Genomic DNA, 115343 nt, shown 5'->3' with positions numbered 1-115343 from the left:
ATTCGCGGCTCAGTTCAAGACAATGGATACCGTCGTTATTCAGAATTGATCCTAGAGCAGATTCAATTGATTCATTTGGCAAAAACTCTCGGATTTAGTCTTAAAGAAATCAAATCCATCAAAGCTGCGATGGAAAGTAAACAACTCACTCAAGCCAACGTCCGAAAAATGCTTGAGGATAAGCTTGAGTGGATTGAAAGGCAGATGAAAGACCTCAAAACGATGAAAAAGCTTATTCAATCCAAGCTTGATCATTGTGACAATCCCATTTGCGATTAGTGTTTTTGGGGTTTCTCTTTGCGAACTGCTTTAAGAATTTTTGCTTTTGAAGTGTGAGAGATCGGGACATCAGATAAGGCTCCCACTTCTTGAGCTTTTTTAATTTTCTTTTTCCGAGTCCGTGATATTTCGGCCGCCGTTTTTTTTGAAGTGTTCTTAAGTTGAGTCTGGGCCATATGATGGTACTCCTATTTCCTATTGCAAGCGTTGAGGATTCTTTTTTCCGTCTAACAATGGTGCACTTCGCTTGCGCAGTTCTTGCTCTGCAAATGCCAGGCTTGTGCCCCAAACAATATGGGCTGCGATCATCATCAAATTTCTTTTCGCTGTCATTTCAGGTGCTGTGGGTTTGAGTTTGAGAGATGGGATGAGGCCATAGTAACTTCCTGCCCAAACAGCAAGCCCGAAAAGAGTGCCTTTTAAGAGTGGCGAATCCGTTGGAATTTTTTTCGCGAGGAGAGCGTATGTAATGCCTCCTAAGGCTCCATAGCCGAAGTGTGAGAAAAGAGTCGCTTGCTCTTTAACTTCGGAACTGGCGTCAGGAAAGACGCCGGTCTTCCGTTGGACTTCGTCGGTGAGAATGGCGGGAGGTAGGGGAGATTGTTCCTCGCGTGGCAGTTCCTTATGAGATTTGAACATGGCCATCGTCATCGTACTTGTTGCCATGACACCAGACCAAGCGCCTCGTAAAAGAGAATTCATAACAACTCCTATTTCTTATTCAAACCGTCGCATGCGCGGCCCAGACGGTAAATTTAGAAAGGAGCTTTTGTTAAAACAAATCCGTGTCTGAGTGGCTGCAACATAGGACTCATGGCCTTAGGTCTTTTTGAACAAACAAAATACAAAGTTCTGCTGACTTCCCCATGGCGTAGTGTGGGTATAACGCTGACTTTTTATGAGGTGAAAAGCAGAGCCCAATTCTTGAGTGAGTGTTCTTTCATCGTAGCGCATGACTTCAAGGCCGCTGCATTTACTTGGGCCATCGGTTGCAAAGGTCGCAATGAGTGCAAAGCCCCCGGGGATCAGCGTTTGAGTAAGAGTCGCGACGTATTTGTCTCGATCTTCAGGCTTTGCAAGAAAGTGAAAAACCGCGCGATCGTGCCAAAAAGAAAACTTTTCTGTTGGTGCAAAGGCCGTGATGTCAGACTCAATCCATTGCACCAATGAGGCTTTGGCGCCTAAACGTTTTTTGGCACGCTCTAAAGCTGCGCCAGAAATATCAAGAACGGCAGGCTGTTTAAAATTTTCGGCAAGCAAGCGATCAGTCAGCTCCGAAATACCGGCGCCAATATCAATGACCTTAGCGTCCCTTGCGGGGGAAGATTCAAGAATCCACTGCAAAGAAATACCGGGTGTCGGCTGTGTCCAGCTCAGTTGTTCATCGGCTTTGGTCGAATAAACATTTTCCCAGTGCTCTTTAGATTTGTTCATTTAAATATACTTCGTGATTTCTTTGATCTCATCAAGATCAATATCTTTATGATTGCCATCCAAACAGTGCTCGATGTGGTCATGAATATAAACACTTTTTGCAGCGCTAATGGCTTTCGCCACGGCATGCAGTTGTCGAGCGACGTCCACGCATTCGCGTTCCTCTTCAAGCATCGCGATAACTGTTTCCAAATGGCCTTTGGCCCGCTTCAATCTTTTAGAGACATGCTCATGACTTGCATGTTGCTTTTTGTGAGACATGAACCTACTATCCCCTCCCGGGGGATGGGATGTCAAGATCTGGGATGAATGTATTTAAAATCGAAACGCAACTTTTGCTGGGTCGACTGTTGACTCGCTCAGGTGATCAGGCTTGGGACTTTGTTATCCCTTTTGCGCTCCTGCATGTTTTTCCGGGAAAGCTTCAGATTGCGGCCCTTTATTATTTAATCATTAAAATCGGAACTTTTCTGTTAACTCCTTGGGTGGGGAAATGGATCGACTCCAATCAACGCAGTCGAGTGGTTAAAGTTGGGGTGTGGTTGCAGTTTTTTGCCGTCTTAGGTGGGATGACCTGCTTTTACTTTTTAGACGCAAGCATGCATGAAAAGTTTGTCTATTTGAACGGGGAATGGATTGTTCCACTTTTTGTTCTGTTGAGTTTTCTTGGTATATTAGCATCCTTGGGTTCTTTAATCACCGATATCTCCGTTGGCAATGATTTGGCTCCGACATTAATCCCTGCAGAAAAGCTCACGCAGTTTAATAGTTGGCTGCGTCGAATCGATTTAGGAACTGAAGTGGGTGCACCGATTTTGGCAGGGATTTTATTTGCTCTGGAGTCTCCAGCTGTTCACCTTTTAGGGCTCTTGATTGTTGCTTTATGGAATTTGATTTCATTTGTTCCGGAATATCTTTTGCTTTTAAACGTCATTCATAAATCCGGTCTTCACGTTAAAAAAACAGATGCGGTCAAAAGCTGGAAAGAACTATTTTATTTTGATTTTAAAGAGTCGATCGCTAATCCCATTTTCTGGTTGATTTTCAGTTACGCGCTTCTTTGGTTGTCTGTGTTAAGTCCACACGGTGTTTTGCTTGCGGGATATCTGAAAGATAAAATTGCTCTACCTGAAAGTGAGATTGGGTTGTTTCGAGGTTTGGGAGCGTTGTTTGGCTTGATTTCGACCGTGACGTTTCCTTATTTCGTGAAACGAACGGGCTTAATCGGAAGTTCCAAGCTTCATTTGGGGTTCCAAGGCCTCACTTTGATGGTTGGTATTTTGGCTTTCGCAATCGGATCTTCAATTGGTATCTATGTCTTTCTAGTCTGCATTCTGTTATCTCGTATCGGTCTTTATGGATTTTCAAATGGTGAATTTGAACTGCGGCAGAGACTCATTCCCGAAAATAAGAGGGGAGAGCTTAATTCTTTAAGTCACCTCACAACAACAGTGGCAACACTGTTTCTATTCGGTGCCGGTAGTTTACTTCCAAGCACTGATGATTTTAAGTACTTGGTTTATTTCTCTTTGATGGCGGTGTTGGTCGCGAATTTTGTTTTCTTTCGATGGGCCCAGAATAAAACCTAGACCTTTGTCTTGAAAAAGACGTTGTGTAATCGCTTATTCCTACTCTAAGATAAATAGCTAGCCTAAAGTAGTGGGCATCTAAGTTATTCAGCGGAGGAATTGCAGTGGGCACAGTCGTATCGTTTATCAATCAAAAAGGTGGTGTTGCTAAAACCACAACGGCTATCAACGTATCGGCTCAATGGGCGAAAGAAGGTAAGAAGATCCTTTTGATCGATCTTGATCCTCAGTCATCTGCAACTCGCGCTATTTTTGGCGATCAAGACTTTGAAAATACAATTTATGACGTCTTAACTGGTGAACTTGAAGCTCGCGACGCAGTTGTGTCCTCAGAGTCTTTCGGCATCGACGTGATCCCTTCTGAAATCATGCTGAGCGGTATTGAAATCATTCTGGCTTCAAAATTTGGACGTGAAAGCATTCTTAAAAGAGCTCTAGCAGAAATCAAAGATCAATACGACATCATCGTGATCGACTGCTCTCCATCATTGGGTCTTTTGACGGTCAACGCTTTGATCGCTTCTAAAGACATCGTGATTCCAATTTGCCCAGAGTACTTCTCTTTGAAGGGCATTGATTTGATCCTTGAGACTCTGAAACACATTCATACGGGCTTGGGACACAAAATTGACGTTCGTGGCATTATCATTTCGAAATACCGCAGCCGTAAAATCGTGGAGAAAGTTATCAGCGATCTTCGCACAAACTACACAATTCCAGTTTTCAATAACTACATCCCAGAATCTATCGTGGTTGAAGAAGCCCATCACAGACATTTGCCGATGCTTCATTACTCTCCGAAAAACCCGGCGGGAATGGCACTTGCAAATCTTGCTGCGGAAATGTGGTCTTGAGCTCGATCAATCCGCTCTTCCTAGATTCAACAAAGCCCATTGGTGACAAGGTCGTTACCAATGTGGAACTTTTCAACGTTTCATTGAGAAGCGGGGACTCGTTGTACTTTGAAGTGACAGATGAGTTTGGTTTCGTTCAGCGTTTTGCCATGAAATGCATTGAAACTAAAAAGTCGGTTCGTCACACAGCGGAAGTCTGGCTCAAGTACCAACATCAAATCCAATACAGATTCCTGGTTGTGGCCGAAGGTGAAGAGGTTTTCACATCGGTTTTCCGTGAAACTCTAGCCGGTCATATTATTTCTGAAAAATGGGAACCATGTTTTGATGCCAAGCCTGTTTCACCTAAGAAGCGCAAGCCTCGCCGTGTGGAAGGAGAGGTCAAGGCTGCTCCGGAAATTAAAACTCAAGCAGCCAAACCTCTAGGTAAACCTCAGTTCCTCGATCAGCTCAAATCACTGATCGACGACCTTTTGTAATTTTATTACTTCATGTAAATCATAATCACGGCTTTGGATGATTTGGCTTTTTGATTAAAGAAGCCAGTTTCATCAGAAGTACGGGGAGCAGCGCCACCTTCTTCCATTGCTGTTTTAGTTTTTGCTGTATCTGTGCGCATGAATTTTTGTAAAGCGTTTGGTCTCTCCGTCATATTATAAGTATCAACTGAGCTCACTTTCAGTTCATCTTTGATAAAGTTTTTAACGGCTTTAGCGCGGTCGTTCGCCAAGTTGATATCTTGTTTTGATGCTTTGGCTCCTTCAGTTGGATATTCGCGATCCGCCCAAGCTGCGACCTTCATCTCGTCGATTTTCCCGCTTTTCTTGGCTTCATTTACCATGTTGCGGATATCATTTTTTGCCGATTCGGTCAGTGTAGATTTGCCTTCGTCAAAAGAAATTTCTGAAGTCATTTTAGCGCCTAGAGTTTTTCCTGCAGACTCTGTCGCAGAGTCGAGAGCGTAGGCACCGTTTGAGATCAAACCAATGATCAAGGCTAGTGAAATTGTCATTGTTTGCATTTTCATTCGTTCCTCCTTGTTATGTTTTTGTGCCTGTCCACTTTAACAAAGATAAATCGAAGAAAAAGAATCAATGCTTCAATTTGCACTATCACAAGTGAGTAAATTGTGTTCGAACAGAAAATAAATTTTTTAATTGCTCGCTTTTTTTCCGTACCAACCGCAGATCATCATGGCCTGGAAAAACCGCATTGGTAAATTTATTCCGCTCTGGCGAAGAATTGCCTCCGTCTCACTCGGAGGTAATACGGTCAGCATTTCTTTTAACTGCTTTGGAAGTGTCGCGAGCGATTCAGGTGTTGCACCCATCAGACTTTGCACTTGTTCCCAACCTTTTAGCATCAGCGGAAATTCGGGCGAGTCGAGATCAAAACTGATTTCCGCGTTGACCAAGTAGCCATGGTCTTTGAGGTGTTTGGTCATATTTTGAAAGAAGCTTAAGCGCTCTTCGCGCTTTACGAAGTGAGCCACAAGAAAACTCACGGCTGCGTCAAAGGGGGTGTTCACAGGTAAATCTTGAATAAAGCCATGGACGAATTCACAGCGACTTGCAAACCCGGCGGCCTTCATTCTGTCTTGGCAAACATCCAGCATATTTTGTGAGGGATCAAGTCCTACGAATGTCCACTCCGGAAATGTTTGTGCCAAGGTCATTATTTCTGCACCGGTTCCAACGCCCACACAAAGTATGCGAGATTTTGCTGGAAGGTCTTTCAACGCCAAAGTTGTTAAAAAATGTAGGCAATCTGAAATGCGTGAAAGCTTGCTGTTGCGTTCATCGTATCTTTGCGCCGCTTCTTTATTAAAAAAATCTGTCGTGGGCTTGTTCATGGCGATAATCATAACTTAATCGAATTAAACTGTCGACTCTTCGCAGTCCGTTGTATATTGGTATGTATGTTGGACCATGTGCTGAATAACCTTATTTGGATTGAAGACCTATTGCCGCCCGGATACGAATGTATTCCGAAGCATGGTGGCTTGGCTTATTATCTTGATATGAAGCTGGTGCTGATCTTAGTAGAAAAGCGCGGGGAGTACGAGCATAAAGGTGTCAGCTATCCTTTCGAGCTTTGGAATGGTTGCATCTTCCCAATTGAATACAAAAAGCAAAATGCCTTTTTCCTCAAATATCTATTTTTGGAAAATCATCCGGCGAACAAGGACTGGCTTTACATTCCCGCTGAATCTGAAAACTTTGAAGAAGAAGTAAAGCTTGTCATGCGCGAAATCACCAAGGGAAATCCTTTATTAGGTATTCCTGTGAAGGTCGCAAAGTCAGCAGAGGAAAAAGAAGCCTCATCGCGTCCAAAGAAGAAATCACCTGCGAAGAAAGCCGACAAAAAGAAGGAAAATGCTCTTTTTCTTTCAATTGCCAAAAAGGGTAAGTAACGTCGTTCGCCTTTGCGCCTTAAAGATTTCAGCAGATCTCGAAAGAGATCTCTAGCGACTCACTGTGTTGCTAAGCCTATCGGGCAATTGGACTTATCAATCCTGATTTGTGAATATCAACTAGGATGCTACTAAAATTTATTTCCATCATTTTAGTTTCTATTTTTGTTTTCGGATATTTCACCGAAGCTTTTGATAGGGATTCCTGCGACTTAAGACTTGTGTATCAAGGCCCGACTTCGATTTCAGCAGATACTCACGCTGCCCACACGCATGATGACACTGAAAAAACCGCAACTGAAGGGCATGGTCAGTTTGGGTTTAATCTGTCGATGATGCTTCCTGATACGTCTTGCGAGTTCGCGTTTTTCATTTTTCTTCAAGGATCGATTGATTATTTTTTCATTCCCACTCACCGGGAAATTTCCGTCCTGCTGAGACCTCCCATTTCTTAGAGGAATACCTCATCTATTCACATAATAAGTTTTCGTTTGATTACTATCCGTAGGATAGGGGCGTTTTTTTGGCGTCTCGTCTGTATATCCGGTGCCCGATACTCGAACGATTCGATGAAGAGAAAATCTCTAAATAAACTCACGCTGTTAGTAATGGAAAAACTAAAATGAAAAAGAAAAACAAAAATAAAAATAAAAATAAACTGGGTACTTTTTTAAAAGTAAAAAGAATCGAAGCCGGACTAACGCAATTAGATATCTCAAGAGCACTCGATTATACCTCCCCGCAATTTATTTCGAATTGGGAAAGAGGAACCTCTCACCCTCCGATTCGTTTATTGGTCGAATTGTGCAAAATGCTAAAAGTAAATCAGGACGAACTTTTTGATTTAGTTCTTGAGGTCACTATAGAGGACGTAACAAATGATCTAAAACGAAAATTCGCACGTTGCAAGGGGTAGGACATGTAAACGGGTACCAGAGATTTTCAATATTTTGTGGCAGCCAACCCGCCTTTTTTTAGTCGTTTCATTCCTCGGTAGAATGGACAACGACTGCAAAGGCGTCGTACGAGGTTTAGAGCTGACGGACAACTGCAAGCGAGGTTGTTGGATTTAAAATTTACGACGTAGTTCTTTCAGAAATTGATTCAGATCATTTTTTCTTCACTTGAAAGTGTTTAAATGCCTCTTGGACAGAAAGTTGTTTTGTCGCTTGAATGACCTCAGCATAAATCTGAGTGTATTTAGGCAAGAGGTCATTTCGCTGGCTTTACCGCTATTTCTATCCTGCTTATAAAGTCTATATATAAAGCGATAGGAGCTAATATGGAAAATAGACGTCTGTGGACAGCGTTCCTGCTGGTTGTTGTATTATCGTTTGCCGTTTTGGGATACTACGGCAAAGAAATTTATAGGGAAGCCCCACCCATACCGCAAAAAGTCGTAACAACGGATGGCATCGTCGTATTTGACGGAATGCAAATTAAAAATGGTCAGAACGTGTGGCAATCGATCGGTGGGCAAGAAATCGGATCGATTTGGGGGCACGGTGCTTACGTGGCTCCAGACTGGAGTGCAGATTGGCTTCATCGCGAAGGTGTCTTCATGGCCGATCAAATTGCCCAAGAACAGTTTCAAAAAAAATTCACAGAACTTACTGAAGTTGAACAAGCGGGGGTCACTAAAAAATTGCAAGCCGAGCTTCGCAAAAATACCTATGACCCAGAGACTAAAACTCTGACGATCACTCCGCAGCGACTGGCAGCGATCAAAGACAACGGAGCTCATTACAAATCAATTTTCATGGGCGAAGAAGGCAGTGAAAAACTGCGCGATGCTTATGCCATTCAGAAAAATGCCATCAAAGATCCAGAGCGTATGGAGATGATGAATGCCTTTTTCTTTTGGACTTCATGGGCGTGCGTAACAGAAAGACCAGGACAAAAAATCACTTATACAAATAACTGGCCACCTGACAAACTTGTCGGAAATGAAGCAACGGGATCATTGTTGCTGTGGACGGGCTTTAGCGTGATTTTATTATTAATGGGTATTGCGCTTCTAGCCTGGCATCATGCCGTCAATCATGACAGTGGACCTGATAATGAAAGCTTACCGAAGCTCGATCCGTTGTTGGGCTTACAACCGACTCCATCAATGTCAGCTACTTTAAAATATTTTTGGGTCGTATGTGCATTGATGGTCGTACAAGTGATATTGGGAGCGGTGACAGCCCACTATGGCGTTGAAGGTAATGCTTTCTACGGCATTCCACTGTCAGATTTCCTACCGTATTCAGTGACAAGAACTTGGCACGTACAGATTGGTATTTTCTGGATTGCCACTTCGTGGCTCGCAACGGGGCTTTTCATTGCGCCTGCGGTTTCGGGATATGAACCAAAGTATCAAGCACTCGGAGTGCATTTCCTTTGGGTGTGTTTGCTCATTATTGTTGTCGGCTCACTCTTCGGGCAGTGGCTGGGAGTCATGCAAAAATTGGGTTTTGAAACGAACTTCTGGTTTGGTCATCAAGGTTATGAGTATGTCGACCTGGGACGGTTCTGGCAGTCTTTCTTGTTGATTGGACTTTTCTTATGGTTGTTTTTAATGACGAGAGCTATTCGCCCGGCATTTCATAAACAGCAAGAGAACCGACATTTGTTAACGATGTTTATGGTTGCCTCTGCGGCAATTGCGCTTTTCTATGCAGCCGGGTTTATGTGGGGACGTCACACAAACTTAGCCATTGCGGAATACTGGCGCTGGTGGGTCGTTCATCTCTGGGTGGAAGGATTCTTTGAAGTCTTTGCGACCGTCGTGATCGCCTTCTTATTCACTCGTATGGGATTGATTAATACAAAAATCGCTTCCACAAGTGTTTTATTCTCGACAGTTGTGTTTCTTGCGGGTGGTATCTTGGGTACGTTTCACCATCTTTACTTTACTGGAACACCGACAGCCGTCCTTGCGTTGGGAGCGACGTTCAGTGCCTTAGAGGTTGTGCCACTTGTGTTGATTGGGTTTGAGGCCTACAGCCACTTTAAAGTCAGTAAATCAGCAGAGTGGTTGGTGGCGTACAAATGGCCTATTTATTTCTTTATCGCTGTCGCGTTTTGGAATTTAGTGGGCGCAGGTATCTTTGGATTTCTTATCAATCCGCCAATTGCACTGTATTACATGCAAGGTCTAAACACCACTCCGGTACATGGTCACACTGCTTTGTTCGGTGTGTATGGAATGTTGGGTATTGGTTTGATGTTGTTCGTTCTTAAAGGCTTGGCTTCTCGTCATGTCTGGAAGGATGGAGTCATCCGCTTTGCCTTCTGGTCGATTAATATCGGTCTGGCCTTGATGGTTTTGATCAGCGTTCTGCCAATTGGATTTCTGCAAACACTTGCGAGCGTCGAACACGGTTTCTGGTATGCGCGCTCGGCCGAATTCATGCAACAACCCGGAATGGACACTCTCCGCTGGTTGCGTGTTATTGGTGATACAGTGTTTGCAGTTGGGATTCTGGCCCTTGGTTGGTTCGTAGTCGGTTTAAAAGTCGGCTTCTCAGTACGGGACAAAGTTGATGTTTCTATTGCGAATCATCCCTCTGGCAGGGATTAGGTCCATGACTTTCTTCTGAAAAAGATGACCCCGGTCACTCTTTTCACGAAATCTCGATGTAGTGGTTAGGAAAACAGATAGGGTAACGCCAAGAAAAAAAAGCAAAAGGATGATCTGGATCATTTTTTTGGCGTTACCCAAATGAGACACTACAAGCAGATCTCAGGTGAGAGGAGACAGATATGAAACACGTGGCCCTAATCAAAGCGTCTTTAATAGCCGCAATATTTTTAGCCCCCGGAATACTAATGGCTAAAGAGGAAGTGAAAGGCGAAGAAGTCGCCCAACTCACAGATGCCCCTCAAGTCCCACCTCCCATCACTCGAAAATTTCCAACTAAAGTCATTGTGAATCTTGAAACTCGCGAAGTTAAAATGAAGTTAACAGACGGAGTGGAATACGTCTTTTGGACTTTCGGTGGCAAAGTGCCAGGAAAATTCATTCGTATTCGTGAAGGTGATCAAGTCGAATTCCACTTGCACAACCATCCATCTAGTAAACTTCCGCACAATATCGACTTGCATGCTGTCACTGGACAAGGTGGTGGTGCCGAAGGATCTTTCACTGCTCCAGGACACAGTTCAACTTTTAGCTTTAAAGCGTTGAATCCCGGACTTTACGTTTATCACTGCGCAACTGCGCCAGTCGGTATGCATATCGCAAACGGCATGTACGGTTTGATTTTGGTAGAGCCAAAAGAAGGCATGCCGAAAGTAGATCGTGAATTCTACGTGATGCAGAGTGAGTTTTACACTAAAGGAAAATACGGCGCTCCGGGCCTGCAACCGTTTAGCATGACTAAAGCAGTTGAGGAAAAAGCGGACTATGTGGTGTTTAACGGAAATGTCGGCGCGCTTGTGGGAGATAATGCTTTATCAGCAAAGGTCGGGGAGACTGTGCGACTTTTTGTTGGTAACGGTGGACCCAACTTGGTTTCTTCATTCCATTTGATCGGGGAAATCTTTGATAAGGTGTATGTTGAAGGCGGTAAGCTTGTTAACGAAAACGTGCAGACTACTTTGATCCCTGCCGGTGGCTCCGCAATCGTTGAAGCAAAGCTTGATACTGTCGGAACTTTCATTTTAGTTGATCACTCTATCTTCCGCGCTTTCAATAAAGGTGCTTTGGGCATGTTGAAGGTCGATGGGGAAGCGAATAAAGATGTGTATTCAGGAAAAACTAAAGACGGTATCTACCAACCAGAAGGTGGTGTGATTCAAGAAATCGGCGCAGAAGCTCCTAAGCAAATCCCAGCAAAAACTTTGGAACAAAGATATGCGGGCGGTAAAAGGATCTTTGATAGCTCTTGCTTTGCCTGTCACCAAGCGAATGGACAAGGTTTGCCAAATGCATTCCCACCACTTGCGAAGTCAGATTACCTGAACAACAGCAAAGAAAAAGCGATCTCCGCCGTGATCCATGGATTAGAAGGCCCGATCAAAGTAAATGGCAAAGACTATAATTCTGTGATGCCAGCACAAGTTCTGTCTGATGAAGATGCCGCCAATGTGCTCACTTACGTGTACAGCTTATGGGGCAACTCGAAAAAAGTCGTCACTCCTGAAGAGGTCAAAGCCATTCGCGCAAAAGGTAAAATGAAATAACGGGTGATGTATGGGACGAAGTTGGAAAAATAAAATTCTAATACTTCTGATTTCGTCCCTTTCTTTTGGGGCGGGGGCGCAAGACCAGGTTCATATTCCTTCTGGAAAATTTAAACTTCCAGCCATTTTAAATAAGAACTCTCTCAAGGTTACTGAGTTCTTTATGGATAAGCACCCAGTTACAAACAAAGAGTTTCTTTCTTTTGTTAAATCGTCGCCACAATGGAGCAAGTCTCAAGTCAAAAGTATTTTTGCCGACAAAGAATATCTGGCGTATTGGTCAGAAGATCTTTCTTACGGAAAAATGAGCGACAATGCTCCGGTTGTTCAGGTCAGTTGGTATGCCGCTCGCGCCTATTGCGAAAGCAAAGGTCAGCGCCTACCGACTGTGAATGAATGGGAATACGTGGGGCTTGGGAAATATAAAAGTCAGCGCAGCATTCAGTCGGCCATTTTAGAATGGTACGGTCGGGGTGCTGAGTGGCCACTTCCTGAAGTCATGAGAGGTGAAGTGAATTCGTACGGAGTTCACGATGTACACGGATTGATTTGGGAATGGGTCGAAGACTTTAATTCTGCATTAGTCACGGGGGAATCTCGGGCTAACGGAAGTTTAGATAAAAATATGTTCTGCGGTGCTGGTGCCTCCGGTGCCGCGGATCCTTCAGATTACGCCGCTTTCATGCGGTTCGCGTTTCGCAGCAGTTTGCAAGCAAAGTACACAGTTCAAAACTTAGGTTTTCGTTGTGTTAAGGACAAGGAGTAGATTATGAAAAAACAAATAATTATTGGTGTATCCATTCTCGTCGGAATTTGTTTTCAGAATTCATTTGCCGATTCTCATGCTCATCATCACGGGGCGTCTACTGAAGCGAAAGAAGTACGAGTTCTTTCAAATGACTCCGTCTATAACTTGGATTCAACTTTCTTAAATCAAGACGGCAAATCTGTGAAGCTGGAATCCTTCCGTGGAAAACCATTGGTAATTTCCATGGCCTACACAGGCTGTGTCTATACTTGCCCTTTGATCTTGTCACAGATGCAACAACTGGAAAAATCCTTGCAAGAGCAAGGACGCTCCGATGTGCAGTTTGTGCTGGTGAGTTTTGACTATCATCGCGATACTCCGAAAGTCCTAAAGGAATATTTCCAAAAAAGAAATCTGGGGGGGAAGTGGACTTTGTTAACTGCGGCATCCGACAAAGAACCGCGCGCGATTTCAAATCTTTTAGGCATCAAGTATAAAAAAATGGAGGGTGGAGACTATGATCATTCCTTTATTATTACTGTTCTGGACTCGGAAGGCGTGATCAAAGGAAATCAAGTCGGCGCGTCCAACGATCCAAAAAAATTAATGGATTTAATGCCGAAATAGTTCATTTGTTGATTGAGATCAAGGTAAATGGGCGATAACGGCGTTATTGTAAGGACAATGGAGGTTACATTATGGCTGAATTTGTCATTGAAGCACAAAAAATTTCACCAAGTCATCGACACAGTTTTATTTTTCAAAGTTTTGATAATCTGGAGGGCGGCGACAGTATCGTCATCGAAAACAATCATGATCCATTGCCGCTCTTAAGACAATTTAAAGAAGTTCGCACCGATCAGTTCACGCACGAATATCTTGAACAAGGACCCGATGTCTGGAGACTCAAAATCACGAAAACCAAAAAAGAAGGCTGTTGCGGATTTTGCGGTGGTTAGGACATCTTTGCTTCGCACATCACAAAAAGACAATTGTCTTCTTTACTGATGTGCACTCGAAGCAAATCAGAATACAATTTACGAAAGATTTCAAAGAACTCCGCGTACAGAGCGGAGTTCTTTTTATTTGAAAGAAAGCGAAGTGCCACAGAAAGCTCATGCCCAATAAAGTGTTCCTCCATCGGAATGCTAAGTGGACTCTGCTCTGAGAGCCAAGAATACTCTCCAATTGACGGCGCACTGATTCCTGATTGTTCATAAAAAAGACGTAGATAGCGTCTTACGGGTGCTAACGGATCAAACTCTAATTGCAGACCGCGATAGTAAGTACAAAGCGGCCCTCCCTGCGAAAGCCAGACCTGTTTGGCAATAACCGGGAACAGAAGTTGTTCTTCTTTGGGATGATGGATTGTTTCAACGAAGTCGATCACTTTTAGAATGTCTTCGCCTTTATCCAACATTTCTAGAATCTGAACATGCTCTTCCCGCAGTTGTTTTAGGAGGTCTATCACGTTTAATCTCCTCTAAAGCTGTCTTGTTAATAATTTCGATATGTTTGTCATCGGTTTTAAGCCAGCCTTTTTTGGTCCATTCACTCATGATGCGAATGACGGTTTCACTCTGAGCCCCAATTCTTTGTGCGATATCTTGCCGAGTTAAAGGGATTTGGATTCGAACCTGCATGGATGGTGACTGCCGATTTAACAGTCGTAACAGAAAGTCAGCGATCCGATGAGGTGTCACACAATGGGATTTACAGACGTCGTTTTGAAATTCTAGAAAGCGTTCTGAGATTTGCTTATTCACTTCCGAACGAATATTTGGCAATGGCATCAAAGTGTTAAAAAAGAAAAACAAAGGAATTTTTAGAAATATACTGTCTTCATTGCATCGGGCGGAGGTTGGGTATTGCGGGTTTGGCATTCCGGCCATTGCAACTCCTAAAAACTCACCGCGGCCTAAGAAGTTAAACACCTTTGTCTCAGAATGGGTAATTGTTTCTTGGATTTTCACTGAGCCTGACAGAATGAGATAAATGCTTTTAATGGGCTGGCCTTTTTCAAAGAGCATTTCTTTGTGGCGCAAGTAGGTGAGGTCCATATACGAAGCGAGTTCTTTTAAATCGCGTTCGCTAAGATCTCTGAATACATGCAAGTTTTGAAGGCGTCTGACTACATCTAACATGGTCACCTCATATTTAGACTGTCATTAGGTGTTCTTTAAAACCATGACCCAGATCAATATTTTGAGAAATTGATCTAGATCATAGAAATCGCCCGCAAATAGGAGGATTCTGGACCTAGAAAACGGGGCTTTTATGAAATCTAATCAACTTGATGCTTATCGATATTTCTTCCCGGCTGGATGGCTTCTTGGCCTTTGGGGCGTATTTTTATGGATTCTGTTTCCTTGGAGTTTGGTAACTTACCCAGGTCTCCACCACCCTGAAATCATGACGGGTGGTTTTTTTCTCTGTTTTGTGTGCGGCTTTCTGATGACAGCGGCTCCGAAATTTACTTCCAGCTTTGGACCGACTAAATATGATCAATGGGTCTCAGGCCTCTTTATTTTTCTGCTTTTTTTGAGTCTAGGAGTTCAGGGAAAGTTGTTTTTCTATGCTGTTGTCGTAGGACTATTTACTTTCTTAATGAGTTTTCTTTTACGCCGTTTTTTAAATCGAAATAGCAACCCACCAGACTCATTTATTTTTGTCGGTGTAGGCCTTGTAACAGGACTCATTGGCAGTTTGATTTTATTTATGGGCGAGTTTTTAGATGTACCAGCGCCGCTATACAGTTTAGGCCGAACTTTCTTTTTACAAACTTATATTATGTGCCTCGTAGTAGGGGTGGGGAGCCGATTGGTTCCGGCACTTTTAGGTTGGGCTCCGCTTCCTACAGAGAAAGTACCTTCCACTAAATTACCGATGTTCATCGCATTGGCGGCGTTCTTTGTCGCAACTTATGTCATGGAGTGTTTTGGTCTAATGACCGAGGCACAATATTTTCGCGCGTTTGTTTTGAGTTTTATTCTTTTAGCCGTGTGGAAAATTTATCATCTGCCAAAAAGAAAAGCGTTTCAAACTTTCTGGTTGTGGATTTCAGCATGGATGATTTTTTTCGGACAATGGGGGATTGCATTCTTTGTGGATTATCGCATTCACTTGCTCCATGTGATTTTGGTTTCCGGATTAGCACTTATGACTTTTATGATTGCAGTGCGGGTAGGACTTTCTCACGGCCAACATGATATGAGCCTTGAGAAGAGCTCCAAGCCTTTATGTGTTGGTGCTCTTCTCATTTGTTTTGCAGGCTTTACGCGTTTATCGGCCGGATTTGCTCCGCATATATATCAGTCTCATTTAACCTATGCGGCGTATACATGGATTCTGGGACTGTTGATCTGGGGATGGGTTTTCCTTCCAAAGATCGTGCGGGTGAAGCCGTCGTAGAATGATAAAAGCGTCGGGCCGCTTCTTTCTGGCGAGCCGGGCTGAAAGCAGAAACTCGTTTAAGGTATCCAATAACTCGTGTGGCATGATCGATATCGGTGCTGCCACAATGCTCGCAGGCGTAACGTGTGCGCTTGTCAATAAAATCACACTCATTGCAGATTGTGATTTTGATATTCACACACCAGTAATTGCAGCCGGATTTCGCTGCGGCTTCAATCAAACGTAAAAAGCCAGTTGCAGTGAGTTTTTCTTCCAGATTCAGATGCAAAGCGGATCCTCCATCGAGGTACTGCATCATCTCATGTCCATGCAGAGTCATTTTATCGAGGGCATTCACATCGTCATTTTCGACGATATAAAAGTACGAGTTGTAACAATCGCGCGGAACTTGCAATCCGTCTTTACGATCCCACTGCGCATTTTTCACGCCTAAATTTTCTGCAGGCACAAATTCGGTATTGAACATATAGCCGTAAAGCTCTTTGGCCCGTTTATTCGCATCAAAGATGACTTTCAACTGTTCACGCACAAATGTTTTGTAAGCTGGGGTATTTTCGACTGTTAGACCTTTATATTCAGCCGCTTCCACCATGCCGTTAATTCCAATTGTCAGGAATTGTTTATCCAGGGAAATAAATCCCGCCGAATAGGCACTTAATAAATTCGCATCATAGTATTCCTGCATTAGTTTGCGATAAGCGACTTGATACTTTTGTACCTTTTCAACTGTTTCAAGTAGGTCGATACTTTTTTGCACCAGGCGATTCATGTTAATGGTAATAACGTTAATAGAGCCGGTTGCGACACCGCCGGCACCTAAGGAGTAACTGAAAGTATTATCTGAAATTTCGTTGCGCAATCGGCAACAGCTGGCAAGACTATCGGCCGAAGAACTCATGTACATAAAAAAGCTATTTCCATGACTGAGTTCGCTGGCACACATTTCCGCGAAGGCTTTATCGCGCGGACCGTTGTTGTCAATAAGCATGGCTGCAGTGACGACGGGAAAAGTTAAGATCGCTTTATTGCGCTCGGAGCAGAACCAGCTCATAAAGTGGTCCTGCAGTTTTTTGACTCGCTCCCATTCTGGTTTGCTCCCATCCGGAAAAACAAAATCACCGAAGAGAGATTTAAAATAGTATTCATCGTAAACCGAAATATTCCAAAACACGGACTGATATCCGCGAGCAGCGGCCGGCTGATTCAGAGCGTACACCACGTGTTGAAGATGATTGTCGATGGTTCTTAAGTGGGTGTGCAGATAATCCCGCCCATAATCTTTTGTCGCAAAATGATCAAAGTACATTAACCACTCAACGGTGGCGACGGCTCCGGCGAATTGTGCAGAGACCGCAAAGACTAAATTTACAAAGCAGCCGCAGAAACTTTCCAAGTGTTGGGGAGCTTTGGATTCTCCGCCCAGGCCCTTGAGTCCTTCGAGCAAGAGGGGATACATGGATATCGAAGCACAATAAGGCTTAAGCGATGTTTCATCGTGCACATAGATTTCGTGATCTTCGATTTGGCGATGGTACTCGCGCGCTAAGTCCTTGCCGAACAGTGTTTCGATTTTATTGGCAACGAGAGTGCGATTGATTTGAATATTAATGTCTTTATTAATTTCAGATTCCAGTGTCGCGATGTTCTTGTGTGTGACATTGGCATTGGCATCAAGTCTTGAACCTTCCGCGGCATTTTGTGCCTTTTTGTAGGCTTCGATGAAGTCGATTTTATTTTGAATTTGGTCGGGGGTCAGTCGGATCATTTTGCTGTCTCCTTGTTGTGAGTTTGATAAAAGAGATGATTTAGGATTTGATTATTTTTAATATCGCGAAAAACTTGATTGGTGGTGGGGGAGTCAAGGCCCCCCAGTTCACGCCGCCAGCGTCCGGTTTTAAGGAAATCCAAATGACTTTCCAACTCTTGAGATACTCCGGTCTCGCCCGTATAAAGAGCGGTCCAGAATCCTTCATGATGCGCGGTTTTTAGAAATTCAACCAGCTGAGCTTCGCGCCACTCGCCACCTAGAAATAGAACGCAGGTGATGCGATTTCTATATTGATTCAGAAGTGATAAAAAAAGCTCGCGCGTCAGCTCATAGCCGTTACTCTCGCTCCAAAGCTCAGGTGAATGACAACCGGGGCAACGAAGGGAGCAGCCACAAACGTACAACGCGAGCGAAATATGATTCGGAACTTCTTGGAATACGATGTCGTGCTTATAGATGTTCATAGACTATCCTTGAATTAGATTCAGGATAGCCAGTGAGTTGCATCAGGCACTATAAATTGTGGGAAAGGATGACCGAGATCACGCTATCTAGGTGTAAATGTCACTTTTCATGATCTGGATCATCTTGTGATTCATGGTGATAACACCTTCTTCTTCCAGATCCGCTAGTGTACGCGAAAAAGTTTCGGGACGTAGGCCCAACATCAACGCCACATCGTGCTTTTTCCCACTGAGTTGAACAAGGGGTTGGCCTTGTTCTTCGCGCAAGCGAGTGAGATACAAAAGCACACGCTCCTTCGCAGAAGGCGTGTTGATATTTTCAATAACTTGATTCAGGTTGTTCATCCAGCGCACCAGAGATTTAACCACGGACTCATAGAGGGATGGATTTTCACTTAAGATCGCTTGAAAATCTTTTTTGGCGAGATAAAAAATTGTCGAGGCCTCAAGAGCTGTCGCATTGTCAGCATATTTTTCTTGGCCCAGCAGACTGCCTTCGCCAAACGTATTTCCTGCGTTGACGATTTGTAAAACGATCTCTTTACCCGCAGCTGAGATCTTTGAAATTTTAACGGAACCTTTTTCCACCAGAAAAAGTCCTTTGGCATCTTCTTGCTGCTCAAAGATCATCGAGTTCTTTGCATATTGCTTTTTCTGCAAGAGTTTTAGAACTTGCGAGGTGACTTTTTCTTCATGGGAAGAACAGATTGGACATTTGTCGGTAGGACGCTCTTTCATAGCCACAGAATACCACAATCCCCGCCAGGAAGCGACCCCGTCGAGGAAAAAGGTGCCTGCTTCTTTTTTGGGTCTACAGCGCGTCAGTGCTTTAGGTCTATAGAGCCATGGCTTTCTTTGTGTGTGGGTCTTCCCACGGCATTTTTAACGAAATCGATCATTTTGTAGATGGGAGAGGTATGGTCTTCCCAATATTCGGCCGTTTCGACGTGGACCTTAATAAGTTGAATCATCGGATCTGCGGGGCCTTGAGTGAACCAAGCCTCGTGGGATTTTTGCCAAACTTCTCGAATCATGTCGCGATCTTCAAGAAGCTCGACCGTGCCATTGATAGAAATACATTTGTCGTTACCGGCATAAGATAGGTTTATATCGCCCAGCCTTTTTAGATCGGGAAGGTGTGCGGATTTTTTCGAAATCAAAAACCAGAGGTTCCCGTCAAACTCAAGATCCTGAGATAACAGCGGGAAGCTGCGCATTTTCCCATCGGCCGTGTGGACCGTCATCACCGCAAAAGGGATATCTTTAATAAGATGATCCAATTTCTCCATCTCCGGAGTGAATTCGATATAGGGTTCTTTTTCTTCCATGGAGAACCTCCTCGCTATGTCTAAGAATCGCGCTGGGTGGCACAGTCGGCAAGTTGTGCTTTGGCACTAGCCCTGCGCGCTTTTAGCTTAACTGTTTACGTAAGAGGTTTACGACAGTCTTGATCCTGCGGTCATTTTCACGGTGTGGAGAGACCGTTGCGAATATTCCGTGATGGCCAAAGCCTTCTTTGAATCCTTTGGCCTTAATAAGTTTAAGCTTACCTTCTTTGTCGGCAAGTCTTTGTGGAAGGACTGCGATCCCTAGTCCTTTTTCAGCCATGCGTTTGACGGTTGTGAAGGAATCAAACGTATATTCTTGCTGGAATTGATATCCGGCACTTTTAAGATGACTCTCGATCGTCACATTGTCTTCATCAAAAGCGTTCCGTACATAAAGCAGAGTGAGATTTTTTGCTGTTTCAGGATTGAGTTCAGTTGCAGCCTTTGTTGCATAAAAACTAAAACGATCCGTGTACAGAGGCCACATCGCCAGGTTTTGACGGTGGCGAGGTTCTGCATCGACTAAAAGATCAAGGGTGCCGTTATTAAGTTCTTCTAAGTGACTTCTTTGCGAGTCTGTTCTGATCGAGAGGTTAATAAGCGGATAGTCCTTTTGAACTTTTAAAAGGAAATCAGGCCACAAGTACTCAGCTAAGCTTTCATAGGTACCGATGGTAAAAGTACCAGCCATTTCTGTTCTGACGTGAGCCCCGCGAAGGGTGGCGTCGCTGACTTCTTTTAAAACTCGGCCTGCTGTTTCAAAGAGGATCTGTCCACCTTGAGTGAGTTGCATACCGCTGCGGTTACGAGTGAAGAGGGGATAGCCTGCAGCGTTTTCAAGAGTTTGGATGGCTCTGGTGATTGCGGGTTGGGTGAGGGCAAGTTCTTGTGAAGCTGCACTGATAGAGCCACGTTGAGCAACGGCAATGAAAATTTTGAGTTTGTCTAGATGATCCAATATCTCCATGCGTTTTTTCTATATCGAATATGATTTTATATCAATTTATTTAATGTTTAAAAACGGGGATAAGACTTGTGACCCGAATGAACGGGATGAAAGGAGTATGTTATGAGAAAGTTTACATTTTTATTGAGTTTGATGTTGTTGCCGCTGACGAGTCATGCGGTTGGGAATCGTGATGTCCATTGTCGTAGTGCGAGAGCGGAGCTTCGTTTCCATACGGAAGTTTATGGGACTGTCGCTGTTGGTGAGTATACGGTGGTTGATGGTAAGAGGGCGGATTTACCGAAAGAGAGACTTGACGCAAGTGGAGACGTTCTTTTTTTCAATCAAGGCCGCGTTTTTATGGTTGTAAATGCTCAAGCTGATAAGCCGAAGTTTAAATTGTTGGGCCATCTGTTTGGTGATGAGACGATCTTGCTTGAGGAGGGGGAGTGTGTGGCTCTTTGAGCTGAATTGGCGGGGAGCGGAACTAGAAATTAACAGCAATTCCTAATTTCGCTTCTTCGCTCGTAACCTGAAAGAATGACGTGACACTCTGGCTTCCGATTTCACGGGTGTCATTCGGGTCAATCCAATAATAAAGAATGTTCACAAGAGCGCCGCCTATGCCAATTACCTGGGATGCTGGCTCGCGAGCGACAAGGCCATTAGCTGCATTCAGTATTGAGTAGAAAATGGTAGATCGGCGATCGTACTCAGCTTGTTGGTGATAGAATTCTTTCTTAATTTTTGCGATTTCTTCAGCAGAAGTTGGCTTGGGTACAAAATTATCTTTTGTTTCGGGATGAGCTTCGATCCATTCCAGATCCACGTGGTCTGGATAACCTACCCCGAAGCAAGCAACTACATATAGTGCAACCGCTGAAAATCCCGGAACGACTTTATTTGTATCTGAACTTTCTGTTATTGTTGCCGCCGTCGATGCCAATAGCGTAAGAGCGCCGACTTGACCAGCGGTCCAATATTTTAGAGTGTTTCCTTCGTGCTTTTCGTAGTACGTAATTTTACGGGAACAGGCGTTTGACTGAATATGAATCATAGAAATAGAGATTGCCAAGAGAAGACAGAATGATTTCATCGATAGATTGTCCATAAATAAAATTATGTTTTCAATATAAAAATTCTGGTCCTTGCGTGACATAAACAATGTACAATGTTGTGATGGACGTTCATGAACAATGAATAGGCACGGAGTTTTAATTGAAAAAGATAAATCTCATTACTTTTATTGTTACTTCGATAGTCGCAGGAAGTACCGCATGGACTAAGGCATACTATGCGCCGAAGTTAGAAATGCTTGAGAACTCGTGTGCAATTGCCGTCATAAATGTGACTGAAGTAAAAAAGACCAAAATTCAGGGTGAGCATTGGTCCTACTCGGAATTAGCGAACGTGAAAGTTGAGAAAGTTATTAAGGGTAACTTACCCAGTCAGATCGAACTATTGGGTGAAGAAAGTTTTATTTGTGAACGATGCAGGGTCAAGCCAGGTAAGTACATAGCTTTTATGAGGCCAGAAGGTAAGAGATGGGCATGCACGAACTGGTATCTATCCGTGCGACCGATTACAGGTACTCAAGTAGAGTGGTACACCGGCAATGCGAGTATCGCACTTTCGTCACAGCCATTTGAGGAGGTTGTTAAAGATATCGAATCTCAATTGGCGTATCTAAAGAAAAAAGATCTGAAAGACCCCTGTCGCTTACCTTGGGAGGTAAGATGACTTTTGAAGTTGAGCACTTAAGGATTACGAAAGCTGTTTTCGTAGGAGACTCACGAGGGTCTTGATCCTCTGGTCATTTTAGCTATGTGGATAGACCGTTACGAATATTCCGTGATGCTCAAAGCCTACTCTAAATCCTTGGTCCTTCTTTAGCGTTCCAGCAGGATACATCATTTATCGGAAAATCATTCTAATCCATAAGACCTAAGTTTTGTTTTGTTTGGCGACATTGAATTTCGTATAAACAAATATAAGAATAGTCAAAACTAAAGGAATGGTGTTTATATGAGCGATCTTGCCTCCATCGTTGATATTTATAATGGCAACGACTGGCAGCAGAAAGCGGAAAGTCTGCTTTCGATAAAGTATGGAGAGGACTTCCAAAGAGTTCCCGACGAGCACAAGGGAGACTGGGGCATTGAAGGTTATACAATGTCAGGCTTCGCATTTCAGTGTTATGCACCCAATAAACTGTATTCGACTCAAGATCTATATGAGCATCAACGCTCAAAGATTACTGATGACATCCGTAAGTTTAAAGAAAATAGTGAGCACCTTGGTAAGCTGATTCGTCCAAACAGATTCAGTCGTTGGATTTTTCTCACAACGATTCATACCTCAAAGTTTTTAAATCAACATGCTTCAAATAAAGCTACGGAGCTTAGGAATTCATACAATCACGTGACAGAGGATTTTCAAATTTTGGTACATGAGGGGCAAAATTATTTTTTAGAAGAAATTCCCAGATTCCAGAGGCTAAATCCAAAAACTTTAAGATTGCAAGAGCCAGCACCAGATGCCGAAGAGCTTCGTACATTGCTTCAAACTGACTCGGTCGCTTACCAAACCTTATTAAGAAAACTAAGAGCTGGAGGTGTGCGAGCACAGAGCATCGCAGATGGCGCCGAAAGATACATTAAGGATTATTCATCCGGACGATCCATTTTAGAAGAACTCAAAAAAAGCTCGCCAGAAATTCGAGAGATGCTGGATAAACGAATCCGATCCTTGGAAAAAGACATTGAGAATAAATATGCATCCGGAATTAATTTAAATTTTAACGAAGTAAATTTGGACGTGCAACGGTTTAAAGATGATGTCAGAGGCTACGCTGGGGCGTTTTTAGACGCAAATGCCATCGACTATATCGCTCGAGGAACTATTTCCGACTGGCTCATAAGATGCCCGATGGATTTTTAATGGAAGATATTTTTAAAGATTTCAGTGTCGAAAGTATTCGTTTCTCAAAAAGGCCTCAGTCGTTAGCGGCAAATGATCGCCTTCAATGGAAGATGTCACTAGTATTAATGATCCTGTCCGAGTTTTCTCGGAAGGAGACTTGTTCCCTTAGGAAAATGAACTTGCTTATCTGGGGCATACAATTTGAACAGAATCATTTTGAGCTTCTGCGAATCATTTCAGGCAACGACCGAGCTCTTGCAAGTTCCGTAAAGTTTGATCCAGGTTTGCCTAGGGTTTTGGTTTATATGAGTGGGGCTGGGTTGTTGTTTATGAAAAATTCAAAATATGCATTAACGGCGCAAGGTAGAGTTGTCGGGGCGGCAATTAAAAACAATAAAGAGATTTTTCGGAGAGAACGGTCGATATTGGGAAAGATTCCCGGTGCAGATCTAACAGAAGCAAATATTGAGAGAGCGTTAAAAAACGGGTGAGGAATGGGAATCAAGATTCGTGCGGTCAAAATCGTAATTAAAGCTGGAAGTCGTAATTTTGGAACTGAAATTAGATTTCAGACTAAAGGTTTGACAGTAATTAGAGCCGAAAATACCTCTGGGAAATCCACTATCTACAACTCCATCATTTATTCTTTGGGATTAGAGGTGATTCTGGGTGTTTCGAAACACATCCCGTTGAGTTATATCGTGACCGATTACATACCAGACGGAGACCGGAAGTTACCCATTACGGAGTCATTTGTTCTGACTGAAATAGAGAATGATAGTGGTGAGATCTATACTGTAAAACGATTAGTAGTGACTGAGGGCGATAACAGGCTTGTAAGCCTCATTAAGGGCGCCGTAATTACAGATAAAAATTTTGTTCCGAAAGAGGTTGAAACCTATTACGTGCGTTATTCCGGAAGTGCAAAAAACAATAAAGGTTTTCATACTTGGCTTGCAAGTTTTATGGGATGGAAACTTCCGATGTTACCTAAGTATTCAGGTGGCGAAGCCTTACTTTTTATTGAATGTATTATGCCCCTGATGATTATTGAGCAAAAAAGGGGATGGACACACATTCAATCTACGATTCCCACAATTTTCGGAATTCGCGATGTTAGAATGAAGTCCATTGAATTTGTACTCAAGCTTGATAGCGAGAAAATTGATGGCGAAAGAAATGAAATTCAGGGCCTCATTTCTGGTGTGAATGAGAAATGGAGTGAAAATAGAAACCGAATTATTTCCAAAATAAGGGAAATTAACGGAACCGTTACGAATCTTCCTACCGCGGTGACCCCTAATTTTGCGAAAGATGTCGGTCCTGCATTCCAAGTGCGAAAAGAACAGCAGTGGTTGAGTCTAGCGGAAAAAAAAGCATCTTTGAGTCAAGAGTATGCGTCTATTTCGCCTTCACAGGTGCTTTCGGTCCGACAGATGAGTGAGGAGCTTTCTGCGGAGCTTGAAAAAAATGAAGAAGAGCTTTCGCGGTCCGAAGATGCCTATCGCGCACTCTTTAATCAACTGAACAAAGAACTTGGTGAGAGTTCTCTTCTTCAAAAGCGAATAGAAACGCTTGATCACGACATTGCTCAGCTTGAGGATGCCCACACTATTTCAAAATTGGGAGGAGATACCCCTGAGGTATCCACTTTGGATAATTGTCCCGTTTGCAGTCATCATCTAGACGGCAGCACATTGTCTCAGGATGTTACGAGATTCGTGATGGATATTAAGTCGAATATCGAATTTTTAAAGGATGAGCGAAAAACCACAAAAGCGCTAAAAGATCATTCGAGTCGAAAGATTGGGCAGTTAGAGGCGTCTATATCGGAATTGCGAAGTGAAATTAATAATTATCGCGGGTCAATTAGAAGTTTAAAATCATCTTTGGTCGGTGACGACAATTCACCGGCGTATTCAGTAATTGAGAAGAAGATACGCATTGAAGGGGAATTAAATAAAATAATCTCTGTGGATGAAGAATTAAGGGTCTTGCATGATAATCTAAAAGAAGTTTCAGAGGAGTATGCAAGGTTACTGCAAAAGATTAACGATCTTCCAAGTCGATACTCCGAAACAGATAAAGACAAACTGAATCTGCTCGAAAATTCTCTCAAATCAAGTCTGGTGAAGTTTGGCTTTAAGAGCTTTGAACCTGGAGAGTTATCTATTTCAGAAGATACTCTTCATCCAATGGTAGATGAATATGATTGGTACTTTGAGTCATCAGCCAGTGACAATATCAGAGCAATTTGGGCATATACTTTGGCGTTAGTTTCTGTGGCAAATTCATTTTCCACTAATCATCCGGGACTCTTGATGTTTGATGAACCGGGACAGCATAGTGCCCATGGAGAGAGTTTACGCTCTTTCTTTGAGAAGGCGGTAACTATTGCTGGCCAAAAAGCTCAAGTGATCGTGGCTACCAGCGAAACGGCAGAAAATGTCAGATTATATCTACAAAACCTTCCGGCGAAGCAAATTATATTTGAAGATGGTGAGAAGATAATCTCTGAGTTGTCTTAGGTGGATGCACCATGAAAAAGAGTTTAAAAAAAAGATTCCTCCATTTCGATGACATCGATGAGGAAATTTTTGACACAAAGATCTACAGGTATATTTCCTATGATGAATTTAGGGAGAAGTTGCGGAAAAGACGCGCGCGTTTTACAAATCCGGCGGTATGGAGTGCTCATGATCCTTACGAAAACGTCTTGTTTAGTATTCCGTGTAGGCAAAAAGGAAATAGCGAGAAATTATCTCTAAATAATTTAACCCGCCATTTTTACGCGCAATGCTGGACACTCAGTCGTGAATCGGATCTGATGTGGCAAGTGTACAATGCCCGATATGCCTCTAATGGGGGAGCCATCAAAATACAGACCACAATTGGATTACTCTTGGAATCCCAATCTCATGATTTTATGTATTTAGGTAAGGTAAAGTATCTCACAAAAAGTGATTTCATTTCTGCTTATCGCATTTTTACGAAGGGAATAAGTAAGCATTTGGTTGAAGACGCGGGATCTGGCCGAGTAGTCGCTGAGAGGCTTTGCTACAAACGCTATCCCTATCGTGCGGAAAAAGAAGTAAGGCTTATTCTTTCTGACTTCGTTGCGAGGGCTCAAAATCCAATCCCTGAACATATTTTTCGAAAGTTTGACGTTAACAAAGTTGTACAGAGAATTGTCTTTGATCCAAGAATGGATCCTGCTGAATACCAAAATAAAAAACGAATACTCATAAAAAAGGGGTTCGAGAATTCGATTATTCAATCTAGTCTCTATAGCGTTAATGAAGCGGACTTCATTCTGAAATAGAAAGCGTTAGGTTAGTCGGGAGGTGCAGTTTGCAGAATGCTACCGAGACAAATATTGGCCTTGATCACATTACATTTCTTTTTGATAACTCTTCTCTTAGTGAGTTTTTGACTGATAAATTAATACAAGAAAGCGTTGCTCAGTCTTCTGATAATATTTCTTTGTTCGTAAGTATAGACACTCTTAGTGAGCTTGCAAAAGGTGACGAAAAAAAAGTTGTTGCCCGTCTTCATGCTTTAGCGCCCCTGCTCACTTCGCTGCATCCGAAAGTCTTTATTGCAAAAGGACTCTTAACTTTGTTAAAGAAAGAGCGTCGAAATCGTGGAAACCTAAAAAGTATCCCGCTGTTAATCAATTCACCTAAGTGGCAGAGTTTCGTCTCATCTCTTCAGCAAGATGACGTTTTGATAGACGCGGTCTCCAAGCATAAAGCGAGGATGCTTGAGAAGAATGTAGTTTCGGAGAGGATGAAGCAAATTGATATTTTCTTAAGAAAGTCTGCAAGTCCTAAGAACCAGTCTTCTATACGCGAGCGACTGCTTGAGTTCGATCAAGAAGATGAGATAAAAAATCTCCTATTCGACCACAGAAATTTGAGTTTGAGCAGATCGGTATTTAAGAAAATTATTAAAACCACGAATCAAGAAAAATTTCCGACTCACCGGCTCTATATTTATTTGATTCAGATGCGGATGTTAGGCAATCAATTAAATGTATACCCCCCAGGGGATACATTGCGATTTCTGAATAAGATCAAATTAGGAAATTGGTATGATATCGCCATCCTTGCACAAAGCTATAGTTACACTTATTTTGTTTCCGACGATAAAGATCAAAGAGACTTCTGCAATTTCCTTCGTTCTCTCGGAGTTTCTAAGTGTTTAGGCATCAGTCTTGCGGAGATGAATGAGATTATCTTTAGGTAGGATTGCCAGTAGGTATAGCATTAGTACTTCAGATACTCACGCAGATCTAAAAAATCTAATGGATGCGTCTTTAAGAGTTTTTCCGATAAGAGAATTGGCTTCATTCAGAATGCCGCTTTTTGATTGCTGGCAGCGAACGCTTTTCAATTTTCCGAAGCAGTTGTCTTACATATAACCTGCGATGTTTCGAAATGCATACGATATAGTTTCTAAATGGCGCAGGCGAGCTGGCGTATCGCCTGACTTCCCATTTTAGGTTATTTGATATTCGATAAGTTAAAGCTGTAGGTGAGAGTGGGCTGAATCGCAATCTTAAGTGAGTTTATATATTTCACGAAATGGCAGATGGTGGCAAAAGGCACCAATTCATTTTTTGGAGATATCAGGTCGTATTCTTACGCCACGAAAAATGTAACTCCTTTAGCTCATCATTGTGAATGAAAGATGAGTTGAAGTCTTTGGGTTTTATTTCTTGAATCCAACTGGCCGTGGCTGTTTGGTAGAAGGACAGCAATATAAATTTAATAAATCGTGACGGCGAAAGAGGGTGAGCAACGGGAATTCTGCAGTTTTTAAACTGTCCCAGTGTTGTGTGGATTCGTGGATGAGAAACAACCGTGTGCACATCTGAAAAATCAATTCGAATTGGAACAGGAAGAATATCTTTCGCAATAATGTCGGCATAGATATTATCTTCATCATATAACTCGGGATTATTTTGGTACTCCTCAAAGCTTGGTGAGGGCAAATAATTTAATCGGTGCCATACTACTTCGTTTTTCTTAAATCTATAGTTCATTTGAATGAGCGCTCCATCTAAAAATTTTAGATTGAAGCATCGCGAATTGGAGTAATTTTCATGCAGTTCTTTGTATGGAGGGGAATGTAGAAACGAATTTAAAGTATTGTCGTTGGTGAACGTAACATACGTTTCCTGCTCAGGTAGCGTTTTAATACATGGATAATTTTGATCATTAACTAAGCTTTTCAGGATCAAAAGATCTGTTAATGCGTTTATCTCGTTCCTTACATCAGTTGGTTTCATTTCAGTTACTTTTTGATGTATCTTGCTAATTTTTCTAAAATATCTGGCGACAGGTCATCAACGGTAAAGTCTCCAGACTCTAAGTCAGCAACAAGTGTTTTAACCATAGTTTGACGTTTTTTGATCGCTTTCTTCTCTTCGTCCGTCATGTCTCGGTTGACGACGTTCATTTGTTTTCGTTCTGCTTCCGTGGGATATCTGAATTGCAATCGGAAATCATTCTGTTTAACTTTTTCGTACTCCTGCTGAAGAGTGCCGCAGCTTTCTCCGGCACCAAGAATTCGTACCCAGCCTTTGCTTCGGGTTAGTGCGGTAAAGAGTATGTTACGTTTTCTGGCTAGTTCGCGACCACTCTGACAAAGTTGAGAGTCGATTACATAAACCATTGCAGCTTCATTGCCTTTTGCTCTGAAAATGCTCGTAAAGATGACAGAATTTTTATCGAAAAATTCATCTGGTGAAGTAGTAACCCCAGCAAGGTGCGAGGGTATTCCCATTTGAAATAGTTTTTGTCGAGGATATCCTACCGCTTGTCGAGTCTGAAGTGGATCACAGTGAATTACCATAATGTCGCTAGGGAGTAGCTCATCTTCTTTCAGGTTTTTTTGAATTTCGTTAACCAACCAATCATATTGGTCTTCGGCAGATGCAAAGCATTGAAATTTAATAAGGTCATCAATTTCCGAATGCGATTTGAGAAAGTCGGGACTAGACTTTGAAGTTCTAGCAAGTACGACATTTTCCCCGTCTCTAAGATCTCCATCTTGGATCTCATAGCCGATGTCTAGCCATAGCTTGGGATTGTCAAACATTTGGATCAATCCCTCATTTCTATAGATTCCAAACCCTAGGGCGTGTGCAGTAACAAGGGTTGGTCCCGGATTTCTATAGCATTTTTCCAAAATAATATCTTGCTTTGGCTTGTCGGCATCGTTTCTTAGTGAAACCAGTGGATGACCGATTGGATTTCTTCCAAAGATGTCTTCAGGAGAGAGCATCGATTTTCCTGATAAATTCTGTAGTTCGTCGTAGGCATAGACGAGTCTTTTTGGATTTTTCAGCAGAAGATAGCATATTCTCAAAAAGTCAGGTGCAAAGTCCTGTGCTTCGTCGATAAAAATCGCATCATATTTCGGAGATATTGAGCTTGCGTACTTCATCGCATCGGCACAAGCTAGTTCAAATTCAGAACCTGCCGCAGCTCCGCGAGATCGCGTTTCAGATAGATCAAGGAAAGCGATACCTAAATCTGAACATAGATTTGAGTATATTCCGGCTGATTTGCTATTGCCCCATGCGTGAATCAGATCAATTTTATCCCAATCAGGTTCTCGAGAAGCATGCTCAAGGATGAAGTTTGTTATTAAATTCCTTAGGTGTTCTCTTAGGGAGCGGGTATTGAAAGTGACTGCAATTTTCCAATCAGGATGCTTAGCATGAATATAGGCAACTTTTAGTGCAAGTACGATTGTTTTACCAGACCCTGCAAGACCTCGAATTCTTTGCACTCCATCGCAAGTTTCTATAACTGCCTGACTTTGTTGCGAGTCAAGATTCGCAATAGAATCTTCTAAATCCTTCATTTTAGTTCCGCGCGAGTCGATCTTTTTTAAAGCCCGTCTATGTTTACCCTTTCGAATATTTGACACGGCCTGAATTGCAGAAAGCGTTTTGAGGTAAAGCTCAGGAGGCGCGGACTCTAAATTTTGAATTGCACCAAGGAGTTGAGCGCGCTTTTGAAATACATTAGTGGTGTTTGTTGTTAAACTTGCTGCGGGAGAAAAAGCGAAAACTTCAACGGGTACGGCCAAATCACGTTTAATCGTTAGGTCTTTGTATTGAAGAAGTTTTGCTTTTAACTTCATGTATGCATCGTCGAGAAGATCTTCAATATTTTCAGGTACGTTTTTTCCTTCAATAAGTATGAAGGCTACTAGGCCTTTTTCTTTTGTGACAAGGAGGGCGTCAATTTCAAACTGACCGTCTGGAGTTCCAATTATTGGATATCCTATGTATAGTTGTCCGTCTAGAGTCACGGTGCTGAGTGCTTCGATTAAAGCTTGTGAGGTCGTAGGTTTCGAAGAGCTACCTCTGGTAACATGGATCATGAATATCTCCTGCCTATCGGTAAATTACATTAGTTTATTAGTATTGGAAAGAAGTCGAGTGCAATTTGTAAGCTAAACTGATGTTCAATTGTTTTAGATTTGTATGCGAATTTCGGAAGAAATCCGTTTATAGCCTCGGAATTCTTATAACGAGTAGGAGCTAAGTTTTAATTATAAAGGATTTAATAGGAAAAATTGGATGGGGTAGCAGGACTCGAACCTGCGAATGACAGAATCAAAATCTGTTGTCTTACCAACTTGACGATACCCCAACGAGAAGACTGTTCGAATCGCTAAATTACGGATTTCAGGCCGCGAAATCAAGGTGCGGCGCTTTGCGTTATGGGGATTGTCTGCGAATTCTGGGAAAAAGCAGGCGAGTTCATTTATGAATGCCCGAAAAGTAACCAGGCACCTCGTTGGGTGCCTGGAGTTCCATGAAGGTGTGTTTTATTTGAAGCTGCCGTTCCTTGGCAGTGAGCAGGGTACTTCAAACCCTCTTAGTAATCGTCTCCACCATAGCCGCTCGTTGGAGCTTTTTGGCGTTTTAGATTTACAAGGGTTTCACCCATGGATTTGAGTTCTTTTTCGTAAGCTTCGAATATCAGATCCTCGATCATGTTGCGAGTCTCTTGATTCAAAGGATGGGCAATATCACGGAACTGGCCGTCTTTGCGCTTTTTGCTCGGCATAGCAACGAAAAGGCCGCTGGTGCCTTGAATGACTTTTAGATCCCTGACAACGAAACAGTTATCCAGGGTAATGGAAACGTAGGCCTTGAGGCGATCCTCATTGACCGGAAAGACTTTGACCTCGGTGACTTTCATAGAGAGTCCCTTTCTTGTTGCTTGCCTTGTTGCATACCAAATGGAGCCATATGTTGGTCCCTATTTCTTTACGGCGTGGCCATAAAAAACTAAAGACCTAGGTCGAGGAATTTTTGTATTTCCCACGAAAACGCACAACTCTCGTCCCAGTGTGAGACAAAGTCAGCTTACATCTTCATTACTCTCCTGGGTTCTCCACCAAATCCGGTTATCGGGCTGCTGAGAGACTAAATGCTGCGTTAGGCGCATTAGGTTAATACCCAATTCTTGCATCTTACATATCCCTATTGTGCACATAAAGTATGTACAAATATAAAGGAATAGTGTATGGTTGGAATTGGATTCGAATGGAGCTCCGCCAAGGCGCAAGCTAACAAAAAGAAGCATGGAATTACGTTTGAAGAGGCCATCGCGGTTTTTTATGACGAGAGGGCTTTGTTGATAGCAGACACGTTGCACTCAGTCGGCGAGGACAGGTTCATCATATTGGGGAGAAGTAAAAACGACTCCATTTTGGTTGTAGTTCATCTTTACTGGGAAGAGCGTGAGTTGATTCGGATTATCTCCGCACGAGCGGCAACTAGAAAAGAATGTAATCAATATTTTGCGAGGTAAGTGATGAAGAAAGAATATGATTTTTCAGAGGCAAAAAAAAATCCGTATGCGAAGAAACTAAAAGTTCGCACGACAATTCGTTTAGATGATCAAGTGATTGAGTATTTTCAAGGGCTCGCAGATGCGACGGAAATTCCTTATCAGACGCTGATCAATCTTTACCTGCGCGACTGCGTAGCTAAAAAACGAAAACCTGATTTAGGTTGGGGCAAATAGCCCCTTCCTATTGAGCCAACTGCAAATAGTCGTTAACTACCAGGTAAGACTCTTTCAAGGATCTTTCCAGAGCGGATTGGATATTGGGAACTGTTGCGAGTTCTTGCAGATAACGAGCTTGCTCGCGGACAACGTATTTCATCCATTTGTATCTGGTCGGGAAGTGGCTCAAGTTCGGGTACAGACCGTTGCTCAGAGCATACTCCGTAAATGGAACGATCTTGCGGCCATGCGGTCCTTGCAAGTCCGCTTTGGCCATTGAGTTAAAGAGCCACAAGATGTTCGCGGTCTTCGCATCGATTCCGTTGTACATGTATCTTTGAAGGATGTTGTGTTGCTCGATATAGATCAGCTTCATATTGGCCTCAACATAACGGCCATGATCCATATCGTTCCATACTTGCAAAAATCTCTCGTAGTGATCAACACCTTGACCGTCGTAAGCTTCACGGCGTTCTTCGATCAACATTTTATTCAGCGAAACAACTTCTTGGTAACCACAAGACGTGTAAGCCAAATGCTGCCAGAAAATATCCGAGTAAACGCGCCAGTTGTTTTCAGCGGTTTTCTTTTTCACTTTGCCAATTGTTCTTAACAACACCGAAGACGTCGCTGGTAGATCGCCATGCAAAGACTCAAGTCGGCGGAAGATTTTTCTTTGACGAGAGTCGAGCGGGTATTTATCAGCAAGTCCTTCTTGCAAAGCATGTCCCACAGTTACAGAGGCTTGCGAACCGGCTGCCAGCCAAATGAATTTCACATCGGGATTGGCTTTGTTTTGGATTTTTAAGGAATGCATGAAAAGGCGGTTGTACGCTTGGCTGATCAAAAGATTTCGGATCACCATCACTTCGTCGCCTGTCAGGTAGGGGACTGCTTTTCGGATCGGTTCAACTGAAATAATATTTTGGGCTTTATCCATCCAGTAACGGGGATCGTCGATTTCACACTCAACGGGATCTGAGTCAGGAATTGCTGAAATTTTTGAAAGCAGGTTCTCGTAGCGTTGGTACTCGGAAGCGAAGCTGGAACTGCTGAAAACTAGAATGAAAAAGAGGGGGAGTAGATGCAATCTCATGGGGTCAGAATTTCTCATGAGATGGGGTGTTCTTGTTAAAAAACTGTTACGAAAGAAAATACTTACAAGGGTGTCTAAGGAGTGGACGGTTTTTACGGCTGCTCTCTGTGATTATGAGAGGGGGACCGTCCTTGAGTGGCCTTTCTGACGCGCATCGTGCGCGTCAGATCTTTGTATTTGGCTATCGAATGTTAGTTTACTTCGATATTGATGATTTGGATTCTTGTGTTTCTTGCAATGCGGAGAGTGTTCGTGCCTTTTTTCAAAAGCTTCAATGCATCTTTTGTGCCTTCGACGGATTGTTTGTTCACGTCAAGGACTACGTCGCCTACTCGTAAGCCGCTGCGGCTTGCTGGTGATGAGCGTTCTGTTTCGATCACTACCGGTTGCTTCATATCATCTGGCAAACCCCACTCTTTGCGAAGGTCACTGTTTGGATCCATCAGTGTGAAACCGATGTTGTACGGAGCCTTTTCGCCTTGGAATTTTGGCGTTGTTGCTTTTTTCGTCGCCGCTTTTTTATCGTCAGGGCGCTCAGACACTGTGACGTTCAATGCGATCTCTTTGCGGTTGCGGATGGCTTTGGCTTTCACAGGTTTTCCGATTGGAGAATCAGAAACTGCATCCATCAAATCAAAAGAGTTTTTGATTTTCTTACCGTTAAATTCAGTCACGATATCGTAAACTTTAAGACCTGCGTTCGCAGCAGGGCCTTTAGCGATCAAGTTTGTGATTACAGAGCCTGAAGCGTCTTCGCCCAATCCAAGATATTCAGCTGCTTCTGGATCGAGATCTCCAAGAGCGGCACCAATATATCCGCGAGCCAAACGGCCACGGCTTTCTAACTGTGGAATCAAAGCTTTTACTTCGTCGATTGGAATCGCAAAGCCGATACCTTGAGCGCGCGCATCGATCGCTGAGTTGACACCGATCACTTGACCTTTGGTGTTCACAAGCGGACCACCCGAGTTTCCTGGGTTGATCGAAGCATCTGTTTGGATCAGAGGGATTTTATTGATCTCTGTGATGTCGCGACCTTTAGAAGAGATAATCCCTTTTGACATCGAGTGACCGTGACCAAATGGATTTCCGAAGGCCGCAACCCATTCACCGACTTCAAGGTCTTTTGAAGAACCAAGAACGGCGACGGGGAATTTTTCTTTATTTTTCGCGATGATTTTAATCAAGGCGATATCGGTACGTTCATCGCTTCCGATAACTGTTGCTTCATAAACTTCAGAAGACTTTTCGTTGATCTGAACGTTGATGATATCAGCACCTGCGATCACGTGATTGTTTGTCACAATCAAACCGTCATCACGAATGATAAATCCAGTTCCCAAACCAATTTGTTGGGGGCGTTGTTGTTGCTGAGGTTGTTGCATACGGAAACCGTACATTTGCTCCAGCATCTCAAGCATTGGATCGCGACCACGTGGATTATTTTTTGGAAGTGCGGTTGTGGAGATATTCACAATCGCAGGATTCACAGCTCTTGCAAGCTCAACAAAGAGATTCGCCGGCAGAGGAGAAGAAAGATTCAACTTCGGTGGATCTTTCGGGAGGTTTTGAGCTTGGGCAGAAAGTGCTACAGATAATGCCAAAAACAAAATTTTTTTCATGCGCATTCACTCCTTAATTCACGGACACGAATTTCATTTGTAGGTCATTGATTAAGTTATCAAGGAATTCAGTTTCATCCTTGGATAAATTGCCTTTTGTCTTCGCTTTCAGGACTAAGAGAAGATCGATATTAAAGCGAGCCATGTTCTTGTCTTTAGATACTTTGCCAGAGTCATCTGGAGCTAGACCCATGGCCATGACTGCGGAAGACGCAATCGACATGATGAGAATTGATAAAGAAGCTTCCATTTTTTCTGCCATAATTCACCTTCCATATCCTTAAAAGTGAGTTCAGCATCGGTTTTGTCAAGGCCACTAGATCGGATAATAGCCCATAAGTTTTTGTAATCTTGCCTTGATCGGCGGATGAGACTTCAAAAACAAATTCTTCTGCTGAAAACCTTCTGGATTCACAATAAACAAATGACTTGTGCAGGGCGGAACAGACAACGGAGATGTTTGAGCCAGTCCCTCAAGACGCCACAAAACTTCACCCAGCTGCTCGCGATTTTCTAACAGGTGACTGGCCATCAAATCGTTTTCAAAGAATGAATTCTTCCCGACAACAAGTTTAATGATCAACCAACCAATCGGCGAAAGAAGCGGCATAAAAAACTGCAAGCGATACGGTAAGAAAGAATCTAAGAACTGACCCAATCCTACAACTGAGTTTGCAAGCGTACTGCTGACGCTATAAGCAAAACTGTCAAGACGGCGAATGTGACATAATTGGTGTGCAACGACAGCTTCAAGTTCTGTTTCATTTAATTTTTGAACCAGACCTACTGTAAAACCCAACGATCCTCGTTTCCAAGAGTGACCCACGCAAAATGCATTGGAAGAAGGATGGGGGATTAAGTAAACCGCAGGTGCCGCCGGGAGTCCTAACTTGACCGATAATTTTTCAACTTTATCGATCAGTCCCCAAGAGTCTTGGCCTTTTAGACGACGAGCATTCAAACGAGCCAGGGCGCGGCTTTCGCCGTAAAAAAACACGAAGAAATTCAGTAAAAGTGCAGCCAAAAAACCAACAAGCAGACCCAGACGTTCACCAACTTGATACCCGATCATCAAGAGAGCGAGAGAGCTTGAAAGAATGAATATCCAGACTTTTGTACTGTTGTTGGTCATATGAAATTTGTCCCACTTCCCAAGGGGCTTGGCAAGACCCTAAAAGGGTCGGCGCAGCTTGCTAGAAATTCTCGAAATTTGGGGGTCCTGTTTCGCAGCGAGACGACGTGTCTAAACTTGCGAGCTTGTTAGGAAAATTGTGAAATAGATGAGTTAGCCTGAAGGAGGTTTCTGGTGAGTGAAGTTGATATCATGGCCCTAAATGCCGCGATCAAGCAAGAGAGCCAATTCGTTGATAAAATGATGGCGGAAATTAACAAGGTCGTCGTCGGGCAAAAAGAAATGGTTGAAGGTATTATGATGGGCCTTCTGACTGGCGGCCACATCCTCCTTGAAGGTGTTCCGGGACTTGCGAAAACTCTGACGATCGCAACAGTTTCTCAATCTATCTCGCTTGATTTCCAACGGATTCAATTTACACCGGATCTTTTACCAACAGACTTGATTGGTACCATGATCTTCAATCCAAAATCAGGAGAGTTCGCTCCTCGTAAGGGACCAATCTTTACCAATATCGTTTTGGCCGATGAGATCAATCGTGCGCCAGCAAAAGTGCAATCAGCACTCCTTGAGGCGATGGCGGAAAAACAAGTCACGATCGGTGAAGAGTCTTACAAGCTTTCAAATCCGTTCCTAGTGATGGCGACACAAAATCCACTTGAGCAAGAAGGAACATATCCACTTCCTGAGGCGCAAATGGACCGTTTCATGTTTAAGATCAATGTCAGCTACCCAGTCAAAGGGGAAGAGCTTGAGATCTTAAACCGCATGGGTTCAAACGAAAAACCTGTCGTGAATCCGGTGATCTCGAAAGAAGATTTACTGCGTGCGGCTTCTCGCGCGGATCAAATTTACGTTGATAACAAGATCAGAAACTACATCGTTGAACTTATCATGGCGACTCGTAAGCCGGGTGAATACGGACTTTCTCGTATTGCCAATTTGATCAATGTTGGTGGTTCACCGCGTGCAACCATCAGCTTGTATCGTGCAGCGAAAGCTCACGCGTTCTTGCGTGCTCGTGGTTACGTAACAGCTGAAGACGTCAAAGCCATTGCTTACAACGTTCTTCGCCATCGTTTGATTTTAACTTACGAAGCAGAAGCTGAAAATATCAAAACAGAAGACGTGATCAAAGAGATCTTAAGTCAAATCGAGGTTCCCTAGTGAGTTTACCTCCTGAGGTCCTTAAAAAGGTCAAACTCTTAGAGATCAACACAAGAAAGCTTGTGAACAATCTCTTTGCGGGTGAATACCACACGGCTTTCAAAGGCCAAGGGATGACCTTTGCGGATTTCCGTGAGTATGTTCCTGGTGATGACGTGCGCTCGATTTCTTGGGCGCTGACGGCTCGTGCGGGAAAACCTTTTATCAAAACTTACGAAGAAGAACGCGAACTAACGTTGATCCTTGCGGTTGATGTCAGTGGTTCCAGTGATTTCGGAACGGGTCCTTATTTTAAGGGCGAAGTGATGACTCATTTGGCGGCGCTTTTGGCGTTTTCAGCTGTAAAGAACAACGACCAAATTGGTTTGTTGCTCTTTAGCGATCAGGTTGAACATTTTGTTCCACCAAAAAAAGGACGAGGCCACGTGCATCGTCTGCTGCGTGATTTGTTTTATTATAAACCAAAAAGCCATCGCACCAAGCTCTCTTCAGGTTTTACATACCTGCAGGGGATTTTGAAAAAACGCGCGACGGTTTTTGTCTTTAGTGACTTTATGGATCAGGGCTTTGAACAAAGTTTGCGTCTGTTAGGGCGTAAGCATGATGTTGTGGCCTGTGTGGTAAATGATGCGGCTGAGTACAATCTTCCAGAAATGGGAGTAGTGGAAGTGCAAGATGCAGAAACCGGTGAGGTTCTCACGGTAGATACGTCTTCAGCAGCTTTCCGTAAACAGTACGAAGAAGCGATGAAAAAACAAAAGGACCAAAGGGATCGATTGCTCCGTTTAGCGCAAGTCGAACGCGTGGATGTGAAATCCAGCGAAGACTATGTGAATCCGTTAGTGGCCTTTTTTAAGAAGAGAAAATAGAGAATGAGTTACGATTGCAAGATGGATATCCCCGAAGTCGCAGGCCTGCCAGCTAACCAGCTGACAGTGGGACGCGATTTTATTGTGACCTGCGAAGGGGAGTTCCCAAAAGATCTTGTGATCGAGAAATTGCACTTTGCATTTGAGAAACCCAACGAAAAATATATTTTGCATTTGAGAAGTTTCGAATTCCGTTCCAGCACCAAAGCTGAAATGAAAGTGACTTCTTATACCGCAGCTCAAGTTGAAGTTCCCAATTTGATTTTAACTGATGGCAAGCAAAAAGTGGAACTGGGTCGTTTGGCTTTCAAAGTGGAAAGTGTGATGCCTCCACAAGACCCGCAAAACCCAGAAGCCAAACAAGAACCGTTTGGACCGATTGGTCCGGCGACCTTGCCGGTGCCACCTCTTTATTGGGCGCTCTTAGCCGGTGTGATTGCTTTAGCATTGGTAGCGGCTGGATTTAAAATTTATCGGACCGTGCAACGTCGTCGCATGCTTGATGATTTGCGCGAACATGATGCGGCCTTGTCACCTTTGGCTCAATTCCATCAATCGTTTAGGAAATTACAACGTCAGAACAGAGTGTTTTTTGGTGTGCAAGATGTGCCACCAGAAGATATCTTGCAATGCCTGACTGAGTCTTATCACATGTTTAAACTTTACATCACACGCCGTTTCCAAGTTCCAGCAATGGAATGGAGTCCGCGTTTGGTGCTTAAAGATGTGCGCAAATATCATCCGCGTATTTTTGCTGAAAACGGGGATGAGCTAGGAAAAGTCTTTAAAGAGTTTGAAAGAGCCTCACAAGATAAAGCGCATCTGAAAGCTCAAGAGGTTTTAGCGATTGCCAATCACGCACGCAGCCTGGTTGAAAGAATGGAGTCACGCCTATGACGTATCATTCTTTATGGGCTCTTTGGTTCTTAGTTCCACTTGCCGCCATCGTCTTTTGGACCCTGGTTCGTAAAAAGAAAAAAAATCCCACGCTGCAAGTGGGTTCTGTTGAGATTTTAAAAAGTATCAAGCCAACAATGAAAACTCGCTTGATGAATGTGCCGTTTCTTTTAAAAGCTTTAGGTATTGCTTTGGCGATTTGGGCCTTGGCTCGTCCGCAAGAGATGAATACGCGCATTCGTAAAAATGTAGAAGGTATTGATATCGTCATTGCTTTGGACGTTTCCGACAGTATGTTGATTGAGGATATGAAGCCTCTGAATCGCCTGGAAGCTGCGAAAGAAACAATTAAGAAATTTATCGAGGCCCGTAGCTCTGACCGAATTGGTTTAGTTATTTTCGCTGGTGAATCTTTCACTTTGATTCCACCAACTTTGGATTATCAGTTGATCATTCAACGTGTTGGTGAAATCTCAAGTGCCTCCAGTGCTAAAATCAAAGATGGAACAGCTTTGGGTGTCGCTCTCGCCAATGCTTCAGGTCGCCTCAAAGATTCTCAAGCAAAAAGCCGTATCGTCATCTTTATGACTGACGGGGAGAACAACTCGGGAACCATCGATCCAGAAACGGGTCTTGAGATCGCCAAAGGTTACGGTATTAAGATCTATTCAATCGGTATCGGTCGCGACGGTCCTACGCGTATTCCAGTCTACACGCGTGATATTTTTGGCCAAAAGATTAAAACGTATCAACCGTTTGAAAGTGCCGTGAATGAGGACCTCCTCAGTCGTATGGCTTCTGATACCGGTGGTAAGTTCTTCCGCGCGACCAAAGAAAACTCACTTGAGTCGGTGTTTAAAGAAATCGACTCGTTAGAAAAAACTAAAATCGACGTGAATAAGTTCACCAATTACACCGAACTTTTCCCGCCGTATTTGCGTTGGGCTTTGATTATTTATCTTATCGGCTTGTTCTTGGGTCGTTCTTGGTTAAGGAGGGTGCCATAATGTTTCGCTTTGAAAACATCGCGGCTTTAAACTTCCTTTGGCTGATCCCGGTGATCTTGATCATTGGCTTTATTTTTGATCGTCTGAATAAAAAGAAAATGCAAAAGGCGATTGGCGCGCGATTGTATCCGTTTCTTTCCAGTTCGATTTCTCCGCGCAAGCGCCGCTTAAAAACCGCGTTGCAAGTGATCACTGTTTTCTTGATGGTTCTCGCTCTGGCACGTCCTCAATTTGGTCAAAGCCAACAAGAAGTGAAAAGCGAAGGTGTCGAGATCATGCTGGCCGTCGACGTTTCTGAAAGTATGCTTTCTGAGGACGTGAAACCTTCACGTTTAGGCCAAGCCAAAGCAGAACTCAGTCGTTTAGTTGATTTGATGCCAGGAAATAAAATCGGGGTGATTGCTTTTGCCGGAACAGCGGCATTGATTTCTCCTCTGACGAATGATCCAGCGGCTGTAAAAATGTATATCGAGTCTCTGGATCCAAGTTCGGTTTCCACCCAAGGAACAAACTTCCAAGATGCACTGACGACAGCCGAAGAAGCTTTCAATCGCGGTGGTATTACTCAAGATGAAGTGGTGAAAGTCACGCGCGTGATTTTAGTGGCTTCAGACGGTGAGGACCACGAGCAAGGTGCGCTCGATGCGGCTCAAAAACTTGCCAAAGACGGCACCAGAATTTTCACGTTGGCTTACGGCACGGAAAAAGGTGGCGCGATTCCAGTTCGTGATGGCATGGGCTTTTTAAAAGGTTATAAAAAAGATCGCAGTGGGCAAACGATTCTCACGACTGTAAAAGGTGATGCTTTAAGATCCATTGCTGAAGCTGGACGTGGCAGCTTCTACTTTGCAACATTCGGCGGAACTCAGACCAAGTTATTAGTTGAAGATATCAATAAACTTGAAAAGACACAGTTTGATACGACGATGGCGACTCAATACGATGAGCGCTTTCAATATGTTTTATTTTTGGCGGTTTTATTTGGAATCTGTGAACTCTTCATGGGTGAACGACGCAGTTTCTTCCGTTTTTGGAAGGGACGTTACGAGGTGCCACCATCATGATACGTAAACTTCTGATCCCTTCACTGATGTTAGTTCTTGTTGGTTGTGGAAAATATCCGCGCTTGGAGACTATTGAAAGTGTTCGTGAAGGTAATAAAAATCTGCAAAAGCAAAATGCGCAAGGGGCCTTGGAGCATTATTTAAACGGACTGCGTTTTGATCCGTTCCTGCCAGAGCTTCATTTAAATATCGGTCTGTCCTTTGAGCTTTTACAACAAAATGAAAAAGCGATGGCGTCTTATAAAGAAGCCGAACGCATCGCTGCGGCTCTTAATAATAAAGAACTTGAGTTCGTTGCAATCTTTAACCAAGCGCAAATGCTCGGTAAAGCAAAGCAGGTCGACGAAGCCATTGCCATGTATCAAAGAGCTTTGGATATCAATCCGACTTCGATGGAGACAAAAATCAATATCGAACTTTTGATCCAACAGCAACAGGGTCAGGGTGAAGGCGAAAACAAAGACCAACAAGACCAGGATCAAAAAAATCAAGATCAGAAAAACCAAGATCAACAAAAGAAAGATCAGGGTAAAGAAGGCGAACAAAAAGACGACAAAAAAGATCAGGACAAAGACGGCAAAGAAAAAGAAGACAAGCCAAAAGAAGTCCAAAAGTCGCCAAAATACAAACCTCGTCCTTTCAACGGCAAAGACTTATCTGAGGCCGATGTGAAAAAGATCTTGGGTGAATTGAAACAACAAGAAGAAAAAATTAGAGCTGAATACAATCGTAAAGACGTGAAGGAACAGCCTCGTGACAAAGATTGGTAATTTTTTGATTGGGCTCATCTTTATGATGAGCTTTTCCAGCGCCTTCGCCGCTGGAACCACAGTGCAATCGTCAGTTGATACAAATGAAGTGGGGGTGGGTGAACCCTTTCCGCTGACTATTTCCGTTGTAACTAATGAAAACGTGGATATCCAAGATCCGCGCATACCGGAACTTGATGGTTTTGAACTTTTAGGAACGTCGCAAAGAACAGCCGTTGCGCAAAAACTTGTACCAGCAGCTGGCGGAATGAAGTTTGAAACCCAGCGCCGTCAGGAATACATCTATACGTTGAATCCTTTAAAGCAAGGAACACTGAGTATTGCTTCATTTGAAGTGATCATCGGTGGGAAAGTTTTCCGTTCTGAACCCGTTGTGATGAAAGTGGGTTCGGGAGGACATCGTCCTCAGCAACAACAAAGACAGCAACGCCCAGGTATGCCACAGCGTCCTCCGGGATTTGATGATCCATTCGAAGCCATGGACCAAGCTGAAGAAGAAATGTTCAATCAGCTTTTGCAACAGCGCCAACGTTTCTTGCAACAAATGCCACGTCAGCAACAGTATGACGATGATCAAAGAGGCGGCGGCTTTGGTTTTGGTAGCGCAGGGATGGAAAACCCCGCATTTAGAAGTCTGCCAACAAATCCTAATGAAGCATTTTTTATTAGTGTTGAAGTCGATAAGACCGAAGTCTTTGAAGGCGAGCAAGTGACAGTGAACTGGTACATCTACACGCGCGGTCAAATGGAGACTTTGGATCGTTTGAAGTTCCCATCATTAAAAGGTTTTTGGAAAGAGATCATTGAAGAAGTTCCTTCCATCCAATTCTCTGAGGAAGTCGTGAACGGTATTCCTTGGAAAAAGGCCTTGCTGGCTTCCCACGCGCTTTTCCCAATTAAAGCAGGGACAGCGGTGATTGATGAATATAAAATCAAGTCACGCGTGCGTTTGCCGACCCAAGGTTATGGATTTTTCGGAAAGGCTTACGAGTACACGAAAAGTTCTTCGCGCATTCCGATTAAAGTAAAACCTTTGCCAGTGGAGGGGCGCCCTTCTGATTTCACTGGTGCGGTTGGACAATTTGAACTTCATGCAGCTGTCGATAATCCAAATGTTCCGGTGAATCAGCCGTTTAGTTTAAAAGTCCGCTTTGAAGGTTCAGGTAATGCGAAACTTATTGATTTACCAGTTCTGAATTTGCCAACGGGTTTTGAACAGTACGACAGCAAATCAGAATCAAAATTCTTTAAAAACGGTCGCAGCTTTAAAGAGTTCGAAGTTTTGATCATCCCACGTCAAGAAGGCGAAGTGCAGTTCCCAGCTTTGAGTGTGTCGATGTTTGACCCAGCAACGCAAAAGTACTACACGCGCTCAACTCAGCCACTGACAATCAAAGTAACGAACAATCCAAACGCTCCAGTCGGTTCGTCATCACGAATGGCGGATGATAAAGTGAAGACTGGCAAAGCCGCTCCGGAAAAAGTTTTGCCACAACCACTCATGCACTGGGAACCATCGGTTGAAGCCAGTGTGTGGACGCATCCTAGTATCTGGTTTGCGATTTACGGTGGAATTTTGGCGTTACTTGGAGTCAAAGCTCTGAGAACATTTGGCTGGCATCAACGCCGCCAAACTTTGCAAGACCTCGTACAAAAACGTTATAAAAAAGTCGATCAAGCCTTGTCCGCCAAAGACCACCGTAAAGTAGGCGCAGAGATGACAAACATCTTCTACGTCGTTTTAGGGGAGGTCGCAGGACGTGGTGGAGCCTCTGAAGAAATTCATAGATTGCTTGAGCAAATTCCACCAAGCGTTCGCCGCGATCACGGAGCTGAGATCGAAAAAACTTTTGAGATCTTCCAAACATTAAGCTTTGCCCCGGATGAAATGCTGGGCTCATTAAAAGACCCAGGCACAATGAAAGCAAACGTCGACAAAGCCAAGAAAGTCATCAGCTCTGTCATCTCAGCCGTGGATGAAAAGCCCACGGCCTAGAGAGGTCCGGCGGTGCCGAGTGATTCTTACAAGGTTGTTCAAAAATTTGTCACTTTGAAAATTTCAAATCGAATTAAAGCCTCTGTCACGGAGGCTTTTTTATTTTCGAAAAGGACCCCTGTCCGCTCTGGGAAAGTTGATTTTCTTGTGCAATAAGTGCTCAATTAAACGGAGTGGTTATGGGTGGACTTCGAATTCTTTTTATCAGTATAGCTTTAGTGTCGGCGTATCTACATGCGAACGCCGCACCTTCGGAACAAGTCATTAAAAAAGTTCTGCAGCAAGGTGTTCCCGCTGAAGCGTTTGATCAAATGCTGCGCTTTATGGAAGAAAATAAAGGCCGTAGCTTTCAACAAGATATCTATACGTGCGACGGACAAGACCGCGATAACGTCAAACCTTGCGAAGAATCTAAACGCAACAAAAGTTCAACTCACGTGACGTTGGGAAATCCCACATTTGTCGCGATCGTGGATTACAGTGCACCTTCGACCAAAAGACGTTTTTTCCTGATCAACCTTAAATCAGGCGAAGTAAAAGCATTTTATACTTCGCACGGAATTGGTTCTGGTAAAGGGAATTACGCGTATAAATTTAGTAACACCAAAGACTCGCGCCAAACTTCACTTGGTATGTACTTAACGGGTGATACATACAGAGGATCTTATGGTCCAACGCTTCGTATGTATGGCCTTGAAAGATCCAACGACCAAGCCTACAACCGCGATATCGTTTTGCATGGCGCTTGGTATGTGGGTGAGGACTTTATTAAAACTATCAATCCAAAAACCAAAGAACCATTTGGTCGTTTGGGTTTAAGTTGGGGATGTCCTGCGGTTTCTTTGTCTGTGGTTGAGAAAATTGCGCCGCTTCTTAAAAACGGCAGCTTGGTTTTGCATTATCACGGTAAGCTTCAAGAACGCGCATTAAGTGGTCTTGAAGTGCGTTTAGATGATCCAACAAACGTGACACCTGTTACAGAGTCTGACGATAGCTCCGGAGAACAAGGCTCTTAAGAGGGCGGAGTTTGTGGCGTCTTAACTTGTTTGCCCCGAGGGAAAATCGGGGCCACGACCAAATCATAAATCCAAGTTCCAATCAGCGTTCCAATTCCTGTTGAAATAATCGCGATCACGGTGATGACAAAATCCTGCATTCCATCGAGCTGACTTTTTCCTATAAGACGTCCTAAACCTGAAACTGCAACGGCCGTCGGCACCAAAAACCACAGTGTTGGTAAATACAAAATTAGAAATGGTGGGCCCTTTATTTTTTCGCTGATAAAATAACAAAGGGGTGTGGCAATCATCGAGGCAAATAACAATCCTGAGAACTCTCCTAACGTCGCCCGCAGTAAGGATTGCGCAAGGAATGTCACGATGACCACGGCAAGAATCCATCCATAGGATTTTTTCGGGGCGCACATATTAAAATACAATCCTGATGCAAATAAGAAGGCTCCCAAGAGGCCCGCGTATTGGACTTGTATGCTCTCATAAACTTCACTTGAGGGGAGACGAATTAACAAAACGGCTGCTGTCATCCCAAGGGTCAAAAGAACTAACTGAAAAAGAGCTGTCATAAAGCGACTTGCTCCGGAAACAATATCACCGATGGCAAGTTCAATCGTTGCTGTCGCCATCGCTCCGCCGGGCAAGAAAATAACAAGAGCAGGGATGACGGGCTTTAAAGTTGCTGCTCCCACATGAAAGTAATCCAGCACAAGTGCCAGTGTCGTCACGGAAAAGCTTGCGATAGAGGGAAGCAGAACTGAAAAATACCCCCGCGGAAGTGCGCGCAGACGAAACACCGCCACGATCACAGCCAGTACTCCTGTCACGATAAGCTCTCGCCATGAAGGGGACAGATTGAGGAGGACTCCTTCTGCTAACAAAACATAACCTAGAATTCTTTTCTCTGGAGTAAAGCGCGGAGCTAATTTCTCGATTTCTTGCAAACGATTTTGTCCGTCAAGTGGGGGAACAAAATCGGTTGCGCATTTATCAGCAAGTTTAAAAATTTCTGACGTTTGGTCAAAACGATAGGATTGAACAGTTTCACTGCTGAAGCTTACCAGCGGGCGCGCCTTGGATTCAAATTTGATAAAGAGAGCCGTCGGCAGACTCATGATATTGACGCGTTTTAAGTTATAACGGGCGCCAATTTCGGCAAGCTTGGTTTGCACCACACCGACAGACGAACCCGTGCCTAAGAGTGACATGCCTAAGAGAGACATGAAATTTAGAATCATGGCATCGTTCTCGGTCGAGATTTCTTCAAGAGCGTGCTCTGTTTCTATTTTTTTTGCGACTTCTTTAGGGACGACGGTTTCTGCCATTCTTCAAGCATCGCCTTGATTTTCGCAAAAGAAAATCATGCTGAAACGCCTGTGCAAACTGACAGAAACAAATTATTTAAATACCGCTGTATTGTTCTTTTCTTGAAGCGCTTCCTGAACCCAGAATTGAACACCGTGGTGGTCTTGGATATTTTGCATATACGCAAGAACGTTTTTGTCTTTGATTTTTACCCCATAAGACAAAAAGCGGAATACAAATGGTGCATAGAAAGCATCGGCAATACAGAAGTCCCCAAAGAGGTAAGGCCCGTGACTTTTCTTAAGAGCGTCTTTCCAAAGTTGCAAAATTCTCTCGATGTCAGCGATCGTTCCTGGAAACAAGTGACGAGCTTTCGATTTTAATTGCAGATCCATGCTGAGTTGTCCACGCAAAGTCGCAAATCCCGAATGAGCTTCAGCTGCATAACTGCGAGCGGTCGCGCGCAGAACAGGATCTGCGGGCCACAGTTGCGCTTCAGGTGAAAGTTCATTTAAATATTCTGCAATCGCCAAAGAATCCCAAACTTGCAGTCCTTTGTGTTTAAGAACGGGAACTTTTCCAGACGGCGAGTGCTTTGCAATCGCGGCCGCTGTTTTTGGGCCGTCAAGTTTCACCATCGTTTCTTTAAACGGCAAACCGGATTGCACGGCAACAAGCCACGCACGCATCGACCAAGACGAATAAGCTTTATCGCCAATAACAAGTTCAAAAAGTGGTTTGTCGCTGTGAACGTGGTAAGCCATAAATAGTCCTTTAGTGTTTCAAGTAGTAGGGCGGAGATTCCGTGTCTTGATGGCGCTTCGCGGGTGTTGATCCATCTGCTTTTAAAGTTGGAGCGCCAATGAAAGCTTCCGTTTGTCCATTGTGTTCATTCACTTCAAAAATAGAATAAATCACTTGGCCTTTTTTAGGAGCGGCAAAATCCTGACACTGATGACCGGTCACAATTTGACGGACATTGGTTTGCCAGTTTTTTAATTCGCAAAACGCAATTTCATTCAAAGCGCGCGTCACATCTTCACGAGTTGAGATGTAGGAAACTTCAAGCGTCGTCATGTCGATATTTTGACGATCTTGTTTTACTTTCGATTTCGTTTCAAATACGAGGTAGCTCTCTTTACAAGTCTCATCGACGTAAGCGGTGTGAGTGACAGTCCACGCGGTGTCGACGATTTGAATTTTTGACGTCAACATATCGTCATCACCCGCAACAAAGCAGGGACGTTCAAAAGTTTGAGTGGACGCAAAAGACAGTGAAATAAGAGTGAAAAGTGCTGTAATCATGTGCAAAAGCCTATCATTGGGCCTTTTTCGTTCTCAAGAGGTTTTCGGTTGTAAGATAGGCAGGGATTGGATTTGCCAGACTTGTGGCGTCAAAAATAGAACTCTCACGTCGTCAAAACTTAAATAGGAGATCCCATGAAATTGCTTATCGCTATTGCGACTCTTTTGTCTGCGTCTACAACATTGGCTGCGAATCTTTGCACTCGCTATGAAAAACGTCCTGAATATATCACGGCTATCAAAGCTGTTGCTGAATATGAGAAATACACATTCGAGCAAGTTTGCAACAGCCCGAACATTTTGGATATCGAAGCTCAACCCTCACACATCGTGACTCCAAACGGTGACGTCATCCCTCACGTTCAAATCCAATTGCACTCTTCCTACAACAGCTGCCTGTACATGGTGAACGACGTGAATCACACCATCACATCCCGCAACTGCTACTCTGGCTGGTAATTGAGGCCAATTGCGAGTTCTTATTGAGGGAGCTTCTCATGTTCCCTCAATACTCGCAGATTTCCCGCGTTTCCCTCTCAAAATCGTGCTAATATAGCCTGCAAAGAGCGCCTTAATGCCTAGCGCCAAGTGTCTGAATTATTGAGCTTTCAACTGATTTTCATTAGGATGGGGCGTTCTCAATAGAAAGGCAGTTTAGCTATGGCTTCAAAAATCGAAACGACGCCAGAAATGGTGAAGAACGTTTACTCAAAAACAGCTGAAAGATTGGCTGTTGTTCGTAACAGATTGAACCGCCCATTAACTTTGGCGGAAAAAATTCTTTTTGGTCACTTGGATGATCCTCAAAATCAAGAACTTGTTCGTGGTGAGAGTTTCCTTCTTTTGAGACCAGACCGTGTAGCGATGCAAGATGCGACAGCGCAAATGGCTTTGTTGCAATTCATGCTTGCTGGAAAATCTGAAGCAGCTGTGCCTTCAACGGTCCACTGTGATCACTTGATCCAAGCGTACAAAGGTAAAGATGCGGACATGAACGCTTCGAACATGTCGAACAAAGAAGTGTTCGAGTTCTTGGCGACAACTTCTTCTCGTTACAATATCGGCTTCTGGAGACCAGGCGCTGGTATTATCCATCAAGTTATCCTTGAGAACTATGCGTTCCCAGGTGGTTTGATGATCGGTACAGACTCTCACACTCCAAATGCGGGTGGTTTGGGTATGTGCGCAGTCGGTGTCGGTGGATCTGACGCTTCTGACGTCATGGTTGGTCTTCCTTGGGAAGTTAAAAATCCAAAATTGATCGGTGTTCACCTTAAAGGTAAATTGACTGGTTGGGCTTCTGCGAAAGACGTGATCTTGAAACTTTGCGGAATGCTAACAGTTAAAGGTGGAACAGATAAAATTGTTGAGTACTTCGGTGAAGGCACTCAGTCAATTTCTTGTACTGGTAAAGCAACTATCACAAACATGGGTGCTGAACTTGGTGCGACTTGCTCTGTATTCCCATACGACGACCGCATGGGCGGTTACTTGAAATCAACAGGCCGTGCGGAACTTGCTGACATCGCAGCTGCTCACAAAGATATTTTGAGTGCAGACGCTGACGTTGTTGCAAACCCAGGTAAATACTTCGACGAAGTATACGAAATCGATTTGTCTGCGCTTGAGCCACACTTGGTTGGTCCTCACTCTCCAGACATCGCTCGTCCGATCAGCGCTATCAAAAAAGAAGCCGCTGAAAAAGGCTACACTGTTGAGATCTCTTCTGCATTGATCGGTTCTTGCACGAATTCTTCATACGAAGATATCGGTCGCGCCGCTTTCGTTGCAAAACAAGCAATGGATATCGGTGTGAAAATGAATCAACCATTCTTGGTTTCTCCGGGTTCAACACAAATCCAAAAAACAATCGAGCGCGATGGTCAAATGGCGACATTTAACCAAGTAGGTGCAACTGTTCTTGCGAACGCTTGCGGTCCTTGCATCGGTCAATGGAAACGTGACGACGTAAAAACGGGAACTAAAAATACAATCGTGACTTCATTCAACCGTAACTTCCGTGGTCGTAACGACGCGAACCCAGAAACTTTGGCGTTCATCGGTTCACCAGAAGTGGTCATGGCTTTGGGTCTTGCGGGTCGCTTGGATTTCAATCCAATGACTGACGAACTCAAAGGTCCAAAAGGTTCTGTGAAACTTCAAGCTCCAGTAGCTCCAGAGCTTCCAGCACAAGGTTTCATCCCAGACACTGAGGGTTACCAAAAACCTGCAGGAGCAGCAGCTCAAGTAGCGGTTTCTCCAACGTCTGATCGTTTGCAACTTTTGACTCCATTCACTAAATGGGATGGTAAAGACTTCGTCGACAATTACGTTCTTGCGAAAGCAAAAGGTAAATGTACAACGGATCATATCTCTCCGGGCGGTAAATGGTTGAACTACCGTGGTCACTTGGACAACATTTCTAACAACATGTTGTTGGGTGCGGATAACGCATTCACTGGTGAAATCGGTAAAGGTAAGAGCCAACTTGACGGCACAACTCACGAGTTCGCACAAGTCGCTCGTCAGTACCAAAAAGCCGGCAAGCAATGGATCATCGTGGGTGACGAAAACTACGGTGAAGGTTCTTCACGTGAACACGCGGCGATGTCTCCAAGATTCTTGGGTTGCACAGCAGTGGTTGTAAAATCATTCGCACGTATCCATGAAACAAACTTGAAGAAACAAGGCGTATTAGCTTTGCACTTCATCAACGCAAAAGACTATGACAAAATCCAAGAAGACGACCAAGTATCATTGGTTGATTTGAAAGATTTGGCTCCAGGTAAGAACGTTAAGATGATCATCAAACACAAAGATGGTTCGTCTGAAACAATCGAATTGAAGCACACATACAACGCAGAACAACTTAAGTGGTTCCGCGCAGGTTCAGCATTGAACCTGATCCGCGGTCTTTAAGAGGTACGCCGTACCTTTTTGGAGCGCGGCGCATAATTGAGATTCGGAAAAGCCCACGACTGAAAGGTTGTGGGCTTTTTTATTTTTACGCTGCGGTGGCGGTTGCCTTTTGATGGCTTTGGAGAGTGCATTCAAAATAAAAAAGTATTTTAGGCGTGTGAGCTTTTGCCGATTGAACTAATGTTCAAAGAGATTTTTCCGATTGAAACCATCTTCCCTGTTTGATCAAGGATTGGAAAAATGGTTGAAAGATGTTTTGTTCCAACACCTTTATTCACGATGGTTTCATCAAAGGTCATAGACTTTTTTGATTTTTGAACTTCTTGTTCTATTTCTGAGCTTGCCGGGTCAACGTGGAAGAGGTCTCTTGCGTTTTGTCCTAACAGGGCTCCAGGCGACACACCAACCGAGCGAGCAAAGGCCGCGTTACAACTGGTGATAGTTCCGTCGATGTCTTTCACCATAAGCAGAAAAGGGCCGGAATCCATAATCTGTTGCATGCGAAGATGAAAATTGCGTTCGTCAGTCACATCGCGAGCAGAGGCGAATCGGACGCCAAGTTCGGCATCGGCCGCAGCACTCCAGCTTAAGAGTCGGTAGTTTCCATTAGCAGCACGGTACCGATTTTCAAAACCCACCGAACGCAGTCCCAGGTTCAACGCTTCAATATTTTGGCGAGTCGAATCTCGATCATCAGGATGGATAAACTCAAAAAAGGGCGTGGTCAGTAGCGTTTGTTCACTGTAGCCCAGGGTATTTACGAGAGATGTGCTGACTTTTTTAAGAACGCCGTCTTTGCCAGCAACAGCCATAAGGTCGCTGGAAATAGAAAAGAAACGATCCAAGGTGATTTGCGAACCTTCAGTTTCAGAAAGGCGCGCGAGAAGTCTTTTGTACTCGCGAAGTGCTTTCGCAGACTCGAGACTGGAGGAGTGGCAGGTGGCAATTCCAAAACAAGCTAACGCAGGAATCATCACCACGAAGGCAATAAATTGTGTTGTTGTGATTTCGACAAGGGCGATGCTGCCGATAGCGAAAAGAGCCGATAGAATCAAAATAGTAATCAAAGAAAACAGTGTGATCTTGTTTTGCAGCTGCCAGAAACTGAAATATTCGATCGGTTTCTTGTTTTCCTTCAGATCCAAATAGGGCCTCACAACCAGTTCTAGGATCATATATAACGTGTAGCGATGATTCAAGAGGTGCCGTAGGCAAGCGGCATCTTTTGGAGCGCAATGAGTCGAAAAATTTCGGGTAAATTGTCCTAAGACAGTTGTTGTTTACGGTACATCAGGAAACGGTTTCTATTGCCGCCATTTGCAAAACGGATCTCGTGCCACTAAGTTCGACGGCATGAGATTTATTTGGGTTCTATTTGTCATTTTATTCTGTCACCTTCATGCCAATGCCTTCATCTCTCTTCGGGTTGTAAGAGCGAAGCGTGTTCTCACTGGGTGTTATGCAAACTCCCTCGTTATTGGACAAACTTGCGCAGACGGAACGATTTATATTGGTCGTGACTCCATGAACAGAAAGTTAGTCACTCCTCCGGGGAACTGTACACATGAGCCGGGTGGTACTCATATGACAACACCCACGTCTCCATTTACACCGACTTGTTCGGGAACGACTGACAATAACGTAGCGAAAGCCTGGGGCGCTAATACCATTACGACGGGTTTTAATAGTCCGAATGATGGCAGGGCCAACACGATTGGTGCAGCTACAGGATATTCAGACACCCGTGCAACACGCTATTGCTATTTCATGCGCTACGGTGGATATGATGATTGGTATCTTCCAGCCCGTAACGAGTTGAATTTATTTTGGACGAACCGTTCACTTTTAAGCATGAATCCAGCGGTGGGAATTTTGACATCAGGACAGTATTATTTTTCTTCGACTGAATACAGTTCCACGCATGCTTACGTTCAACGCTTCAGTGATGGAACTCAAATTTCGGGCGGAAACAAAGATACTTCAGGAAACGGAAATGCCATTCGTTGCATTCGCCGTCACCCGTAACAAACTTTTTTAGCGACGAATCGGGCGGCGAACTATGTTGTTAGGACGAAGCGCATAGTGTATGAGAGTCGGGCGTCCTTCGAGATAATTTCTTTGATCGGCAATACGCATATTATCAAGATAAGCCTTGAGTTGCGCTGTCGTCATTGAGCGATGGTATTGAGCATAGTATCTCTCGTCAGCAGCTTTAAGGCGCTCTAGAAGTGTATTGCCGATTTGATTCACGACGGTGACAACTCCTAAAGTTTCCTTCGGGAAGTCGCGATCGAGGTTTGGAGCCTTGATGGCCTTTTGAATAAGCGGCCACAAAAAAGTCTTACGTGAAGGAAGCACTACATTTTTTGCTAAGTAGGCTTGAGGTGTATCATGAAAGTTGTATTGAAGGGCATTCACCCATCTCATGATTTCACCTAAGATCGCATCACGTTGGCGAGAGTCACGAACTAAGCGGTAGTCTGTCCAATCAAGAACCAACTCAAAGTTAGGATCTGTCGCAAGGTCATCGGGTGCATAGACGGGACCTTGTTCGATATTCATTTTCTCCATGAAGTCTTTGTTTGTGACATCAGTTTGGGAAAGAACTGCTGGGATCACAGTTTTGCCATCTGAAGCCCATTTAAAACTTGCACGCGCGACTTCTGCACAACCCATACGGCTTGGATCATCGATTTTTGAGAAGTAGTCGTAAGGAATCGGCTTGTTTTTTCCATCACCGTTTTGTGCCTTTTCAAGAGCAATGTCGGCAGCTTTAGCAGCAAGCTTTTGATCTTTCGGACGAAGAACTAAAAGGCGAGCATTTTCATTACGAAGTGCCCAAGGCATTTCATAAGTCGATACGCCAACACCGATATAAGATTCAATCGTACGTTCTTCACCGGTTTTTGGATTCACGTTCACCATGATCACGTGGCTGAATTTAGAACCTTGATCGGTGATTTGGGAAATCAGTGCACTCACGAATGAAACACCACGCGCCAGCATGACGTCGCCAGATTTAAATTTAAAATCACCTGGGAAGCTTGGAGAGATCTTATAAGCAGGGTATGCCGAATAGTCTTGAATCGGTGTCGCTTGTTTTTGGAAGTCAAGCGTGCTCGGATTAAGTGACGGCTGCTGAAATGCGAACTCACCAAGATAGTCACTGGTTTCACGAAGCGCAAAGAAAGCCGAACGAATTCCGCGTACACAAGCCGGGTTCGCACCGCCCAATTTTTTATGAAGCGCTAAACGAAGTTGCCAAATTTGTTCGATAGAGTCTTTTGAAAAGGCTTGCAGTTCTTCGTTTGAATAGCGATTCCAATCAGGGCTTGCCGAACTTTTCACGAAGGCATTTAAAAATGTCGGGCAAGTTTCATTGTTAAAACTTGAACTCTCAACAAATCGCAGAGCATCTTGAAATGTCCCGATAAGATCATGTTGCGGGTTTGCATAAACCGAAACTTGCGAAGAAAGTAAGAGGCCTAAAATGAGCTTTTTCATAGGCCTCAGTTTTACAGGAGTCGAGTCCGACTCTCCATAATGGACAACGGACACTGTAACGGGTTCACGACTGTCAAAAACTCAGTCAGCCTAAGGTCTCTCTTACAAATGAGAGACCGCTTGGATGGCAAGAATTCTGGCGCGAACAGCGAAAAAATAGCTTCTGCGCGCGGCTTTTTCGCTTTGTCGAGTGAGCTCCGTGATTTGCTGACTGAGAGTTTTAAATTCGTGTTTCATAACTACCTCCGATGAATTCATTTTCTCGAAGCAATGTGTAGTAAGAATGGAATTCAGACGAGAGATGTTCCGAACCCAGCCAAGACACCGACGGCTCTTTTGGAGAGGAGCAAGAATGGTCTGGTGTCTAATTTTTTTCCAAATTTGTGATCTGAAAACGTATAGCTTTGCATTCGGGAGGGCCAGAGATTTGCATATAAGATCGGGCTAAGAGGCTTGAAATGAAAAAACTAATGATCCTGATCGTGTCTGTGATGTCTTCTTCTTTGGCTTTTGCCGACCAGTACCCAATCTATGTAGAGGGAACGGAAAATATCTATTGCCGTCGCCATTTGGCGCTCTACGATCGAATTGCTGATCAAGATTTGCGTTTAGTTATGCAGGTCGAGGCTCAGATAGGGGAGCACCTTTATCGCCCGGGCTTTCCCTCAAAAATGCTTGTCGTGAGTCGAACTAAAGAATTCATGATCTCAGGTGCAGGTGATGTAGAACTCAGCTATATCTCACGCCAAGGCGAAGTCGGCTATAACATGTACTCTGCAAGCACTCAGTATTCTGTGAGTTCTTATTCTTGTATTAAAAAGAAATAGCTTATCTGCGAGAAGGCGGAGGAATCATGGGAGCCGCCTTGCGAATCTCGAGAGCCTTATTCTCATGAAAAGCATGAATCTGCTTTAAGAATTGAGCGTAAGAGCGAGCAGTGGCTTTTTTCGGAGCGGGAACACCGTTGTAGATATCTTCCCGCGCAATCCAACGAAGAGCAGTTGAAAGTTGAAAGATCCGCATTCCTGTTTCCACATCAAAGCTGTATTTGGTTTTGAGATCTTTATCGAGCTGAAAAATAAACGGATCACGAACGGGTAGGACAGAGAAATACAAAACTTCTTTGATCGCCTGTTGACAGATGGCTTCATCATTTTTGCGCTGACAATTTTTCCCTGAAACTGAGTTCTTACGAACCTTCGCAAGCTCATCACGGCTTTTTGCCAACCACTTTTGACTATCCACTTTCAGCTCAAACACCATGCGATGAAAAAGAGCGAAGGCCTCAGGACCTGAAAGATCCAGCGAAGCCGCGTGCGCCATCGAATGCATCGAAAAAAGAGCGAGAAGAAGGTATTTCATGAGGGGCATCTTGCCACGAGTTGCTCCCAAAGGCGGAGCATTTTTGGTCGTGAATGCTAATTTTACATTGGCCTTTGGTAGCATGCTTATTGCTTTAAAACGAAAAGGGCAGTCAGAGCGGATTGAATGCGTTTTTATTATCTTTTACTGCCAAAGAAAGGACAAAAAGCGTCATGAGAAAAAGCCTTATTCAGCTAATGACATTTGCATTGTTCATTTTCGTGTCAGGAACAGCACTGGCCCAAAACATCTCTTATAACAATTTGTTTGAACGAGCGTCGCGTTTGCAAGAGGGCTCCCTTCCCCAAAAAGGTCGTCATTCCTGCAAACAAAGCTTTTCGGTAGATCCTTACGGGGTGGAGGGGCGGCCTGTCCAAAGCTTTGCAAACAGCGTTGAGCAAGCCCAGGAAGACCTTTACGTCGTTTGCATTAAAAGAAAATGTGATTCTCTGGGTTTTCAGGTTTCAGCCGAAATGCAATTGATGCAGTCCATGTCCCGCGATGAGTTGTCGGGCTATTTGCAATCAATGGGAATCGCCAAAGAAGAAGTTTCATCTTTAGTGGCTAAGATTAAATCGGCTTCATCCTCGCAGGGGCGAACTGTGTCTTGTCAGAGTGTTTCTCTTCCGCTTCGAGTTCAATTGATGGACCTCTGCTTGAATACGCCAGTTGAGTGTCAATAGAACAGTAATTTAACAAAAGAAAATATTCTCCAGGTCCTCCCGAATTTTCGTGTGATAGAACGGCGAAAATTCCAGTGAAAGGATCTTATGAAAATCTTATTCCTTATCATGTCAGTAATTCTTGGCTCCGCTTTGGCCGGCGCCAAAACAATATGTACTTACACGTTGAAAGACCAAGCCTACTGGGAAGACGCCACAGGAACTCTTAATATTGGCGCAAAAAAGTTCCGCTGCGAAAGTTTGATGCTTCGTCAGGCTGGAGACATGATCACCCTGTGTAAAGATGTGCGGGCGAAAGTCACCAAACCGCAAGTTTACGACTATATCGTGAGCTTTGATGGAGCTGAGGGGAATTATTTTGTAACGACAGACCTTGATGGTCGCAATGTGATTTGTTCGGGTATCGCCAAAAACAAATAAAACAAGTCTTACGTGTTTTCGAGTCCAATAAAAAAGCCACAGCCTTTCGACTGTGGCTTTTAATTTTTTAGAAACTTTCAAAATTAGTAGAGATCTTTTGAGACCACGACGACAGCTTGGCCCTTGAGGTTGTAGCGTGTTTTAAATTGGGCGCGAGAGCGCATTTCAGAATTCGCCCAGCCTTCAATCGTTAGAATTCCTACTTTTGTACCTTGGTCATTTACCAACCAACGAACATACCAGTAAATTGTGCTAGAAGAATCATCCGGAACAATATTCGCGTCACTTACTGACCAAAGCGTAGGATTCAGATTTTTGAGTTCGGCCTCACTCAATGCAGAACCCACTTTTGCATTCAACACCGTTGCTGTGTCAGAAGATTTGCAAAATACTGCGTCGTTTTTATAGTCGATAGTTGCAGAAGGACAGAATTCTGGATTCACGTCTTCAAAATAAGAAAAGCGAGCGGCATTTGCGGAAGAAACAGAAAGCAAAAGAGCCGTAACTAAAAAGACAGACTTGATTTTCATATCGTCTCCAATTGTGACTTGTTCGAAGAGATTTTTATCAGAAACAAGCTGAAAACTGTGACTTGAAAAATACTTTATGAATTTATTCTAATAAGTGTTCATGCCCGAGTCGGTTTGCTCCCAAGTGTTTTACGAATTTCAGTGAAAAGCTGTCGATTCTGCAGTCAAACTCATTAATATACGAAAATTGCATATTAAATGATAATCTATTCATTTCAATGGGGGCGCCTTTTGCTTTAAACCCGTTGATAGGTCGAATGTTGTCTCAGAACGGCTGATGTTCGCCTGCGAAGGCTCAGGGAACAGGGCATTCTTACAAAGACTTGTTTTTAATAAAAACGCGACCGCAAGAAGTGGTAAATTACGCAAAATTTTTGACGGAGAATCATATGAAAAGATTAGTTCTGGCTCTTATGATGATGGGTGTTTCAAGCCTCACGCTCACAGCACAAGCAAATACAGTTTGTGAAGCTAAAGCAGAAGCGGCCGTTGCAAAATTTGTCGCAGAAGCGGATTACTACGACAAAGATGGCTTTGATGCGATCGAATGCGTTTTAGCGCCAAACAAAAAAGCTATTCTTTGTGATGTGGCTGCCAACAAAGGCGACGGGGCTGCAACAGACTCGTACCTTGTCGTACTTAATGAGTCTTGCACGCGGACTTACCGCGTTCAGCTGACGGGCGAAGAATAATTCCTTCTTATGAACTTTCACGATCTTATTAATGGTGAAAGTATCTTGGTCCAATAACCAGCCACGCATACAGGGCGATAATATTAAAAAATATCGCCCACATCAAACGACGACGGCTGACAGGTGAAAGAGGGCGTTCTGCGCGTAGAACGCGCGCACCCAAAATCATCGAGTACAAACTGCCAATAATCGGCAGGAAAATACATCCCAAAACTGAACTGAGCAGCGATTTTTTTGCCAGCTCCTGGGTTTGCACCAAAAGATCTTCTTGCGAGGGATTATTTTTTTCTTCAGCAATGCGGGATCTAGTATCATTCTGCAAGCGTTCCAGAGCTTGTGATGCTTTCAAAAATTCATCTTCAGGAATTTCAATTGTTAACGCCCCTAATGCGCCACCGAGGTGCGGGGCAATCGTGCGCATTTGTTGGTCGTGAAAACGGGGATTTAGGTGCATGCCCTCTAAGAGAGCTTTTACAACTTGTGCTTCGGTAAAATCAGCGACTTCCGTCAGAAAAACATACTTTGCAGGCATCTCTTAAGACTATGTTATTTGACTGAAGGGGCCAACTTTATTTTATGCTTTTCCGCGATACTATCTAGAAAGCCCGACTTTCGCAGTTCCCCGAGGGTCATATTAAAATCGCGAAGATCTTGTTCAGTTAAATTTTTTTTCGTGAAAACGACATGGTACAGAGTCGTGTCTTTGAGGCCGGGTACTTCCTTTAACTGACTTCGATTTCGTTCAATCCAATGTTTTCCGGTATCACAATTAGCATAAGTAAAGTTATAAGTATTGGCTTCCGTTTTGCGAAGGGCGGAGTTGTAATCGGGTTCCTGAAAAATTTTAATTTGTTGATTCGTGACTTCGTTGACCCGTTGCAGGCTCAGTTCCGTCGCGGAGGGGCCAAAGACTCCCACCGATTTTCCGATCAGGTTTTGATACGTCATATTGCTTTGGTAATTTCTTGGAGATGCATAAAAGCAGTAACCGGTTTCAAACAAAGGATCTGAGAAAGACAAAATAGCTTTGCGCTGTTCAGTTAAGGCCATCGGTCCACCGAAGTCCGCTTTTCCGGATTGAATCATATCGATGGCCGCACGAAAGGGAGCGATTTTGAACTTGCATTGCCACTTTCGTTTTTTGCAGACTTCGTTGACGACATCAAAGTAGGCGCCTTGAACTCCTTGCGAACCGGCTTTGTAGAAAAACGGTTCGATCTCGTGGCCGACATAGGTATAAACCTTGGATGGGGATGCAGACGCTCCTCTAACTACTTCAACCAATAAAATGCCCAGAACGAGTAAGATTTGCGATCTCATGGAAACACTTTAACGTTCGTAGGGAACGAGTAAAAGATAGGGTCTCCACGCTCTGCAGAAAAACATTTGGGCATCGAACTAAAATGTCATCTGTTTGAGGCTCCCATAAATGCCAAATTCAGCTTTTTTGTGTTTTTTGTGAGATTTTCGTCATTTCTTGATTGAAAGGAATAACAGGCGATGTATGAATGAGTATCCGTGAGGGGAATCATGCGTCCAAGTATCTTCATTATGATGATAGTTTGTTTGCTGGCGGGTGTTACGGCCTTGGCCAATCCTTACGTTCGCGCGACAGAGTCAGGATCTGTTCACGGTCGTCAATCCAAGTACAATACAATGGCCTTTCTGGGAATTCCCTATGCGGCTCCTCCGGTAGGGGCACTTCGTTGGAAAGCCCCACAGCCAGCACCCCCATGGTCGGGCACTTTTGAAGCAAAAGAGTTTGGGCCTGCGTGTGCACAAAAAGGAAATTTCTTTTCCAATGTTCCAGCAGAACAATTTGGCGAACCCATTGGTAGCGAAGATTGTCTGCACTTGAACATCTGGCGTCCTCGTCACGAGATTACACAAAAACGCCCGGTGGTCGTATGGATTCATGGTGGTTCTAATTTTAAAGGCACGGCTTCAGATCCTATGTACGACGGAGCTTATGTTTCCGCCCAATCTGAAGTTGTCTATGTCAGTATGAACTATCGCCTGGGCTTGCTGGGTGCGATTTCCTTGTCAGCGTTGCAAAATGAGGGAACGGATTTAGATCGCTCAGGAAATTTTGTGACGTTGGATTTGATCCGTGCGTTGCAATGGATTCAAGACAACATCGAAAACTTTGGTGGAGATAAAAACAACGTCACAATCATGGGACAGTCCGCGGGCTGCATGAATGTGTGGGGACTCTTGCAGTCACCGATGGCATCAGGACTTTTTCATAAAGCTGTTTGTTCCGCTGGTGTTCCAAATACTTATCCAAAAGCATTTGCACAAGCGCGTTCCCATGACTTTGTCGTGAACCTTGTGGTGCAAGCAGGGCTTGCAAAAGACGAGGACGCTGCGAAAAAGTTTTTAAAATCTAAAAGTGAAAAATGGGTTCATGATTTCTTGTATGAGCGACCGGTTGAAGAATTGGTGATGGCACAAGATTTCTTGATTCCGATTCAACACATTGTGGATGGTTTGGTTTTCCCACACGGCATGGAAGGTTTGGCATTTGGTGCTTTCAACCGTGTGCCTTTGATTTTAGGTGGAACGGTGGATGAAGGAACTTACCTCGCAGGCATGCCGTTTCTGCGCCCGACAGATAAAGAGCTGTGGGCGATGATTCAAAATCCACCACCGGATTTACAGGCCACAGATATTATCAAAACTTTAAATCTTCCAACGTACCGCGCGTATACCAAAATCGGATCCTTTGCGATTTCTGCGATGATGAAGGGGATTGCCTGGGGTTCGAAGATTTACGAAAACCGCGTGTATCGTTATGCTTTTGATTGGAAAGAAACACCGTCCCCGTGGCGCGAAGTTTTTGGTGCCGTTCATGGTATGGATGCGATGTTTTATCTTGGTAACTTTATCACCGATCAACCGAACTTTGCGCATTTTGCCTGGACACCAGAAAATAAAGAATCTCGCGAGGAATTACGTCGTCGCATGAATAAATATTTCCGTGGTTTCTTTTGGACGGGTGATGTGAATGCCGATATTCAAGATCCAGCCCAGCGTTGGGATGGCGATATCTTATTTAAGTAATTAATCCTGCCACACTTGCATGCAAGAATTTCTGTCAAGAGTCCGACCTTCGACTTTAGGATAAACTTGCTTCCAGCCCGGGCGCCCCAGACCTGAGGTATAGAAAAGCTGGTTGAATCCCGACGAACGAGATTTAAACTTCGATGGAAACAAAACAGCTTCAGTTGCAATACGAATCGTATTTTTCCAGATTTCTTTTTCTGCCGGAGTCGCGGGTTTCCCAGTCCACATGACACTGTTCATCGGAGCAGGCGGGCAGAGAGCATGAGTCAGCGAGTTGTTACGAGAGCCATCAGCTAAAGTTCTGTTCCATGCTGAGTATTTGTAGTTTGATGTAACAGCTTTTGAAATATCGCCTTTGCCGGCTTTGTGAGGGCCATGGATAAACTCCGCACGGCGTCCTGAGGCATTGGCGCGATTCAGTGATATGCGAGCGACGGCAGATGGGTAGTGCAGTCCATGACGGTAACAGCCTGCCATTTCTGCATACATCGTACGCGCCAGGGCATCAATATCAACCATGTCTTCTTGAGTGACGGGCTTGCCACCTTCTTTTTTAAGATTGGGAACGGCTTGCTTACTCATGTGCGGCATCACGTAAGTATCGTAGGTGATTTCTCCTGAGTACTTAGCTGGCAAGGCCTTGGGGTTCACAACGCATTTTCCGATGTATGGAGTGATGGCATCGGCGGTCGCAACTGTGTTTTGATTTTCCGTTACACGTTTTAAGTCAGCAGCTTGCTTCATCGGTTTGTAAGAGGGTTTGGCGACCTCAGTGGGAGGACATTCTTCTGGCTCAGGATCAGAACCAAAGAACGTCGCGAATTTTTGTTTCTTCAAGGAAGCTGATTCTACCCAACCGATGACGTTTTTCTTCTGAGCACGCTTTCCATCAGGATTGATACGATCATAAGAAAAAATGACTTGGACGTATTCTTTATCGATCACCTTTTTTTCGATAGAGTCATAGCTTGGAAGAGTCACGGGTGGGGAAACGATTTCAACATCAGATCTGTTGTCGATCCAACCAACGGCCTCACAGCCTTTGTTCTGAGCACAGACGCCATAGTCGACGCCAGGTTCAGTGAAGGCTGTCAGCCAGTCTTCGTTTTCACGGTCGACATAAACTTTCCCATAATAGTAGGGGTCTGCCGCAAATGAGCTCAAAGATGAAAATATAATAACTGCAACTACGAACAGAAACCGCATAGGTTTCGTATCGTTGTTTTGAACTTTTACTTGAGGAGTTTCACGGGGATTCTCAACTTAGAACAGAGAATCCCGCAAAAGTAGGAAAGATAAATTAGTTGATCTCGTATTCGGCTGTTACATCAACGCGAACTTTGATTTGCCCGCCAGAAAGATCTGTTGAAGCGGCTTCTGCCATCGCATTTTTCATGCTGTACGCACGAACCATTGGAATAGGACCACCACCACTTGAAGGGGTATGGCTGATTTTACTAACACCTGTGATACGAACACCGGCAGCTTTTGCAATCTCATCAGCTTTTGCTTTTGCCATTTTTACTGCATCAGTAAGAGCAGCTGTTTCAGTCTGAGATCTTTTGTCAGAATCCCATGTAATAGAGTTCACGTTGATACCAGAGTCCATGGATTTTTTCTCTGTGACCAAAGCGTCTAAGAAGGCGCCAGCATCTTCTACTTTTTTAAGTACAACAGAAACATTGTGAGCGACACGGAAGCCGACCATTTTGTTTTGCTGAGTTTTGTTGTCGTAAACGTACTCAGGGTTCAAAGAGTATTGTTCTGTTTGGATGTCTTCTTTTTTAATTTTGTAGTCGTCGAAAACTTTTTTGGCGTTTTTGTATTGAACAGCTGCGAGTGATTGCGCTTGTTTTGCTGTTGCGGCCTTGCCCCAGATTTCGATGTTCATCGCGACCATGTTGGGATCGATGCCTCGTTCAGCAACGCCGGTCACAACGATCAATTTATCTGCGTAAGCAGTGGTAGCTGCAGCCATCACACAAGCTGCTGCGAGAATAAGTTTCTTCATGAAAACCTCCCTTTTATTTCATTAAAGTCCGAGCGAGTTCCAAGAAACGCGCTTCGGTTACTTCGGGAGGCCAAGGTATGATCGGAAATTCAAATGGTTCATCCTCAGCAATATTCCACGAAGCAAGATCCTTAGTAATCAAATCACGAACTTCAGTGGCCAACAAGCGGCGATCGATTTGTTTGACAACCTTTGGCAGAGGATAATCGATATTAAATTTTTGCGAGATCGCCCAATGGATGCGCGATTCAATCACTTCAAAATCAGGGCAGAGCGCTTTGACCGGCGAAACGAGATCACCAACATAGGCCTCTGTCGCATCGTGAAAAAGCATTTGCAGGGCGATATCTTTGGTTGGCGAAACTTCCGCGCCGATGCACGAGTGCTGACCCACGCTGTAAAAGAAACGAGTATGACCATTAAAGCGCGCCTGACGAGCCAGGGCACAGGCAATGTCCTCGATTTTCACCATCTCTGGATCGGGTTTAAGAATATTAAAACGTTTTCCTGAAAGTGTGATGACCCAGGATTTTTCGATGACTTCAGGACGATCTAAATGTTCCGAGAGGGGAGGAAGTTGTGTGCTCATGGGTCCTTTGATTAGCGTAAGGACCCAAGAGTTGCATGAAGAATCTGATGATTATACGGAGCATTATCCCTCTCTGAAAGAGGGCTTATGTTATTCCTCAATTTGGCAGGAATAAGAGACTACATTTTCATCGTTAAGGTCGATGCGTTGAAAGCACGTCACGTTTTCTTGTTGTTTAAAGTAAGTGGCTGAATCGAACTTTTCAAAAGGAACTGTTGAGTTGCTTTTCCATTTCACGAGTTTTCTTTTTGCTTCAATGCTGTTCCAGAAAAACTCAGCTGCATCGCCTTGAATGCGAGTTCTTGTTTTATCTGCGTGCGCAGTCGTTGCAAGGGACGCGACCACTAGCAGGACCACAACTGTCGACAACTTAGTCAGACGACGAAAAGGGGAGTTCTTCAGGACTTCAAGCTTCATATAACCTCCGAAAATTTGATCATTCCCCTAACCAGCAAAAGGTGGTCCTTCTAGATGAAGGTCGGCTTTTGGACATAGGCCGAAGGTCGGTGGTGGTCCTGTTTTCTAAAACCCGTCTAAACCGTTGATATGTTTAGGTCGATATCACAAATGTGAAGTTCCTCGAAAAACTTTTCTTTACTATGTTTCCTCGGTTGCTGCTGACAGGCACGCCATGGGTTGCTCTATGGGATGAGCAAGAGAGAAAAGCATTTCTAAATGCGGCCAGAATTATTTTTCCCATCATGATGCTTGTTTATATTCTTCATTACTTCACGGTCGATCGCAGCGAAGGACTGGCACCAAGTGAACTCTGGTTTAATTATCGTTTCGGCATGGCGGCTATTTGTGGAGTCACGGCGTTGTTTTACTGCGTTCCAAAGCTGTCGGCGAATCGCTTATACAAGGTTCCTCTGATTTTAGCGTGTGCGGTGTGCACATATTTCCAAGCTCGCACTGTGGTGTGGTATCCCAAAGTTCCTTATCTCTATGTTTACGCGTTTATATTTTTTTCGGCAGTGATGTTACGCTCCTCGATCATGAGAAGTGTCCTTTTAGCGGCGGCCTTTTCGGCTCTGACTTGGAGCACTCTTGTAGAAGCTGGTCAAAGTCCGGCGATGATCGCGAGCGCTTCTGTCGTGACGATGGTTTTCGTGATTATCGCGCGCTCTAAATACGTATCCGATATTAATCTCTTTATTGCGAATCAACGAAACTTTGATCAGCAAAAGAAATTTATTGAAGTGAACTTGGAGTTCACAAACCAAATTAAAGCTTTCTTGCCAGCGGAAATCTCAAAGCGTCTTATGTACTTTATCCAAGAAAGTCGCATGAGCACATTGCAGGCGATTGACGAGGTTCTAAGACCACGCACCTTGCCAGTCGCGTGTCTTTACAGTGATATCCGGGGCTTCACGCGAGATTCAAATGACTTAAGTGGCTATGTGTCGCAAGCAATGCTTCCGAACGTCAAAATTTCGACGGAGTTGGTTGAAAAACATAACGGGATTCCACGTAAAATCGGGGATTTAATTTTTGCTTATTACGATTCACCCGAAATCCAATTCAATATCCTGAACGCGATGCTATCTGCGGCCTCGATCAGTCGATTCAATTCCCAAATGAATGAGAATTTGCCTGAAGGTCAGCGTATCAAAAGATACATTCTTGTTTCCTGTGGTGATGCGATTGTTGGAAATCTAAGCTCCTATGAGTCCGCGATTGAAATCACAGCTATTGGTAGCCCTGTGAATATTCTCAGCCGAATCGATGAGTTGACGAAACAAAGTCCATTAAAAGAGCAACTGGAACAAGGCGACGTTATTATTACCTCAAGATTTGCCGAGTTACTGGGGGCCATTCGTCCGCAGATCGATTTGAAGAAAATAAATCTGCGAAGTTTGAATTTAAAAATTCGCGACTTTGACGATGTTGAATCTATTTACGTATTTAAAACCACGAAAAACAATTTAGAAGCATTGATGGATGAATCAAGGTCTTCTATTCGCTATGCAGGTGTAGCATGAAGCAACAAAAAACCTTTCAGGAACAACAAATCAGCGCCATTCATGGTGGAATAGTTCCCGCAGATGTGCGAGACGGCGATCAAATTTATGCGCGTCTGGTTTGTCAAAATGGTCCCGCACCATTTAATAAAGAATTTCGCGTTTGGAGAATGAGTCCACTTGGAATCGAGTTGCTCGTTCAAGATAGAACTGAATTGCCTAAAGGAACACCTGTAGATCTGGAACTTAAGATTGGTATGCAAAAAAGTACGCTGAACGGTTTAGTAGTTGATGATGTTGTTACAGAGAATAATTTGCACCTTCTTCATATTCGTTTAATTTCTAAAATTGCCGAGCGCGTAGACGGTATTGAACGCCGTGAATCGAATCGCTGGATTTGCAGTGAGCAATTCTTCCCCACAGCAGTGGCTTCAAATCCTGCCAAATTTAATGATTTCGTTTATTTCAAAGTTCGTGATCTTTCCAATGGTGGTATGAAACTTCATACGAGCTTGCGGAACAAGTTCATTATGCCAGGGATGAGCTTTGATTGTATCGTGAACTTCCCAATGGTCACACAAATCAAAATGAAAATCACAGTTAAAAATCTTCGCATAGAGATGGATGGAACCAAAGAGGTCCTTGCTCTAGGAGTGACGTTCAATAAAGAAGAAAAAGGCGTGTCAGACGCGGTAGCGCAGTATTTGATGCAATTTGGATCTGCGAGTTCTTTGGATGAGCTCTTAGACTCTGGAGTTTATGTTTCAAAAGTTTCTGAAGCCGTGCAGTTTAGTTACGTGCGAACTAAAGAGCAATATGACAAAGTTTTGGAGCTTCGTTATTTAGCATATAAAGACGCTGGTAAAATTAAAGAAGGTATGACTCCTCAAGATATGGCCGATGAGTTCGACTCACGCGCGCGTATTGTGATGGGGGTGTTTAAGGGCGAGGTCGTTTGTAGTGCTCGTTTAATCTTCAGTCAGTTTGACGACAAGATGGAACAAGAAAAGTTCGTGAAGTGGCCAGCACATCTTCCTCGTCGTGACGAGGTTGTTGAGATTATGAGAGCGTGCACGCGACCAGATTTCCGCGGCAGCGATCTATTAGTATCTATGTTTAAATTCATGGCGATTGCCGTGGCTCAATCAAAACGTAAATGGGTTGTCATTTGTGCAACAGACCACATGGCGCCTCTGTATGAACGCATTGGCTTCAAACAAGTTGGTTTGAGCTATGAGCATACTGGTTTGAACAACTTGAAGCACAATATTCTTGTTGGAAACGTACCAGATGCGATGATGGGAAAAACTGTGAACCCGATCGAATGGAATATCGTTTGGTCCGGCGTGGTTACGTACCTGCAGCAGTATGATATGGTCGAGCTTGAGCCTGCGACGAATTTGCGACTCGGTATTTACCGGTTGTTAGGACCGGTGGCGACTGTTGTGCGCTATTTCTATGAAAAAAGAAAAGCCGACAAAATTCTGATGGCTCGCCAAGCGGAACGCGGCGAGATTGAAAATAAAAAGGCGAGTTGATCCTATGATGCACGTATTCGGAACATTAGCGACTCTCACATGTCTGATTCAATTCTTATCTGTATTTTTCGTCTTTAAAAAGGTCGAATCAACGGGCAACACTCGTTACCGAATCTTTCAAGTACAGTTTCTTTCGACTTGGGGATATTTCTTTTCGCTTCTTTATCGCGAAGGTGTGCCAGGAACACCGATTGTAGCAGGTGTCTCTTCAATGATAATTTTGGCCTGCATGGCTTTATTTTTTCATTGCAGCTCATTGATTCGCAAAAACAAACTGAGCATCGTATTTAGCGAGGACTCGCCGCAGTTTCATATCAGCAAGGGTCCGTACTCATGCGTTCGTCATCCGTTTTATACGTCTTATATTTTCACTTACGTTGCAGTTGCGATGGTTATGCAAAGCTGGATTCTGACTGCCATGGCGTGCTCCATGTTCGTAACGTACTACCTTGCCGCTCGCTATGAGGAAAGTAAATTCCTCAATTCAAATTTGAAAGATTCCTATCGCGCTTATATGGACAAAACTGGAATGTTTTTTCCAAAGTGGGCTCTTAATCGAGACGCATCTGAACCTTATTCCAAGGTTTCTTAAACGGAAAACGAAGAGAGGGTCTTCCGCTCTTCGTTATTTCTTCTCAAGATATTGAAGCAAACGTCCGCGCAGTTCTCCTTTGTTGATCTCGTAAAGATCTCCATGGTGACCGCCAGGGATAATCCAGATTTCTTTTGGATCTTTTGCCAGCTCAAATAATTTTTGTGACTGTTCAGGTTCTACGATCCAGTCCTTATCGCCTGCGATAAAAAGCATCGGTGTCGGGGAGAACTGGCTGATATCTTTTGGAGCCCACTTGTCGCTTAAGACGAGATAACCAATGGGTTGAAAGAGCCAAGTGATCCAACTGCGACTCAGGACTTGCGCGCCCATTTTACGATAAGACGGAAAGCTTGCTTCAATAATCACGTGATTAAAAGGAATGCGACCTTTGATTTCTTCAGCCGTGCGAAGGGCGACGTTTCCGCCAAGGCTTGCTCCATAGATAATTAGATTCGTCGGTTTCTTATTTGCCACCAACCACTCAGCAGCAGCAATGCCTGCTTTCACAGTGCCTTCAGGTGAAGGTTTTCCCGAAGATGTTCCATACCCTGGATAATCAAAAATCAAATAGCTATAACCTTGCTCAGGTAACCAACGGAATGTTAAAAAATGCGAGGTTAGGTTTTCACCGTTTCCATGGAAAAATAAAACCGTGCCTTTGTTCTCTTTTGTTTTCGAAGCAAAGTACCAAGCATGCAGCATGTTGCCATCAGAGCTTTTAAAATAAATATCTTCGGGTTCAAGTTGCACGCGAGCGGGATCAAAAAGTTTTTCGGTCTTGGGGTAATACAGCATACTAGAGCAGCCCAAGCTTGCTAAAGCTAAGACGGTGGCCGCGAAGCGAAAAAGACTAGTAATAGAGATTAAGTTCCGCACTGTACTCTTCATCGTTTTTAGCTCCTAATCGAAGTCCGATGTTTTTTCCAAAATTGATTTGCGCGCCACCAAAAAGATCACGGTACTCGTTGAAGCTGCCGTGGTTATCATAGCGATACCATGCTTCGGCCAAAAGACTCACGCGATCTTGGAAGTTATAGCGAAATAGCACAGCCGGGCCTGCGCCCATACGGAATGTGTCGTTCACGAAATGCTCGTCGTAGGCAAATCCAGCCCGCACCCAGGCACTGGCGATAAAGCCCGAGAAGAATTCTTTAGAAAGCCCTGCGCCCAAGGTAAATTCCAATGGCATGCAGTCATATTGGCATTCGGATTGATAATCGCGATCCCAACCAAACTTCAAGCGCCATGACGGAGAATGAGAAAACGCATTCCAGTCTGACAACGACACAATTTCAACCAAACCGATTTTTTCAAATTGCACATGGCCTGCTTGCGGATCGTAACTAAAATCGGTCGCGAGCATTTGCATTTCAGAATAGGCGGGATAGCCGCGAATAGGATCTAGCAAATCATGCAAGGCAAAGCGATGACCAAGAGTCGTGAGATCTTTTTTGTGACGGTGAAGATAGCCCATTTTAGCGCGAGAAGATCCATGGGCTTCATGGGGGGCATCGCGAGGAGGAGTCGGTACGATCAAATCAGGGCTGACAACGTTGACTTCACTGCGTGCGAACAGAACTTGTTTTTTAAGTTTGTACTGCCCCTTTTCATGCATCACATCGGCAGCATATTTAAAGTCGACGTAATCCATCGCGGTATCAAGCAGCTCTTGCTTTTCTTTTTCGGAAGCACCGGCTGTCAGCGCGGCAACATCTTCATTCTGAATAAAGCCCGCCATCTTTTTTTGTTCAGCAGGATTTAAGCTGTCAAAGCGAGTTTGAAAAGTCGCGCGTCCCGACGGGCGGTAACTGATACGACGAACAAAGTCCGGCGTATCGTACACCAAAGTCATCGTGTCACCGGGAAGAACAGCGGCTTTGGTTCTCTCAATCAAACGCAGTGAAGGGCGAACGGCGTCAAGGGCTGCAATTATGCGGTACGAGCAGTTTTCGGTAAAATACCAATAGGCAAAGCCCGATTGTTGCAACTCGAATAAATGCGCAACTAACAAGTCGACCTCGTCCTGGGTCAAATTCAAATCGTATTCCCACAAATCGCGACTCTCAAAGTTGTTATACTCTCGCACTTTGAAGTAATATGGCAGAATCTCAAATCGTCCTGGGAACAATCCCAAGAGTCCCATGATTGCATAACTTGCAGGAGTCGCCCCTTCAGGGACACCAGAGAAGCCAACGCCGAAATCAATGAGTTCATATTTCTTTTCAGCAGAAGAAGAGGATCCACGATTCAAGCGTAAGAAAGAGTGTCCATAGGCTGAAGCGGGATTATTCATATAATAAGACGAAAAAACATAAGTCGCTGAATGTGCATCGATGATTTTGCGGAAGTTTTCAAAACGCGTGCATGTAACTTCCGGCCAAGACACTTTCGGCAGACGGTTTTTTAAATATAAAAAGCGTCCGGGAAAAACACATTGCGCACGCTCCTGCACATCGGCATCAGGGGCTTTTCGGGTCCAAGCAGGGTCTAAAATCGCGCGAATGGTTTCGTTGAGTTCGGATTCAGGATTTGTCTTTCCATCTTTGGCAAAAAAGAAAGCAGGGGAATCGGCCTGACTTTGGGGTGCCATGAATTTTTCGCTGCGATAATTAAGGAGGTTCCACCACTGTTGCTCTTGGCCGAGTTTAATTTTTGCAGCTTCAGCAATGGCAAATTCCGCAGTGCTGTTGACTGCGAATGCCGAGTGAGGAACTAAAAAAAGAAGAAGTAAAAATCCATTTTTAAGCATAAAAAAAGAGGGAGTAAAAACCCCCTCTCATTTTTACCTTAAGCCGTGCTGGTTAGCAAAAACTTAGGTTTATTTGCAGTCGCAAAAATTAGCTTTTTACAGAGCAAACTTTTTGAGCTGTTTCCATCACACGGTCAGCTGATTGAGCAGACTCAGAGTAGATAGATTTGTAGTTGTTTTTCAAAGTCACACCCAAAACAGAAGAATCGCAATTCATCATTTTAGAAAGAGTGCTCAAAGTCTCACCTTGACCACGTACGATGTCGTTCTCAAGAGCAACAGCGTTGTTGTCGATGAAAGCTTTTGTTTCGTTAGCTGCGAATACAGAAGGACCGCAGTTAGATGTACCAGTAGACATACCGAAAGTTTGGCTACCAGCTGTGCTGTTTACAGTTGCAGCAAGAATTTGGATGCCACCTGGTTTGTCACCGAATGCCAATGAACCAAGACCGCAACCAGCAGTACCGTAAGTACCGTTGCTCAAGTCACTTTTAGAAACAGCGTGTGCTACAGTTGCAGAAGAAAGAATCAAAGCTGCAAGAATCATTTTTTTCATTTTATCCTCCGTTGGGTTTAAACTGAAAAAAATTGTCTTCTTTAAAAGCGAAAGTGGCAAATAAATTAGATGACATTTAGCATGGAGTCGAGAGCACTGACATAATGCTCTCGTCCAAGGTCCAGGTGTTACTGAACAGGGAAAAGATAAGTTGTCGTCATCGCATTCTTCTCAGTGATCGAATGGATTTCGTAGATCTCAAGCACAGGCCCTGATTGTTTGAGTCCTTTTTCAAGCATGAACTTGTTCACCTTTGGATAAACTTTGAGGGGGCCAATTCCAGGCGAGCCAGTGAATGTCGCTATAACATAATTTTTTGAAGGTAATGTTTCAGTTTTAAAGCCTTCAGGTAAGTTGGCCGGTACTTGCTCCACAACACAGCCTGCTTTTGCACGCAAACGAGCTTCTTCCACTGACTGAGGGTCGTCCAAGTATTCACCAAAAGAACGGCCGCACGGTGTTCCTTGAGCTTTAAAGAAGTTCTCAACCTTTTCGATCTCTTTTGAAATCTTGTGATAAGGACCCATGTAGTCGATGTACACAAGTTGCAATGGACCTTGTGGCCCTTGAGAAATATCAACGCCTTTAAATGCGCCTAAGTAGTTTGAAAGAAACAAACCGAAAGACACAATCGCAACCAGAATAAATACCAATACGTACTTCATTTTTACCTCGTTAAATCCACTTAATAGAACAACCCATCGAAGCCACTTGATCGTCAGAAACCTTTTCGCCACGAGAAAGTTTTTGAACAGCTTCATAGAGTTCACGTTTTGTTACTTTTGAAGCATCCTTCCACGAGTCATCAAGGCGACCCCGGTAAGAGAGCTTCAAATTTTTATCATAGACAAAATAATCTGGCGTGCAGACCGCGCCAAACTTATGTGCCACCTCTTGAGTGGCATCATGCAAATACACGAACGGATAATTTTTTTCCTTCGCACGTTTTTGCAAATTCTCAAAAGAGTCTTCCGGATGGTCCTTGGCATCATTTGAGCAAATCGCCACCACAGGGATATTTTGTTTTTTTAAATCATTTCCCAGTTGGATCAAGCGATCTTCAATGGCTTGAACATAGGGGCAGTGATTGCAAATAAACATCACGACAAGCGGGGAGCCAGTGCTGAAATCTTTGAGCGAATATGTTTTGCCATCGATTGCTGGCAATTGAAAATCAGGACAAGCCTCGCCCAGTTCTGCAAAGGGAGTAAATGTCAGTGCCATAAAAATCCTTTCTTAGAGCGAACTCCAGTGAATTTTTTTATCGCCAATCAAAAGGCTCCCGTCACTTTCCATGCCTGTGTATTTTTCCGCAAGCAAAGGATGCTGATTCAGAGCTGTTAAAAGAGACATTTGATCCGTCGAACTTAGAGGTTCATCGCAATGAGAAACCGCATCGGTTAATTCAAAAAGCAAACGATCTAAGAAAGCCAAATAATCTTGTCCTAACAACGGAACACCTTGAGGAAGCTCTTCCATCAAGCAAGTCGCTTTGTCTACCGACTCGGGAGCAGCGGTAAAGTTCATGCCAATGCCTGCAATCAAACGCACTTCGGTTCCTTGCGCAATATTTTCAAGCAAAATACCCGCAACCTTTTTTTCGCCAATATAAATGTCATTGGGAGCTTTAAGATTCCACGCTAAAAACGGCCACGTCGCTGAGCACGCACGATAGAGCGCAAGGCCCACCAGGCAGGATGTTGTCGGCTGAGGTTTGAAGTTTAAAAGAAAAGCCCATGAACTTAGCAGCGAGCTGCCGGTACGGGCATCTGTCCAAGTATTGGCATTGCGACCGCGACCCGCTGTTTGATGGTCGGCAAGATAAAGGCAAAGAGGTTCTTCTGCTGTTTTTTCAGAGAAGGCTTCCTCTTTTGCTAAAGCATTTGTGCTCTTCAGGCTGGCTGAATAAGAAACGTAAAGGTGATTGTTTTCGGCCCACTGAGAAGTGACGAAGCCAATACGGATTTCATCCATCTTATTCGTCCCAGTTAAAGACCAAGCTCACGTCCGCGCAAGGTGCAGAGTGAGTCAGAGCGCCCACAGAAATATAAGTTACACCGGTTTCAGCAACCGAACGCACACGCTGCAGATTCATGTTGCCACTGGCTTCAGTTTCAGTGCCCTCAGGAATCATCGCAATAGCTTGCTTCAACATCTCGTTGTCCATGTTGTCGAGAAGAATACGCTGAGCATTCATCTCAACGGCTTCTTTCACTTCTTGCAAAGTGCGAGCTTCAACTTCAACTGGTAAGTTCGAATGTTCACGCACACGAGTCACGGCAGCTTTAATTCCACCCATGATCGCAATGTGGTTGTCTTTAATAAGAATCGCCGTGCTGAGGCTCATACGATGATTCACGCCACCACCATGAACAACTGCTTTTTTCTCAAGCTCACGGAAGCCCGGAGTTGTTTTGCGTGTATCGAGGATTTTAGTTTTGGTTCCCGCAACATTTTTAACGAAGCGGTGTGTGTGAGTTGCAATACCTGAAAGGTGACCTAAGAAATTCAAAGCCACGCGTTCTGCTTTTAAGATTTGTACGAGATCACCCTCGATCGTGCAGATGATTTGACCATTCAAGATTTCATCACCTTCTTCGAAGTGCCATTTCACACGGCAGTTCGGCTCCAAAGCATGCATGGTTTGTTCAAAAGGAGCCGCGCCGGAGAGAACGATGTCTTCCTTTGCTTTTAATTTGGCGCGACCTTGACGGGGTTTAAGAGCTAAAGACTCTGTTGTGACATCGCCCGTAGGCATGTCTTCTTTAATAGCTGCACGGATGAGTTCAAGTAGTGTCATGGGAACCTCTAAAAGGTCCCCGAGTTATTGAGATGGGACCTTATTAAAATTTTTCAGTATCGCGAAGGATCTTGTTGATCTCCTCACGCACCACGCGCTCGGCGATCTCAGGAAGCATTTTCCAGCAGATGGACTCGATGACTTCGCGAGCTTCTTCACGAATAATCTTTTCCATCATATTTGAATTCATGTCCATCTTGGATTGAGCTTTGGGCTCAGCATTAGAAACTGGAGCTTTCTTTTGCAGCGTTTCGATCATTTGGTCCTTAACTGATTTTTCAACTTTCTTCGCGAAAGTCTCTGTTAAATCCGGGCCATTCTCATGAAAGCTGATTTCCTCAAAGTCACCAGCAACTTCAACGTGAGCATGGTCCAAATCTTCAGCTTGTGGGATCACGAATTTAGATGCGAAATCCGTTGATTCTGTATCAGGGACTTGGATCTTAAATTTTGACAAATCTTGGTGAGCCCAGCCACCTTCGTCCGCCTCGTCTTGTGAACGAGGAGTCGCCGTCAAAGGAACCGAGGCAAACTCTTCGTCTGAAGTTTCAAGTGGGTGAGAAATAGTGCCGTTTTCGTCTGCTTCAGGAATATCAAAAACATTTGAAATTTCACCAGCAAGAGCGGATTCGCGAGTGGAAGTGGGTTCCGCAGGCGTTTCTTCAAAGTCTGGCATTTCCGGGAAAGAGATAAAGCTGCTAACCGGATTTGTTGTGGTCTTTTGAACGAGGCTGTTCACCAGATTGCGCAAGTTGTCTGCATCAAAAGGTTTTTCTAAGCGACCGTCAGCGCGGCTTTCTTTCGCCTTCGCTTCGTCGATTTCCATAAAGCCACTCCACATGAGGACCACAGGGATTTTCGTCGTTTCAGGGTCATTTTTTAGATCCAATGAAACTTCATATCCAGAGCGCTTTGTTAAAAGAACATCGGCAAATACGATATCAGGTTTGAAAGATTTTGTGACAGCTAGCACATCCAAGCCCACAGGCACGGCCTTCACTTCGACTCCGAAGTCGGAAAGAGCCAATTGGATCACTTTTTTAATTGTGGAACTTTCATCTGCTAGCAAGACGCGTAAAGCCATAATGAAAGTAAAATGGTATTTTGGTATTGAGTCAAGAATAATAGGGAAAGCAGGAGCAACTCGCAGGTGAATCGGATCGATCGTTACACATCATGGCTGTTTTTAGGTTACTTTGTTGGAGGCCTTTTGGTCTTCTTGACGCTTTATTCAGCTGTCGATGCGATGTCGACCATTGCGAATTTCAAAGGCGTCGCCCCTGAAGCCTTGATGCGTTACTATCTGAATTCTTTTCCTGAGATTATTCAAACGCTTTTACCGGTTGCTTGCTTGTTGGGCGTGATTTTGACTTTGACGGCTCTTAATAAAGCAAATGAACTCGTTGCGTTATTTGCGGCCGGCATGAGTTTGCTTCGCATTGCCTTTCCGTTGCTTATTGGAGTGGCAATTATTTCGGTGATTGGTTTTTTTGTTGGGGATCGCGTGATTCCCAAAACCAACGCCAACAAAAACTATATTTACTACTACGATATTAAAAAAGAACCGCACAGATATTCGACGGTGAAAACCGACCGTATTTGGTATCGTTCAAAGAATTCTATTTTTAATATCAAAACTTTGAATGCTAAAGGGGACCGCGCACAAGGTCTGACGATGTATTTCTTTAGTGATGAGTGGGATCTTGTTCAGATGATCACCGCGCGCGATGTGGTGATGGAAGGGGCGAATTGGCAGCTTGAAAATGGAACTGTCACAGTCTTTTCGAAAGACTCAAGCTTTCCTTTAAGTTCTCAGTTTAAAACTAAGAAAATTGTGATGGCCGAGGACTCCAAAGACCTGCAAAGCGCGGGGCAAACAGCGGAGATGATGAGTCATACGGAACTGAAGCGCTTTATTGAAAAAAATAAGGACGCGGGGTTGGACACGGTCGCATATGAGGTCGACTATCATAAGAAATTTTCCTTCGCATTTGCCGGCCTGGTCATGTGTTTACTAGGTATTCCTTTCAGTGTGGGGCGGGCCCGTTCGGGGGGCACGATGCTCAATGTGGGGATTTGCTTAGGCCTGGTTTTCGCGTATTACGTTTTATATTCCTCTGGGATTACATTAGGGCAGCATGGAACATTGCCGCCTTATGTGGCAGCCTGGGCTCCCAACGTATTGATGGCCGGCCTTGCCTTGGTCCTTCTCAAAAGGCTCAAACGTTGATATAATGGAGGCCTCCCTGGAGGTTCCCTATGGTCATGAAAATCCTCACTTTCCCAGACCCACGTTTGCGTGAAGTTGCTAAGCCTGTGACTGAGTTCGGTCCTGAGCTAAAAACGTTGGTCGAGAACATGATCGAAACTATGTACGATGCTCACGGTATTGGACTTGCGGCTCCGCAAGTGGGTGAGTTGGTTCGTTTGGTGGTGATCGACACTCGTCCAAAAGACGAAGAAGGCCGCCGTTATAAGTACGACGAAATGACGGAAATGGAAAAAGCCGTTCCGCAACCATTGGTTTTGATCAATCCAACTATCGTTGGTGGTGAAGGTAAGACAACTTTCGATGAAGGTTGCTTGTCAGTTCCTGGTTACTACGAAACAGTTGAACGTTATGAAACTGTCGAGATGAAAGCTTACGATGTGAATGGCAAAGAGTTCACCGTGAAAACAGACGGTTTGCTTGCGATCTGCATGCAGCACGAATTGGATCACTTGGAAGGTACTTTGTTCATCGATCACTTGAGCTTTGTGAAATCGAACAAAATTAAAAATCAAATCAAAAAGTACGGCTATCCAGTCAAGGAGAAGAGTGGAGATGGCGACAAAGATAAATCATCTGATCCAGAAAAGTGTGAAGTGTGAGTAAAGTCCGAGTTTGCTTTCTAGGCACCCCAGAATTTGCAGTCACATCATTGAAAGCACTCTTGGAAGACGATCACTATGAGATCGTCGGCGTTGTGACCCAGCCGGATCGCCCGGCGGGACGCAAACTTCAGCTCACTCCAAGTCCGGTAAAAGTGCTCGCTCTTGAGCACGGTTTGAAAGTGATTTCCCCTGAATCTTTAAAAAACGATCCTGCCGCCAACGCTGAAATCAAAAGTTGGGGCGCGGAAGTCGCCGTTGTTGTGGCTTTCGGTCAAATCCTCACGCAAGAGTTTTTAGACTCTTTTCGTTTCGGTTGCGTGAATGTGCATGGCTCGATCTTACCACGCTGGCGTGGGGCTGCTCCGATCCAGCGCGCGATTGAAGCTGGTGACACAGAGACAGGCGTGACGCTGCAAAAAATGGTGAAGAAGCTAGATGCTGGCGACATCATCGGCATTCGTCGCGTGCGCATTCATGAAGATATGGATGCAATGCAGTTGCATGATGAGTTGGCGCGTTTAGGTGCTGATTTGTTGCGAGTAGAATTGATGGATTATGTGCGCGGAAATTTGGCGCCGGTTCCTCAAGATGAATCACAAGTCACGATTGCTAAGAAAATTGATAAAGCTGAATCGTTGATTGATTGGAATCAATCGGCAAAATCTTTGAGCGGTAAGGTCCGTGGTTTTACTTATGGGCCTGGTACTTATACTTTGTTGGGTGGAAAGAAATTGAAGCTTCACAAAGTGCGCGCTTTGTCTGATCGCAGCTCAGTGGGGCCAGGTCGTGTGGCGGGCGTGAATGATGAGTCGATCACGATTGCCACCGGTGATGGCGTATTGAAAATTTTTGAACTGCAACCAGAGTCACGCAATCGCATGAAGGTCGCAGATTTTCTTAAAGGAAATCCTTTAAAAGTAGGAGATCAAATCGGTGTCTAAAAAAGTTTCTCCATCCATTTTATCAGCGGACTTTGCGAATCTTGAAAAAGAAGTCAAAGCCGTTGCGGCCGCTGGCGCTGATTGGATTCACGTCGACGTGATGGATGGACACTTTGTACCGAATTTGACAATTGGTGTTCCTGTTGTGGCTTCACTTAAAAAAGTATCGCCATTGCCTCTGGATGTTCACTTGATGATTGAAGAGCCTGAAAAGTATGTCGAAGCTTTTATCAAAGCGGGCAGTGACTATTTGACGATTCATGTGGAATCAACTCGTGATCCAGCAGCTGTGTTGAAACGTATTCGTGAGTTGGGAGCTAAACCTGGAATCACATTGCGTCCTCGTACACCCGTGGAAGACGTTCTGCCGTTATTGCCTTTATGTGATTTAGTGTTGGTGATGACTGTTGAACCTGGATTCGGCGGCCAATCTTTCATGCACGATCAGATCGCTAAAATTTCGAAATTACGCTCTGAGATTTCATCGAAAAAATTAAAATGCTTGATCGAAGTCGACGGCGGTATTAACGCCGAAACGGCCAAGCTTTGTCACGAAGCTGATGTTTTCGTAGCGGGAAGTTTTGTCTTCGGTCGCAACTATGCCGAAGCAATTTCAATACTAAAAAAATAGCCTTGAGAGGTACGCCGTACTTTTTTGGCGTGCACTACTTCATTTGCCTAAAAGTGTATTTCTTTGCTTCGCACGGGCTTAAAAACCGGGCCGGGTTCTTGGCCGTTTTCTAAGTACAAGGCTGCGTTTTTTTCTTCAAGTGCTTGCAGAGCATTTTTTACCCTGCGGGCAACATTGATAATCAACATTTCATACGCTGTTTCGAGTGATACAAATTTGAAATCTTTGAGTTCGTATTCTTGAAGGCGAATGCTTTGCGCTTGTTTTTCGGTGAGGTCTTTGGCGCAAAAAAGAAATTGGATGTATTCGCCTTTGACGTCACGATTGTGGATGTAATCAACCGCGAGCAGGCTGAGAGGTTCGATTTCGATGCCGAGTTCTTCGCGCACTTCACGGTGCAAGCCCTCAAGTGGTGACTCTTCGGCTTCGATGGTGCCGCCAGGTAAAATCCATCCGGGATTGTAAGTTGGTTGTACGATTAAAAGCTCACCTTTGTAGAAGAGCAGAACACCTGCGCCAATTCTTTTCTTAGGAAGGGACGCATAGAACTCTTTGTCGTCGCGAAAAGTTCGTAACATAAGCTCCTCCAATGATGTCGAATCTGTGAAGTCCTAGACTCTGCTCAAGGCTAGAAGGAGCTGAAACGTTGACCCCGAGTGGAAGTCTCTACAAAATTGTATTCGAGTCCGAAGTTCTTTTGGATTACAAAAGGAGAAACCTAATGAAAAAGCTTCTGTTAATTTTAGCAATTGGTCTGGGCTTTACCAGCACTTCACACGCCGACATTCTAGTTGAGCCTTACCTTGGTTATGAAATGGGTTCGGGTGAAACAAGTGGCGTCGATTTCAAATCGGATGGCGTGAACATGGGATTGCGTCTTGGTTGGAAAAGCCCATTGATGTTGTGGATCGCAGGTGAATACAACCTGGGTGTTAGCGGAAACTTTAAGCCAGATGTTGGTAGCGATGAAAGCACAAAAAGAAATGTTCTTGGTGCGGTTGTAGGTATCGACTTCCCAATTCTTTTGAGAGGTTGGATTGGTTACGGATTCTCGAATGAAATCAAAGGCGACAACTCAACTCTTAAAGGTACAAACACAAAAATTGGTGTTGGTTTCACGGGTTTGCCATTCGTATCTTTAAACTTTGAATACATCAAAGACGATTTCAAAGATGTTGAAACTAGCGGTGGTACAACTGATTTCGACGGTAACCACTCTTCATACATGCTTTCAGTTTCTCTTCCACTTGAACTTTAATTCTCAAGTAAGAGCTTAAAAAGCAAAAACCCACACCGAAAGGCTGTGGGTTTTTTATTTTCAAAATTCAAATTAAATTCTAGTGAACTTTGGAACCGTTGGGCTCCTTGAAATCAGGGGAGAGCTTTCCTCTGTGGCACATATAGCAAGTTGCCGCTGGACCCTTTTTTCCATCAAAGCCGTTATCTTTTAGCATCTGAGTGATTTTCATGTGCTCGCGGCTGACCTTAAAGGCCTGCTTCTCATCGCTCGTAAAATTTTGAACGTTATGGCAGGTTGTGCAAGTTACACCTAATTCACGGGAAATAACGATCATTTGCTCGCGGATTTTTTCCTCACGAGTCACAAGTTTCGTAACCGATTGAGCCTGAGCCACTTCGACCAGAAGCAACAACATCAAAACGCAGCGCATAGAACCTCCAAACGTACCTGCTTCCTTTTGTGTCGCCAAGGAACCTGGTACCTTTTCGACACGAAAGTAAGCAGGTACCTTTAGGCTCGCTGAGGGGCGGGGGAAGGGCAAGTTTCCGGGTGATTTCTTGACTGGTTCTAGACCCAAGTGTAACCATTATTGCTGACTTCTTTTCTAACCCGGAGCCCTGTATGAAAATTAAGCACCTCGATGATCTTAATACCCTCGTGAGCCTCAGCAAACGTCGCGGATTCGTCTTTCAATCAAGCGAAATCTATGGCGGTTTGGGAAGCTGCTGGGATTATGGTCCGTTGGGCTCTTTGATGAAGTTGAACGTCAAGCGCGCGTGGTGGAATGCCATGACTCGCAGAGCAGACATCGTCGGTCTTGATGCCGCGATCTTGATGCATCCGACAGTGTGGAAAGCTTCTGGTCACGTGGATGGTTTCTCGGATCCATTGGTTGACTGTAAGGACTGTAAAACTCGTTTCCGTGCGGATAACACAGAGTCGTACATCCAACACAAGAAATGTCCAAATTGCGGCAGCAAAAACTTGTCTGAAGAGCGTAACTTCAACTTGATGTTTAAAACTCACATGGGTCCTTTGGAGGATTCTGCGAGTGTGGTGTACTTGCGCCCTGAAACAGCTCAAGGTCACTTTGTGAATTTCTTAAACTGCCAACAATCGTCTCGTTACAAAATTCCATTTGGAATCGCCGCGATTGGTAAATCATTCCGTAACGAAATCACTCCAGGAAATTTCATTTTCCGTACGCGTGAATTCGAACAAATGGAAATGCAATATTTCGTGAAACCAGGAACAGACGAGCAGTTCTTTAACTACTGGAAAGAAACTCGTTGGAATTTCTATATCAAGTACGGCATCAAGGCTGAAAACTTGCGTTTCCACGACCACGAAAAACTAGCGCACTATGCGCGTGCCGCGACGGACTTTGAATTCAAATTCCCAATGGGATTCTCGGAGCTTGAAGGTATTCATAACCGTTCAGACTTCGACTTAACTCAACATATGAAGTTCTCTGGTAAATCACTTGAGTACTTCGACGAAGCGAGCAAAGAGAAATACATCCCATACGTTATCGAAACGGCCGTGGGTTGTGATCGCTTGTTCTTGGCTTTCATGTGTGATGCTTATCGTGAAGAGATCACGACAGATGCAGAGGGTAAAGAAGACGTACGCGTGGTCATGGGCTTCCACCCAGAAATTGCTCCGTACAAAGTTTGCGTTTTGCCTTTGTCGAAAAAAGAAGAACTGTCAGTACCAGCAATGAAGTTGCGTGATCAATTGGCAGAAGACTTTGATACGACTTACGACGAAACAGCTTCGATAGGTAAACGTTACCGTCGCCAAGATGAAATCGGAACTCCGTTCTGCGTGACTTTCGACTTCGACACAATCAACGATCAAGCCGTGACTGTTCGTCACCGTGATACAATGGTTCAAGAGCGCATTCCAATTGCACAATTGAATTCATACATCGCTGGTAAGCTTAAAAGTTTCTAGTATTTAGAAATCTAAAACTAAAAAGGCGCTGAGGGAAAACTCAGCGCCTTTTTTATTTGTGTTTAAGAAATAATTTAAAAGAACAAATGCACGGCTTTATCAAGGAAGTAGTAGAGAACGATAAAGGCGATTACAAAGATGATTTTCTTTCTGAGATCCATACCTCAACGATAGCTAAATTCCTTCTTAAAATCCATTGCCCCTAAGGGAAAGGTCTAGGCGACTTCTGTGAGCGGCCTTGCCATGAATGTCGAGTTTTCATTCATATAGGCTCAGGTTTGTAAGGTAATTTTCGACTGGGCTCTCGTATTCTAGGGTATCTTGGCATTGACTGGCACTGAATTGGCAATAAGCCACGGGAAGTAGAGGGTCATAGGATGAAATCATTTTTAACGAAGATAGAGATGCTTTGGTTGGGCGGAAGAGGCCTGATGTCCACTCTATTGACACTTGGTTTGCTCCTACAAGGTTCTTTTGCGCACGCGCGCGCTTGGGATGAGGACGAAAAAGTCCCTCAATTTGATTTTACGGTCTTGGCGGAATTGAATCAGCGTGCGGCATCCCTGGGAGCATTGCCCGCCGATTTTCAAGAAAAACCGTCGACACAAGTTAAAGCCTTCGCCGTTGAAGTGCGCGGATTTTTGCAAAGTTCAGAAGCTGGTTTTGCCAGCATTATTGATCCGGAAGTTTTGCGGAAAAATAACGTCAAATTGAATATTCACCCAACTTTGCACAGCATTCTTTTAGCATCGCTAGTTCGCGATTTTAGTGAGCTGCGAGACACCCTACAGCGCAGAGATGCGTTTCTCTATTACCACCGCTATCGCCCGGAAGATTTGTATGTGCTTATTGAGTCATCATTCCCGATCATGTTGGGACTTCAGGACGAACGCGATAAGGTGAAAGCACAAAACTATCTGGCCTTTTTAAATCACCACTACGATGATGATGTGCCACGTTTGCAACTGTTGGCACGATCTGTTGTCCTTGCGACTTTTCTTTTGAGCGAAACCCCAGAGTGCAATTCGACGGGGAGTGTAGCTTGGAATTCGCAAATGATGAGTTATATACGCTCTTCCTGGTTGGGAGCCGGTAACTCGACGGTTTTCTTTAGAACGGGGAAGTTCCGCGCCACGAAACAGCTGTGTTCAGCAGAGCAACCTTACTCAGAAAGACAGCTCCTCAAAATCGTTAGAGAAGTAATTTCAGAAGATTAGATCTGAATTGCGTCCCCATTTTTGCAGGAAGTTGGATGATTTCTAACACTTCCTGCTTATTTCCAAGGCAAAACGCCTTGAGACCCGCCTATTTTTTGTAAAAATATTCCGAGTTTTCACTCTATGATGCGTAAGGCCGCTGGTGCTGCCAGTTTTCATTGATATTAGGCACTTAGCGGTGTTTTATAGCATCAAACGAGACCCAATATTTTTGGCTCATCTGGCTGAATAAAAGGAGACTTATGCACCAGAATGTCAATTCAACTGACTCATCAGTAAAAACAGCAGTTCCGCAGAAGTTCGTTTACTTCTTCTCAGCGGGAGATACGGAAGGCAATGCCGGGATGAAAAACATCTTGGGCGGTAAAGGAGCAAATCTCGCAGAGATGACTTCTTTGGGAATTCCGGTTCCTCCAGGCTTTACAATTTCTACGGAAATCTGCACACACTTTAACGAAGCTGGCGGGAAACTTCCTGACTGGGTTCGTCCTGCCGTACAAACAGCGATGGCAAAAGTGGAACAAAAAATCGGCAAGAAATTCGGCGATGTGAATAATCCATTGCTCGTTTCGGTTCGTTCCGGTGCGCGCGCTTCTATGCCGGGCATGATGGATACGATTTTGAATCTTGGTTTGAATGATCAAACTGTTGAAGGCCTTGCAAAGTCTTCGAACAATCCACGTTTTGCGTGGGACTCTTACCGTCGTTTCATCCAAATGTATTCGGATGTTGTGATGGGCATGAATTCTTCCCTTTTAGAAGTCACTCTTGAAGATTTGAAAGAGGAAAAGCACTACAAACTCGACACGGAAATGACAGTTGATGATTTGAAGTTGCTTGTTAAAAAGTTCAAAGAACTTGTTCATCAAATGACAGGTCAATCTTTCCCAGCAGATCCTTGGGAACAATTGTGGGGTTCTATCTCTGCCGTTTTTAGATCTTGGAACACACCTCGCGCGATCACATACCGCGAGCTTCACAGTATCCCGGCATCTTGGGGAACAGCGGTGAACATTCAGTCGATGGTATTTGGTAACATGGGTGATGATTCTGCAACAGGTGTTGCGTTCACTCGTAACCCGTCAACTGGTGAAAAAGCATTCTACGGTGAATTCTTGATCAATGCTCAAGGTGAAGACGTTGTTGCTGGTATTCGTACCCCACAACCAATCACTAAAATTGCAGCAGCAGGAACGGGTATGCCTTCTTTGGAAGAAGCTCTTCCAAAGGCTTACGAGCAATTGGTGCAAATCTATAAAAAACTAGAAGGTCACTATCGCGATATGCAAGACATCGAGTTCACAATTGAACGTGGTGTTTTGTGGATGCTGCAAACTCGTAACGGAAAACGTACGGCAGCAGCAGCTTTGAAAATCGCATGTGACATGATCGACGAAAAGATGATCACAGAAGAAGAGGCAATTCTTCGTTTGGATCCAGCAGCGTTGGATCAATTGCTTCACCCAACATTGGACCCTAAGGCGCAAAAAACAACTTTGGCTAAAGGTCTTCCAGCTTCACCAGGTGGCGTAAACGGTCAAATCGTTTTCACTTCTGAAGAAGCTGTTGAGTGGAAAGAACAAGGTAAGAAAGTTATCTTGGTTCGTATCGAAACTTCTCCTGAAGACATCGCTGGTATGATCGCGGCTCAAGGTATCTTAACAACTCGTGGTGGTATGACTTCTCACGCGGCTGTTGTGGCACGTGGTATGGGTAAATGCTGTGTAGCGGGTTGTGGCGATATCGAAGTCGACTACCGCAATGAAACGATGAAAGTGAAAGGTTACGTTCTTAAAAAGGGCGACGTGATCACTTTGGACGGTTCAACTGGTGAAGTGTACATGGGCGAAGTAAAAACGATTGAGCCCAAACTTGAAGGTTCATTCGATCGCATTATGAAAATCGCAGACCGCGTTCGTCGTTTGAAAGTTCGCACAAATGCAGACACTCCGAAAGATGCTGAAACAGCTCGTAAATTCGGAGCTGAAGGTATTGGTCTTTGTCGTACAGAGCACATGTTCTTTGGCGCGGATCGTATCGACGCTGTTCGTGAGATGATCATTGCGGATAACAAAATGGATCGCGAACGCGCGCTTTCTAAACTTCTTCCAATGCAAAGAGATGACTTCTATCAGCTCTTTAAAATCATGGACGGTTTGCCAGTGACAATTCGTTTGTTGGATCCACCTCTTCATGAGTTCGTTCCTCACACAGACGAAGAAACAAAAGAATTGGCAAAACGTTTGGGCACAGACTTTGATCGTTTGCGCGCAAAAGTAAAAGCTTTGCACGAGTTCAACCCGATGTTGGGTCACCGTGGTTGCCGTTTGGCGATCACTTACCCTGAGATCTATCAAATGCAGGTGCGTGCGATTGCAGAAGCAGCTGTGATGATGATCCAAGCGGGTAGCAAGCTTGTTCCTGAAATCATGATCCCACTTGTGGGCACAGATAAGGAACTCGACATCCTTCGCAAACAAGCAGATGCCGAAGTTAAAAAAGTTCAATCAGAGAAGAACGTCAAGTTCGACTACATGATTGGAACAATGATTGAGCTTCCTCGCGCTGCTTTGACAGCAGATGCGATTGCTGAACACGCTGATTTCTTCAGTTACGGAACAAATGACCTTACACAAACGACTTTGGGTCTTTCTCGTGACGATTCAGGCCGTTTCCTGGGTTCGTATGTTTCTCAAGGTATCTTGCCTAAAGATCCATTTATGTCGATTGATCAAGTGGGCGTAGGTTCACTTGTGAAAATGGCGACAGATTTAGGTCGTCGTATGAAGCCAGATCTTAAAATTGGCGTCTGCGGTGAGCACGGTGGTGATCCAGATTCTATCGAGTTCTTCAACAAGGTGGGACTTGATTACGTTTCTTGCTCTCCATTCCGCGTTCCTATCGCAAGATTGGCAGCTGCTAAAGCCGCTTTGTCAGGTGGAAAGCTTCACTAAATTCTAATTAAACGGAATTTTACAAAGCCTCGGTTGAAAGACCGGGGCTTTTTTATTTTTAAAGCAGCTTCACTAAAAGCTGGTCAAAGAATTTTGCAACCTTACGGTCATCAATTGCACCATTGTATACAAAGCTAAACGTGATCATCTTGCCGTTTTTCTTTTGGGCATAGCCGGCAAGGGCCGTGACGTTACGAATGTATCCGGTCTTTGCGCGAACCCAGGTTCCCTCTGTAGAGGCGATATTGCGGGTTTTAAGCGTTCCATCTACGCCTGCGATCGGCAGCGAATTAAAGAAAGCCTTTTGAGCTCGTGGATCTTCCTGCAAGTGACAGAGAATATGCCAAACTGCCATGGATGAAATTTTGTTTTCATGCGTAAGGCCGGCAGGATTGGTGATTTTAAATTCGGAATCTTGCAGGCCGATTTTTTTAAGATGTTTATTAATAATTCTTACACCATCGGCAAGCGTTGCACCGGTAGGACGTAAAAATGTACCGAGATTTTTTGCCAGCATTTCAGCCACAAAGTTATTTGATGATTTATTCATGTCGATCAGGATCTCTTCAATTGGTTTGCTTTTCGCTTCCGCCAGAACTTTGGCATTCGGTGCAGTTAAACCGTTGCGAATTTGACCAGTGACTTGGATGCCTTTTTTGGCAAGGAAGGTTTTTAAATTATAACCGGCCCAGATATCCGGTTGGGTTATGTTTTTTTCGACAAAAATAGGGTTGTAGCGTTCACCAATCACACCGTTAATCAGGATTAAATCACCGGATTTCTTACTGTGACGGCGCTCTGCTGTGAGGCGGTTTTTTCGACCCGAAACAGTTTTTGCTTTGCTAACAACGCGAATGTAATCGGTTTCAGGTTCAATGGTGACGTCGGCTTTTTTACCTGATTTTGTCGGACGAATCCAAATGCTCACGGTGTTAAGTCCAAAGGACATGGCACCGACCGGAGCATCGTAAGCATGGTCGACACGTGCTTGTTCGCGGCTGACATCATAGCGTGAGCTATCAAACAGCGAATCATCGACTACGATATCGCCAACCACCTTTGTGATTTTAAGCTTTGCAAATGTGTCGACCAGCGTCTGCATACCTTCAGCGCCAAAGCTTGGATCACCACCGCCTTTAAGGTAAAGGTCGCCGATAAAGATGGAGCCTTTTTTAGAAGAATTTCCCAAAAGCTGCGTGGTGAAGCGATAGTCGGGTGGAAAGGAGTCCAAGACCGCTGAAGCCGTGATGATCTTGGTCACCGATGCAGGGGTCATGGTCTTCATGGCATTGATATCAAGAAGCGGAGTTTTGCTACCTTCGGTGGTGGCGAAAATTGAAAGATTCTCGAGTTGAATTCCATAGTCGCTGGCCAGCGCTTTAAGCTCGTCAGAAGGTGACGCTGAAGGTGCAGGCTTAGAACCTTTGGTTCTTGGAGCCTTCACCTTGGCAGTCCCTATGGAGCCCACCGCCAAGCAGACCATAAGAAGAAGTGTAAAACGAAGCACAGAAATCCTTCCTACCACCTTTAAATGATAGAACGGCCCAGAATGGGAGGGAAGTAATCCTGATTTTTTGGCTCAATACAGGACCATTTAAACGAGATTTTGTCGAGAAGTTGAACAGGTAAAAAAGACAAGAACTTCTCGTCGAGAATTGCTGTGATTTGTGGTATCCCAATGGCCTATGGAAAATTCAGTTTGTTGTTCATGTCAAAGTACCAAGGCCCCTCTCACATGTGGAATGTGTCAGGAAGCTGTTTGTAAGAAATGTACCGAATTTATGGATGAAGGTGCTTTTTCATTCGAACCGAATGTTCCAGCTGAGCTTTCACACTCGACGTATTGCCGTTTGTGTTTTGATGCAAAGGTCAGCCCCGCACTTGATGATTACAATGCTTTGAAGAAGCAAGCGAAAGAAGTTTTCGTTTTCTTCAAAGATCAAAATAAAGAATCCCGCCTGATCAAACGTTTGGAAGATCCTATTTATGTACCGGAGTGCGAAGACCGTAACGAGACTTTGTTGCGTTTGGCATTCTTGGCGGCTAAAGGGAATTTCAATGTTCTTGTTGAGGTCGATATCACTTCAGAGAAAAAGCGCGAAGGTGCTTATCAGAAAACTATTTGGAAGGGATCTGCGATTCCTTCCTACGTGGATCCTCGCAAGCTGACCGAAAAAAACAAATGGTCCTTCGTGCGCAGCGATGGACCATCTTATCGAACGCCTGGGGCTCGTCGTTAGCCTTTAGAAGAAGAAAGCGTGCTCGCACATTTTGCCTTTGCGGGCCGCGCGAACTTCTTGAACCGACTTTCCGGTCGCTCTCGACATAAATGTATCGTGATCGATCGCTCCATACGTTTTCGACATGCGATAGATACCTGTCGCCCAACGAACTTTCGATTCCACATCAAAATCATTATTTGCGATGCGGTACTCTATGAGTGGGGCTGGTTTGATCCATTTGTGATCTACGATCTTTCTTGTGTACGGATCTTCCGGGAACCAAGTCAGTAGCAAGGATGCAATTTTTAATTGGTTCAATTTAATAATCGTCGTGTGAACTTTGTAAGGACCAAGTGGTTTTCCTTGAGAATCCACCTCTGGAAGAGTCGCAATGCGGTGGCGAACTTCGGCCTCAGACATCAACCATGCCGCTCTTTTTTGTGACGGGCTCTCTGACAAGAACTCAAGAGCTTGGCGATAGAAGAAATCGACAAACAGTTCGTGAGCCGTTGGGTTGTATTTGGGATCAAAAATCTTTTTCATAAAGCCGTCAGAGTATGGTTTCAAATAGTCCCAGCGTTCTGCCGGTACATTCGATACAGCTTTGATTTGCTGTTGGTGAGCAGGATTAAAATAGTTGCGGAGAATATTCACAAGGTCTTTAGCTTGTTGGTCCGCTGTTTGTTTTTGTACCATGCCGTAGTTTACTTGGATGGAAATTGGATTTTTTCCTTCGGTGCCGATACCGCCGGCTTTTTTAACTTCCGCTAAGCCTTGGTCTAAAAGTTTCACTTCTTCGAAAGTAATAGGGTCCGTGACGATTTCGATCACGATGCCTTTGCTATGTTTTGACCAATCAATAGTAGGGTCGTCACTGGTTTCGTTGACTTCAATTTTAATATCAAGTGCTTTACCCAGCTTCGAGTTTGTAAGGCGGATATTTTTGGAGTCGACTTGCACTTCGGTTCCGCCAAAGTGGCGGGCCATAATGTCGACGACTTGGCGTTGGCTGAGTCCCATCAATTCAACTTCAATACCATAGCGTTGTCCTTCAATCGGCGAAAAGAACATGGTTCCCGCTGATTGCAGAAAGTCTTGGGCCTGAGCCGCGAAAGAAATAGATGTTGTTGCCAAGAATAATAGGACGCCAGTTTTAAAGTATGATGTTTTCATACTAGAGCAATAATGCAAGGATGAGTCCCGCTCAGCTTGATTATATGAGTTCTCTTAGAACCTCAGGTTCTTGTAATGCCAATGGTGCCTGAATTCGGCAATCGTTCGTAAAGGAAGTGAGCAGCAAATCACCTGTGTCTCAAAATGAGATCCAAGTGATTTGCATGATGTCGGAGTTTAGCGTTTGCCAAAGATGTTTTTAAGTTGTTCTGCAAATTGCGGGAAGTTCATCGCGCCACAGTGACCACCGATTGGGAAGATCAAGGCTCTGTCGCCGAACTGTTCTTGGAACCAAGCGACATCTTGGTTGCCTTGAATGATGAGGTCGTCTTGGCTGTGGATGAGATAGATGTTGTCGTGCCCTTGGATGTAGTCGCCGAATTGGTAGATGCTTGAATCTTCGTTGAGGTCTTCAATGGTGTAGTTCAGGCCTTTGCTTGCTTGGAGTTGAGGGAGCAAGAAGCTTTCAATGTAATTGACGAATGAATAGCGAGAAGCCTCTTCAATACGTTGGTTGCGGCGATTGCTGGAGATCGGACTTTTTAGGATGCCGAGATCGTGAACTTGTTGGCTGGCGTAAATGACGTCACGAACGCCGGAGCGGAAACTGTCGCCAATAAGGTACGCCATTTCTTGGTTTTTTAAACGAAGCTCGGCAAAAATTTGTTGCAGTCCTTTAACGCCTTTTAGCTGATCCAAATTATCAAGATAGCGTCCACCGATATTGAACACGCGGAACATGATAGCTTTTTTGTGTTGGGGAGTCAGGACGTTTGCGAGATCACCCATGCGATCTAAGCTCTGAACCGAGTAAAGCAAATTCGCAGGAGGGTTGATGAGGAGAACCTTTTTGAACGAAAATTTTCTGACACTCTGATCGTCAATTTTTTGTAGGAACATGCTTTGAAGGGCACCAAGTGAGTAGCCGATCAAAGAGTAAGAGCTCGGGCGAAGGTCTTCCGTCACTTGCAAGCTGCGCGTGACTTTTTGCATTGCTAGATACAGATCTTCGGAATCACGGGGAGTGTAACCTGGAAGTCCGCTGCGGCTGGCGGCAACGGCAAAGCCCCAAGAGAACGGATTATCCAACGTCACCGCACTGTAGCCCATGCGATACATTTTTTCTGCGACCATGAGCGCTGCGCCTGATTCGGCCGTTCCGCCTGTGCCTGGCAAAACAAATACGAGAGGGGCACGCTTGTTTTTTTGTAGCAGGTAATTGAATTTATATTTCGCAAGACCTTCAACGTAAGCAACATTTTGTCGCCCAGGAATCACTGTCACTTCACCGCGAGTGAAATCATCCTCGTCCGGCCCCAATAAAACAGCCGTGATCGTCGTCGCATACGGATTTTTCAAAACCGGTGGCAACTGAGTTTGTTGAGTCTGCGCAGAGAGAGTAAGGGAAGTAATAAATAAAGAAATGAAAACAAAAAAAGAACGGATCATACAGAAAACTTTCTACTCGGAAAATACCGAAGAACTAGTGTCTCTGTAGTCCTCTGAAAGCGTGCGCGCAACTCTATTAAACTTCGTACTCCAAGCCTTTCACCTTCCTACACCCCCAAGAAGGTGCCCGGTGACTTTTTCGTCACAACACACGTCGCTACATTTCCGAAATGCCGGCTGATGTATTGGAGCCTTTATCCGTTGTTCTGAGTTTCGCTAAGATTTGGCGTTAATTTTTTTACGGCGACCGGAATTGAATGTGTTTGTCCGGGGTACGGAGTGTTGATGCGATGCTAGACAAAAAAGTCACCGGGCACCGTTTGGGTTCGACGCGGTGTAGACCCGAAAAAGAAGCTGGCACCTTTTGGTTTTGTGGTGCGTCGTGGAGGGTGCTTAAGTTTTCAGCGGAATTTGGGGTTTTGACAGGCTGTGGTTGACATAGATTCTGGATGCCTTGAAATTGGAATGGTCTTTGGTCTAGCTAGACCAAGGGCTATGTATTTGAGGGGACTACTCAAGAGGGGAATGTACCTTGAGAATTAAAAAAATTGAACTCTGTGGTTTTAAATCGTTTAAAGATCGCACCGTGATCCATTTCGACGCCGGTATTACTGGTATCGTTGGACCAAATGGTTGCGGTAAATCCAACATCGTTGATGCCCTTATGTGGGTTATGGGTGAGATGTCTGCGAAAGATTTGCGTGGATCGCAAATGACAGACGTCATCTTTGCCGGTGCCGAAGGTTATGCGCCTCTTGGTATGTGTGAAGTGTCCCTGACGCTTGAAAACGATGGCGGAGCTTTCCCAGCAAAATATCTGAAACATTCTGAAATCATGGTGACTCGTCGTCTTCACAGAAACGGTGAAGGTGAGTACTTCATCAATAAAGAGCCGGCTCGTTTGAAAGACGTGCAAGAGATCTTTATGGATACTGGTGCCGGTTCAAAAGGTTTCTCTATCATCGCTCAAGGTATGATCGGTAAGATCATCACTGCGAAACCTGAAGATCGCCGCATGCTTATCGAAGAAGCTGCCGGTATTACAAAGTTCAAAGCTCGTAAAAAAGAATCACAAAGAAAATTGCAAGCAACAGATCAAAACTTGGTCCGTTTGCAAGACATCATCGGCGAGCTTAAGCGCCAAATCGATTCCCTGCAAAGACAAGCGCAACGTGCAGAACGTTACCGCAACATCAAAAACCAAATCGAAGATTTGGATCTATGGTTGTCGTCAGCCCAGTACATAGAGCTTGCTCGTGCCGCGGCTGAAGCGCAAGCGATCTTCAACGAAGCACAAGCCATGGAAGTTGAAGGCGATAGCAACTTGTCTCAACTTCAAAGCCAATTCGAAGTTTTGAAACTTCAAATCCTTGAAAAAGAAAAATTGGTTGAAGAGCAACAAAACGAATACCACACAAAACAAGGCACCGTTCAAAAGAAAGAAATGGAAGTTCAAGAACTTCGTTTCGAAATTGAACAGGCTCGTCGTAACGAACAAATGACCGGTACGATCTTGCAAGAACAACAAGCTCGCCAAGAGTTGTTGAAGCGTGATCAAGCGCTTTTGCAAGAACAAGTTGATGGCTTGAAAGAAGAAGCAGAAACACTGTCTGCACAATTCTCTGAGAAAAACGAATACTTCCAAAACTCTTCTTCTCGTATCGGAGAAGTCGACGAAGAATTGACGACTAAACGCCGCGAACTATTCGCTGTCGGTCAGTCCGAGTCTTCATTGGATGCTCGCGTGAACTCTTTGAGTGCACAAATTTCGGATCTTTCTGAGCGCCAAGACAACGAACAACAAGTTTTGAACGAGCTACGTGAAAAACAAGTGGAGTTCGAAGGTCGTCGTAAAAAAGTCATCAATGAGCTCGATAAAGAACGTCAAATGCAGCTTGATCTTGCAAATGACGTGGACTCTTTTGAAGCTAATAAAAAGATCCTCACGGATTCGGTAAATACGAAAAAGATCGAAGTTGAAGAGTTCAAAGACGCTTTGAACGAAGTCGCTTCTCGTCTTTACGGTCTAGAGAACTTGCAAAACAACTTCGAAGGTTTCCAAGAAGGTGTAAAGCAAGTCATGCTTTGGCAGAAAACTCGTACACAAGAGATGATGGCAGACGGTTCTGTTGTCACTCACTTCCAACCGGTTTCTGAGGTTGTTGAAGTTCCAGCGGAATACGAAGTGGCAATGGAAGCAGCATTGGGTTCACGCCTGCAAATGCTTCTTTCATCTGACTCTGGTATTGCGATGGATGCGGTTTCTCACTTGAAAGAAAACAAATCCGGCCGTTCTAGCTTCTTGTCTGCAGATAGCAGCTCTGGTTCATTGAACCGTGCTTCTGCTCCGGCATCTGAGGCGGGCGTTCACGCGATCTTAAAAGACGTTGTGAAATCGGCTGATAAATTCCAAAACACAGTTGCTTACCTTCTTGATGGTGTAGCAATCGTAGACTCTATCCGTACCGCGTTGGCGCTTCGCCCGCGTTACGAAGGTTGGACATTTGTTACTCAAGATGGTGACACTTTGACAGCTGACGGAGTTTTGACGGGTGGTTCTTCTGAATCTGCGGATTCAGGTGTCTTGAAGCGCCGTCGTGAAATCAAAGAGCTTTCTGATAAAAAATCAGAGTTCGCAGGTAAATTGGCGTTGGCTCAAGCTGCTCTTAAGAAAACAGAAGAGCAATTGGCAAACGTATTGACGGACTTCGAAGGCGCGCAAAAACGCAAAATCGAACAAGAAATCAAAGTCACTGAGCTTCGTAAAGACGTTGAACGTGCTGAAAATGAGCTTGCCAATGCTCAGCAAGCCGTTGAACGCCAAGAACGCGAAGTGAAAAAAATCACTGAGCAACTTGAGATCCAAGAAGCAAAACAAGAAGAGTTGAACCAAGCCCTCCTTGAAGCGCGTGAGAAGAAAGTTCTTCTTGAAACAGAAGTTGAAGCTTTGAACAAAGAATTCAACTCTATGCGTATGGGCTTTGATGGTCTTCAAGCGGAAGTGACAGATCTTCAGGTGAAGTCGGCTTCTAAAACTCAAGAGTTCCAAGGTGTGCTTCGCCAACTTGAAATGGTGAATAAGTCTTTGGGCGAACTTGAGGCGCAACTCAGTCGTATGAGTGAAGAAGCGCAAGGTTACAGCACGCAAATGTCTGAGAGCCAATTGCTTCTTGAAGAACGCAAAATCGAATTTGAACGTCTTGTCGACGAAGTTGAAGCCTTGAAACTTCAAGTGGCTCGTACAAAAGACGAATACGAAGTGATGTCTGAAAGCGCTCGCGAAATCGAAGAGGCTGCAATGAGCTCTCAACGTGCGCGCAACGAAAGACAACACAAAATGAACGAGTCTCAATTGAAACTTGAGACAGCGAAGATGAAAGAGCAGTACCTCATCGACCAAGTTCGTGAGCGTTACATGCTGAATCTTCCAGACGTTGTTGAGAAGTACGCCAACCGTGAAGGTGACTTCATGGAAGCAGACACGCAATTGAAAGAATTGCGCGACAAGCTTGCAAAAATCGGCGAAGTGAATTTGTCAGCAATCGAAGAGTACGAAGAAACAGCGACTCGTTACGAGTTCCTGACAAAACAACATGCGGATTTGACAGAGGCCAAAGAACAATTGCGTAAAGTGATCGATCGTATCAACCGTATCTGTTCAAAACGCTTCAAAGAAACATTCGACCTTGTAAACGATCGTTTCACTCGCGTATTCCCAGTGCTCTTTGGCGGTGGTGAAGCGAAATTGGAATTGATCGAAAACGAAGAAAAAGGCGAGATGGGTATCGAAATCATCGCTCGTCCTCCAGGCAAAAAGATGCAAAACGTGTCTTTGATGTCGGGTGGTGAGAAGGCGTTGACTGCGGTTGCTCTTGTCTTCTCAATCTTCCTTGTTAAGCCGTCTCCGTACTGCTTACTGGATGAGGTTGACGCTCCACTTGATGACGCCAACGTATTCCGTTTCAACGACCTTGTTCGTGAAATGGCAAAACGCTCGCAAATCATCGTTGTTACACATAACAAACACACGATGGAAGTGGCGGGTAAATTGTACGGCGTAACTATGCAAGAGCGCGGGGTTTCTACAATGGTATCCGTATCTCTTCAAGATCTTCGCTAGTCAGAAGATTGTTGAAAGCTTTTAAAAGTTAAATAGAATGGGGGAAGATGAAAGTCTTCCCCCATTTTTTTATTCTAGTTTGCCTTTCACTGTTTTCGTCACTGGCTTATCCCTATGCCAATGAAACAGCGACAACAACTTGGCAACCGGAAGGTTTTAAACCCAATTACTTTATTTTGGGTGATCCCAATGCCAAGCTGTCTTTGAGTTTCAAAATCAAGTTGATTGAAAAGGCCGATTTATATCTTGGTTATTCTCAATTGATGTTTTGGGAAGTCGCCAAAGAATCTTCTCCATTTGAAGATGTGAACTACAATCCCGAGATCTTCTACCGAATGTATGAAGGTGACTCGAAAAAGACTTGGGCTGACATTGGAATTTACGAACATGAATCCAATGGTCGTGATATGGAGTATTCGCGCGGTTGGAATCGTTTCTATTTGCTTTATTCTTTGGAAGCTTTTGCTGTCGATGCAGCCAAATTGTATATCAGTTTTAAGGGCTGGGTTCCCTATGACGTTGAAGACACCAATGAAGACATCACTGAGTATCGCGGTCTTTATGAGATCAACTTTACTTTGGCACAATTCCTAGGTGCGAGTTTTGATCAAAGCGATTTGATCTTAAGAATTTACTCAGGCGGCAATGCCGGCGTTGATCCGACAAATGGCGGGCAAGAACTTACCTTGCGTTTAAGAGGTGAGATCACCAAGGAATTTTTGCCGGTTTTAACTTTCCAATTGTTCAATGGCTATGGGGAAAGTCTTCTCAACTATAATCAAAAAGAGACAGAGTTCCGAGTAGGAATTGGCTTTTAGAAAACGTGCAGTTTGACAGAATATATTTCGTAAAGCTTGTGCTATACTTATCAGGTTATCGGAGGCTTCTATGAAAAAGACAGCGCTGCTAATGTCTGTACTCTTGGTTGGTGCCACATCAGGCGCTCAAACCAAATCGACAAAACCATCGGAAAAGGGGACGACCGTGAAAGAAAAATACAACCCAGAAACTTGTGCCTTTCCAAAAGACGATTCCGAACTCAGAAAACTTCTTTCACCTGAACAGTATGAAATCACGAAACGTGGCGGAACAGAGATGCCGTTTCGAAATGCTTACTGGAATAATCATCATCCCGGAATTTATGTGGATGTGATTTCAAAAGAGCCGCTGTTTTCATCGAAGGAAAAATTTGATTCAGGAACAGGTTGGCCAAGTTTTACCGAGCCGCTTAAAAAATCGGCTGTCGTTGAAAAAGCAGATAAGTCTCACGGGATGACTCGCACAGAGGTGCGTTCGTCGCGTGCGGATTCTCATTTGGGACATGTGTTTGATGATGGCCCGGGAAAAAATGGACTTCGCTATTGTATCAACTCGGGTTCTCTTAAATTTATTCCTTTAGAAAAAATGAAGGACGAAGGCTACGAAGATTGGCTCGGTCATTTCGATGAAAAGGATTGGGCGGAGGCTCGTAAGAATCCTTGGAAGCAGTAACGAATGGGCTGCTTTCTTTGAAAGGGCGAAAGGGCGCTTTTGAAATTAGAAGCTAGAAATTAGAGGGTAAAATGAAGAGGGGATTTGCTAGTGGCAAATCCCCTCTTCATTTTACGGAGGAGGGAACGGGAGGATGAGTGAATTATTATTTGATGTATTCAAAGAGAGCTTCATCCTCGAAGCGAACTTTTTTGTTCAGTTGGTATTTGTCTTCAGGGTGGCGATAACCAAGCGCAACAGTTGCTCCGGTTTTCCAGCCAGTGCCTTTCAGACCTAAAATTTCATCGTAAGCATTGGTATCAAGACCTTCCATAGGGCAGGCATCAATTTTCAAGAGAGCTGCTGTTTCCATAAGGAAGCCCATGGCGATATAGCTTTGCCGTTGAGCCCAAGCATCAATCGTTTGTGAGCGAGGACCTTTGATAAGGTTTTCAATCATCATATCGCGGAAGCCAGTGAGAGATTCGACTGGGACATTGCGGACTTGCGAAATGCGTTTCAAATAGTTATCGACAAAGTCGACGTCGAGCTTTTCTTTATAAGTGAAAACGACGTAGCGACTTGAATCAGTGACTTGGCTTTGATTCCAAGAAACAGCACGAAGCTTTTCGCGGACTTCCGTATTTTCGATAACAAGAAACTTCCACGGTTGCAGACCGTATGAAGACGGGGCGAGCTTCAGCGACTCTGTCAAAGATTGCCAATCTTGGTCCGTGATTTTTTTCGTCTTATCGAACTGCTTAACCGCATAGCGCCACTCAAGGGCTTCTTTAATACTTTGATGAGTCATATTCTCCTCTGGCCGTACAGGCCTTAAATGTGACCAACATTGATACATTATATACGAATTAATTTTAATAGCAACTATGAAAGTTACATTTAAAATGAGGAGATATCAGCATTTGGGCCACTAGCTTGTTTTTTAGGCGGTCTTCAGGTAGGTTATATCTATGGTTGACCAACGATTCTCTGTCTCAGTTCATATTATGACATCCCTTGCCTTCCACAAAGGCGAGTTGATGACGTCTGAGGAGTTGGCCTCCAGCATTCGTACAAACCCCACTGTCGTTCGTCGTTTGATTGCCAAGCTTGTAGAAGCAGGTTTACTTGAATCATTTAAAGGCAAAACGGGTGGAGTGCGTTTGGCGAAATCAGCCAAAGATATTTCATTAAAAGACATCTACGCGGCGGTGCTTGAAAAAAAGCTCATCGCCAACCGCGAAAAAGAACCGCACAAACCATGTCCAGTCAGCTGCGCGATGGGAAAACTCATGCACGACATCATCGAAGGAATCGAAGATAATTCCTTAAAGTATATGTCGAACATTCGTTTGTCAGAACTGTCCAGCCGCGTGCCGCGCTAATCCCGATCACATTTTTTACACTGACCAAAACATAGTAGACGTTTCTCTTTTCGAGACCCGCCTTGAAGTTTCCAGATCAAACAGGAATCCCCCTTACAGAAAAAACGCCGTGGACTCAGGTTTGCATTACCTCATTTCGGGGAATGGGGGAATCGTATGAAGTTGCGCAATTTGAGACGAAAAGTTGCATCCTTCGGAGTCGTTTCTGCTTTATCAGTACTGTGCCTAAGCTATCAGAACTGTGCGCGTCCTAGATTCAATGTCGATGAATCTTTAAAAGCATCCACACTGACGGATTCAAATGTTTTCGGGCGTGACCCGGGCGTTGATCCAAGTGCCGATCCTTCAGATAATCGCGATCCAGGTGACGATCCGGTTGCGGGCGGGGATCCACGTGATCCAGGTAGTGACAACCCAACAACAGGTGGTGACCCTCGTGATCCTGGCAGTGATAATCCAACTGGCAGTGACCCTCGTAATCCAGGAGCTGATTCGGGTACCAAGAAATTCGTTGAATTTGAATATGTTTGTCCAGTGGGTACACGATCTCACGGTGCTTACAAGCCGCTCATCAGTGCCTCACAAGATTTAAAGTTAGTTTTGGAAGTTGAAAACTTTCAATCTGGAAATAAATACTGTGAAGTTCCGAATGTAAGAACTCAAATGGACCAAAACCGCAAAGTCGATGTGACGGTTTGTGCGTCGATGCTAAAGGAAATGTTCGTTAATATCTATGTTGTTGAATCAACTGTTACGAGTGACTTTAAAAAGTACAAGATCAATTTAAATGGCGGAGAAAACTATTCGTCAATCATGCCATTGAAAGTGATTTACACGGACATGAACGACAAAGCGAATGTCGCCGGGTGTGACATGGTTGGGGATCCATTATTGGTGCAATTGACTAAAACTGGTCAACCAGAGCCCATCTTGCTGACTTCTCCTGAAAAAGGCGTGCAGTTTGATTTGCTAGGTCGCCGCAATAATTATGAAAAAGTTCAAACTTCGTGGTTTGCAACCTCTGAGTCTGAAAACTATTTCCTCGTATTGCCTGATGCTTCTGGCGCAGTAAAAGGTATTGATCAGCTCTTTGGTGATGCGACTCTTGGTCCTGACAAGCGTTTTGCAAAACAAGGCTTCGCAGCTTTAGCAAAGCATGACGATGACCGTGATAAAATGATCTCAGATACGGATTCGGTGTATTCACAACTGCGCCTGTGGAAAGATGCGAACCTTGATGGTATCGCTCAAGAAACAGAGCTGTTTACTTTAGATGAAAAAGGAGTCCTTGCCATCGACCTTCGTTACGACCGCCGCTATAAAGAGCGCGACGAACACGGGAACATGGTGAAATTTAAATCAATCGTGATCATGAAGGACAATAGCTACGGTCTGGTTTATGACCTGTGGTTGAAATATATCCTGCAGTAAGCTCACTCGCGCATTCCAGACTTAAATCCCAAGGACATCTTCCAGTGGAAGATGTCCTTGTTTCATTTTGGGAGCAGAGTTTTTGAATGCCTTGTGAAGCTATCTTCAAAGCAATATGAAACCCTTTCTACGTCGAGTCCTGTCGACGAGTTCGACGAAATTTCAAAAAGAAATATATAAAAATCTGTTTCTGAAACAAGTGAATTTGCCGATAACTGTTATGCTTAATACTTGGTAAAACGGGGTACGTCAGCCATGGGATTTAACTATAACAAGAGTAAAGACAGTCACTCGAACGATAGTTTTTGGACATCGTATTCAGACTTATTTTTAGGTCTGAGCACGATTTTCTTGCTTCTCTATGTTACTGCAAGTCTTCGTTCAGGTACTGACGCTATCAAAGGGCAGGTGGAGAACCAAAAGCTTTCTATGCAAGTAGAAGAGCTGCAACATCAATTGAAAATGTACGAGTCCGTTAAAAACGAATACATGGAGAACCAAGCTCCAAAGGATGAAGTGCAAGAGTATCAAGAGCTTATGGATAAGTTGACGCTTCTTCAAGAAGACACCAAAAATGAAAAAGATCGTTTGGTTAAAGAAGCTCTTGAGAACGAAAAGAAAGTTAAAGCTCTTAATAAGTACCAACAAATGGTGCGTAACGTTTTAAATGCCAACAAATTGGCGAAAACAAAAATCAACACTCGTGATGATGTGATCAAAGAACAAGATGACGAGATGGAGATTCAAGAAACGAAGATCGCAGGTTTGCAGCAAGATATCGAACAGAAAAAGAACCTAATTGCACAAGGCGAGCAAAAGATTCAGATGGCCGAAAGTGCATTGCAAGCTCGCGCCAAGGAACTTCGTCAGGCATTTAAAGCCAACCGCATGACAAAAGCGGCCTTTGAAAAGAAAATGGCAGCAGCACGAGCGGAATCACAAGCACGTATCGATGCTCTTAATAATCACAATGCTCAGTACGAAGCCCAATTGCAAACAGCGACCAGTCAATTAGGTCAGTTGCAAGGTGCTTTGGCGCAAAAAGAAAACGAGAACAATCAACTTCAAGGTCAAATCGGTGGCTTGCAAGGGGAGTTGGGTCGTACCAAGGCTGAAGCGGCAGGACAGATTGCAGGTCTTCAAGGTGAGCTCGGCCGTGCGAAAGCAGAGGCGGCTGGTCGAATCGCTGGTCTTAAAGGTGAAATTGAAAAAGCAAAAGCTGAATATGCCGGTCAACTTGCGGGTATGAAGGGTGAGCTCGGTAAATCAAAAGCCGAAGCTGCGGGTCGTATCGCCAACCTTCAAGGTCAGTTGGCTAAGGCTCAAGCGGAGTTGGAAGCGCGTAAGTCCGTTGCGGGTGAAATTCAAAAAGGTTTCGCAGCAGCTGGTATTAAGGCGGACATCGATATGGAGACGGGTGATGTGGTCTTGGACTTCGGTCAAACGTATTTCAATAGTGACTCGGATCGTTTGAAACCCGAGATGAAAGGTATCATCGAAAAAGCGATGCCGATCTACTCAAAATCACTTTTCGGAAATCCAAAAGTTTCCAGCAAAGTATCCGCGGTTGAAATTGTGGGTTTCGCGTCGCCTACTTATCAAGGTCGTTTTATCGATCCCATGAGCCAAAAAGCGGATGATAAGAAGGCCTTAAAGTACAACATGGATCTTAGTTACCGTCGTGCAAATTCAATTTTTAGTTACTTGCTCGATAATAAGAACAATACACAGTTCGCTCACCAAAGAGAGTTGATGGCCAAAATGAAAGTTTCCGGTCGAAGCTTCTTGGAAGTGATGAACGTGAAAAATCGGAATATCGCAACAGCCGAAGAGTTCTGTCGTCAGAACGATTGTAAGAAGGCTCAGCGCGTGATTATCCGCTTTAGTATGGATCAAAAGAAATAAGAGGGGTGGAACGTGACACTTAAGGTAGTCGCTCAATATTTTGTCGTGTTGTTGCCGTACTTTATGGCAGCCGCATTCGTACTGGGGTTTTTCTTCAGAGGAATGATTTATTACACGGTTCGCCGCCACGAGTGGTTTGCGCGCGAATTTGAAAAACGTGTGAATCGTTTTATCGACTCAGAAATGCCTGGCAAAGTCGAAAACGTATCATTCTACGTTTTGGCGAAAAAGATGCTGGAAAGAACATATTACGAAGTGTTCGAAGTGCGCGATCGTATGCGCCGTCGTAAGCCAGACAACGTGATGTCGACCAGTGATAGACTTTTCTTGGTTCGCCAAGGTTGTGCATGGCTTGTGAAAGACATCTTGAAGCAAGTGAAGTTTTTGAAGTGGAACAAAGAAACTCCAAAGCTTTTGAACATCACAAAAGCAACTTTGGAACATAATCCTTGTTTCAACCGCGTATTTGGTATTTTCCCAATGGCGGGCCTGAATGACCTGATCTCCATCCTTCCAGGTCTATTCGTTGTCGGTGGTATCTTGGGAACTTTCATCGGTATCGCCGGTGGTCTTCAAGAATTGGGTTCTATGAACCTTCAAGATCTTGAGAACTCTAAAAACATCATGGATCGTTTCTTACACGAGATTTCTTTTGCGATGCAAACATCTATCGCGGGTATCGTGTTCTCTTTGTTGGCTCACGTATCAAACGTGATCATGTCACCAGAGAGATGCTATGTTTCGATGGTGGATCGTTTTGAGAGTGCGTTGGACCTTTTATGGTACCGCAGTGACAACAATGAATTCCCAGCTCATGACCGTCCATTCGACGAACATCGTGATGCCGTGGAAGCTTTAGCAGAGGACGCCTTGAATAAGGAGATTAGTAAGGCGCCTGCTTCTAGGAGCGCTTAGCATTGAATAAGTTCAAAGTCACAATCCAAAGAAAGGAACAGACCGTTACAAAAGAGGTGAACAAAGATTCGTTCACCATCGGTCGTTCTACGGATTGTGACATCCACCTTAATGAAACACTGATCAGTCGCGTGCATGTGGTTTTCACAAGGCGCTGGAATCAGATCTGGATGGAGGATAAAAATTCCTCCAACGGTACTTTTTTGAATGGCACTCGCGTGATGCAAGGGACACCGGTCAACATTGTGCCGACAGATCGCGTGCAGTTGGGACGTTCGGAGTACGTGATCTTGGTGGATCTTGAAACTGAAGAAGTGCCGGCGGACCTGCCGAAGGCCCCGGAAGAGCGAGAGGAAGTGTCTGCGCCGCCAGTGGCTGAGACTGTGGCAATGCCACCTCCGAAAGATCTCACATTCCAATCCGAAAAACTTCTCCACGACGCAAAAAAGAAAGCGGCGCAAATTATTATGGAAGGTGAAGTGCAGGCGGAAAAGCGCGTGCAGGCCATTTATCAAAAAGCTCGCGATGCGCAAGAAAAAGCAGAGAACTTTTATCAGACTCGTCTTGCTGAAGCTCACAAGGAAGCTGACGCCATCTTGGCTGATTTCCAAAAACAGGGACGTGATCTTCTTCATGAAGCACGTACGATGGCACAGGAAATCCGCGAAGAAGTCGACAGCTATGTACAAGCTTTAAAGCAAAGAGCCAAAGAAGACGCCGATAACAAAGTTTCCGAAGGGGCTTTGGAAGCTGAGAAAATGAAAAACGAGGCGATCGCGGCTGCTCGTTTACTAACGGATCAAGAGGCCAAAGAAGTTATCCTGAAGGCCCAAGAAGAGGCTGACCGCCTTGTGGACTTTGCGAAGCTGAAAGCCCACGAGACACAGGCTAAAATCAAAGAGAATCAAGAAACCATCACGACTCTCGAAGTAAAACTCAAGCAACTGAGAGAAGACGTCGCTTGGAGTGAAAAGAAAGCTGCTGAACACAAGGCTGCAGAAGAACAGCTCATTGCTCATATGAAAAAACAAGAGCAACGTGCGAGAGAGATCGAAGCTGAAGAAAAGCAGATGGAAGCCGAGCGTATCAAAATCGAAAAGGCTTTGAATCAGCTCAAAGATAAACAGATCGAAATGACCGGTGATCTCAACGATATCGAGGCCAAGAAAACTCATCTTTTTAAAGAGTATGAAGCACACAAAGCTGCGTTAACTGAAAAAATGCAGATGGAAAAAACGGCGGCAGAAAAATCGGAAGAGCAGCGCATGGAAGAGCTTCGTTTGCAGGGCACACAACGCTTGCAAAAAATGGAGCGCGAGCTTTTAGATGAAATTCTTCGTCGCAAAGAATCTTTGGTAAAAGATATTTATATTTCAATCGAAAAAGAAATCGTCACTCAAATGGAGCCCGCTCGTTGGCGTGCGATGTCTTCAACTATTGAAGGTCTGATCCTAGAAAGCATTGAAGGAAAAGTATCCTCAATGGCTCAGTCGACTTTGACGACGGAAAAACCAGTAGACCTGCTCAAAAAGCGCAAAGCGGAAAAATGGCGTTGGGTGATGAGTGGTGTGACCGCCGGTGTATTACTTTTTGTTGGGGCGCAATTGACCCTTGAACAGATTAAAGAAAATCAAGCACCGATGGAAAAAATGGTGAAGGATCAGGCGCGCAAGCGGGCTGCGGATCTCGAGCGTCGTCGGTTCAATCCAGCGCAATCTGACGAACTCAAAGAATCATATACGGATGCGGTTATTTATACGCGCAACTTTACGGATATCTATACAGATCAAGAATTCCAACAAAAGCTTTATAAAGCCAGCTCTCATTACTTGCTTAAAACATGGCGAATTGAAGAGGAGAAAACTCTTCAAGTTATCTCAGCCGCTTTGGCCTTGGTTAAAGAATTGAAAGAAAAGAAAGCCAAGATCCATCCAGACTTTGTTAAGGATGGGGTTGAGAAGATGCATGCCCTTGAAAAGGAAAGTCGCAATCGCATGAAGGTTATTTTAGGTTCTGAAGTGCGTCTGGAGTCATTCCGTCGCTTCGAAAAGAACCTTTATCTGGAAGAAGTGCAGCGTCGCCAGATGGCGCAGCATTAAATCAGTTCATTTCCCCTCTAAATTTTGTTAGAAACAGGTCTTCAATAGATGCGATAACGCAACGCAAGGGGAGATTCAATGTCACCGGGACATGCTCAACAAATGGATATTCTTTTAATTCTTATCGGAGTTCTGCTCCTTGTGATCCTGGGCGTGATCTTCGCCAGCGTTTTGAAAAAGAAAAAGCCAGCGGTTAAAGCCGAAGAAGCAAAAGCGCTTGAAAGCAAAGAACCCACTTCATTCATCCCCACGGAAAAGCACAAACTTCCAACAGAAGCTCCAGCAGTTCCTGTTGAAAAAGAAGAAGTGCCAGTTGAATTGAAAGAGGCTCTTCGCAAAACTGAAGAAAATCTTTTTGGTCGTATTCGTGCTCTTTTTAAATCAGAAGGTACGAATTCGAACCTCGATGAGATCGAGGAAATTCTTTATACCAGCGATTTAGGCCCGACCACTGTGCAACGTTTGATGGGCGCACTTGAAGACAAATTGCCTAAGAAAGAACGCGGAAATTACGAGATCGTTCGTGATACATTGAAAGAGGAAATAAAAAATATCTTTGTAGCTTCGCACTCGGCAATGCCAACAGAAGGCATTCTATCCAAAATCCAATTCGCCTCTGAAGGTCCAACGGTTTTGATGATCGTGGGTGTGAACGGCGCGGGTAAAACAACTTCAATCGGTAAGATCTCAGCGCAATTAGCTCAACAAGGGAAAAAAGTTTTAGTCGCAGCGGGTGACACCTTCCGTGCGGCCGCTGGTGGCCAGTTGAAAGTTTGGACAGATCGTGCGCAAGTTGAAATTTTCTCTCCAGAAGGTGTGACAGACCCAAGTGCCGTGGCGTTTGATGCCGTTGCCAAAGGTAAAGCGCAACACTATGACGTGGTGATCGTGGATACCGCGGGTCGTTTGCACACGCAGGCGAACTTGATGGAAGAAATCAAAAAAATGAAACGTGTGATGACGAAAGTTATTCCTGAGGCTCCGCATGAGACGTTGATCGTTTTGGATGCGAACTCAGGGCAAAATGCTTTGATGCAGGCAAAAGAATTTCACACAGCGCTGGGATTAACTGGAGCCATCCTGACAAAAATGGATGGCACGGCCAAAGGTGGCGTAGCTGTGGGCCTTGCTCAAGAGCTGCAGATCCCAATCAAGTTGATTGGTGTGGGCGAGCGTATTCAAGATCTTCGCACATTCTCGGCGCAAGAGTTCGTGGATTCTCTTTTTGTAGGATAGACGATGAAAGCATTTTTTCTTTCTTTCGCAGCGATTTGCCTTCTGACGGTTTCAGCCCAAGCGGTTGAGTTGGTGCAAATTGCCAACCTTCATCCAACACAAAGTTCCGTTGGGATGAAAGCTGTCGAAGTGAAAAAGAAAGAAATTGAAAAGCAAACGCCTGAAGAGTTTGCTAATTTTTTAAGGGAAGAAACTGTTCCGGTGGTGATTGGCCCGAACGGCGAGAAGTACCTCATTGATAATCATCATCAGAGTCGTGCTTTGCTTGATTCGGGTAAGTCCGAAGTTTACATCGAAGTCGAAGCCGATTGGTCCAAGCTTTCTCCAAAAAAGTTTTGGAAGCTTATGGAACAAAAAAAATACGTTTATTTGCGCGATGCTGAAGGTAACAAAATCAAGCCTGAAGCTTTGCCAGCGAAAATTTCGGAAATGACGGATGACCCTTATCGCAGCCTTGCCTATTTCGCGAGAAAAGCAAAAGCCTACAAAAAATCAAAAATTCCGTTCTCGGAATTCAAATGGGCGGAATACTATCGCACGCATATTCCATTGACTGACATTCAAGGTGACTGGGATGCGGCTCTTAAAAAAGCAATTGAGATCAGTTCTCTTCCCGCAGCCAAAGAACTGCCTGGATATCAAGAAGCCAAAAAATAAAAACCCCAAAGATTTCTCTTCAGGGTTCTTAAAGTTCAGAACAGAAACGTTCCTATCAAAAATTATCTGTAAGTAACAGCTGGTGGATTGTGTGAACCAGTTGTTTTCAAGAATTCTGGAACTGAATTTCTGAAGTCAGGCAAACCGCTTACTTTTACACGGTAGCGTGATGCTGCTTCATCTGGATGTGCGTAGTCTACGAAGCGACCTTCATCAACCAAGAAGTAACCACGGAAGTTTGTTCTTGCAGCATCTGCTGCTTTGTCACTGTCGATTCTGTAGCGGTCACCAGAACGGCCAGAAGACGGCATTTCTTTGTAATTAAGTGGACTCACGTTTGGATATCGATCTACTTGGTAAGTTCCTTGTTCCAAAAGGTCGTTTTGAGAAAAACCACCTGCCATAACCTTGTTTGCATCAGCTTCCAAACCACCGCTTTTTCCGCCGCCAATCTTCGTTAAAATGAAGTTCCATGGAGCAGGATTGTTCTCAAGACCTGCATAGCGGGAAAGGTTACGTGAAGACTCACGTGCGTAGACACGGTAGATGTCTGTACCTACCGGCAACAATGATCTTAAGTAAGCAATCGCGCGATTTTCAAGGCGAGTACAGCCAGCTGAACCTGGATTAGAAACGATGTTCATGAAGCTACTACGAGTCAACTCGATTGGAGTTGCGCCATCGCTACCCCAGCCCATTGTTCCATGCATCCATTGATAGTTCATTCCATCTTTTGGATCGGCAGGTGTTACTTTTGCAGCATACCAACCGAAAGCCCCGTGGATCGTCGATTTCCCATCTCCACCTTTAACAATCCATTTTCGCGCGCCGATTGTTCTACCCAATAGACCATTGATCGGACCAGGAGTTTTCGTGCCTTCACTATACCAGCGAGGGTAGTGTCCTTTAACGTCCTGGTAGAATTTCACCCATTCAGAAATTCTTGCGTGTCCCAACCATGTGATAAACGCTTTTGGATCGCCTTCCAATCCTTCTTCAGGACGACCGACAACCATCTCAGTTTCCATCACAAGTTTGTGAGGGCAATCTGGAGAAGTTGTGCAACGCTCGTAAACGCGTGTTCTTTCAGTCGCAACGTTTTGAATCACGAAATATTTAGAGCTGCTAGAGCCACCAGAAGAAACCGCTGGTTTTGAGCTCAAGAAATCTTTAGACACGTAATAGTTAGCAGAACCATCTGTACGAAGAGATGACTTGATCACTTTTACTTGAACAAGTGGAGTTCCCGCGTTCAAAAGGTCGTAAACTTCAACGACGTCATTCAATGACAATTGACCAACAACATTCGACTTATCAACAGTTGAGTTGCTGTTACGAAGGTTCAAAGAGTTGCCACTGATATAGTAGCGTTGACCCACAATCAGTTGAGACTTTTCAACTGAAGCCAACACTTCAGAGCGAATCGATTGTGCATGCGTTGTGACAGCTGTCGTGCCAACCAACAAGCACAGAAGAGAAGAGCACAATAGTCCCTTGTTAATTTTTGTCATGAATTGTCCTCCAATTCCAATTTTTACATTAAAACATAGTCATTGACTCAGTCTGCATTAGCAAGAAGCGTGACAGCCTCTGTACCTGCGGTAATTTTGTTCCCACCCCTCTGAAATACACAGTGAAAGCTAATAATTTCAGAGCGTGTCTACTTATTGTTCACCGAGGATAAAACAAAATTTATGGAGGAATATGATGAAGTTAGCAATCGGTATACTGTTGTTTTTTGTACCTCTGATGAGCTTTGCTCAAAGTACGGAATGGAGAATCACCAAACCGCAGTGGACTGTGCAGGATGAAAAAAACTTTGGGAGCTTTATCACTCGCTTAGGCGAAGCCGTTGAACGACGCGAGTGTGATCACGTCGATACTTGTTTAAAAAGCTCGGCAAATCAATATGCAGGAACAGACCCATCCTCACTTCGTCTTTTTGCGGACTGCGCAGATCTTCCTTATTATCTGCGCTCCTACTTTGCGTGGAAAAACGGACTGCCTATGTCAGTTGCCAAAGGCATTTCGGTTCGTGACCCAAGCCAAGCCAATATGGATACACGCTATTCACGTTTCGGGAACTATGTGACTGGTCGTTACGATGTTCTTTCAACTACGCGCAATGGTCGTTCGGTCTACCCAAGTGCCGTGGATAACTTAAATCGTTATATCATCAATACGACGTACACAGGTTCATTTCGTATGATTGGTTTAGAAGATCGCGGAGCCATGACGGATTTCTATCCTGTTCGTCTGAGTCGTCAAACGATTGTTCCAGGTACTGTTATCTACGATCCTAACGGCCATGTTGCTGTTATTTATAAAGTCACCGAAGATGGTCGTATCTTCTATATTGACTCTCATCCCGACAATACTTTGACATCTGGAATGTACACTCCCAAGTTCGCGCGTAGTACACCAGCGCAAGGTGCTGGCTTTAAAAAGTTCCGTCCTCTTGCCCTTGTGGGGGGTAAGTTGGATCGTAATGGTGCATATGTCGGCGGAAAAATTGTCGGCGCTAAGAATGCGCAACTTGCAGAATATAGCCTGGAGCAATTTTACGGAAATCGCCCTGATGCTGGCGGGGACTGGCAAAAAGGTCTTTTCGTTTTTAATGGCCAACAACTGAGCTATTACGATTATCTGCGTATGGTGATGGCAAGCGGGGACTTGCGCATTGATCCGCTACTCGACGTGCAAGAACTCTTGCAAGATATTTGCGTGAGCTTAAGAGACCGTGTAGTTGCGGTCGATGTGAGTGCGCGAGCAGGAATTTATTTAAAACCTCATCCCGAACGTTTGCCATACAATATTTATGGAACAACAGGTGAGTGGGAGGACTATGCAAGTCCCTCACGTGATGCCCGCTTGAAAGTTTCATACATGGATGTGTTGGCGGCAGCGAAAGATTTTATCCATCGAAATAAAGTCGGCGACCCAACAATCGTATACCGTGGTTCGAATCTGGCTGCAGACTTGTTAAAAGTTTACGATCGCGAATCGCGCGCATGTCAGTTTGCTTATCGCAACAGCTCGGGAAGTCCCGTGACTTTAAATCTCGAAGACGCCCGAGTGCGTGTCTTTGCAATGAGCTTTGATCCTTATCACTGTCCGGAACTTCGATGGGGCGCAAGCACACCACAAGAACTTGCGAGCTGCAGAGACGACGCTAACAAACGCGAATGGTACTCTCGCGAACGCTGGCTTCGCTACCAATGGGAAAGAACATATGAAGCGCGAATGGATTACTCTCTTGAAGAGTTAACCGGGCCTAAGCCAGGCGCAGGAATCGCCCAACCTCCTGATGTCGATATCGTTCGATACTTGAGTTCCCAACGCTAGGAACTTCGTTGGAGCGAAGGATTTGCCGGGGCAGTGGTTTAGTACTAAACCACTGCGGTAGAAAGTCTTTTTCACATCTCGGCGCAAAAGCGAGCCCCTCTCAGCAAGGGCGCCGTTTTAAGTCCTCTGTCTAAGGATTTCCTTCTCAAATGCAATAAAACCCCGCCGGGGCTGGCACTTTTATTGATTATAAGGTGCCCGGCGAGGTCTATATGAAATGGCAAGTTCTGGTTCGTAAGTCAGTACTATTAGGGATTAGTGCGAGTTTATTGCTCCCGATGGCATCTTATGCTGCCGGTGAGGATATGATTCGTAACTACGTCGCTCGCCAAACGACAGTGCCTCTCATTAAGCCTTCTTGGGGTAATTTTATCATTCATACGGAGCCCCTCAATAAGCTCTATGCCCTGCGTGGTTATGCGGCGATTTGGGTTGATGCCAATGGTGTTCCCAATGCGAATCTTCAAGCTTTGCGGGCCGTGCTTGCTCGCGCCAATCGCCACGGACTTGTGCCTTCGGATTATTGGGATAGCGAGATGGACAGCCTCTTAGAAAAAGTCACTCGTAACTCGCAAAACTGGATCACTTTTGAGTTGGCTGCTTCTGAGTCTCTGATTCGCTATGTAACACATTTGTCGACGGGCCGCTTTGATCCCGAGCTTGTCGATACCGATATCAAATACAAAAAAAGAGAATTTACCGAGTTCAACGAATTGGCATCCATTATCGCAGCCGGTGGGGATTTGGCGGGTTTAGATCGACTGGCGCCAACACATTCTCGCTATCGAGATTTGATGCAGATTCTGGCGCAACTGCGCGAGATGAAACAAGCAGGCGGGTGGGAACAACTCACTCTGACTGGCAAGCCACTTAAGCGTGGGGCGAATGATCCATTGATCGCGCAAAGTCGTCAGCGTTTAATTCAACTTGGATATCAAGTAAACGCCGCCGGTGGGAATATCTACGATGCTGAGCTCGAAGCAGTGGTGCGTGAGTATCAAGCCAACTCCGGTTTGTCAGTTGATGGCGTGATTGGAAAAGATTTTACGCGCTCGATGAACTACAGTGTCGCGCAACGAATCAGTCAAGTTGAAGTGAATATGGAAAAGCTTCGTTGGCTTCCGCGCACGATAGAAACTCGCCATATCTTCGTGAACCTTGCGACCACAGAGTTCCGCTTGTTCGACGAATCCGGTATGCGTTTTCATTTTAATACGGTGAATGGGCAATCTTTCCGTCGCACGCCTTCGATGAGAGATTCCATTACGTTTGTAGAACTCAATCCAACATGGACAGTGCCTCATAGCATTGCGATCCGCGATAAAATTCCACAAATTAAAAAAGACGTGGGCTATTTAGAAAAGCACAACATGGTTTTGCTCGACGCCAGCACTGATGAAGTGGTCAACCCATACAGCGTAGATTGGTCGTCAATAAATGCGCGCAATTTCCCATATTATATTCGTCAAAATCCAGGACCAGATAATGCGCTGGGAGTGGTGAAGTTCCCATTGCAAAACCCGTGGGCGATTTACATGCATGATACAAACGAAAAGAATCTTTTCGCGGAAAGCAATCGCCATCGCAGCTCAGGTTGTGTGCGCTTGGAGCAGCCATTGGAACTTGCTGCTTATCTCTTACAAGATCAACCGCAGTGGAGTTTGCCATCGATTCAAGCTTTTGTGCCGATGGCAGAAGGTCAGCAGGCAACTGAGCTTCAGAAGCGTGTCTTCTTAAAGAAAGCGATGCCGGTTTATTTTACCTTCCTGACGGTGGAAAAATCTGAAAACGGACAAATTCGTTTTGTTGATGATGTGTATGGACAAGATCTTCGTTTGGCGCGCGCGCTTGCGAATAAACGCAATGGCAATGAGCCTTTCTAGAGGAGCAGTTATGAAAAACTTAGCGATCACATTTTTGTTGATGTTTGTTGCGGGTGCTGCTTCTGCGCAGGTCCTGAGAGTTGAAGGCGAACGGGGTAAGTTTCAAGTTTTTGCGAAAGTCAAAGCGGTGCGCTGTTCTGCGGAAGAACGTGGAAAGTGCGATGCGCCGATTTATTTCAATCTCAATGAATCTAAAAATGTCCCAGCTGGAAACTATATTTTAGGATTTGAAAACTCCATTTATCCTGAGGTCGTGTCTATCAATCCAGGCGAGTCTCGCACGCTGTATCTTGAAAAACTCACAGTGCCTTCGAGCGTGAAAGGTACAAAGATCCGTGTCTATCGGGATCTAACAACTTTGGTTGAACAAAATAAATTCTATATGACGATGTTCTATATGAATCGCCACTTCTTCCGTTTGGACAAAGACAACTTTGGGGATTTGTATCTCACGGGCAGTTGGGAGCGCGATTTCGTTCAGCGTTTCAGTTACGATGCGTGCCCACGCTTAACAGCTTTTGGTGATGTGATGGCAACCGCGAAATCAATTTGCGCGGCTTGGAACTCGGCGACTCGTCCGATTGATTTGCGAGAGTTGTATGATTTTGGCGATGACTCCACGGTTAAAGAAATGTGGGTGACGTATCCAGGTGATGTGATTCCATCCTTGCATCCGCGCTATCTTGTTTCGGCTCCCATGACTTCAGCTGACTTCGTTTCGGTATTTCCGGGTTCTTACAGGTTCCTCGCCGAAACCAAGGGGGCCAAGTCGGTTGGTGTTAAGGCCGGCAATGGTTTTGCGACAGAAGCTGCCGCTTTGGGAAAATCATTGAACGGTGATAACACTTTGAATAGCATAGAAGCGGTTGACTGTTATTCCAGTCCAATATGGAAAACAGAACAGCGAGCTTATTGCCGTAAAGACAGTCAAGAAGGCTGCAATCGCCAACAAGCTCAATTGTGTGAAGCGATGTAAGACAAGGATGGGGAGATGCGAGGGATTGTTTTGGGGGGAGTGCTGTTAATTGCAGCAGCTCAAATGACGGCGCAGTCTGTGGCGGCGCAAACGGTCGTGAAGCAACCTGTGTCGGTGTCTTATCAAAATCTGGTTCAATGCTTTCCTGAACTTACTAGTGACAGTTTGTCCTTCAAAGTCGACCTCACTCGTTTAAAAGAGCTTATTGATGAGAAATTCATCACCTCAAACTCTCAGTTGCGCCAGCGGAAAATCCAGTTTGTTGATGTGAATGGTCAGACCATGAATCTGATTTTGCGCATGAAGCAAATCTCGACGAAGAAAACTAAAACCGAACTCAGCTTGCAAAAGGTGGATGCCAAGGGTGTTGTGACTGACATTCGTCTCACAGAGAATCAACGCGTCAATCCCAAGCAAGAGGTCATTAATGGCTTTTTAGTGGGCGCGACGGTGAAATCTGACCATTCTAGCTACTATGACACAAAGCTCAACGGCGTCAGTCTAGTCTATACCAAGAACTTCAAAGAGGTCGAGGAGCTGGATCTGATCGATAAGCCGAAGAAGCGCTCTGTGCAATGCGAACATCAGAAGGATCTCGGCATTATTTGCACCTGTTCCAAAAAATAAAAACTGTTGAACAACCGAATTTAAAACGACTATAATTTTAGAGTGTTGAACTAGGAATTTTCTAGAGTTTTAAAAGGCTTAGAGAATAGGTAGATTAAGGGCAAATTCGTTAGAGGTGGATGTGACATCTGAGAAAAAAACCTACAGTTTCCTTATTGCGGGTGTCCCCTACAAACTAAAGACTTCTCATGACGATGCGACTGTTCAGGAGCTCGTTGAGTTTGTAAACGATAAAATGAATCAAGCCATGGCAGTTACCAAAAACGGTTCTTTCCAAAATGCCGCTGTTTTGTCAGCGATGAACGTCGCGGAAGAACTGATTCTTTTAAAAAGAAAAGCACATCGCGAGTTAGAAAAACTCGAGGAGCGTGCTTTGCAGCTTTCTATTGATCTTGAAAATTCCAAGAACAACAAGGTTTTGAACAACTAACCTTTTGCGTTTCTTGGAGTATCCGTGTCTTCCTGGAGCTCTAAAAAGGACTGTCGGTCCTTCTTTAAATCTCTTTGCGTCGAAGAATTCGCGCGAGGGCTTGTTCAAAACCAACAGCAGCTTGATATCCAGTTGCATGATTTTTTAAATCATCAATCGGGTGTCTGGGGAGCTTATCGAGCTTTGCCGCGTGAGGCGGAAGTAGAAGTCTTTCACAAGGTGAATCACCTGCATTGGGTGTTTCCACGGATGAAAGACAATCGCTTAGAGTTCTGTGAAGTTTCCTCCTTTGTCGTTGGTCCATATGGAGTTCGGGAACCGTCTGCGGATTCTCAACCTGTGAATCTCGATAAAGTCCAAGGGCTGCTCGTGCCCGGTTTAGCGTTTAATAAGAACGGCAATCGTCTGGGAAAAGGAATGGGTTTTTACGATAAAAGCCTTGAGAACTTTACCGGATTAAAAGTCGGGGTGTGTTTCGATTTTCAACTGGTCGAACAACCGCTGCCGATGGAACCCCATGATATCCGTGTTGATTGGATCATCACCGAATCAGGAAGTTTCGATTGCCGTAGGTACAGTGACAGTGAAGGTCAGGAGTAAGGATCATGGAAGTTGTTATTGCGGCAGTGATCGCGTTGTTTGTAGGTGGATTTGCCGTTTTCTTTGTAAAACGTTTGCAGGATCAGAACACAAAAAAATCAGCGCGCATTGAAGCGGAACGTATTGTTAACAAGGCAAAGTCTGAAGCTGCGAAGCTTAAAAAAGACTCTGAAACAAAAGCAAAGGATTTTGAATCCCGCGCTCGTAAGAATGTCGAAGCTGACATTCATAAGCAAAAGTCGACTTTGAAAAATAAAGAGTCGCAATTAGAGCGTCGCTTGAAAGAAATCGACGACCAGTACAAAGCAAAATCTGAGGAGAACGATCGTTACCTCAATACTTTGAAAGACCGTGAAGAAAAAATCGCCATCTCGGAAACTCGTATCAAAGATCTCGAGAAAAAAGGCGAAGAACAAATTGTCGCGTTGAAAGCAAAACTCGAAACAGTAGCTGGCATGAATCAAGAAGAGGCTCGCCGCCAATTATTGTCAGCTCTTGAAGATGAAGCCAAACAAGAAGCAGCAAAAACAATTGCTGCAATCGAAGCAGAGGCTGAGAAGGAAGCTGAGAAAAAAGCCAAACGCATCTTGGCAGTGGCGTTGTCTCGTTTCGCCTCTGAATACACATCTGAAAGAACAGTCAGCGTCTTGGCACTTCCAAGTGACGAAATGAAAGGTAAAATCATCGGCCGCGAAGGTCGTAACATCCGCACTCTTGAAGCGCTTTGCGGTGTGGACTTGATCGTCGATGATACTCCAGAGGCTGTGGTCATTTCTGGTTTCGATCCGGTTCGTCGTGAGCTGGCTCGTCGTACGATTGAAAAATTGATGGAAGACGGTCGCGTGCATCCAGCACGTATCGAAGAAGTGGTTGAGAAGCAACGTAATGAGCTGATGAAATCCATCAAAGAAGAAGGCGAACGCCACGTGATGGAATTGGGTCTTGCCAACATTCATCCGGAACTTGTGAAAATTATCGGCGCCTTGAAATACCGTAACTACCAAGGTCAAAACGCTTTGAACCAATCTCTGGAAGTCGCGCAAATCGCAGGCTTGCTTGCAGGTGAGTTGGGTGTGAACGTGAAGATCGCACGCCGTGCAGGTCTTTTACACAACATTGGTAAAGCAATTGATCACACAGCTGAAGGCAGTTATGCAGCAGTTGGTTCAGAGTTCGCGAAAAAATACAATGAGTCTGAAGACGTTTGCCACGCCATCCGTGCTCACGATGAGGAGGAAAAACCTCATTCAATCTTAGCTTGGATTGTTCATGCAGCTTACTTGCTGTCTAGTGCTCGTCCAGGTGCTCGTCGTCCACAAATCGATTCATTCGTGAACCGTCTGCAGGACCTTGAAAGCATCGGTAACAGCTTTGATGGCGTTTTGAAAACTTTGGCTCTGCAAGCAGGTAAGGACGTTCGCGTTCTTGTTGAAGGCAGTAAAGTGACTGACGACCAAGCTGTGATGTTGTCTCGTGATATCGCTCGTAAGATTGAGCGCGAGGTTCCGCAAGCGGGCCAAGTGAAAGTCACAGTTTTGCGCGAAACTCGCAGTGTTGAGCACGCACGCTAAGGTAAATGAATATGACAAACTTGAGTCCTCAGGAACAGTTAGAAAGAATTAAGTTTGGAGTGTCTGAGTTCATCAATGATGAAGAGATGCTTAAAAAACTGAAGCGCAGTCAGGCGACTGGGAAACCATTGAATATTAAGTTGGGTGCGGATCCTACGCGTCCTGATATTCATATTGGTCACACGGTTGTGATTAATAAATTGCGCACTTTCCAAGACTTGGGACACAAGGTTTTCTTTTTGATCGGTGATTTCACGGCGCAAATCGGGGATCCATCAGGTAAAAACTCAACTCGTCCTGTTTTGTCTCGTGAAGAGATCGAAGAAAACGGAAAGACCTACGCAAAACAAATTTATAAAATCTTAGATCCAGAAAAAACGGAAATCGTTTACAACTCTTCGTGGATCAACAAAATGACGCCTGCGGATTTTATCCGCATGTCGGCG

At 44.4% G+C, this 115343-nt stretch carries 116 protein-coding genes, 1 tRNA gene and 1 pseudogene (2 of these 118 running past the window's edge); 67 read left to right on the top strand and 51 right to left on the bottom strand.

Annotated features, from left to right (window positions below; genetic code table 11):
• Positions 1-279, top strand: the 3' portion of a protein-coding gene (locus ACLWOR_RS01935; protein WP_413938978.1) for a MerR family transcriptional regulator. 75 nt of this gene lie to the left of the window's left edge; the window shows 279 of its 354 coding nt (coding positions 76-354); its start codon lies off the left edge, out of view; its stop codon occupies positions 277-279.
• On the opposite strand, the gene ACLWOR_RS01930 is transcribed toward ACLWOR_RS01935, so the two are convergent.
• From ACLWOR_RS01930 to ACLWOR_RS01915, 4 genes are all read right to left on the bottom strand, one after another.
• Complete coding sequence (locus ACLWOR_RS01930; RefSeq protein WP_413938977.1) at positions 276-455, bottom strand: hypothetical protein; 180 nt, start codon at positions 453-455, stop codon at positions 276-278. The genes ACLWOR_RS01935 and ACLWOR_RS01930 overlap by 4 nt on opposite strands.
• A gap of 19 nt (positions 456-474) precedes the next feature.
• Complete coding sequence (locus ACLWOR_RS01925; protein WP_413938976.1) at positions 475-981, bottom strand: DUF6789 family protein; 507 nt, start codon at positions 979-981, stop codon at positions 475-477.
• A 117-nt stretch (positions 982-1098) separates the two neighbouring features.
• Entirely contained in the window at positions 1099-1713 is a 615-nt protein-coding gene (locus ACLWOR_RS01920) for a class I SAM-dependent methyltransferase (RefSeq protein ID WP_413938975.1), read from the bottom strand.
• Positions 1714-1974: a metal-sensing transcriptional repressor gene (locus ACLWOR_RS01915; protein ID WP_413938974.1), complete on the bottom strand. Its 261-nt coding sequence runs from the start codon at positions 1972-1974 to the stop codon at positions 1714-1716.
• A gap of 29 nt (positions 1975-2003) precedes the next feature.
• Between ACLWOR_RS01915 and ACLWOR_RS01910 the strand changes: the two genes are divergently transcribed.
• The 3 genes from ACLWOR_RS01910 to ACLWOR_RS01900 all read left to right on the top strand — a co-directional run bounded on the left by ACLWOR_RS01910 (position 2004) and on the right by ACLWOR_RS01900 (position 4635).
• Entirely contained in the window at positions 2004-3302 is a 1299-nt protein-coding gene (locus tag ACLWOR_RS01910) for an ABC transporter substrate-binding protein (RefSeq protein ID WP_413938973.1), read from the top strand.
• Positions 3303-3406: 104 nt separating this feature from the next.
• Entirely contained in the window at positions 3407-4156 is a 750-nt protein-coding gene (locus tag ACLWOR_RS01905; RefSeq protein WP_413938972.1) for a ParA family protein, read from the top strand.
• Complete coding sequence (locus tag ACLWOR_RS01900) at positions 4153-4635, top strand: hypothetical protein (protein ID WP_413938971.1); 483 nt, start codon at positions 4153-4155, stop codon at positions 4633-4635. The genes ACLWOR_RS01905 and ACLWOR_RS01900 overlap by 4 nt, the downstream gene beginning before the upstream one ends.
• Before the next feature lie 5 nt (positions 4636-4640).
• Here ACLWOR_RS01900 and ACLWOR_RS01895 read toward each other — a convergent pair whose 3' ends face one another.
• Together ACLWOR_RS01895 and ACLWOR_RS01890 are read right to left on the bottom strand one after the other, a co-directional pair.
• Complete coding sequence (locus ACLWOR_RS01895; RefSeq protein WP_413938970.1) at positions 4641-5183, bottom strand: OmpA family protein; 543 nt, start codon at positions 5181-5183, stop codon at positions 4641-4643.
• A gap of 126 nt (positions 5184-5309) precedes the next feature.
• Positions 5310-6008, bottom strand: coding sequence for a class I SAM-dependent methyltransferase (locus ACLWOR_RS01890; protein WP_413938969.1), 699 nt, complete (start codon positions 6006-6008; stop codon positions 5310-5312).
• Between the two features lie 66 nt (positions 6009-6074).
• On the opposite strand from ACLWOR_RS01890, the gene ACLWOR_RS01885 reads away from it, so the two are divergent.
• From ACLWOR_RS01885 to ACLWOR_RS01855, 7 genes are all read left to right on the top strand, one after another.
• A complete protein-coding gene (locus tag ACLWOR_RS01885) occupies positions 6075-6569 on the top strand; it encodes a hypothetical protein (protein ID WP_413938968.1) in 495 nt (164 codons plus the stop codon).
• Between the two features lie 622 nt (positions 6570-7191).
• The gene (locus tag ACLWOR_RS01880; protein WP_413938967.1) at positions 7192-7485 is read left to right on the top strand and encodes a helix-turn-helix domain-containing protein; all 294 of its coding nucleotides are present in this window, start codon (positions 7192-7194) and stop codon (positions 7483-7485) included.
• Between the two features lie 366 nt (positions 7486-7851).
• Positions 7852-10137 carry a nitric-oxide reductase large subunit gene (locus ACLWOR_RS01875; protein ID WP_413938966.1) on the top strand — a complete coding sequence of 762 codons (2286 nt, stop codon included), beginning with the start codon at positions 7852-7854 and terminating at the stop codon, positions 10135-10137.
• Positions 10138-10385: 248 nt separating this feature from the next.
• Entirely contained in the window at positions 10386-11741 is a 1356-nt protein-coding gene (nirK, locus tag ACLWOR_RS01870; RefSeq protein WP_413938965.1) for a copper-containing nitrite reductase, read from the top strand.
• Between the two features lie 10 nt (positions 11742-11751).
• Entirely contained in the window at positions 11752-12507 is a 756-nt protein-coding gene (locus tag ACLWOR_RS01865; protein WP_413938964.1) for a formylglycine-generating enzyme family protein, read from the top strand.
• A gap of 3 nt (positions 12508-12510) precedes the next feature.
• Positions 12511-13116 (top strand): SCO family protein, encoded by a 606-nt coding sequence (locus ACLWOR_RS01860; protein ID WP_413938963.1) that lies wholly within the window; start codon positions 12511-12513, stop codon positions 13114-13116.
• A 71-nt stretch (positions 13117-13187) separates the two neighbouring features.
• Positions 13188-13448 (top strand): DUF2249 domain-containing protein, encoded by a 261-nt coding sequence (locus ACLWOR_RS01855; protein WP_413938962.1) that lies wholly within the window; start codon positions 13188-13190, stop codon positions 13446-13448.
• On the opposite strand, the gene ACLWOR_RS01850 is transcribed toward ACLWOR_RS01855, so the two are convergent.
• Positions 13445-13909: a hypothetical protein gene (locus tag ACLWOR_RS01850; RefSeq protein ID WP_413938961.1), complete on the bottom strand. Its 465-nt coding sequence runs from the start codon at positions 13907-13909 to the stop codon at positions 13445-13447. The two genes, ACLWOR_RS01855 and ACLWOR_RS01850, sit on opposite strands and share 4 nt — an antisense overlap.
• A complete protein-coding gene (locus ACLWOR_RS01845; RefSeq protein ID WP_413938960.1) occupies positions 13899-14633 on the bottom strand; it encodes a Crp/Fnr family transcriptional regulator in 735 nt (244 codons plus the stop codon). The genes ACLWOR_RS01850 and ACLWOR_RS01845 overlap by 11 nt, the downstream gene beginning before the upstream one ends.
• Positions 14634-14766: 133 nt before the next feature.
• On the opposite strand from ACLWOR_RS01845, the pseudogene ACLWOR_RS01840 reads away from it, so the two are divergent.
• Positions 14767-15825: pseudogene (locus ACLWOR_RS01840) on the top strand (NnrS family protein); the annotation flags it as partial.
• On the opposite strand, the gene nrdD reads toward ACLWOR_RS01840, so the two are convergent.
• The 5 genes from nrdD to ACLWOR_RS01815 form a co-directional block, all read right to left on the bottom strand.
• Positions 15764-17668, bottom strand: a complete 1905-nt coding sequence (nrdD, locus tag ACLWOR_RS01835; RefSeq protein WP_413938959.1) for an anaerobic ribonucleoside-triphosphate reductase — start codon at positions 17666-17668, stop codon at positions 15764-15766. The pseudogene ACLWOR_RS01840 and the gene nrdD overlap by 62 nt on opposite strands.
• Positions 17665-18135, bottom strand: a complete 471-nt coding sequence (gene nrdG, locus ACLWOR_RS01830) for an anaerobic ribonucleoside-triphosphate reductase activating protein (RefSeq protein WP_413938958.1) — start codon at positions 18133-18135, stop codon at positions 17665-17667. The genes nrdD and nrdG overlap by 4 nt, the downstream gene beginning before the upstream one ends.
• Positions 18136-18222: 87 nt before the next feature.
• Positions 18223-18873: a Crp/Fnr family transcriptional regulator gene (locus ACLWOR_RS01825; protein WP_413938957.1), complete on the bottom strand. Its 651-nt coding sequence runs from the start codon at positions 18871-18873 to the stop codon at positions 18223-18225.
• Between the two features lie 83 nt (positions 18874-18956).
• Complete coding sequence (locus ACLWOR_RS01820; RefSeq protein ID WP_413938956.1) at positions 18957-19463, bottom strand: pyridoxamine 5'-phosphate oxidase family protein; 507 nt, start codon at positions 19461-19463, stop codon at positions 18957-18959.
• Between the two features lie 82 nt (positions 19464-19545).
• Entirely contained in the window at positions 19546-20430 is an 885-nt protein-coding gene (locus ACLWOR_RS01815) for a LysR family transcriptional regulator (RefSeq protein ID WP_413938955.1), read from the bottom strand.
• Between the two features lie 102 nt (positions 20431-20532).
• Here ACLWOR_RS01815 and ACLWOR_RS01810 point away from each other — a divergent pair, with 102 nt between their 5' ends.
• On the top strand, positions 20533-20874 hold the full coding sequence (locus ACLWOR_RS01810) for a hypothetical protein (RefSeq protein WP_413938954.1): 342 nt from the start codon (positions 20533-20535) through the stop codon (positions 20872-20874).
• 22 nt (positions 20875-20896) lie between these two features.
• On the opposite strand, the gene ACLWOR_RS01805 is transcribed toward ACLWOR_RS01810, so the two are convergent.
• On the bottom strand, positions 20897-21520 hold the full coding sequence (locus ACLWOR_RS01805; protein WP_413938953.1) for a hypothetical protein: 624 nt from the start codon (positions 21518-21520) through the stop codon (positions 20897-20899).
• Between the two features lie 107 nt (positions 21521-21627).
• On the opposite strand from ACLWOR_RS01805, the gene ACLWOR_RS01800 reads away from it, so the two are divergent.
• From ACLWOR_RS01800 to ACLWOR_RS01775, 6 genes are all read left to right on the top strand, one after another.
• The gene (locus tag ACLWOR_RS01800; protein WP_413938952.1) at positions 21628-22149 is read left to right on the top strand and encodes a hypothetical protein; all 522 of its coding nucleotides are present in this window, start codon (positions 21628-21630) and stop codon (positions 22147-22149) included.
• A gap of 285 nt (positions 22150-22434) precedes the next feature.
• Positions 22435-23349 (top strand): hypothetical protein, encoded by a 915-nt coding sequence (locus tag ACLWOR_RS01795; RefSeq protein ID WP_413938951.1) that lies wholly within the window; start codon positions 22435-22437, stop codon positions 23347-23349.
• Positions 23349-23822: a hypothetical protein gene (locus ACLWOR_RS01790; RefSeq protein ID WP_413938950.1), complete on the top strand. Its 474-nt coding sequence runs from the start codon at positions 23349-23351 to the stop codon at positions 23820-23822. The genes ACLWOR_RS01795 and ACLWOR_RS01790 overlap by 1 nt, the downstream gene beginning before the upstream one ends.
• A gap of 3 nt (positions 23823-23825) precedes the next feature.
• Positions 23826-25859, top strand: a complete 2034-nt coding sequence (locus ACLWOR_RS01785; protein ID WP_413938949.1) for a hypothetical protein — start codon at positions 23826-23828, stop codon at positions 25857-25859.
• Between the two features lie 11 nt (positions 25860-25870).
• On the top strand, positions 25871-26653 hold the full coding sequence (locus ACLWOR_RS01780) for a hypothetical protein (RefSeq protein ID WP_413938948.1): 783 nt from the start codon (positions 25871-25873) through the stop codon (positions 26651-26653).
• Positions 26654-26682: 29 nt separating this feature from the next.
• Positions 26683-27579, top strand: coding sequence for a hypothetical protein (locus ACLWOR_RS01775; protein WP_413938947.1), 897 nt, complete (start codon positions 26683-26685; stop codon positions 27577-27579).
• 382 nt (positions 27580-27961) lie between these two features.
• On the opposite strand, the gene ACLWOR_RS01770 is transcribed toward ACLWOR_RS01775, so the two are convergent.
• The 4 genes from ACLWOR_RS01770 to spoVG all read right to left on the bottom strand — a co-directional run bounded on the left by ACLWOR_RS01770 (position 27962) and on the right by spoVG (position 31559).
• Positions 27962-28624 carry a DUF2290 domain-containing protein gene (locus tag ACLWOR_RS01770; RefSeq protein ID WP_413938946.1) on the bottom strand — a complete coding sequence of 221 codons (663 nt, stop codon included), beginning with the start codon at positions 28622-28624 and terminating at the stop codon, positions 27962-27964.
• Between the two features lie 5 nt (positions 28625-28629).
• On the bottom strand, positions 28630-30732 hold the full coding sequence (locus ACLWOR_RS01765) for a DEAD/DEAH box helicase (RefSeq protein ID WP_413938945.1): 2103 nt from the start codon (positions 30730-30732) through the stop codon (positions 28630-28632).
• A 196-nt stretch (positions 30733-30928) separates the two neighbouring features.
• A tRNA-Gln gene (locus ACLWOR_RS01760) sits at positions 30929-31004 on the bottom strand.
• A gap of 228 nt (positions 31005-31232) precedes the next feature.
• Complete coding sequence (spoVG, locus tag ACLWOR_RS01755) at positions 31233-31559, bottom strand: septation regulator SpoVG (RefSeq protein ID WP_413938944.1); 327 nt, start codon at positions 31557-31559, stop codon at positions 31233-31235.
• Between the two features lie 327 nt (positions 31560-31886).
• Here spoVG and ACLWOR_RS01750 point away from each other — a divergent pair, with 327 nt between their 5' ends.
• Both ACLWOR_RS01750 and ACLWOR_RS01745 read left to right on the top strand, forming a co-directional pair.
• Positions 31887-32174: a BrnT family toxin gene (locus ACLWOR_RS01750; protein WP_413938943.1), complete on the top strand. Its 288-nt coding sequence runs from the start codon at positions 31887-31889 to the stop codon at positions 32172-32174.
• Positions 32175-32177: 3 nt separating this feature from the next.
• On the top strand, positions 32178-32390 hold the full coding sequence (locus ACLWOR_RS01745) for a BrnA antitoxin family protein (protein ID WP_413938942.1): 213 nt from the start codon (positions 32178-32180) through the stop codon (positions 32388-32390).
• Positions 32391-32397: 7 nt separating this feature from the next.
• Here the strand turns inward: ACLWOR_RS01745 and ACLWOR_RS01740 are convergent, their stop codons facing one another.
• The 4 genes from ACLWOR_RS01740 to ACLWOR_RS01725 all read right to left on the bottom strand — a co-directional run bounded on the left by ACLWOR_RS01740 (position 32398) and on the right by ACLWOR_RS01725 (position 36222).
• On the bottom strand, positions 32398-33468 hold the full coding sequence (locus tag ACLWOR_RS01740) for a DUF2515 family protein (protein WP_413938941.1): 1071 nt from the start codon (positions 33466-33468) through the stop codon (positions 32398-32400).
• A 191-nt stretch (positions 33469-33659) separates the two neighbouring features.
• A complete protein-coding gene (locus ACLWOR_RS01735; RefSeq protein WP_413938940.1) occupies positions 33660-35090 on the bottom strand; it encodes a trypsin-like peptidase domain-containing protein in 1431 nt (476 codons plus the stop codon).
• Between the two features lie 13 nt (positions 35091-35103).
• Complete coding sequence (locus tag ACLWOR_RS01730) at positions 35104-35352, bottom strand: DUF1844 domain-containing protein (RefSeq protein ID WP_413938939.1); 249 nt, start codon at positions 35350-35352, stop codon at positions 35104-35106.
• Between the two features lie 54 nt (positions 35353-35406).
• Entirely contained in the window at positions 35407-36222 is an 816-nt protein-coding gene (locus ACLWOR_RS01725) for a M48 family metalloprotease (RefSeq protein WP_413938938.1), read from the bottom strand.
• Positions 36223-36393: 171 nt separating this feature from the next.
• Between ACLWOR_RS01725 and ACLWOR_RS01720 the strand changes: the two genes are divergently transcribed.
• From ACLWOR_RS01720 to ACLWOR_RS01685, 8 genes are all read left to right on the top strand, one after another.
• Positions 36394-37389, top strand: a complete 996-nt coding sequence (locus tag ACLWOR_RS01720) for an AAA family ATPase (protein ID WP_413940744.1) — start codon at positions 36394-36396, stop codon at positions 37387-37389.
• Positions 37389-38258: a DUF58 domain-containing protein gene (locus ACLWOR_RS01715; RefSeq protein WP_413938937.1), complete on the top strand. Its 870-nt coding sequence runs from the start codon at positions 37389-37391 to the stop codon at positions 38256-38258. The genes ACLWOR_RS01720 and ACLWOR_RS01715 overlap by 1 nt, the downstream gene beginning before the upstream one ends.
• A gap of 3 nt (positions 38259-38261) precedes the next feature.
• Positions 38262-39155, top strand: a complete 894-nt coding sequence (locus ACLWOR_RS01710) for a hypothetical protein (RefSeq protein WP_413938936.1) — start codon at positions 38262-38264, stop codon at positions 39153-39155.
• Complete coding sequence (locus tag ACLWOR_RS01705; protein WP_413938935.1) at positions 39152-40162, top strand: vWA domain-containing protein; 1011 nt, start codon at positions 39152-39154, stop codon at positions 40160-40162. Before ACLWOR_RS01710 ends, ACLWOR_RS01705 begins: the two co-directional genes overlap by 4 nt.
• Positions 40162-41226 (top strand): vWA domain-containing protein, encoded by a 1065-nt coding sequence (locus ACLWOR_RS01700; protein ID WP_413938934.1) that lies wholly within the window; start codon positions 40162-40164, stop codon positions 41224-41226. The genes ACLWOR_RS01705 and ACLWOR_RS01700 overlap by 1 nt, the downstream gene beginning before the upstream one ends.
• On the top strand, positions 41223-41996 hold the full coding sequence (locus ACLWOR_RS01695; protein ID WP_413938933.1) for a tetratricopeptide repeat protein: 774 nt from the start codon (positions 41223-41225) through the stop codon (positions 41994-41996). Before ACLWOR_RS01700 ends, ACLWOR_RS01695 begins: the two co-directional genes overlap by 4 nt.
• Positions 41980-43992: a BatD family protein gene (locus ACLWOR_RS01690; RefSeq protein ID WP_413938932.1), complete on the top strand. Its 2013-nt coding sequence runs from the start codon at positions 41980-41982 to the stop codon at positions 43990-43992. Before ACLWOR_RS01695 ends, ACLWOR_RS01690 begins: the two co-directional genes overlap by 17 nt.
• A gap of 179 nt (positions 43993-44171) precedes the next feature.
• Positions 44172-45008 carry a murein L,D-transpeptidase catalytic domain family protein gene (locus tag ACLWOR_RS01685; protein ID WP_413938931.1) on the top strand — a complete coding sequence of 279 codons (837 nt, stop codon included), beginning with the start codon at positions 44172-44174 and terminating at the stop codon, positions 45006-45008.
• On the opposite strand, the gene ACLWOR_RS01680 is transcribed toward ACLWOR_RS01685, so the two are convergent.
• From ACLWOR_RS01680 to ACLWOR_RS01670, 3 genes are all read right to left on the bottom strand, one after another.
• Complete coding sequence (locus ACLWOR_RS01680) at positions 45005-46330, bottom strand: threonine/serine ThrE exporter family protein (RefSeq protein WP_413938930.1); 1326 nt, start codon at positions 46328-46330, stop codon at positions 45005-45007. The two genes, ACLWOR_RS01685 and ACLWOR_RS01680, sit on opposite strands and share 4 nt — an antisense overlap.
• Positions 46331-46402: 72 nt before the next feature.
• Positions 46403-47074 (bottom strand): glutathione S-transferase family protein, encoded by a 672-nt coding sequence (locus ACLWOR_RS01675; RefSeq protein ID WP_413938929.1) that lies wholly within the window; start codon positions 47072-47074, stop codon positions 46403-46405.
• Between the two features lie 10 nt (positions 47075-47084).
• Positions 47085-47615, bottom strand: coding sequence for a hypothetical protein (locus ACLWOR_RS01670; RefSeq protein ID WP_413938928.1), 531 nt, complete (start codon positions 47613-47615; stop codon positions 47085-47087).
• A gap of 135 nt (positions 47616-47750) precedes the next feature.
• On the opposite strand from ACLWOR_RS01670, the gene ACLWOR_RS01665 reads away from it, so the two are divergent.
• Together ACLWOR_RS01665 and ACLWOR_RS01660 are read left to right on the top strand one after the other, a co-directional pair.
• A complete protein-coding gene (locus ACLWOR_RS01665) occupies positions 47751-48074 on the top strand; it encodes a hypothetical protein (protein ID WP_413938927.1) in 324 nt (107 codons plus the stop codon).
• 201 nt (positions 48075-48275) lie between these two features.
• Positions 48276-50534: an aconitate hydratase gene (locus ACLWOR_RS01660; RefSeq protein WP_413938926.1), complete on the top strand. Its 2259-nt coding sequence runs from the start codon at positions 48276-48278 to the stop codon at positions 50532-50534.
• Positions 50535-50683: 149 nt separating this feature from the next.
• On the opposite strand, the gene ACLWOR_RS01655 is transcribed toward ACLWOR_RS01660, so the two are convergent.
• Positions 50684-51709: a PAS domain-containing protein gene (locus ACLWOR_RS01655; RefSeq protein ID WP_413938925.1), complete on the bottom strand. Its 1026-nt coding sequence runs from the start codon at positions 51707-51709 to the stop codon at positions 50684-50686.
• Positions 51710-51887: 178 nt separating this feature from the next.
• On the opposite strand from ACLWOR_RS01655, the gene ACLWOR_RS01650 reads away from it, so the two are divergent.
• A complete protein-coding gene (locus ACLWOR_RS01650; RefSeq protein WP_413938924.1) occupies positions 51888-52559 on the top strand; it encodes a DUF1566 domain-containing protein in 672 nt (223 codons plus the stop codon).
• Positions 52560-52568: 9 nt separating this feature from the next.
• Here ACLWOR_RS01650 and ACLWOR_RS01645 read toward each other — a convergent pair whose 3' ends face one another.
• A complete protein-coding gene (locus ACLWOR_RS01645) occupies positions 52569-54038 on the bottom strand; it encodes a hypothetical protein (protein ID WP_413938923.1) in 1470 nt (489 codons plus the stop codon).
• A 102-nt stretch (positions 54039-54140) separates the two neighbouring features.
• Positions 54141-54275 (bottom strand): hypothetical protein, encoded by a 135-nt coding sequence (locus ACLWOR_RS01640; protein WP_413938922.1) that lies wholly within the window; start codon positions 54273-54275, stop codon positions 54141-54143.
• 221 nt (positions 54276-54496) lie between these two features.
• Here ACLWOR_RS01640 and ACLWOR_RS01635 point away from each other — a divergent pair, with 221 nt between their 5' ends.
• On the top strand, positions 54497-54865 hold the full coding sequence (locus tag ACLWOR_RS01635; protein ID WP_413938921.1) for a hypothetical protein: 369 nt from the start codon (positions 54497-54499) through the stop codon (positions 54863-54865).
• 1 nt (position 54866) lies between these two features.
• On the opposite strand, the gene ACLWOR_RS01630 is transcribed toward ACLWOR_RS01635, so the two are convergent.
• Complete coding sequence (locus ACLWOR_RS01630) at positions 54867-55400, bottom strand: hypothetical protein (protein WP_413938920.1); 534 nt, start codon at positions 55398-55400, stop codon at positions 54867-54869.
• A gap of 173 nt (positions 55401-55573) precedes the next feature.
• On the opposite strand from ACLWOR_RS01630, the gene ACLWOR_RS01625 reads away from it, so the two are divergent.
• Both ACLWOR_RS01625 and ACLWOR_RS01620 read left to right on the top strand, forming a co-directional pair.
• Positions 55574-56083 carry a hypothetical protein gene (locus tag ACLWOR_RS01625; protein WP_413938919.1) on the top strand — a complete coding sequence of 170 codons (510 nt, stop codon included), beginning with the start codon at positions 55574-55576 and terminating at the stop codon, positions 56081-56083.
• An 87-nt stretch (positions 56084-56170) separates the two neighbouring features.
• Positions 56171-56503 (top strand): hypothetical protein, encoded by a 333-nt coding sequence (locus ACLWOR_RS01620; RefSeq protein WP_413938918.1) that lies wholly within the window; start codon positions 56171-56173, stop codon positions 56501-56503.
• Between the two features lie 83 nt (positions 56504-56586).
• Here ACLWOR_RS01620 and ACLWOR_RS01615 read toward each other — a convergent pair whose 3' ends face one another.
• The gene (locus tag ACLWOR_RS01615) at positions 56587-57033 is read right to left on the bottom strand and encodes a hypothetical protein (protein WP_413938917.1); all 447 of its coding nucleotides are present in this window, start codon (positions 57031-57033) and stop codon (positions 56587-56589) included.
• 389 nt (positions 57034-57422) lie between these two features.
• On the opposite strand from ACLWOR_RS01615, the gene ACLWOR_RS01610 reads away from it, so the two are divergent.
• Entirely contained in the window at positions 57423-57725 is a 303-nt protein-coding gene (locus ACLWOR_RS01610; RefSeq protein WP_413938916.1) for a hypothetical protein, read from the top strand.
• A 28-nt stretch (positions 57726-57753) separates the two neighbouring features.
• Here ACLWOR_RS01610 and ACLWOR_RS01605 read toward each other — a convergent pair whose 3' ends face one another.
• Together ACLWOR_RS01605 and ACLWOR_RS01600 are read right to left on the bottom strand one after the other, a co-directional pair.
• The gene (locus ACLWOR_RS01605; protein WP_413938915.1) at positions 57754-58257 is read right to left on the bottom strand and encodes a hypothetical protein; all 504 of its coding nucleotides are present in this window, start codon (positions 58255-58257) and stop codon (positions 57754-57756) included.
• Positions 58258-58271: 14 nt separating this feature from the next.
• Entirely contained in the window at positions 58272-59045 is a 774-nt protein-coding gene (locus ACLWOR_RS01600) for a substrate-binding periplasmic protein (RefSeq protein WP_413938914.1), read from the bottom strand.
• 210 nt (positions 59046-59255) lie between these two features.
• Between ACLWOR_RS01600 and ACLWOR_RS01595 the strand changes: the two genes are divergently transcribed.
• Entirely contained in the window at positions 59256-60788 is a 1533-nt protein-coding gene (locus ACLWOR_RS01595) for a carboxylesterase/lipase family protein (RefSeq protein WP_413938913.1), read from the top strand.
• Here ACLWOR_RS01595 and ACLWOR_RS01590 read toward each other — a convergent pair whose 3' ends face one another.
• From ACLWOR_RS01590 to ACLWOR_RS01575, 4 genes are all read right to left on the bottom strand, one after another.
• Positions 60789-61955, bottom strand: a complete 1167-nt coding sequence (locus ACLWOR_RS01590) for a hypothetical protein (RefSeq protein WP_413938912.1) — start codon at positions 61953-61955, stop codon at positions 60789-60791.
• A gap of 136 nt (positions 61956-62091) precedes the next feature.
• Positions 62092-62802 carry an SIMPL domain-containing protein gene (locus ACLWOR_RS01585; protein WP_413938911.1) on the bottom strand — a complete coding sequence of 237 codons (711 nt, stop codon included), beginning with the start codon at positions 62800-62802 and terminating at the stop codon, positions 62092-62094.
• A gap of 13 nt (positions 62803-62815) precedes the next feature.
• The gene (locus ACLWOR_RS01580) at positions 62816-63391 is read right to left on the bottom strand and encodes an HD family phosphohydrolase (protein WP_413938910.1); all 576 of its coding nucleotides are present in this window, start codon (positions 63389-63391) and stop codon (positions 62816-62818) included.
• A gap of 90 nt (positions 63392-63481) precedes the next feature.
• Positions 63482-63808 carry a hypothetical protein gene (locus ACLWOR_RS01575; RefSeq protein ID WP_413938909.1) on the bottom strand — a complete coding sequence of 109 codons (327 nt, stop codon included), beginning with the start codon at positions 63806-63808 and terminating at the stop codon, positions 63482-63484.
• 152 nt (positions 63809-63960) lie between these two features.
• Between ACLWOR_RS01575 and ACLWOR_RS01570 the strand changes: the two genes are divergently transcribed.
• The 3 genes from ACLWOR_RS01570 to ACLWOR_RS01560 are packed head-to-tail and all read left to right on the top strand — an operon-like array spanning position 63961 to position 67482.
• On the top strand, positions 63961-65373 hold the full coding sequence (locus tag ACLWOR_RS01570) for an adenylate/guanylate cyclase domain-containing protein (protein ID WP_413938908.1): 1413 nt from the start codon (positions 63961-63963) through the stop codon (positions 65371-65373).
• Positions 65370-66890 (top strand): N-acyl amino acid synthase FeeM domain-containing protein, encoded by a 1521-nt coding sequence (locus tag ACLWOR_RS01565; RefSeq protein WP_413938907.1) that lies wholly within the window; start codon positions 65370-65372, stop codon positions 66888-66890. The genes ACLWOR_RS01570 and ACLWOR_RS01565 overlap by 4 nt, the downstream gene beginning before the upstream one ends.
• A 4-nt stretch (positions 66891-66894) precedes the next feature.
• Positions 66895-67482: a methyltransferase family protein gene (locus tag ACLWOR_RS01560; protein ID WP_413938906.1), complete on the top strand. Its 588-nt coding sequence runs from the start codon at positions 66895-66897 to the stop codon at positions 67480-67482.
• 33 nt (positions 67483-67515) lie between these two features.
• On the opposite strand, the gene ACLWOR_RS01555 is transcribed toward ACLWOR_RS01560, so the two are convergent.
• From ACLWOR_RS01555 to ACLWOR_RS01520, 8 genes are all read right to left on the bottom strand, one after another.
• Positions 67516-68373: an alpha/beta hydrolase gene (locus ACLWOR_RS01555; protein ID WP_413938905.1), complete on the bottom strand. Its 858-nt coding sequence runs from the start codon at positions 68371-68373 to the stop codon at positions 67516-67518.
• A complete protein-coding gene (locus ACLWOR_RS01550) occupies positions 68336-70234 on the bottom strand; it encodes a DUF4105 domain-containing protein (protein ID WP_413938904.1) in 1899 nt (632 codons plus the stop codon). Before ACLWOR_RS01550 ends, ACLWOR_RS01555 begins: the two co-directional genes overlap by 38 nt.
• Positions 70235-70322: 88 nt before the next feature.
• The gene (locus tag ACLWOR_RS01545; protein ID WP_413938903.1) at positions 70323-70790 is read right to left on the bottom strand and encodes a DUF3015 family protein; all 468 of its coding nucleotides are present in this window, start codon (positions 70788-70790) and stop codon (positions 70323-70325) included.
• 128 nt (positions 70791-70918) lie between these two features.
• The gene (locus tag ACLWOR_RS01540; RefSeq protein WP_413938902.1) at positions 70919-71455 is read right to left on the bottom strand and encodes a GyrI-like domain-containing protein; all 537 of its coding nucleotides are present in this window, start codon (positions 71453-71455) and stop codon (positions 70919-70921) included.
• A gap of 10 nt (positions 71456-71465) precedes the next feature.
• A complete protein-coding gene (locus ACLWOR_RS01535) occupies positions 71466-72014 on the bottom strand; it encodes a thioredoxin family protein (RefSeq protein ID WP_413938901.1) in 549 nt (182 codons plus the stop codon).
• A gap of 12 nt (positions 72015-72026) precedes the next feature.
• A complete protein-coding gene (locus ACLWOR_RS01530) occupies positions 72027-72764 on the bottom strand; it encodes a biotin--[acetyl-CoA-carboxylase] ligase (RefSeq protein ID WP_413938900.1) in 738 nt (245 codons plus the stop codon).
• Position 72765: 1 nt separating this feature from the next.
• Positions 72766-73590 carry a carboxylating nicotinate-nucleotide diphosphorylase gene (gene nadC / locus ACLWOR_RS01525; RefSeq protein WP_413938899.1) on the bottom strand — a complete coding sequence of 275 codons (825 nt, stop codon included), beginning with the start codon at positions 73588-73590 and terminating at the stop codon, positions 72766-72768.
• Positions 73591-73633: 43 nt separating this feature from the next.
• Positions 73634-74674 carry a response regulator gene (locus tag ACLWOR_RS01520; protein WP_413938898.1) on the bottom strand — a complete coding sequence of 347 codons (1041 nt, stop codon included), beginning with the start codon at positions 74672-74674 and terminating at the stop codon, positions 73634-73636.
• A 66-nt stretch (positions 74675-74740) separates the two neighbouring features.
• Here ACLWOR_RS01520 and lptG point away from each other — a divergent pair, with 66 nt between their 5' ends.
• The 4 genes from lptG to rpe are packed head-to-tail and all read left to right on the top strand — an operon-like array spanning position 74741 to position 78036.
• The gene (gene lptG / locus ACLWOR_RS01515; protein ID WP_413938897.1) at positions 74741-75820 is read left to right on the top strand and encodes an LPS export ABC transporter permease LptG; all 1080 of its coding nucleotides are present in this window, start codon (positions 74741-74743) and stop codon (positions 75818-75820) included.
• A 29-nt stretch (positions 75821-75849) separates the two neighbouring features.
• Positions 75850-76461 (top strand): peptide deformylase, encoded by a 612-nt coding sequence (def, locus tag ACLWOR_RS01510; protein ID WP_413938896.1) that lies wholly within the window; start codon positions 75850-75852, stop codon positions 76459-76461.
• Positions 76458-77405, top strand: a complete 948-nt coding sequence (fmt, locus tag ACLWOR_RS01505; RefSeq protein WP_413938895.1) for a methionyl-tRNA formyltransferase — start codon at positions 76458-76460, stop codon at positions 77403-77405. Before def ends, fmt begins: the two co-directional genes overlap by 4 nt.
• On the top strand, positions 77398-78036 hold the full coding sequence (rpe, locus tag ACLWOR_RS01500) for a ribulose-phosphate 3-epimerase (RefSeq protein WP_413938894.1): 639 nt from the start codon (positions 77398-77400) through the stop codon (positions 78034-78036). The genes fmt and rpe overlap by 8 nt, the downstream gene beginning before the upstream one ends.
• Positions 78037-78083: 47 nt before the next feature.
• Here the strand turns inward: rpe and ACLWOR_RS01495 are convergent, their stop codons facing one another.
• A complete protein-coding gene (locus ACLWOR_RS01495) occupies positions 78084-78614 on the bottom strand; it encodes an NUDIX domain-containing protein (protein ID WP_413938893.1) in 531 nt (176 codons plus the stop codon).
• A 143-nt stretch (positions 78615-78757) separates the two neighbouring features.
• Between ACLWOR_RS01495 and ACLWOR_RS01490 the strand changes: the two genes are divergently transcribed.
• A complete protein-coding gene (locus ACLWOR_RS01490; RefSeq protein ID WP_413938892.1) occupies positions 78758-79294 on the top strand; it encodes a hypothetical protein in 537 nt (178 codons plus the stop codon).
• Between the two features lie 79 nt (positions 79295-79373).
• On the opposite strand, the gene ACLWOR_RS01485 is transcribed toward ACLWOR_RS01490, so the two are convergent.
• Positions 79374-79706: a photosynthetic reaction center cytochrome c subunit family protein gene (locus tag ACLWOR_RS01485; RefSeq protein WP_413938891.1), complete on the bottom strand. Its 333-nt coding sequence runs from the start codon at positions 79704-79706 to the stop codon at positions 79374-79376.
• Positions 79707-79897: 191 nt separating this feature from the next.
• Between ACLWOR_RS01485 and ACLWOR_RS01480 the strand changes: the two genes are divergently transcribed.
• From ACLWOR_RS01480 to ppdK, 3 genes are all read left to right on the top strand, one after another.
• Complete coding sequence (locus tag ACLWOR_RS01480) at positions 79898-81232, top strand: glycine--tRNA ligase (RefSeq protein ID WP_413938890.1); 1335 nt, start codon at positions 79898-79900, stop codon at positions 81230-81232.
• Positions 81233-81663: 431 nt separating this feature from the next.
• A complete protein-coding gene (locus ACLWOR_RS01475) occupies positions 81664-82449 on the top strand; it encodes a hypothetical protein (RefSeq protein ID WP_413938889.1) in 786 nt (261 codons plus the stop codon).
• 242 nt (positions 82450-82691) lie between these two features.
• Positions 82692-85403 (top strand): pyruvate, phosphate dikinase, encoded by a 2712-nt coding sequence (gene ppdK, locus ACLWOR_RS01470; protein WP_413938888.1) that lies wholly within the window; start codon positions 82692-82694, stop codon positions 85401-85403.
• Between the two features lie 58 nt (positions 85404-85461).
• Here ppdK and dacB read toward each other — a convergent pair whose 3' ends face one another.
• Positions 85462-86910 carry a D-alanyl-D-alanine carboxypeptidase/D-alanyl-D-alanine-endopeptidase gene (gene dacB, locus ACLWOR_RS01465; protein WP_413938887.1) on the bottom strand — a complete coding sequence of 483 codons (1449 nt, stop codon included), beginning with the start codon at positions 86908-86910 and terminating at the stop codon, positions 85462-85464.
• A gap of 178 nt (positions 86911-87088) precedes the next feature.
• On the opposite strand from dacB, the gene ACLWOR_RS01460 reads away from it, so the two are divergent.
• Positions 87089-87643: a hypothetical protein gene (locus ACLWOR_RS01460; RefSeq protein WP_413938886.1), complete on the top strand. Its 555-nt coding sequence runs from the start codon at positions 87089-87091 to the stop codon at positions 87641-87643.
• A 3-nt stretch (positions 87644-87646) separates the two neighbouring features.
• On the opposite strand, the gene ACLWOR_RS01455 is transcribed toward ACLWOR_RS01460, so the two are convergent.
• Positions 87647-88798, bottom strand: coding sequence for an amidoligase family protein (locus ACLWOR_RS01455; RefSeq protein ID WP_413938885.1), 1152 nt, complete (start codon positions 88796-88798; stop codon positions 87647-87649).
• 177 nt (positions 88799-88975) lie between these two features.
• The gene (locus tag ACLWOR_RS01450; RefSeq protein WP_413938884.1) at positions 88976-90247 is read right to left on the bottom strand and encodes a hypothetical protein; all 1272 of its coding nucleotides are present in this window, start codon (positions 90245-90247) and stop codon (positions 88976-88978) included.
• Between the two features lie 532 nt (positions 90248-90779).
• On the opposite strand from ACLWOR_RS01450, the gene smc reads away from it, so the two are divergent.
• From smc to msrB, 3 genes are all read left to right on the top strand, one after another.
• The gene (gene smc, locus ACLWOR_RS01445; protein ID WP_413938883.1) at positions 90780-94367 is read left to right on the top strand and encodes a chromosome segregation protein SMC; all 3588 of its coding nucleotides are present in this window, start codon (positions 90780-90782) and stop codon (positions 94365-94367) included.
• Between the two features lie 47 nt (positions 94368-94414).
• On the top strand, positions 94415-95185 hold the full coding sequence (locus tag ACLWOR_RS01440) for a phospholipase A (RefSeq protein WP_413938882.1): 771 nt from the start codon (positions 94415-94417) through the stop codon (positions 95183-95185).
• A gap of 70 nt (positions 95186-95255) precedes the next feature.
• Complete coding sequence (msrB, locus tag ACLWOR_RS01435; RefSeq protein ID WP_413938881.1) at positions 95256-95858, top strand: peptide-methionine (R)-S-oxide reductase MsrB; 603 nt, start codon at positions 95256-95258, stop codon at positions 95856-95858.
• Positions 95859-96003: 145 nt separating this feature from the next.
• Here msrB and ACLWOR_RS01430 read toward each other — a convergent pair whose 3' ends face one another.
• Positions 96004-96648, bottom strand: a complete 645-nt coding sequence (locus ACLWOR_RS01430) for an NAD(P)H-dependent oxidoreductase (protein ID WP_413938880.1) — start codon at positions 96646-96648, stop codon at positions 96004-96006.
• A gap of 160 nt (positions 96649-96808) precedes the next feature.
• Here ACLWOR_RS01430 and ACLWOR_RS01425 point away from each other — a divergent pair, with 160 nt between their 5' ends.
• The 7 genes from ACLWOR_RS01425 to ACLWOR_RS01395 all read left to right on the top strand — a co-directional run bounded on the left by ACLWOR_RS01425 (position 96809) and on the right by ACLWOR_RS01395 (position 105465).
• The gene (locus ACLWOR_RS01425) at positions 96809-97222 is read left to right on the top strand and encodes an RrF2 family transcriptional regulator (protein ID WP_413938879.1); all 414 of its coding nucleotides are present in this window, start codon (positions 96809-96811) and stop codon (positions 97220-97222) included.
• Positions 97223-97378: 156 nt separating this feature from the next.
• Positions 97379-98653, top strand: a complete 1275-nt coding sequence (locus ACLWOR_RS01420; protein ID WP_413938878.1) for a hypothetical protein — start codon at positions 97379-97381, stop codon at positions 98651-98653.
• 255 nt (positions 98654-98908) lie between these two features.
• On the top strand, positions 98909-100558 hold the full coding sequence (locus ACLWOR_RS01415; protein ID WP_413938877.1) for a microtubule-binding protein: 1650 nt from the start codon (positions 98909-98911) through the stop codon (positions 100556-100558).
• Between the two features lie 12 nt (positions 100559-100570).
• Positions 100571-101473 (top strand): hypothetical protein, encoded by a 903-nt coding sequence (locus tag ACLWOR_RS01410; protein WP_413938876.1) that lies wholly within the window; start codon positions 100571-100573, stop codon positions 101471-101473.
• A 2-nt stretch (positions 101474-101475) separates the two neighbouring features.
• On the top strand, positions 101476-103572 hold the full coding sequence (locus ACLWOR_RS01405; RefSeq protein ID WP_413938875.1) for an FHA domain-containing protein: 2097 nt from the start codon (positions 101476-101478) through the stop codon (positions 103570-103572).
• Between the two features lie 78 nt (positions 103573-103650).
• Positions 103651-104808 (top strand): signal recognition particle-docking protein FtsY, encoded by a 1158-nt coding sequence (gene ftsY / locus ACLWOR_RS01400; RefSeq protein WP_413938874.1) that lies wholly within the window; start codon positions 103651-103653, stop codon positions 104806-104808.
• A gap of 3 nt (positions 104809-104811) precedes the next feature.
• The gene (locus ACLWOR_RS01395) at positions 104812-105465 is read left to right on the top strand and encodes a ParB-like protein (protein WP_413938873.1); all 654 of its coding nucleotides are present in this window, start codon (positions 104812-104814) and stop codon (positions 105463-105465) included.
• Between the two features lie 62 nt (positions 105466-105527).
• Here ACLWOR_RS01395 and ACLWOR_RS01390 read toward each other — a convergent pair whose 3' ends face one another.
• On the bottom strand, positions 105528-106976 hold the full coding sequence (locus ACLWOR_RS01390) for a L,D-transpeptidase (RefSeq protein ID WP_413938872.1): 1449 nt from the start codon (positions 106974-106976) through the stop codon (positions 105528-105530).
• A 193-nt stretch (positions 106977-107169) separates the two neighbouring features.
• Between ACLWOR_RS01390 and ACLWOR_RS01385 the strand changes: the two genes are divergently transcribed.
• The 8 genes from ACLWOR_RS01385 to tyrS form a co-directional block, all read left to right on the top strand.
• Entirely contained in the window at positions 107170-108810 is a 1641-nt protein-coding gene (locus tag ACLWOR_RS01385; RefSeq protein ID WP_413938871.1) for a hypothetical protein, read from the top strand.
• 212 nt (positions 108811-109022) lie between these two features.
• Positions 109023-110693, top strand: coding sequence for a L,D-transpeptidase family protein (locus ACLWOR_RS01380; protein WP_413938870.1), 1671 nt, complete (start codon positions 109023-109025; stop codon positions 110691-110693).
• 10 nt (positions 110694-110703) lie between these two features.
• The gene (locus ACLWOR_RS01375) at positions 110704-111669 is read left to right on the top strand and encodes a hypothetical protein (protein ID WP_413938869.1); all 966 of its coding nucleotides are present in this window, start codon (positions 110704-110706) and stop codon (positions 111667-111669) included.
• Between the two features lie 15 nt (positions 111670-111684).
• Complete coding sequence (locus ACLWOR_RS01370) at positions 111685-112296, top strand: hypothetical protein (protein ID WP_413938868.1); 612 nt, start codon at positions 111685-111687, stop codon at positions 112294-112296.
• Between the two features lie 121 nt (positions 112297-112417).
• Positions 112418-112726 carry a cell division protein ZapA gene (locus ACLWOR_RS01365; protein ID WP_413938867.1) on the top strand — a complete coding sequence of 103 codons (309 nt, stop codon included), beginning with the start codon at positions 112418-112420 and terminating at the stop codon, positions 112724-112726.
• A gap of 24 nt (positions 112727-112750) precedes the next feature.
• The gene (locus tag ACLWOR_RS01360) at positions 112751-113326 is read left to right on the top strand and encodes a 5-formyltetrahydrofolate cyclo-ligase (protein ID WP_413938866.1); all 576 of its coding nucleotides are present in this window, start codon (positions 112751-112753) and stop codon (positions 113324-113326) included.
• A gap of 5 nt (positions 113327-113331) precedes the next feature.
• Positions 113332-114897 carry a ribonuclease Y gene (rny, locus tag ACLWOR_RS01355; protein WP_413938865.1) on the top strand — a complete coding sequence of 522 codons (1566 nt, stop codon included), beginning with the start codon at positions 113332-113334 and terminating at the stop codon, positions 114895-114897.
• An 11-nt stretch (positions 114898-114908) separates the two neighbouring features.
• Positions 114909-115343, top strand: partial view of a tyrosine--tRNA ligase gene (gene tyrS / locus ACLWOR_RS01350; protein WP_413940743.1) — the 5' end (the start) only. Its footprint extends 786 nt past the window's final position; 435 of the gene's 1221 nt are visible here — the first part of the coding sequence; the start codon lies at positions 114909-114911; the stop codon falls past the right edge of the window.

The organism is Bdellovibrio sp. HCB2-146 (genome assembly GCF_047345725.1).
Classification (GTDB): domain Bacteria; phylum Bdellovibrionota; class Bdellovibrionia; order Bdellovibrionales; family Bdellovibrionaceae; genus Bdellovibrio.
This window is presented reverse-complemented; position numbering and strand designations above follow the sequence as displayed.

Coding starts and splice junctions, on each gene's coding strand:
- ACLWOR_RS01930 (WP_413938977.1), bottom strand. CDS start 455: ATGGCCCAGACTCAACTTAAGAACACTTCAAAAAAAACGGCGGCCGAA.
- ACLWOR_RS01925 (WP_413938976.1), bottom strand. CDS start 981: ATGAATTCTCTTTTACGAGGCGCTTGGTCTGGTGTCATGGCAACAAGT.
- ACLWOR_RS01920 (WP_413938975.1), bottom strand. CDS start 1,713: ATGAACAAATCTAAAGAGCACTGGGAAAATGTTTATTCGACCAAAGCC.
- ACLWOR_RS01915 (WP_413938974.1), bottom strand. CDS start 1,974: ATGTCTCACAAAAAGCAACATGCAAGTCATGAGCATGTCTCTAAAAGA.
- ACLWOR_RS01910 (WP_413938973.1), top strand. CDS start 2,004: ATGTCAAGATCTGGGATGAATGTATTTAAAATCGAAACGCAACTTTTG.
- ACLWOR_RS01895 (WP_413938970.1), bottom strand. CDS start 5,183: ATGAAAATGCAAACAATGACAATTTCACTAGCCTTGATCATTGGTTTG.
- ACLWOR_RS01890 (WP_413938969.1), bottom strand. CDS start 6,008: ATGAACAAGCCCACGACAGATTTTTTTAATAAAGAAGCGGCGCAAAGA.
- ACLWOR_RS01885 (WP_413938968.1), top strand. CDS start 6,075: ATGTTGGACCATGTGCTGAATAACCTTATTTGGATTGAAGACCTATTG.
- ACLWOR_RS01880 (WP_413938967.1), top strand. CDS start 7,192: ATGAAAAAGAAAAACAAAAATAAAAATAAAAATAAACTGGGTACTTTT.
- ACLWOR_RS01875 (WP_413938966.1), top strand. CDS start 7,852: ATGGAAAATAGACGTCTGTGGACAGCGTTCCTGCTGGTTGTTGTATTA.
- nirK (WP_413938965.1), top strand. CDS start 10,386: ATGGCTAAAGAGGAAGTGAAAGGCGAAGAAGTCGCCCAACTCACAGAT.
- ACLWOR_RS01865 (WP_413938964.1), top strand. CDS start 11,752: ATGGGACGAAGTTGGAAAAATAAAATTCTAATACTTCTGATTTCGTCC.
- ACLWOR_RS01860 (WP_413938963.1), top strand. CDS start 12,511: ATGAAAAAACAAATAATTATTGGTGTATCCATTCTCGTCGGAATTTGT.
- ACLWOR_RS01855 (WP_413938962.1), top strand. CDS start 13,188: ATGGCTGAATTTGTCATTGAAGCACAAAAAATTTCACCAAGTCATCGA.
- ACLWOR_RS01850 (WP_413938961.1), bottom strand. CDS start 13,909: ATGTTGGATAAAGGCGAAGACATTCTAAAAGTGATCGACTTCGTTGAA.
- ACLWOR_RS01845 (WP_413938960.1), bottom strand. CDS start 14,633: ATGTTAGATGTAGTCAGACGCCTTCAAAACTTGCATGTATTCAGAGAT.
- nrdD (WP_413938959.1), bottom strand. CDS start 17,668: ATGATCCGACTGACCCCCGACCAAATTCAAAATAAAATCGACTTCATC.
- nrdG (WP_413938958.1), bottom strand. CDS start 18,135: ATGAACATCTATAAGCACGACATCGTATTCCAAGAAGTTCCGAATCAT.
- ACLWOR_RS01825 (WP_413938957.1), bottom strand. CDS start 18,873: ATGAAAGAGCGTCCTACCGACAAATGTCCAATCTGTTCTTCCCATGAA.
- ACLWOR_RS01820 (WP_413938956.1), bottom strand. CDS start 19,463: ATGGAAGAAAAAGAACCCTATATCGAATTCACTCCGGAGATGGAGAAA.
- ACLWOR_RS01815 (WP_413938955.1), bottom strand. CDS start 20,430: ATGGAGATATTGGATCATCTAGACAAACTCAAAATTTTCATTGCCGTT.
- ACLWOR_RS01810 (WP_413938954.1), top strand. CDS start 20,533: ATGAGAAAGTTTACATTTTTATTGAGTTTGATGTTGTTGCCGCTGACG.
- ACLWOR_RS01805 (WP_413938953.1), bottom strand. CDS start 21,520: ATGGACAATCTATCGATGAAATCATTCTGTCTTCTCTTGGCAATCTCT.
- ACLWOR_RS01795 (WP_413938951.1), top strand. CDS start 22,435: ATGAGCGATCTTGCCTCCATCGTTGATATTTATAATGGCAACGACTGG.
- ACLWOR_RS01790 (WP_413938950.1), top strand. CDS start 23,349: ATGGAAGATATTTTTAAAGATTTCAGTGTCGAAAGTATTCGTTTCTCA.
- ACLWOR_RS01785 (WP_413938949.1), top strand. CDS start 23,826: ATGGGAATCAAGATTCGTGCGGTCAAAATCGTAATTAAAGCTGGAAGT.
- ACLWOR_RS01780 (WP_413938948.1), top strand. CDS start 25,871: ATGAAAAAGAGTTTAAAAAAAAGATTCCTCCATTTCGATGACATCGAT.
- ACLWOR_RS01770 (WP_413938946.1), bottom strand. CDS start 28,624: ATGAAACCAACTGATGTAAGGAACGAGATAAACGCATTAACAGATCTT.
- ACLWOR_RS01765 (WP_413938945.1), bottom strand. CDS start 30,732: ATGATCCATGTTACCAGAGGTAGCTCTTCGAAACCTACGACCTCACAA.
- spoVG (WP_413938944.1), bottom strand. CDS start 31,559: ATGAAAGTCACCGAGGTCAAAGTCTTTCCGGTCAATGAGGATCGCCTC.
- ACLWOR_RS01750 (WP_413938943.1), top strand. CDS start 31,887: ATGGTTGGAATTGGATTCGAATGGAGCTCCGCCAAGGCGCAAGCTAAC.
- ACLWOR_RS01745 (WP_413938942.1), top strand. CDS start 32,178: ATGAAGAAAGAATATGATTTTTCAGAGGCAAAAAAAAATCCGTATGCG.
- ACLWOR_RS01740 (WP_413938941.1), bottom strand. CDS start 33,468: ATGAGATTGCATCTACTCCCCCTCTTTTTCATTCTAGTTTTCAGCAGT.
- ACLWOR_RS01735 (WP_413938940.1), bottom strand. CDS start 35,090: ATGAAAAAAATTTTGTTTTTGGCATTATCTGTAGCACTTTCTGCCCAA.
- ACLWOR_RS01730 (WP_413938939.1), bottom strand. CDS start 35,352: ATGGCAGAAAAAATGGAAGCTTCTTTATCAATTCTCATCATGTCGATT.
- ACLWOR_RS01725 (WP_413938938.1), bottom strand. CDS start 36,222: ATGACCAACAACAGTACAAAAGTCTGGATATTCATTCTTTCAAGCTCT.
- ACLWOR_RS01710 (WP_413938936.1), top strand. CDS start 38,262: ATGAGTTACGATTGCAAGATGGATATCCCCGAAGTCGCAGGCCTGCCA.
- ACLWOR_RS01705 (WP_413938935.1), top strand. CDS start 39,152: ATGACGTATCATTCTTTATGGGCTCTTTGGTTCTTAGTTCCACTTGCC.
- ACLWOR_RS01700 (WP_413938934.1), top strand. CDS start 40,162: ATGTTTCGCTTTGAAAACATCGCGGCTTTAAACTTCCTTTGGCTGATC.
- ACLWOR_RS01695 (WP_413938933.1), top strand. CDS start 41,223: ATGATACGTAAACTTCTGATCCCTTCACTGATGTTAGTTCTTGTTGGT.
- ACLWOR_RS01685 (WP_413938931.1), top strand. CDS start 44,172: ATGGGTGGACTTCGAATTCTTTTTATCAGTATAGCTTTAGTGTCGGCG.
- ACLWOR_RS01680 (WP_413938930.1), bottom strand. CDS start 46,330: ATGGCAGAAACCGTCGTCCCTAAAGAAGTCGCAAAAAAAATAGAAACA.
- ACLWOR_RS01675 (WP_413938929.1), bottom strand. CDS start 47,074: ATGGCTTACCACGTTCACAGCGACAAACCACTTTTTGAACTTGTTATT.
- ACLWOR_RS01670 (WP_413938928.1), bottom strand. CDS start 47,615: ATGATTACAGCACTTTTCACTCTTATTTCACTGTCTTTTGCGTCCACT.
- ACLWOR_RS01665 (WP_413938927.1), top strand. CDS start 47,751: ATGAAATTGCTTATCGCTATTGCGACTCTTTTGTCTGCGTCTACAACA.
- ACLWOR_RS01660 (WP_413938926.1), top strand. CDS start 48,276: ATGGCTTCAAAAATCGAAACGACGCCAGAAATGGTGAAGAACGTTTAC.
- ACLWOR_RS01655 (WP_413938925.1), bottom strand. CDS start 51,709: ATGATCCTAGAACTGGTTGTGAGGCCCTATTTGGATCTGAAGGAAAAC.
- ACLWOR_RS01650 (WP_413938924.1), top strand. CDS start 51,888: ATGAGATTTATTTGGGTTCTATTTGTCATTTTATTCTGTCACCTTCAT.
- ACLWOR_RS01645 (WP_413938923.1), bottom strand. CDS start 54,038: ATGAAAAAGCTCATTTTAGGCCTCTTACTTTCTTCGCAAGTTTCGGTT.
- ACLWOR_RS01640 (WP_413938922.1), bottom strand. CDS start 54,275: ATGAAACACGAATTTAAAACTCTCAGTCAGCAAATCACGGAGCTCACT.
- ACLWOR_RS01635 (WP_413938921.1), top strand. CDS start 54,497: ATGAAAAAACTAATGATCCTGATCGTGTCTGTGATGTCTTCTTCTTTG.
- ACLWOR_RS01630 (WP_413938920.1), bottom strand. CDS start 55,400: ATGAAATACCTTCTTCTCGCTCTTTTTTCGATGCATTCGATGGCGCAC.
- ACLWOR_RS01625 (WP_413938919.1), top strand. CDS start 55,574: ATGAGAAAAAGCCTTATTCAGCTAATGACATTTGCATTGTTCATTTTC.
- ACLWOR_RS01620 (WP_413938918.1), top strand. CDS start 56,171: ATGAAAATCTTATTCCTTATCATGTCAGTAATTCTTGGCTCCGCTTTG.
- ACLWOR_RS01615 (WP_413938917.1), bottom strand. CDS start 57,033: ATGAAAATCAAGTCTGTCTTTTTAGTTACGGCTCTTTTGCTTTCTGTT.
- ACLWOR_RS01610 (WP_413938916.1), top strand. CDS start 57,423: ATGAAAAGATTAGTTCTGGCTCTTATGATGATGGGTGTTTCAAGCCTC.
- ACLWOR_RS01605 (WP_413938915.1), bottom strand. CDS start 58,257: ATGCCTGCAAAGTATGTTTTTCTGACGGAAGTCGCTGATTTTACCGAA.
- ACLWOR_RS01600 (WP_413938914.1), bottom strand. CDS start 59,045: ATGAGATCGCAAATCTTACTCGTTCTGGGCATTTTATTGGTTGAAGTA.
- ACLWOR_RS01595 (WP_413938913.1), top strand. CDS start 59,256: ATGCGTCCAAGTATCTTCATTATGATGATAGTTTGTTTGCTGGCGGGT.
- ACLWOR_RS01585 (WP_413938911.1), bottom strand. CDS start 62,802: ATGAAGAAACTTATTCTCGCAGCAGCTTGTGTGATGGCTGCAGCTACC.
- ACLWOR_RS01580 (WP_413938910.1), bottom strand. CDS start 63,391: ATGAGCACACAACTTCCTCCCCTCTCGGAACATTTAGATCGTCCTGAA.
- ACLWOR_RS01575 (WP_413938909.1), bottom strand. CDS start 63,808: ATGAAGCTTGAAGTCCTGAAGAACTCCCCTTTTCGTCGTCTGACTAAG.
- ACLWOR_RS01565 (WP_413938907.1), top strand. CDS start 65,370: ATGAAGCAACAAAAAACCTTTCAGGAACAACAAATCAGCGCCATTCAT.
- ACLWOR_RS01560 (WP_413938906.1), top strand. CDS start 66,895: ATGATGCACGTATTCGGAACATTAGCGACTCTCACATGTCTGATTCAA.
- ACLWOR_RS01555 (WP_413938905.1), bottom strand. CDS start 68,373: ATGAAGAGTACAGTGCGGAACTTAATCTCTATTACTAGTCTTTTTCGC.
- ACLWOR_RS01550 (WP_413938904.1), bottom strand. CDS start 70,234: ATGCTTAAAAATGGATTTTTACTTCTTCTTTTTTTAGTTCCTCACTCG.
- ACLWOR_RS01545 (WP_413938903.1), bottom strand. CDS start 70,790: ATGAAAAAAATGATTCTTGCAGCTTTGATTCTTTCTTCTGCAACTGTA.
- ACLWOR_RS01540 (WP_413938902.1), bottom strand. CDS start 71,455: ATGAAGTACGTATTGGTATTTATTCTGGTTGCGATTGTGTCTTTCGGT.
- ACLWOR_RS01535 (WP_413938901.1), bottom strand. CDS start 72,014: ATGGCACTGACATTTACTCCCTTTGCAGAACTGGGCGAGGCTTGTCCT.
- ACLWOR_RS01530 (WP_413938900.1), bottom strand. CDS start 72,764: ATGGATGAAATCCGTATTGGCTTCGTCACTTCTCAGTGGGCCGAAAAC.
- nadC (WP_413938899.1), bottom strand. CDS start 73,590: ATGACACTACTTGAACTCATCCGTGCAGCTATTAAAGAAGACATGCCT.
- ACLWOR_RS01520 (WP_413938898.1), bottom strand. CDS start 74,674: ATGGCTTTACGCGTCTTGCTAGCAGATGAAAGTTCCACAATTAAAAAA.
- def (WP_413938896.1), top strand. CDS start 75,850: ATGGTCATGAAAATCCTCACTTTCCCAGACCCACGTTTGCGTGAAGTT.
- ACLWOR_RS01495 (WP_413938893.1), bottom strand. CDS start 78,614: ATGTTACGAACTTTTCGCGACGACAAAGAGTTCTATGCGTCCCTTCCT.
- ACLWOR_RS01490 (WP_413938892.1), top strand. CDS start 78,758: ATGAAAAAGCTTCTGTTAATTTTAGCAATTGGTCTGGGCTTTACCAGC.
- ACLWOR_RS01485 (WP_413938891.1), bottom strand. CDS start 79,706: ATGCGCTGCGTTTTGATGTTGTTGCTTCTGGTCGAAGTGGCTCAGGCT.
- ACLWOR_RS01480 (WP_413938890.1), top strand. CDS start 79,898: ATGAAAATTAAGCACCTCGATGATCTTAATACCCTCGTGAGCCTCAGC.
- ACLWOR_RS01475 (WP_413938889.1), top strand. CDS start 81,664: ATGTCCACTCTATTGACACTTGGTTTGCTCCTACAAGGTTCTTTTGCG.
- ppdK (WP_413938888.1), top strand. CDS start 82,692: ATGCACCAGAATGTCAATTCAACTGACTCATCAGTAAAAACAGCAGTT.
- ACLWOR_RS01460 (WP_413938886.1), top strand. CDS start 87,089: ATGGAAAATTCAGTTTGTTGTTCATGTCAAAGTACCAAGGCCCCTCTC.
- ACLWOR_RS01455 (WP_413938885.1), bottom strand. CDS start 88,798: ATGAAAACATCATACTTTAAAACTGGCGTCCTATTATTCTTGGCAACA.
- ACLWOR_RS01450 (WP_413938884.1), bottom strand. CDS start 90,247: ATGATCCGTTCTTTTTTTGTTTTCATTTCTTTATTTATTACTTCCCTT.
- ACLWOR_RS01440 (WP_413938882.1), top strand. CDS start 94,415: ATGAAAGTCTTCCCCCATTTTTTTATTCTAGTTTGCCTTTCACTGTTT.
- msrB (WP_413938881.1), top strand. CDS start 95,256: ATGAAAAAGACAGCGCTGCTAATGTCTGTACTCTTGGTTGGTGCCACA.
- ACLWOR_RS01430 (WP_413938880.1), bottom strand. CDS start 96,648: ATGACTCATCAAAGTATTAAAGAAGCCCTTGAGTGGCGCTATGCGGTT.
- ACLWOR_RS01425 (WP_413938879.1), top strand. CDS start 96,809: ATGGTTGACCAACGATTCTCTGTCTCAGTTCATATTATGACATCCCTT.
- ACLWOR_RS01420 (WP_413938878.1), top strand. CDS start 97,379: ATGAAGTTGCGCAATTTGAGACGAAAAGTTGCATCCTTCGGAGTCGTT.
- ACLWOR_RS01415 (WP_413938877.1), top strand. CDS start 98,909: ATGGGATTTAACTATAACAAGAGTAAAGACAGTCACTCGAACGATAGT.
- ftsY (WP_413938874.1), top strand. CDS start 103,651: ATGTCACCGGGACATGCTCAACAAATGGATATTCTTTTAATTCTTATC.
- ACLWOR_RS01395 (WP_413938873.1), top strand. CDS start 104,812: ATGAAAGCATTTTTTCTTTCTTTCGCAGCGATTTGCCTTCTGACGGTT.
- ACLWOR_RS01390 (WP_413938872.1), bottom strand. CDS start 106,976: ATGACAAAAATTAACAAGGGACTATTGTGCTCTTCTCTTCTGTGCTTG.
- ACLWOR_RS01385 (WP_413938871.1), top strand. CDS start 107,170: ATGATGAAGTTAGCAATCGGTATACTGTTGTTTTTTGTACCTCTGATG.
- ACLWOR_RS01380 (WP_413938870.1), top strand. CDS start 109,023: ATGAAATGGCAAGTTCTGGTTCGTAAGTCAGTACTATTAGGGATTAGT.
- ACLWOR_RS01375 (WP_413938869.1), top strand. CDS start 110,704: ATGAAAAACTTAGCGATCACATTTTTGTTGATGTTTGTTGCGGGTGCT.
- ACLWOR_RS01370 (WP_413938868.1), top strand. CDS start 111,685: ATGCGAGGGATTGTTTTGGGGGGAGTGCTGTTAATTGCAGCAGCTCAA.
- rny (WP_413938865.1), top strand. CDS start 113,332: ATGGAAGTTGTTATTGCGGCAGTGATCGCGTTGTTTGTAGGTGGATTT.